The organism is Paenarthrobacter aromaticivorans (assembly GCF_019038615.1).
Lineage (GTDB): Bacteria > Actinomycetota > Actinomycetes > Actinomycetales > Micrococcaceae > Arthrobacter > Arthrobacter aromaticivorans.
In genome coordinates, this window is sequence record NZ_JAHOPC010000005.1 from 169771 (window position 1) to 268161 (window position 98391).

A 98391-nucleotide genomic window follows, 5' to 3' on the forward strand; every position below is an offset into this window, starting at 1 on the left:
CGGTGCCTTCCTGGCCTCGCTGCTGTTCGGCTTTGCGTACAACCTGCAATCGATTCTGGGCATCATTGGTACCCCTGTGCCAAGCCAGTTCATGGCCATGCTGCCGTACCTGGTGACCATCTTCGCCGTCGCAGGTTTGGTGGGCAGGTCGCGGCCACCTGCCGCAAGCGGCATACCGTACGTGAAGGGCTGACGATGACGACTCTTCACGAAAGGCGCGTCGATTGGCATGCACTGGAAGAAGCTGCAGTACAGGCCATGGAACGGGCCTATGCCCCGTATTCCAAGTTCCCGGTGGGGGCTGCGGCCCTCACCGAGGACGGCAGGATCGTCAGCGGCTGCAACGTGGAGAACGCCAGCTATGGTCTGACCCTCTGTGCTGAATGCGCTTTGGTGGGACAACTCCACATGACCGGCGGGGGCAGGATCGCGGCTTTCTACTGCGTCGATGGCCAAGGGAACGTCCTCATGCCATGCGGGCGCTGCCGTCAGCTGCTCTTCGAGTTCCGGGCGCCCGGCATGCAGCTCATGACAACGCAGGGAATCAAATCCATGGACCAAGTGTTGCCTGACGCCTTTGGTCCCGAAAACCTGGAGGAAACCACGTGAGAAGCACTGAAGCCTTCGACGCCGTTCAGATTATTTCCATCAAACGCGACAAAGGCACGCTGACACCGGAACAGATCGACTGGACGATCGACGCCTATACACGCGGTGTTATCGCCGAGGAGCAGATGGCGGCATTGAACATGGCGATCCTGCTCAACGGCATGAACCGTGAGGAAATCTCGCGCTGGACTTCGGCGATGATCGCCTCCGGGGAGCGGATGGACTTTTCCTCGCTGACAACGCCCGACGGCGGCCGGAAGGCTACGAGCGACAAACACTCCACCGGTGGGGTGGGGGATAAGATCACGCTCCCGTTGGCCCCGCTGGTGGCGGTCTTTGGGGTGGCTGTTCCGCAGCTTTCAGGCCGCGGACTCGGCCACACTGGCGGCACCTTGGACAAGCTCGAAGCCATTCCCGGGTGGCGCGCGAACCTGAGCAATGAGGAGATCATGGCGCAGCTCCAGGACGTCGGAGCGGTCATTTGTGCTGCCGGATCCGGTCTCGCGCCGGCTGACAAGAAGCTCTACGCCCTGCGCGATGTCACGGGAACCGTCGAAGCGATCCCGCTGATTGCATCCTCGATCATGAGTAAGAAGATCGCAGAAGGCACCGGCTCGTTGGTACTGGACGTGAAGGTGGGTTCCGGTGCCTTCATGAAGGACGAGGCGCGGGCGCGGGAGCTGGCGGAGACCATGGTGGCCCTGGGGAAGGACGCGGGCGTTCACACGGTGGCACTGATGACCGACATGTCCACGCCGCTGGGCCTGACAGCAGGCAACGCCATCGAGGTGGAGGAATCGGTGGAGGTCCTTGCGGGCGGCGGTCCGGAAGACGTCGTCGAACTGACTGTCCGCTTGGCCGAGGAGATGCTGGCCGGTGCCGGCATTCACGACGCCGATCCCGCGGCCGCCCTCAAGGATGGGCGCGCCATGGATGTCTGGAACCGGATGATCGAAGCACAGGGCGGCGATCCACGCGCGGCGTTGCCGGTGGCCAAGGAATCCGAGGTGGTCTACGCGCCCGCTGATGGCGTCCTGGTGGAGCTGGATGCCCTGTCCGTGGGCGTTGCGGCATGGCGCCTCGGAGCTGGCCGCGCCCGCAAGGAGGACAAGGTCCAGGCCGGAGCCGGTGTGCGCCTTCATGCCAAACCGGGCGCACTGGTCCGGGCCGGCGAACCGTTGATGACTCTCCTGACCGATACTGCTGAGAAGTTTGAGCGGGCCAAGGAAGCGCTACAGGACGCCGTGGTGATTGCACCGGAGGGCTCACGACCAGCCCATCAGTTGATCATCGACAGGATCGCCTAGGCTTAGATCCCGTGCAGGCCATCAACGATTTCATTCTCGCCGCGGCCCAGCAGCCGTGGGTGTTGTTCCTGGTTTTGGCCTGCTGCCTGATCGATGGCTTCTTCCCACCCATTCCCAGCGAGTCCGTGGTGGTGGGCTTGAGTGCTGTCTCCGGCAGCGGAGGCTCACCCAACGTGTGGCTGCTCGCGGTCGTGGCAGCACTTGGCGCTTTCTCAGGCGACAATATTGCCTACCTGATAGGACACAGGATCGGGATCCAGCGTTGGCGTTGGATGCGAACCCAGCGTATGCAAGGAGCCTTCCGCTGGGCTGGGAAGGAACTTCGACGGAGGTCAGCCTCACTCATCATGGTGGCGCGCTTCATTCCCATCGGTCGGGTGGCGGTGAACCTGACGGCCGGTGCCACGCACTTTAACCACCGCCGCTTTATTGGGCTGACCGCAATGTCGGCCATCCTGTGGGCCAGCTATTCGGTGGTCCTGGGATACTTCTTTGGGGTCTGGTTCGAGCACAACCATCTATTGGGCGCAGTGATTGCGATTGTGGTGGCGGTGATCCTGGGCATCATCATCGACCGCATCATCAGCAAGGTCCGGGGATCGGTCCCGCTGGACCGTAAGAACATCGCTGAAGGCACAAATATCGCCGAGGAAGAAGCGCCGCCTCCACCCACGGTATGACGTGAACGACGCCGGGAGATCAGTCTGGCGGCTGACGACGGAACGCGTAGTCCACGCGTACCGTTAAGTGTGTGATCCCGAGGCTGGGGCGTAGCGAACGACGTCCCGGCCATGGGACACTAAGAGCGACTTCCGTCACAGTGTCAAGTCATATTCGCCTAGGAGCTACCGCCGCGTGGAGTTTTTGAACCAAATGCTCGAGCATGCAGCTGGGCAGCCTTGGATTTACCCGGTCCTTCTGGTCTTTTTCTTCATTGACGGATTCGCCACCATCCTTCCCAGCGAAACAGCCATCGTTGGCCTCTCGGCACTGTCCCTCCACAACGGTGAACCCAACCTGTGGATCCTCGGTGGCACGGCACTGGTGGGCGCTATGGCCGGCGACAACATGGCCTACATGCTGGGCCGCAAGATTGGCTTGAACCGCTGGAAATGGATGCGGCGCCCCAAGGTCCAGAAGATGTTTGCCTGGGCCCAGTATGAGCTGGACAAACGTGGGGCAGTCCTGATCTTCACGGCCCGCTACATTCCCTGGGGACGTGTGGCTGTGAACTACGTTGCCGGACAGACGGGGTTCCGCCACAGGACATTCTTCTTCCTGGATGCCTTTGCCTGCGTCACGTGGGTTTGCTACTCCATCGGCATCGGCATTCTCGCCGGCCAATGGGTGCACAACAACCCGCTGCTTGGCGTGGGCATTGCCGTGGCGTTCGCGGTGATCCTGGGCATTGTTGTGGACCACGTTCTTCGTTGGTGGCACAAGTACCTGGAGAAGAAGGACACGGAGAAGAAGGACCACGCCCGTGAGGCGGCAGCATCTGCGGAGGCACCCAAGGCGGACCCGCAGCGAAACGCTGTCGCCGGCGTCGACCTCTCCAAGCCTGCTGGCTAAGCACCTGCGGTCCCCCTACAGTTAGTACGTGACTGAGCCCATTGTTGATGCCGCCCCTGCCCTCGACTTCGATTTGAAGAGCCTTCCCAAGGTTTCCCTCCACGACCACCTGGACGGAGGACTGCGGCCTGCAACCATCATCGAACTGGCGCAGGCCGTCGGCCACACGCTGCCTTCCACTGATCCGGTTGCCTTGGGCGAATGGTTCCGCGAATCTGCCGACTCCGGTTCGCTGGTGCGGTACCTGGAAACGTTTGACCACACGATTGCCGTGATGCAGACCAAGGAGGGCCTGTTCCGGGTCGCGAAGGAATTCGTGGAAGACCTCGCTGAGGACGGCGTCGTTTACGGTGAAGTACGCTGGGCCCCCGAACAGCACCTGCAAAAGGGCCTGACCCTGGATGAAGTGGTGGAAGCGGTCCAGGGTGGCCTCGAAGCCGGCGTGGATGCGGCGGAAGAACGCGGCCAGCAGATTCAGGTGGGGCAACTCATCACTGCAATGCGCCACGCCGACCGCGGCCAGGAAATCGCGGAGCTGGCCGTTCGACACCGCGCCAACGGCGCTGTCGGCTTCGATATTGCAGGCGCCGAAGACGGCTTCCTGCCCTCCCGCTTCAAGGACGCCTTCACCTACCTTGCCGAGAACAACTTCCCGGCCACGGTCCACGCCGGTGAGGCCGCAGGCCTGGACAGCATCCAGTCGGCCCTCGTGGACGGACGCGCCCTCCGGCTTGGGCACGGGGTACGGATTGCCGAGGACATCACGGTGGAGTTTGAGGACAACTCCGACGACGACGGCGAGGACACCATCGGCATGGTGACACTCGGCGGCGTGGCCGCCTGGGTACGCGACCGCGGAATTCCCCTGGAAATCTGCCCGTCATCGAACCTCCAGACCGGTGCCATCTCCAGCTTCGGCGAAGGCATCGAGAGCCACCCGTTGGACATGCTTTTCCAGCTCGGCTTCAACGTCACCATCAATACGGACAACAGGCTCATGAGCGGTGTCACGCTGACGGATGAGTTCGAGCTCCTGGTGGAAACCTTCGACTACGACCTCGATGATTTGCTCGAACTGACACTCAACGCCGCAGAGGCCGCCTTCCTGCCGCTGGACGAGCGTGAAGCGTTGGTCGAGTACATCAACGATGCCTACGCCAACCTCGGCTAACGAGTCCGGAGCCGGGATTACGGAGCTGATCCGGACGATCGCGTCGCTGCGTGATCACTGCCCCTGGATGGGGGCGCTCACGCATGAATCCTTGGTGGAGTACTTGATCGAGGAAGCGTATGAGGTTGTGGACTCGATTGAGGCCGGGGAATCGCCGGCCAGGGACGAGGAGCTCCGCGGTGAGCTGGGCGATGTGCTGCTTCAAGTGGTGCTTCACGCCCGGCTTGCCGAGGAGCGCGGCAGCTTCGACTTTGATGCCGTAGCCCGCGGCATCAACGCGAAGATGGTCCGCCGCAATCCACACGTCTTCAAGCCGGACGGTTCGCTGCAGGCCACGTTCCCGGCGACGGTCGAGGAAATCGTCCTGAAGTGGGATGCCGTGAAGCGTTCCGAGAAGCCCGGCCGTGCCGATCCGTTCGAGGGAATTCCACCGCACCTACCCGCCTTGGCAGGGGCGCAAAAGTCCCTGGACCGTGCTGCCCGTGCGGGTCTGTCGATCGACGCCCAAAGCCAGGCAACCGCCGTCGGGCTTCCTGCGGTTCCAGACACCGAAGAGGCGCTGGGTGAACTGTTGCTCGCCGTCGTTGCCGGTGCCCGGGAGCAAGGGCTCGACGCCGAGCGTGCCCTGCGCGCAGCAGTTCGATCGTTTCAGAACGGGAAGGCCCAGCCTTCATGACGCGAGGAGTTTGAACCCGTTCCGTAACCTAAGCCACTCTCGACTACGCTAGTAGCGACGAGGACGTTGAGAATTTCCCTCCACATTCCTGTAATTTGCCCATAAGGAGCACATCCATGGCGCTTATCGATGCCATCCACGCCCGCGAAATCCTTGATTCCCGCGGAAACCCGACCGTAGAAGTTGAGGTCCTGCTTTCCGACGGCCAGATCGGCCGCGCAGCAGTTCCCTCCGGCGCCTCCACCGGCGAGCACGAAGCTGTTGAACTCCGCGACGGCGACAAAGGCCGTTACCTCGGAAAGGGTGTCCAGAAGGCCGTTGACGCGGTCATCGACGAGATCTCGCCGGCACTCATTGGTTTCGACGCAACGGACCAGCGCAGCATCGACCAGGCCATGATCGACCTCGATGGCACCCCGAACAAGAGCAAGCTCGGCGCCAACGCCATCCTGGGTGTTTCCCTGGCCGTTGCCAACGCAGCCGCTGCTTCCTCGGACCTGCCGCTGTACAAGTACCTCGGTGGCCCGAACGCACACGTCCTCCCGGTTCCGCTGATGAACATCCTCAACGGTGGCTCGCACGCGGACTCCGATGTTGACATCCAGGAATTCATGATCGCCCCGATCGGTGCCGAGACCTTCTCCGAAGGCCTGCGCTGGGGCGTTGAGGTCTACCACAACCTCAAGGCTGTCCTCCAGGAAAAGGGCCTCTCCACGGGCCTCGGTGACGAGGGTGGCTTCGCCCCCAACCTGCCGTCCAACCGCGCTGCGCTGGACCTGATCCAGGAAGCCATCAAGAACGCCGGCTACACCCCGGGTACGGACATCGCCCTTGCCCTGGACGTTGCATCTTCCGAGTTCTACAAGGACGGTGCTTACCAGTTCGAAGGCAAGGCACTGACCGCCTCGGAAATGAGCGCCTACTACGCCGAGCTCGTTGCCGACTACCCGCTGGTCTCCATTGAAGACCCGCTGGACGAGAACGACTGGGAAGGCTGGAAGACCCTCACCGACACCATCGGTGACAAAGTCCAGCTGGTTGGCGATGACCTCTTCGTCACCAACCCGGTCCGCCTGCAGCAGGGAATCAGCGCTGCCACGGCCAACTCCCTGCTGGTCAAGGTCAACCAGATCGGTTCCCTGACCGAGACCCTGGATGCCGTTTCCCTGGCACAGCGTTCCGGTTACACCACCATCACCTCGCACCGCTCCGGCGAAACCGAGGACACCACCATTGCTGACATCGCCGTTGCCACCAACGCGGGCCAGATCAAGACCGGTGCCCCGGCCCGCTCCGAGCGCGTCGCCAAGTACAACCAGCTCCTGCGCATCGAAGAAGAACTCGACGACGCCGCACGCTACGCCGGCCGCAGCGCGTTCCCGCGTTTCAAGGGCTAGCATTCCGCGAAAACGGCTGACCGGTGGCTATGGTGGAAAGACCATAGCCACCGGTTCTGTTTAACGCTTGCCTGCGGAGCCGCGGGCACAGCAGGACCTACGCAAGTTCCGCACACGTACGTTACGCGCAGGGCAAGCGCAGCAACCCGCCAGGCAAGCACCGGGCATTACAGGAGTGTCATGGCCACCCGTCGTCCAAAGGTTCCCAGGGCCGACGCCCTCGGAAGGCCGAACAGCGCAGGAAGGCCGAACAGCGCAGGAAGGCCGAACAGCGCAGGCACGGCCAACGGTCCGGCACGGCCCAACCCGGTGGGCACGCCAAACAGCGCAGACCCTGCCGGTGGAGACGTCATCGAGGCTGAGTTCGGCGCCTCCCGCGGCTCTGCGGAATCCTCGACGCCGAAAGCGGCCACCAGGAAGCCCTCGGCTCCCAAAACCCCGGGCAGCACGAGGTCCTCCAGCGGTTCCAAGACTCCAGGCAATACCAAGCTCCCAGCCATTAAGGCTCCAGGCAGCGGCAAGACCCCGGCCACCAAGAACAGCCCTTCAACCAAGAAGAGCCCCGCAACCAAGAACAGCCCCGCCGCGTCCACGAAAGCTTCAGACAAAGCCTCCGGCAACGGCACCCGTGATGCCCAGGATCTCGATCCTGTACCTGCCAAGGCGTTCTCGGGCAGGATGCTGGCGTTGGCTGTGGTCATGATTGCCATCACCATCATGCTCGCGCCCACGGTCCGGATTTTTCTGGAGAAGCGCGCCGAAATCTCCGCCCTGGAGGCCGAGATCGCCAGCAAGCAGGCAGAGCAGGCTGAGCTGAATAAGCAGCTTTCCCGGTGGCAGGATCCCAACTACGTGAAACAGCAGGCCCGCGACCGCATTAACATGGTTATGCCGGGTGAAACGGGTTACTGGGTATTTGGCGGGGAAGAAGCCGCCGGTACCCCTGGGGGCCGCACCGGCTCCGGCTCATCCGCAAACCCGGCAAACCTGCCCTGGGTGGATGCGCTCTGGGAGTCAATCAGACGATCGGCAACAGACTAGACGCGGTGCCCGCCGCCGTCGTGTCCTTCCAGGACATGGCCAAAAGGGCAGGAAGGTTGGCAGCGCAAGTGGAAGAGAACACGGCAGCCGTGCCGCAGGAATCCCGCCAGCCATCAGCACACGACCTCGATGTCCTCAGCCGCCAGCTGGGCAGGCCGGTGCGGGACGTGGTGGAGATTCCCGCGCGCTGTGTATGTGGGAACCCGCTCGTGGCGGCCACGGCACCCCGGCTCAGCAACGGGACTCCATTTCCCACCACGTTCTACCTGACCCACCCGGTCATCACCTCCGCAGTGTCGCGGCTGGAAGCGGGCGGAATGATGAATGAAATGAATGATCGGCTTACCGCCGATCAGGAACTTGCGGACGCGTATCTTGGCGCCCACGAGGCCTACCTGCAGGCACGCAATGACATCGCTGGACGTTCCGGGACGGGGGCCGTGCCGGAAATCGATGGGATCTCCGCCGGTGGCATGCCCACCCGCGTCAAGTGCTTGCACGTCCTGGTCGGCCACTCCTTGGCGGCCGGTCCCGGGGTCAACCCCTTGGGTGACGAAGCTTTGGACGCTATCGCAGAGTGGTGGACCAAGGACCGCTGCTACTGCGATGGCGCCTGGGACACTGCGGGCGAGGCTCCCTCGAGGGATCTTAGCCGTCACGGTCCTCAAGGATTGCCTGACATCGTAGGGCGCCCGGCGCCGGTCCGTAAACCCAAAGCCGGGTCCGGCAGCGAATTGGTGGAGGACGCATGAGCCGGGTCGCCGCCATTGACTGCGGAACCAACTCCATCCGCCTCCTCATTGCCGACGCCTCGGCGAACGGGGCGCCCGGGCCGCTGACCGACGTCGTGCGTGAAATGCGCGTGGTCCGGCTGGGACAGGGCGTAGACGCTACCGGAGAACTTGCTCCGGAGGCCCTGGAACGCACCTTCTCCGCCACCGCGGACTATGCAGCACTTATCCGTGAACACGGTGCCGCGCGCGTGCGCTTTGCCGCCACCTCGGCCACCCGCGACGCCCGGAACCGCCAGGTCTTCGTTGACGGAATCCGGGAGCTTCTGGGTGTGGAGCCCGAAGTTATCTCCGGTGATGAGGAAGCTGCGCTGTCCTTCGCAGGTGCCAGCAGCGTTTTGCCGGTCACAGGGGATGACGCGGTGCTGGTGGTTGACCTGGGTGGTGGTAGCACCGAATTCGTGCTCGGCGACGCCAATGGCGTGATTGCTGCGCGTTCGGTGGACATCGGCTGTGTGCGGTTGACCGAGCGGCACCTTCGCAGCGACCCGCCTACTGCGGCGCAGATTGCAGCAGCAGAGGCCGACGTCGACGCCGCACTTGACCTTGCTGCGCAGACCGTTCCGCTTGACCGTGCCACAGCCGTGGTTGGCGTCGCGGGTTCCATCACCACCATCACTGCGCACGCCCTGGGCCTGAGCGAGTACCAGCCGGACCGGATCCACGGCGCCTATCTCGATATTGAAACCATTAGCGACGCGTGCACCAGCCTGCTGGAGATGACCCGCGACGAACGGGCCGTTCTTCCCTACATGCATCCAGGCCGCGTGGACGTCATTGGAGCTGGAGCCTTGGTGTGGCGGCGAATCCTGGAAAGGCTTGCCGCCGTGGGCAACGGTTCCATCAGCGGTGCAATTTCCAGCGAGCATGACATCCTGGATGGGATTGCCCTGAGTATCCGGGACTCCGTATGACCCTGCGATGCCACCGCCTGTTTTCTGCTGCCCTGGCCACGATGCTGGCCGGGGGAGCGCTGGCCGGTGCGCTGTTGACTGCGCCGGCAGCGGTGGCGGACGCCTGGCGGGACAAGGAGTACTGGCTTAAGGAATCGGGAATCACGAATGCCTGGCAGGTCTCCAAGGGAGCAGGTGTCAAGGTCGCCATCATCGATAGCGGAATTGACGGGAACCACCCTGACCTGAAGGGCGTCGTGGTGGGCGGAACGGACGTTTCCGGAGCCGGAGCGCCCAACGGACAGAAAAGCATAGGCGCCAAGACAGAGCACGGAACCCTTGTGGCCACCATGCTGGCCGGGCGCGGACACACCACGCCCACAGCTTCCCCGTCGCCCTCAGCCTCGCCCACCGTTCCTCCTGCCGGAGGACCGGACGGGATCATCGGCGTCGCGCCTGAGGCGGAGATCCTGGCAGTATCCACTTGGCTGGGGTCACCGAACCCGGGAGGCAAGACGGACCAGGAGCAGATTCCAGACGCCGTGCGCTGGGCCGTGGACAATGGCGCGAAGGTCATCAATATTTCCCTGGGCAGCACCTCACCGGTTTGGCCTCAAAGTTGGGATGCGGCCTTCCTGTATGCCGAGCAAAAGGATGTGGTGATCGTCGCCGCCGCGGGCAACCGGGTGGGTGGCAACGTGCAGGTTGGAGCTCCTGCCACCATCCCCGGTGTGCTCACCGTGGCAGGGCTCGACGGCGATGGCCGGGCCAGCGTCGACTCCTCCTCCCAAGGGATCAGCATTGGCGTTGCAGCACCGGCAGAAGACCTCCTTGGCGGCCTTCCCGGCGGCGGATACGCGCAATGGGCTGGAACTTCCGGGTCCGCGCCCATCGTTTCCGGCGTGGCCGCGCTCATCCGGTCCAAGTGGCCTGACATGAGTGCGAAGCAGGTCATCAACAGGATTGTGAGCACGGCCAAGGACGCCGGCGCCCCTGGCAAGGACCCCCTTTACGGCTACGGTGTGCTCAACGCAGAGGCAGCGCTGAAGGATGAGGTAGAGACCACAAGCACCAACCCGCTCGGATCGATCGCGGATTGGATCCGCGTCCACCGGCGAGGCGACTTCAGCACCCCCTCCGAGGCTCCTGTGGCCAGTCCTACAAGCGCGGCACCCACCCTGGCAGATCCGACCGTTCCCGTCGCCGCCACTCCTGCACATGTTGATGACGCCCTTCCGGCTGCCGTCGTGCTCGGGTTCGGCGGCATTTTTGCAGTGATCGTTGTGGGCGCTTTCATTCAGCTGCGCAGGGTCGCCAAGAACCCTTCCACTGCTGGGGAAGAGGCAGAAACGGGAACGTTGGAAGCGGTGGATCCGCCCACCCGGAAGTAGCTAGTGAAGATTTTCACAAAGTGCTGTACTCTGGTTTCATGGCAACCACCCCAGAGCTCATTGACCGTCCCCGGGTTCTCGTCGTCGGCGGCGGCTACGTCGGCCTGTACGTAGCCCTTAAATTGCAGAAGAAGATCGCGAACGCAGGTGGCATCGTCACCGTCGTAGATCCACTGCCCTACATGACTTACCAGCCGTTCCTCCCCGAGGTCGCTGGTGGCAACATCGAGGCACGCCACGCCGTTGTCTCCCACCGTCAGCACCTCAAGCAGACCGAGCTCATCCAGGGCCGCGTCACCAGCATCGACCACGCCAACCGCACCGCGGTTGTGGCTCCGGCCAATGGTGAAGCTACCTTCGAGATTCCGTACTTCGACGTCGTCATCGCAGCTGGTGCCATCACCCGCACATTCCCGATCAAGGGCCTCGCTGACAAGGGCATCGGCCTGAAGACCATTGAGGAAGCCGTAGCCCTGCGCAACAAGGTCCTGGAGCGCATCGAAGCCGCCTCCACCATGACGGACCCCGCAGAGCGCGCCAAGGCCCTCACTTTCGTGGTTGTCGGTGGCGGTTTTGCCGGCATCGAATGCCTCACCGAAATGGAAGACCTCGCCCGCGCCGCGGTCAAGAACAACCCGCGTGTCCGCCAGGAAGAAGTCCGCTTCATCCTCGTTGAGGCCATGGGCCGCATCATGCCCGAGGTCACCGCATCCCAGGCCGAGTGGGTCGTAGAGCACCTGCGTAGCCGCGATATCGAGGTCCTCCTCAACACCTCCCTGGACAGCGCTGAAGGCAACCTCAAGCTGATCAACCTCCCGGACAAGACGTCCGCCGGTGAAGTTGAAGCTGACACCCTCGTGTGGGCTGCCGGTGTGCAGGCCAACCCGATGATCCGTTCAACGGACTTCCCGCTGGAACCGCGCGGCCGTGTCCGCGTCCTCCCGGACCTCCGTATTGCCGGCGACGAAGGCATCGTCGAGAACGCCTGGGCAGCCGGCGACATCGCCGCTGTTCCGGACCTCACGGGCAAGGGCTTGCCGGACGGTACTTGCGTCCCCAACGCCCAGCACGCGCTCCGCCAGGCGAAGAAGCTCGCCAAGAACCTCTGGGCTTCCCGCTGGGACAAGCCGCTGCACGACTACAAGCACAAGAACCTTGGTGCTGTGGCCGGCTTCGGCGAGTGGAAGGGTGTTGCCAACATCAACCTGCTGGGCCGCATCGGCCTCAAGGGCGGCCTCGCCTGGCTGGCACACCGTGGCTACCACGGCATGGCCATGCCCACGGTTGAGCGCAAGTTCCGCGTGATCTTCGGCTGGATCCTGGCCTTCTTCGCAGGCCGCGACACCACGCAGCTGATTGACCTGGACAACCCGCGTGGCGCTTTCGTTGCGGCTGCAACCCCGGCCCCCAAGCCGGCTGCTGCACCTGCTCCCGCGCCTGTTGTTGCGGAAAAGCCTGCCGAGGACAAGACTCCGGTATCGGCTGACGCCAAGTAGTACGCACGTCCGACGATGGCTGCTCCCCTGAGGGGAGTGGCCGTCGTCGCTTAAGCTGTTGCCATGCCTGGCGAAACCGATCTGAAGACCCTTCTGGAGTCCCTGCATCCCGTCATTAGGGATGGTGACTACGTGTACGCGCTTTGGCCGCATGGCAGGCCGCTGGAAGGCGACATCGAGGCCGCCGTCCGTGAGGCCGAAGGTTTGACTGTGGTGATGCGGCGGGACGAGGCGGACAGGCTTGGCCTCGCCTACGATTTCGTGGCTTCCTGGATCACGCTCCAGATTCATTCAGCATTGGAAGCGGTGGGTTTGACGGCCGCCGTGAGTGCGGCACTGACGCACGCAGGCATCAGCTGCAACGTTCTGGCGGGCTTTCATCATGACCACTTGCTGGTCCCGGTAGCGGACGCCGACCGCGCGTTGGACGTTCTGCGTTTGCTGGCCCGGGGACTGGTACTGCGGACGGAGCGGCTAGAAGACCGTCCTGAAATCCTGGAACTGACGGCACGTGCCTTTTCAGTGTCTCCGGTGACCGGTCAGCCGGTTGAGGGGACTCCCTTGGAGGTTGGCTTGCTGCGTGAGCTCTTCGAGTGCGACGAGTACATTCCCGAGTTGAGCATCGTAGCTGAGATTGGCGGGGACATTGTTGGCCACGCCATCAGCACCCGCGGCTGGATCGGCGACCTGGAGCTAGTGGGGTTGGGTCCTATCGGCGTGCTTCCCCAGTTTCAGCGACGCGGCATCGGCTCGGCCCTCATGCGCGAGACCGCCTCGCGCGCCACGGCGGCAGGGGTGCCTGCCATTGCTTTGTTGGGCAGCCCCCTTTACTACCCGCGCTTCGGCTATGTGCCGGCCACTTCCTTGGGTGTGGAACCGCCCGAGACAGCCTGGGGCGATCACTTCCAGTTGCTGCCATTACCGGCATGGCCCGACGGCGTCCGGGGAACCTTTCGCTACGCGGCGCCATTCGAACGCGTGTAGCTGGGATACCATGGTGCGGGCGCCCCAGTAGCCCAATTGGCAGAGGCAGCGGACTTAAAATCCGCGTGTTGTGGGTTCGAGTCCCACCTGGGGCACAAGGATGGAAGGGGAGGAGGATTCCTCCCCTTCCATTTGTCGGCTATCCTTCAGGGACTTTTCCCAGCAGGCTCGTAGATTCCCCACAGGCAACGAGTGTTATAGGGATGTGACCTGAATCACTTATCTTCCCGGATCAATTGCACTAGTTTGAGTCTTAATCAGGAACACCTGAGTTATCGCATCAAAGGCAGTTCGCACCTTTCGATCGAGGAGACAACGAATGTTTGATCTTTCCCAAGCGGCGCCCCGAGCCGCCAAGCTTACAGCGCTTGGCATTGGGGTTGCCCTCCTGGCCACAGCTTGTGGTGGGTCCTCCACGCCGAGCCAGACCGGGTCCAGTTCCGCCGCCGCCGCAGGCATCTCCTGCCCGGCTCCGAGTGCAGGGGCGGGAGCCGGCAACAGCCAGGCTGCTACCAACACGGGACCCGTACCTCCCTCGACCACCACTACCGCCACTCCTCTGAAACTTGGATCGCTGCTGCCGACGACGGGGTCGCTCGCGTTCCTCGGCCCACCCGAAATTGCTGGCGTCAACCTCGGTATCAAGGAAGTCAACGATGCTGGTGGCGTCCTGGGTGCTCCGGTTTCGGTGGTGCACCGTGACTCCGGTGATACCAAGACCGACATCGCAACCCAGTCCACCACCGCCCTGCTGGGCCAGGGCGTAAGCGCAATTATTGGTGCAGCCTCGTCCGGTGTTTCCAAGACGGTCATCAACCAGATCACCGGCGCTGGAGTCATCCAGTTCTCACCTGCGAACACGTCCCCTGACTTCACCACCTGGGACGACAAGGGCCTGTACTGGCGTACCGCCCCCTCTGACGTCCTGCAGGGCAAGGTCCTGGGCAACTACATGGCTACCTGTGGCGCCCAGACTGTTGGCATGATCGTCCTCAACGACGCCTACGGCACCGGCCTGCAGAAGAACGTCAAGGAGGCCTTCGAGGCCGCTGGCGGCAAGGTTGTTGCCGAGGAGCTCTTCAACGAAGGTGACTCGCAGTTCAGCAGCCAGGTGGACAAGGTCATTGCCGCCAAGCCCGACGCCATCGCACTGATCACCTTCGACCAGGCAAAGAGCATCGTCCCACTGATCACCGGCAAGGGAATCAAGCCCACGCAGCTGTTCATGGTTGATGGCAACACCTCGGACTACAGCAAGGACTTCCAGGCCGGCACCTTGAAGGGCGCACAGGGAACCATCCCCGGTACGTTCGCCAAGGACGCCTTCAAGCAGAAGCTCCTCGCCATCGATCCGGCCCTGAAGGATTACAGCTACGCAGGCGAGTCCTACGACGCCGTAAACCTGATCTCGCTGGCCTCCGAAGCGGCCAAGAGCACCAAGGGCACTGACATTGCAGCCAAGCTGAAGGACGTCTCTGAAGGCGGCGAGAAGTGCACCGACTTCGCCTCCTGCGTGACCCTGCTTCGCCAGGGCAAGGATATCGACTATGACGGCCAGTCGGGTCCGGTAACGTTCTCCGACGCCGGTGACCCCACCGAGGCTTACATCGGTATCTACGAATACCAGGACAACAACACCTACAAGCCGGTCCGTGAAGAGTTCGGCAAGCTCTAAGCCAAATCCTGACTAGACCGCAAACAGAACAGGTCCCCTTCCTCTCCAGGAAGGGGACCTGTTCTTGTTTTACGTGGGTGTTTTGTGGGGCCTGGTGTGCGTGTCTGGGGCTGGGTTTGGGGCGCGGAGTGGGCCTGGCAACGGGTTGCCGGAAAACGACGGAGGGCCTTGGGTATACCCAAGGCCCTCCGAGCGTGCGTGATGCGGCTTCTAGACCTCGTCGGCCAGGGTTCCGAGGTACAGCTGGATAACCTTGGGGTCCTTCATGAGCTCGCGTCCAGTGCCCGTGTAGGCGTCCTTCCCTTGGTCCAAGACATAGCCGCGGTCGCAGATCTGCAGGCAACGGCGGGCGTTCTGTTCCACCATGATGACCGAGACGCCGGCGCGGTTGATCTCGTGGACCCGAAGGAACGTCTCGTCCTGCTTGACGGGGGAGAGACCCGCCGATGGCTCATCGAGCAGGAGCACCGCGGGGTCCATCATGAGTGCCCGCCCCATGGCTACCATCTGGCGTTCACCGCCCGAGAGGGAACCTGCTCGCTGGGCACGTCGCTTGGCCAGTTCAGGGAAGAGGCTGGCAACGAAGTCGAAGCGCTCGGCGAACGCCTTGGGCCGCTGGAACATGCCCATCTGGAGGTTTTCTTCGATGGTGAGGGTGGCGAAGACGTTGTTGGTCTGGGGGACAAAGCCAACGCCCTGGGTGACAAGCTTATTGGCCTTCAAACCGGTGAGATCCTGACCCCTGACCACCACGGTTCCGGAGTGGACCTTGACCAGGCCGAACATCGCCTTCAGCAGGGTGGACTTACCGGCGCCGTTGGGACCGATAATTCCGATCAATTCACCCTTGCGGGCCTCGATGGAGCAACCGTTGAGGATATTGACGCCAGGAATGTAGCCCGCCACCAGGTTGGTGACTTTGACGACTGAATCGCTTGCCGGGGCATCCGCTGAGGCGGGCATTGCGCTGGTGCTGCTCATTTCCCGTCCTCCTTGGTTTCTACGATCTCGGACAGGATGCCTGCGTCTTCTGTTCCCACCACCGACTCTTCGTCAGCCTCAAGTTCTGCCTCGAGTTCCTTGATGCCTTCTGCGTCGCCGAGGTCGACGTCGTGGTGTGCTCCAAGGTAAGCATCGATCACGGCAGGGTTCTTCATGACTTCCCCGGGAGGACCTTCGGCCACGATCTTTCCTTCTGCCATGACGACCACCCAGTCTGCGATGTGGCGCACCATGTTCATGTCGTGCTCCACGAACAGGACTGTCATGCCTTCAGCCTTGAGGTTCTTGATGTGGTCCAGGAGGGACTGGGTCAGTGCAGGGTTCACACCGGCCATGGGCTCGTCGAGCATGACCAGCTTGGGCCGGACCATGAGGGAACGTGCCATCTCCAGGAGCTTGCGCTGGCCGCCGGAGAGGGAAGCGGCGTAGTCATCCTTCTTGGCGTCCAGCTTGAACTTCTCCAAGAGCACGTGCGCCTGTGCCGTGATCTCCTTCTCGCGGCCACCCCAGATGCCCTTGAACAGGGCCTTGGAGAGACGCTCGCCCGGCTGGTCGGCGGCACCAAGCCGCATGTTTTCCATGACTGTCAGCTTGCCCATGACCTTAGTCAGCTGGAATGTCCGCACCATGCCCATGCGCGCCACTTTGTAGGACGAGACACCGGCAATGCTGTTTCCTTCGAACTGCCACTTGCCCGTGTTTGGCGTGTCGAAGCCGGTGAGCAGGTTGAACAGGGTTGTCTTGCCGGCACCGTTTGGCCCGATCAATGCCGTGATCTTGTGTCGGGGGATCTCCAGGTATTCCACGTCCACGGCGTTGATGCCACCGAAGGAACGGGTGACGTTTTCGGCTACGACGATCGGATCGCGCTTCTTGCAGCCCGGGGTGTTTTCCCCGACCGCAATGGGACGCGAATCGGTCATGTAGTCGATGCCTGCCTCGTCGGACGGGATGGCGCCGTAGACAGAACTGCCGGTGCTGCCTGTGTTGGACGGGCCAGCCGGATTGATTGGGTTGTTGCTGTTTGGTTCGTTGGTCTCACTCATGCGAAAGCAAGCTCCTTCTTATTGCCGAAGACGCCTTGCGGGCGGAAGATCATCAGGAGCATCAGTGCCACACCAACCAGGATGTAGCGCAGCTGGCCGGCCTGAACGGTGGTCAGCCAGGTGATGACTCCGGATTCGATGAGCCCATAAAGCAGGCTCTGCGTCAGCGAGAGCACTACCCAGAAGATCATGGCTCCGATCACCGGGCCCAGGACGGTTGCCATGCCACCGAGCAGGAGACAGGTCCAGAGGAAGAACGTGAGCTCTGTGCCGTAGTTGGAGGGTTGGACAGCGCCGCGGGGGAGGGTGAAGATCATGCCTGCAAGTGCACCCAGGATGCCGCCAATGATGAGGGCCTGCATCTTGTAGGAGTACACATTCTTGCCGAGCGACCGCACGGCGTTCTCGTCTTCACGGATGCCCTTCAGGACGCGGCCCCAAGGGCTGCGCATCAGCAGCCAGACCAGCAGGCAGCAGATGATGACCAGGCCCCACCCGACAACGCGGATGAAGAAGTCACGGTTGTTCATGCCCATGTATGACCCCTCGGGGAAGGGGTTCATGGAATAGAAACCACCCTCGAACGCGGCCAGGCCGTTTGCCGAACCCGTAACGCTGGTGAGCTGGTTGGTAGTGACGACGTAACGCACGATTTCCGCTGCTGCGATCGTGACGATAGCGAGGTAGTCCGCCCTCAAGCGGAGTGTCGGAATACCCAGGATGAAGGCGAAGATCACCGAACACAGGACCGCGATCAGCAGGCCGATGAAGAACGGGGTCTTGAAGGTCAGCGTGGAGATGGCGAAACCGTAGGCTCCCACTGCCATGAATCCGGCCTGGCCGAAGTTCAACAGGCCGGAGTAGCCGAAGTGGACGGCGAGGCCCAAAGCAGCAAGTGCGTAGGCCGCCGTCGTCGGGCTGAACAATTCGCCAAGGGCGCTGGAAAGAATAAATCCGAAGTCCATGGCCCGCTCCTAACCCACACGCTCACGCCGGCCGAGGATACCCTGCGGTCGGAACAGAAGAACAACAATCATGATGAACAAAGCGCCAACGTACTTGAGGTCGGCGGGGAGGCCAAAGACAGTGGTCAGCTCCACGAAGATACCGACGACGATAGAACCGATCAGGGCACCGAAGACGGTTCCCAGACCACCGAGCGTCACGCCGGCGAAGATGAGCAGCAGGATTTGCGAGCCCATGTCGAAGGTCACCCCGGGCCGGTAGTAGGCCCACAGGATGCCACCGAGGGAAGCGAGGACGCCGCCAACAATCCATACCAGCCGGATAACGGAGTCGACGTCGATGCCCGAAGCAGCCGCCAAAGCAGGATTGTCTGCCACCGCGCGGGTTGCTTTACCGAGACGGGTCTTCAGCAGGACGATGCCGATCAGGGCAATCACCACGGCACTGATCAACAGGGACCAGAGGTTGTTCGGAGAGATGGAGATGGGCCCGATCTGGACCTCTGCGCTTTGGGCTCCGGGCAGCTGTTGGGTGGCGCCGCCGAAGAAGAACTGGATGACGTAGCGGATAGCCAGGGCAAGGCCGATGCTGACAATCATCATGGGCACCAGGCCCGAGCCGCGCCGCCGCAGGGGCCGCCAGAGTCCGGCATCCTGGACATACCCGAAGAGTCCGCCGCCGATCAGCGACAGCAGGATGGCCAGCCAGAACGGCAAGCCAAATCCGTTGAACATGAAGACCAGGACAGCGCCCAAGGTCACCATCTCACCGTGGGCGAAGTTGGTGAGGCCTGTGGTGCCGAAGATGAGGGACAAGCCCACGGCGGCAAGTGCCAGCAGCAGGCCGAAGCTCAGTCCCGCAACCAAGCGGTTGAGGAGGTTTTGGCCGAAGTCCTGTTGCTGGACGACGATGCCCTTGCCGAAAGCGAAGATCACCGACAGGTTGGACGTCTGGTTGAACGTGACATCGCGCGGATTCTCCTGGCCATCGGCCAGCTTGATGCCCTCCGGCAAGGTGGAGGTATCAAGCTCAACTCTGTACGTGCCCTGCACGGGGACACCTATGCTCCAGGCGCCGTTTGCTCCGGAGGTGGCTTCCCCTTCAAATCCGTTGCCCGAGGCCTTGATCTTCACACCCGGTATGGGGGCGCGGGCATCGTCGCGGAGGAAGCCGCTGATATTGTTCTGGAAATTCGTTGGGGATGGCGAAGGCGAGGGGGTGGTAGCCTCCGCCGAGGGGGCGGCGATCAACAGGGTGGCAATGAGGGCTGCGAAGAACGCCCCCACGGCTCTCTGCAGTCCCTTGGACCGTCTCATGGACGGGTCGCGCAGTGTGCTTCTCAAAATGGAAACCTCCACAGTGGGGGTGGTCCCGGCTGCGCCATTGCAGCCGGTGCGAACGGTCATGGGGCTTGTGAACAGTTCTTGCCTAGCTGCCTCGATTGTGATCTAAGTCACCCATGTGTGGCCTATGTTACCGCTCAGTGCGGCTAAAAAATGCACCGCATAGAGGTCAGAAGATAGCGATCGGATAACAACTGTGAAGCTATAGGCAACAAGCAATCTCCCACATTCGTGTCACGGTTGAGTTTCGTCTGGGTGAACAAGGGAACTTTCTGTCCCCTGGGCGCGTGGTAATTGGTACCGTGAATTATCACTCAGCCCTTTTCAGGAGGACACCCGCAATGGCACTTGGCGGAAACCCTATCTTCAACGGAAAGAATTTCCGTGGAGCCAAACAGGCACCGCCTGTTCCGCAAAATCCGTATTCCAACCCGTACGGCCAGCAGTTTAACCAGGCACCTGGCCGCGCGCCTGGACAGGTCCTCGACGCGCAGTCCGCTTGGTCCGCCTCGCAGCAGAACATGACCAACGAACAACTGCAGCAGATGTACAACCAGCCTGCAGCAGGACCCGCCGACACCGGGCGGATGACCTACGACGACGTCATCATGAAGACCGTCGCCTGCCTCGTTGCCCTGGTCGTCGGCGCCGGCATCACGCTCTTTGTAGCTCCGGCCCTGTCCACCATGCTCATGATCGTCGGTGCACTGGGCGGTTTCGTCCTGGCACTGGTCAATACCTTCAAGAAGCAGCCTTCTCCGGCACTCATTCTGGCGTATGCGGGCCTTGAAGGACTCTTCCTCGGTGGCCTGACCCGGATTCTTGACGGAATGTTCCCCGGCGTCGGCCTCCAAGCGGTCATCGGCACTCTGGCCGTCTTCGGCGTTACGCTGATGCTCTTCAAGAGCGGTAAGGTCCGCGCAACGCCCAAGATGGTGCGCTTCTTCATGATCGCCACCATCGGCTACGCGGTCTTTGCGCTGATCAACCTCGTCATGATGTGGACTGGTGCGGTCCAGGAACCGTTCGGCCTGCGCACGAGTATCACGATTGCAGGCATCCCGCTGGGTGTCTTCATTGGCATCCTGGCGATTGGCCTGGCAGCCTTCTCGCTCATCATGGACTTCACCAGCATCGAAGAAGGCGTCCGTGCCGGCGCCCCTGAGCGCTACTCGTGGATCGCTGCCTTCGGCCTGACCGTCACCCTGGTTTGGCTCTACGTCGAAATCATTCGGCTTCTGGCGATTTTGCGCGGCGACGACTAAGTCCGCCCGAGTTCAGGAAAATGCCCCCGAATTACTTCGGGGGCATTTTTCTTTAAACGACAGGCTTGGTTTAAGCAGTGGGCGCGGCCCCAATCAGGCCTCAACTCAGGCGTTCGAAAACAACAGCCATTCCTTGGCCGCCTCCCACGCACAACGTGGCCAGGCCAAGGGTTCCGTCGCGTTCCTTCAGGCCATTGAGGAGCGTGGTGGTCATGCGCGCTCCGGTCATGCCAAAGGGGTGCCCCAGGGCAATCGCGCCGCCGTGGACGTTGAGCTTCTGTGGGTCGATGCCCAGTTCACGGGCGCTGGCAACCACTTGGACCGCAAAGGCTTCGTTGAGCTCCACGAGGTCGATGTCGTCAATCGTCAGTCCTGCCAGCGCCAACGCCCGCCGCGTTGACTCAACTGGCCCCATGCCCATGAGTTCGGGGGAAAGGGCGGAAACGGCGGTGGAGACAACGCGCGCCAGCGGTTGTAGTCCAAGCTCCCGCGCACGGGAGTCACTCATGACCAGGACGGCGGCGGCGCCATCGTTCAGTGGGCACGCATTGCCCGCGGTCACTGTACCTTGGGGCCGGAAAACGGGTTCCAGGGCGGATACAGCTTCCAAGGTCACTCCTGCCCTCGGGGAGTCATCCCGCTCAACCAGGGTGCCGTCCTTGCGCGTGTACGGCGTGATTTCGCGGGCGTAGAAACCCGAGGCGATGGCCGCTTCGGCGCGATTCTGACTCAGCACGCCCCACTCGTCCTGCTCCGCCCGGCCGATTCCGTAACTTGTGGCAACATTCTCGGCTGTCTGGCCCATGGCGATATAGACATCGGGAAGTCGCCCGCCAAGCCGCGGATCCGTCCAGGGAATGTTCGACGCCGCCCGGGCGGCTGACCGCTGGCCTGCTGATTCGAAGAGCGGGTTGTGGTTGCCGGCGTCGGTCTGTCCGGCCCCTGCCCAATTCTGGTATCTCGAGACACTTTCGACGCCGGCTGAGATGATCGCGTTTGCTTCACCGGCTTTGATGGCGTGGAATGCCATACGAAGAGTCTGGAGGCTGGAAGCGCAGAACCGGTTGATGGTCGCCGCCGGAACGCGGTCCAGGCCTGCAAGGACAGCGACGACGCGGGCCATGTTGGAGCCCGCTTCGCCACTGGGTTCGGCGCATCCCAGCAGGATGTCATCAAGGCCGCCTCCATCTTCGGCGGCAGGATCGAAACCCGGAACTTTCGCGAGTGCGGCCTGCACCATGGCGGTGGCAAGGTCGTCGGGGCGTTCGTCCTTGAGGGAGCCTTTGAAGGCCCGCCCGATTGGACTTCTGGCAGTGGAAACGATGACAGCCTCAGTCATGGCCCCAGCTTACGCCCGGCATCTGGAAGGAAGACGGGCGTAAGCCTGAGAGTTCAGGCCAAGCGAAGGGCACCTGCAGCTGGAGTCACGGTAAAGATGTCCGGTGCAGTGAAAGCGGCTTCAGCGAACGCACGCACGACGGCGTCACGCACCTGTTGCTCTTGGCCGACCGGAGTCAGGGCGATGGCAGAGCCGCCGAAACCGCCCCCGGTCATGCGGGCTCCGATCGCGCCGTTGGCCCTGGCTGTCTCGACGGCGAGGTCGAGCTCGGGGCAGGAGATCTCGAAGTCGTCGCGCATGGACACGTGGCTGGCGTCCAACAGTGGGCCAATTCTGGCCGGGCCTTCGCTGTTGAGGATTTCCACGGTCTGGAGTACTCGGTCGTTTTCGGTGACCACGTGCCGGACCCTGCGAAGGGTTGTCTCATCCAGTAGGCCAGCAGCTTCCTCCAAGGAATCCACGCCGACGTCGCGCAGTGCTTTGACGCCGAGAATTTCGGCACCCAACTCGCAGGAAGCGCGCCTGGAGGCGTAACCGCCGTCGGCATGTGAATGCGACACCTTTGTGTCGATGACCAACAGGACCAGGCCCCATGCCTCGGCATCGAAGGGGACCAGGTCAACGTGCTGGTCCCGGCAATCCAGGAACACGGCATGACCCTTGGCTCCGCGCAGTGAAGCTGACTGGTCCATGATGCCGGTGGGGGCGCCGACGAACACGTTCTCAGCGCGCTGGGTGGCGAGCACCAGATCCTCCGCGCCTAAACCTGCCCCGGTGAGGTCGTTGAGGGCGGAAATAACGGCACATTCGATCGCGTGGGAGGACGAGAGCCCGGCACCCAGCGGAACGTCCGAATCGAGCAGGAGGTCAAAACCGGGAACGTCGATACCACGCTCTTTCAAGGCCCAGGCAACGCCCAGTGGATAGCGTGACCAGCCTTCGCCGGATCCTGGTTCCAGGCCGGAAAGCTCCGCCTCTACCAAGCCGTGACCGCCAAACAAGGACAACAACCGCACGGTGGAGTCCTCACGGAGGCGAATTGCCACCTTGGCCGTCTTATCAATGGCAAAGGGAAGTACGAAGCCCTCATTGTAATCCGTGTGTTCGCCGATCAGGTTGACGCGTCCCGGTGCCTGCCACACGCCGTCGGGAACTGAACCAAAGGTTTCCTGGAAGCGGGCAGAAAGCACGCTGGTGTCAGTGGTGGTGGTCATGCTCGGGTGCCTTCCAGGGTGTCGGCCAAACGTGTGGTGTTGGTGGCTGCCGCGAGGTCGCGGAGTCGCTCGGCCACGGCTTCCGGGGTGGTGTCATTGATGAACGCGCCCATGGCTGCTTCAGAGCCTGCGAGGTACTTGAGCTTATCGGCAGCGCGGCGTGGTGAGGTCAGCTGGAGGTGCAACTGGCCGGCCGGGCGCAGGACCGGGTCCAGTGGTGCCTGGTGCCAGGCCGAAATGTACGGCATGGGGGTGGGGTAGAGGGCATCAAGCCGCTTCAGCAGGTCCAGGTAGACGTGGGAGAGCTCGTCGCGTTCTTCGCCCGTCAGGGCCGCGAGGTCGGGGACGCTGCGGTGGGGGACCAGATGGATTTCCAGGGGCCAGCGGGCGGCGAAGGGCACGTAGGCGCTGAAGTGCTCGGCTTCGAGAACCATACGGCTGCCATCCTCGCGTTCTGCCTTGAGGAGGGACGCACCCAGCGTTTCTTTCGCGTCGACGTCGTCGTAGTATTTGCGGGCTACCGTGCCCAAGGCGGCGGCCCGGGGCGTGACGTAGGGATACGCGTAAATCTGGCCGTGGGGGTGGTGCAGGGTGACTCCGATATCGGCGCCGCGGTTCTCGAACGGGAAGACCTGCTTGATGCCGGGCAGGGCGCTGAGTGCTTCTGTGCGCTGTGCCCAGGCCTCGATGACGGTGCGGGCGCGGGTCTCTCCCAATTCGGCGAAGGACCCTGTGTGCTGCGGCGTGAAGGCCACAACTTCGCAGCGGCCGTAGGCAGGTCCGGTGACGCCGTGGCCGGCGAATCCATGACCTGGGATCTCCGGAATGTCGCCCAGTGCCGGTCCCAGCGAGGGGAACCGGTTTTCGAAAACCACGACGTCGTAATCCGGCGCGGGGATCTCGGATGGGTTATCGGCAGTGGTAGGGCAAATGGGGCATTGGTGGGCCGGGGGGAGGTGGGTGCGGCTTTGGCGATGGGCGGCCACTGCTACCCATTCGCCGGACAGGGCGTCGTACCTGACCTCGCCGGGCTCGCCCCTTGCCGGAAGCTCGCGGTGATCCACCAGTGAGGCCGGGGTGCGCTCAGGAGTTCCGGGGTCGTCAAAGTAGATCAACTCACGGTTGTCGGCGAGGCGGGTGCTGGTCATACGGCTCATGGGTCCATCATCCCACAAAGCAATCAAAAACGCATAGTTTCAAACAAAAGCTAACATTGGCTACTTGGGGAAAGGCATGCATGCAGTACGGTATTGCCATGTCTGCCTCCCCGCCCCCTGCATCCTTGCCAGCCGCCCAAAGCCCGGCCGAAGCAGCACCCCGCCGCTTCGCCACCGGCCGCCAATTCGAGCTTCGGCGGGACGATGCGCTCGCCGTCGTGACCGAGCTCGCTGCAGGTCTTCGGCTGTACTCCCGCGGAGGCGTCCAACTGACCGAGAGTTACGGTGACGCCGAGATTCCGCCAGGCGCCACGGGTATCACGCTCGCCCCGTGGGCCAACCGGGTGGAGGATGGCGCCTGGTACCTCAACGGCAAGAAACAGCAGCTCGATATCACCGAGGTCTCACGCAACAACGCCAGCCACGGACTCCTCCGGAACGCGGGCTACACCCTGGTGGACGAGTCTGAGTTCTCAGTGACACTGGAAGCAACCGTCTTCCCCCAGCACGGCTACCCTTTCCTTGTCCGGCACATCGTTCGGTATGAGCTGGACGAAGACCTGGACCTTCGTGTCTCCCAGACTATGGTCAACGATTCCCAGGACGATGCTCCCGTCGTCCTGGGCGCCCACCCCTACCTTCGGCTGGGCGAGGTAGCCGCCGAGGATTTGGTCCTGACCGTCAAGGCAGCCACCCGCCTGGTAGCGGACGAGCGCTTGATTCCCCGCAGCACGGCTGAGGTGGAGGGCGACTTTGACCTTTCTGGCGGTCGGGCGGTGGGCGGCTTGGACATTGACGTCGCCTTGACGAATCTGACGTTCGACGGCGGTGTGGCCCGCCATACGCTGACCGCGCCGGATGGACGCAGCGTGTCACTCGAGCAGGACCAGAACTGCCAGTACGTCCACGTGTTCGTCACTGACACCTTCCCCGGGCGATCAAAAGTAGTCGCCATTGAGCCCATGACCGGTCCAGCCAACGCCTTTAACAGCGGGGATGGTCTGCGTTGGCTTGCGCCGGGGGAGACGTTGACCATGACGTGGGGGATTACCGCCTCCGTCTAGGCCATGTGCGCGGCGGGCCGGTTTCCCATACGGGGCGGCCTGCGGAATTATGGGTTCATGACGCCAACACCGGACGCCAAATCACGTTCTGACCAACAAATTGCCCAAGACATTCCCTATGGGGTGCGCATTGCGGCCGCGTGGTCGTGGCGGATGGGCCTGATCCTACTGATGATCGGTGCGTTGGTATGGCTGCTGGGCAAGGTCAGTTTCCTCATCATTCCGGTCATGGTCGCCGCCCTCCTGGCCGGACTCCTCTACCCTGTGGTGGTCTGGCTGCGCAACCGGAATGTGCCCAACGGCGCGGCCGTGGCAATCACGGTGTTGGCTTTCATCGGGGTCATTGGAGGTGCCCTTGCGCTGGTAGGCAGGCAGCTTGCCTCAGGATTCGGCGAGCTATGGACGGAGGCCCTGACAGGCATCCAGCAGATCCAGGACTGGCTGGCAGCCGGGCCCCTGCACCTGACGGCTGATCAGATTGACCAGTACGTCTCTGACGCCGTCACCGCCCTGCAGAACAACAGCAGCACCATCCTCAGCGGCGCCCTGTCCTTTGGCAGCACCGCCGGTCACTTCGCGGCCGGCTTGGTCCTTGCCCTCTTTATCCTGATCTTCTTCCTGTTGGAAGGCAGCCGGATCTGGGGCTTCCTGGTCCGGCTTCTGCCCAAGAGAGCACGCAGGGCCGCCGATGGTGCCGGACGCCGTGGCTGGACGTCCATGGTCAGCTACGTACGGATCCAGATGTTCGTTGCCTTTGTCGACGCCGTGGGCATCGGCGTTGGTGCGGCCATCATCCAGGTCCCCCTCGCGCTCCCTCTGGCGGTCCTGGTGTTCATCGGCTCGTTCATTCCGGTGGTGGGTGCGCTGGTCACCGGTGTCATTGCCGTCCTGCTGGCCCTCGTGGCGAACGGACCCGTGAACGCCCTGATCATGCTGGCCATCGTCCTGCTTGTCCAGCAGCTTGAAAGCCATATCCTGCAGCCGCTGGTCATGGGTAAGGCTGTGGCCCTGCATCCGGTGGCCGTGATCCTTTCGGTAGCTGCCGGATCCTATCTCGCGGGCATTCCCGGAGCGCTCTTCGCAGTGCCACTGCTCGCCGTAGTAAACACGGCGGTTCGCTACATTGCCGGCCGGACGTGGGAACATGATGAAGGATTAGGCGCGGCCGAGCTGCAGCCTGGAGCCGCATCGTCGGAAACTGATGGCGACTCCAACTTCAAGGAAGTCCACCTTCCGGGAGCCGGATCCCGCAGCGGCAGCAGCGCTGCCGGCAAGACCAAGGCCGCAGATAACACCTCCGTCCAGGAGCCTGCAGTTGACACCAACAAAGGAGAATAGTCAGTGAATACCCTCGATACCCTGCCCGTCACGCTGGACGATGTCCTCAAGGCGCAGGAGTTGCTCGAGGGCATTATTACCAAGACTCCGGTGGAGTCGTCCCGTGCGCTGGGCAGCCTCGTGGGCGGCAATGTCTTCTTTAAATGCGAGAACCTGCAGCGGGCGGGATCATTCAAAGTCCGCGGTGCGTACGTGCGGATGGCGCGCCTGAATGAGGCCGAGAAGAAGCGCGGCGTGGTAGCTGCCTCTGCAGGCAACCACGCACAAGGCGTAGCCGTAGCCGCAAAGAGCCTTGGCATCAACGCGCGCATTTATATGCCGCTCGGTGTCGCGCTTCCCAAGCTTGCAGCAACACGCAGCCATGGTGCCGAAGTCATCCTTCACGGCCACAACGTGGACGAGGCATTGGCCGAAGCCCAGCGCTACGCCAACGAAACGGGCGCAGTGTTTGTGCACCCCTTTGACAACGTGGACGTCGTCGCCGGCCAGGGCACCATCGGGCTGGAGATCCTGGAGCAGATCCCCAACGTGGACACCATTCTCATGGGCGTCGGCGGCGGCGGTCTGCTTGCAGGCGTCGCAGTGGCCATCAAGGCCAAGGCCAAAGAGCTCGGACGCGAGATCCGGGTCATCGGGGTGCAGGCGGAAAATGCGGCCGCCTATCCTCCGTCCCTCGCTGCGGACGCCCTGGTACCGCTCAAAAAGGTTTCGACCATGGCTGATGGCATTGCCGTAGGCCGGCCAGGGCAGCTTCCTTTCAGCATCATCCGCGAGCTCGTGGACGATGTCGTGACTGTGAGCGAGGATTCCCTTGCCCGGGCCCTGATCTTCCTGCTGGAACGGGCCAAGATGGTCGTGGAGCCGGCAGGCGCGGTGGGAGTAGCCGCGCTGATGGATGGCAAAATCGAAAACCCGGGGAACACCGCCGTCGTGCTTTCCGGCGGCAACATCGATCCGATGCTGATGCTCAAGGTCATCCAACGTGGCCTCTCGGCCGCGGGCCGGTTCATGACGGTTCGAATGATGCTGGACGACCGTCCGGGCTCACTGGCGACGATCGCCCGCATCATTGCCGAAAACGACGCCAACGTCACGGGCCTGGACCACACACGCCTGGGTGGTTCCATCAGCATGGGCGATGTCTCCATCACCATCAACCTGGAAACGAAGGGCCACGAACACGGCGAGCAGGTCCTCGGCGCGTTGAGGGCCGAAGGCTTCCAGCCGATCGTGGTGCACTGACGGGAGCCGCAGATATGGTGCTCGAAACGCCTGACGGATCCAAGGCCGAGGCCAAGGAGACACTCGCGGGCCGAGCCAAGGGCGGCCTGCTGTTCATGGGCGGCTTCGTGATCCTGCTGTACGTCATCGAGTTCCTGAACACGCTGATGAGGCATGGCCTCAACGCTACTTTTGGGCTGCGGTCACGGAGCCTGGATGGCGTCCTGGACATCCTGACGTTTCCACTGCTCCATGCGAACCTCAACCATTTGCTGTCCAACACCCTGCCCCTCATCATCTTCGGCTTCCTGGTTTTCCTGGCAGGCATCAGGGTGTTCCTCACAGCACTGGCCTTCAGCTGGCTGGGTTCGGGCCTGACGGTGTGGCTTATTGGTGGGGGAGGAGTGACTGTGGGGGCATCCGGGCTGGTGTTCGGATTCTTCGCGTTCCTGCTGGTCAGGGGTTTCTTCAACAGGAGCTGGTGGCAGATTCTTCTGTCCGTGGTCCTCTTCATGGCATACGGCAGCATCCTCTTTGGGGTGCTGCCAACCGTCATGGGCTTTATTTCGTGGCAGGCCCACTTGGGCGGGGCCATTGGAGGGATTATCGCGGCCATCCTGTTGCGTCCGAAACCCCGGACCATCATCTGAGGCAAGCACGAAAAACGCCGGCCCACCCTGCAAAGGGGTGGACCGGCGTCGGGCTTTTTCGTGCTGCTTAGGCGACGTACGGCTTGGCGGAAACGATCTCCACCGGAATTTCCTTGCCGTTGGGGGCGGTGTAGCTGAGCTTGTCGCCCTCCTTGTGGCCGATGATGGCGGCACCCAGCGGAGACTTCTCGCTGAAGACATCGAGGTCGGAGTCACCGGCGATCTCGCGGGAGCCGAGCAGGAACGTCTCTTCGTCCCCGGCGATGCGGGCAACAACCAACATGCCGGGCTCTACGATTCCGTCATCGGCAGGAGCTTCGCCAACCTGGGCATCGCGCAGGAGCGCGGTGAGCTGACGGATGCGGGCTTCAATCTTGCCCTGCTCTTCCTTGGCTGCGTGGTATCCGCCGTTTTCCTTGAGGTCGCCTTCCTGGCGGGCGGCTTCGATCTTCTGGACGATTTCCGCCCGGCCAGCGCCGGAAAGGTGGTCCAGCTCAGCCTTCAAGCGGTCGAAAGCTTCCTGGGTAAGCCAAGCTGCTGTGGCGCTGTTGGTGGTAGACACGGATTTCTCCTTTTGATCTGACAAAGCAAAGACCCCGCCGAGGTGGCCACTCGTGAAACTCAGTAACCAACTTAACGGGGTGAAGGTTTCATCCATTGTAGTAAATCCTCTGGACGAACCCAAACTGGTTGAGTTGTGGGTCACACGATTGTTATTTCCCGCTGTCCACGATCCAGCAATTGTCCACCACCCCGGCTACGGCGGGCGACTCGGTTCTCAGCACGGTGCGTTGGGCTGTTGTGTTGCCGCCATCTGCACTGTCCTTGGGCTCATTGGGGCCGATCTCAACCACTTTCCAGCCCACCACCGCGAACTTGGAATCCATGGCCTTTACGGCGCATTTGGCCGTGGCTCCCGGGTACTTGGTGACCTGGTAATCCACCTCGGCTTGCGTGCCATCCACAGTGCTGTAGCCGATGTCTTTGAAGGTCACCGGGGCTTGTGCAGAGGACGTTGCCACCCATGCTGCGAACACAATTCCGAGGACCAGGGCCACGATGACGATGTTCCGCTTCGATGTACGGGTCAAGCCGCGCTTTTTACCACCGTAGCGATTGGCTAGGCTGTTGCTTGCCGGTAGTTCGTTGGCCGATAGGTCCTCTGAAGTCACCTATCCAGTTTAGTGCGGATCCCGGCGCCTCCTGCACAGTCCTGATTTTGCACCATCCATGAAAGAGGAGCCGTCAAGTGACAGCGTCCAGCAGTTCCGAGCAGCAGCTGCGGCTGCTCGCCGTCCACGCTCATCCGGACGATGAATCCAGCAAGGGTGCAGCGACCATGGCGATGTATGCCGCCGCGGGAGTAGACGTCATGGTCGCTACCTGCACTGATGGATCCAGGGGGGATATCCAGAACCCTGGCATGGTTGACGCTCCGCACCCCAAGCGCGACATGGCAGGTGCCCGCCGGCTGGAAATGGCCAATGCGGCTGCCGTGCTTGGCATTCGGCAGCGCTGGCTTGGTTTTGTGGACTCGGGCCTGCCCGAGGGCGATCCCCTTCCACCGCTTCCGCCGGGATGCTTTGCCTTGCAGCCGTTGGAACGCGCCACGGCTCCGCTGGTCCGCCTGGTCCGGGACTTCAAGCCGCACGTCATCATCAGCTATGACGAAAACGGCGGCTACCCGCACCCGGACCACATCATGGCCCACAAGGTTGCCGTGGAGGCGTTTGAGGCAGCGGGCGACGCCGCGCGCTACCTGGGAACAGGGGAGCCGTGGGCGCCCAGCAAGCTCTACTACGACCGCGCCTTCAGCCCCGAACGTTTCCGTGCACTGCACTTTGCGTTGGAAGAGGCCGGGCTGCAGTCGCCCTATGCTGAACGGCTCGCAGCGTGGCTTGAAGCAGACGCCGAGGGCCACACTCCTCCTGCTCCGGCACACCAGACCACCACGCAGGTGGACTGCGGCGACTTCTTCGAGGCACGCGATGACGCTCTCCGGGCGCACCGGACACAGATCGATCCCATGGGCTTCTTCTTCGCTGTTTCTCCTGAATTGCAGCGGACAGCGTGGCCTTGGGAGGACTACACGCTGATCAAGTCCACGGTCTCTACGGACTTGCCCGAAAAGGATCTCTTCGCGGGGATAAGATAAGTATTGCCATCAGTTTCTATCGTTTGTAGAAGTTGGCTGCCCGCCATCCGGCTGCCCGGCCCGCGCTGAGGCCAGCCGACACGCATCAGCTCCCATAGAAGGTTTGAACGTGCACCACTTGATCCTCGCCCTGACCGTCAGCCCGTCGCCCGACCCCACCGGGACGCTGCGGCCTGGCCTGTCCGAGGACCAGGTGACCCCCGGCACCTGGGGTTTCGTCCTCACCGCCTTCGTCGTGATCCTTTCCACGTTCCTGATCGTGGATATGGTTCGCCGCATCCGGCGGGTCCGGTACCGTGCGCAGGTGGAGGAGGCGCGTCTGGCCGCGGAAGCCGGAACCCTCGATAGTGCGGGCGGCGACGCCGGCACCACGGATGAGAACGGCGATGCCGCTCCCGGAAGCCGCTGACCCACGCGGAAACAATTGGCCCGGGGAGGCCAACGTCCGGTTCTACTCGAGGCCGTCGGGTCGTGGTTGGCAACGAACGGAGAGGCTATCTACGGCACCCCGGATGTCCCGATCCGTATACGGCTGACGCTCCATATCCGTGAACGCACGGTGACCGGTTCGGAGGTGAGGATCCGATCCCTCAGCAGCGAACTGACGACCGTGGATTGTTTCGGGTGAAGGGCCCACCACCGTCGCCGAAGGACGCTGCTGTCGTCCGGGATCGAGCGGGTGGACCTGGCTGGCCCGTGGCGGCCGGATATCGTCTACCGACAGGACGCTGAAGGACAGCACATCGAGGTCCCGGATGGTGCTCCGCGCGACCTGCCGCTGTGCTTCCGGGTTCGGCCGCAGCGGTCGGATGGCTGGCGTCACACGGATCAACTTCTCGCCGACGTGGTAAGGAGCATCGACAAGCCGGCGCCGGCTCGTGAAAGCGATGCGTGGTTGCAGACCCCTTCGATCTCCGGGCCATTGACGATATCTTCGTAGGAGCTGAGTACCCGTTCTACGCGGTGCCGGTGGCCGGCGAAGTTGTGTGCCCCGTCCCAGTCGCGGGCTGCGACGGCTATAGGCACCAGACAGGAAGCTGAACAATGAGAGTAGGGTTACGGCTGCAGGGAACGAGCTGCCGGACCGTTGTCTTGGACGGGCGGAGCGTAGTTTCCGCCGCCACTGAGGTGCACGCCGGTAGCTTGTCGGAAGCATTGGACTCGTCGTTGTCCGGACTCCGCCGGGAGTTCGGGTCGGCCATCACGGAGCTCACCGCCGACGTCGGACGGGTTCTGGGGGAGCGGAAACTGGCCGACGTCGTCGCCATCCGCATTTCTCCCCGTCCCCCCGCGGACGCCTTCCACGCGACCGTGCTGCCACCCCTTGTTGAGCCGGCTGTGACCCGGATCGTGCACGTTGCCGGGGGCCACGACTTGCGGGGACGTCCCCTGGCCCGGTTGGACCTGGAGGGGTTCCTGGCCGATCTTCCCGGCATCCTCTCCACCGACGTACGGAACGTGGCGATCACCGCCGTCGGCTCCACGGCGTCAAAGGACCATGAAACGCGTATAGCCGATGCCACCCTCAGCAATGACCGAGATATGCGGATCAGTATTTCCAGTGACTTCTATTCCAGCGTTTTCCGGAACCGCGACTACACGGCCATCCTCAACAGTGCCCTGATGGAGACGGGGGAAGAGTTGGCTGCCATGCTTGAGGAGGCAGGCCGGCGCCAGTTCCCGGACGCCCTCTTGTCGTTTGCAAAGAACGACGGCGGTCGCGCACCTCTGTCGCGGCTGGCCTTGGCGCCTGTGCACGGGTTGCGCGCCGAGCCCGCGATGGGAATCCTTGGCGCGGCCACGTTGGCGGGCATCCCCGAGGGGGAAGTTATTCTCTGCATGGAGTCCGGGGCCACGGTGGGCCACACCCGCGGAGGCCTGCCTGCCGCCAGAAGCCTCATCCGCCAAGGTTTTGGCGCAGGCCTCGCCAGCAATGCCGCCATTCTCGAGCCATACACCGTCCATCATCCCGTTCGCACAGACATCCCCTCCGTGATTGCCGACCTCCGCGAGTGGCAGGAGACTGCGCTGCCTTTCGGGCTGGTGCCCACTCTGCCGGCGGCGCAGGACGCCGCACTGGTAGGATCAGCCGCGGCGCCGTTGACGGCGTGGATCGACAGGCTCGAGACTGTCAGTGGCCGGGCTGACCTGCAACGCGTACAGAACCTCGCCGTAGAGGACGCCCATTCAGCGGCGGTCCAGTTGGGTGCCAGCCCGGGGCAAACCCAGATCATTGAATCGAACGTCTATGCCATGCCTTACGGCAACCCCGGAATCGTTCGAATCCGGGTCCAAGCGGCAGGAGAAACGTCTGCCAACGAGGAACATGTGCTGCCCATAGCGGCGCGGGGCGCCACCCCATGAGCACCGTACTCACGATCGAAGACGTCCGGAACCTCCGCACCGGGGCCCACTTCCTGGCCTGCACCATAGACCCGACGGCCATCTACGTCTACGCAGAAATGATCGAGCGGGCGATGGAGGACCGGTCATTGGAGCTCATTACCGTCGACGAGCTTGCCCCCGACGATCTGGTGGTGGCGGTCGGAATGGTAACGCAGGGCCTTTTCATCGCCGACATGCCTCCCGTGGGCGATGAGTTCCTCGGCTGCATCCGCGCCATCGAGGCCAATCTCGGCCGGTCGGTGCGGGCGATCTATTCGCTCGCCGCCGCCAATATCAACGGAATCGTCCCCCTCATGGTTGGGCTGCAGTCCTCGCTGCCCGTCATCGATTCCGATCCCATGGGACGCGTTTTCCCCTTGATCAGCCAAACAACGCTGAACGTTGGAAACGTCGCGATCGGCCCTATCGCGCTGATGGGAGTAACCGGGGAGCGGGCGGTGGTTGAGGTCGAAAACCCGCAGCGGGCCGAAACGCTGGTGCGTGCACTGGTGACTGAACTCGGCGGCTGGGCAGCCACCGCCATGTACCCGTGTTCCGCACAACAGCTGAAGGAGCATGGTGTCCACGGCTCCATCAGCCGGATGATCCGGATCGGTCAAATCCTCGACGCGAGCACCCCGGTTAAGAGAAAGCTGCTGTTGCTCACCGAGTTGCTCGGCGCCACGCGCATCGCCAGAGCCCGCGTGAGCCACATCGAAAGCCTCTCCCGGCCTGCGGACCTCGGCCTGCCGGCGCAGCCGTCCAGCTTGACGCTCGACGACGAAACCACCGGACGCATCATCCGTCTTGAAATTCAGAATGAGATCCTGCTGGTCCTGGTGGATGGTGCGATAACAGCAGCCGTACCGGACATGGTCACGCTGCTCAATTCTGAGCACGGCACGGTGGTCAACATCGACGACGTCCAGGTGGGCGACGTCATGGACATCGTGAAGATCAAGGCAGCGGAGCAGTGGTACACGGAGGCGGGGCTTGATCTCACCGAGCCAAAGGCCTTCGGCATTCCGATTGGGCACCCAAGGCGGCGACATGCGTAGATCGCAAAACGAAACCCGGCTCGATGTCGCCGGGCTGTTGGCGCACGGCTCCCTCCGCGGCACCACGCCGCTATATCTCGCCCCAGCCAGCGGGGTGATAGAAAGCGTTGTTCTCGTCTCCCAGCTCGAGGCGATCCGGCAGGTGCGGCCAAACACTGTGGTAGTACTCTCCACGGAGATGGGATCAGGGGGCTGGCTGGTGTCCGCGGCACTGCGACACGCGTGGGAGCGGCGGGCCAGCGCCGTCGTCGTGGCCGGCAGCGCCTATGCCAGCGCGGCGGTCGGACTGGCGGAGCGGTTGGGAATCACCGTGCTGGTCGCTGACGGGGACCCTGCAGCGCTTGCCTTGGCATTGGCGGCCGAGATCGGAGCGGCCCTGTCGGTGGTCGATGCGGAACTGGCCCGGGTCGCCCGGACTATCGCAAAGGACACCACCCTGGGAGATGTTCTCAAGACCATTTCCGGGGAACTGGACGGGGCAGGAGTTTTGCTGGAGTACGACGGCGTGGTGGTGACTTCCGCCGGAATGCCTCCGCGGGAGACTGATGAAGTCATCACCGTGGAAGTCGATGGGGCCAATAGCGCCGTCCGCTTCACTCTCACGGCCCGCGTGCCCACTTCCGGCGTCCACAACCTGCGGTTGGTGGGCTCAATCCTTGAGGTGGCAACCCCTGCAGTGAAGGCTGCCTGGCTGTCGGAGGACCTACTCAGCACCGCTCGGGCTGTTCCCACAGCGGCCATCGCCGCGTTGGATCAGGACCCTGATGCGTCAGGCGAGGAGTTCGAGGAAAAACACCGGCATCTGCTGAACCAGTTGGGCTGGCGCGAAGGGGAGCCCTACATGTCTCTGTGGTTCCGCAGCGCGCCGGTGCAAGAGCATCGGCCCGAGCTGACGGCCGTGTTGCGCCTGCTCTGGCGGAAGGTCGCAGTACGAAGTCCCTTGGCCGAGGTTCAAGGCGGTTGGCTGACGCTCGTTCCGGCCGGGGATCAGGATGCCTCGACTCAGCTCGAAACCCGCATCAGGACACGTCTGGGGCCAGCTCTTGCCGAGCTTGGTCTGGTGGCGGGATTGTCCCGATGGCAGGAGGATGTCCCGGCGCTGGCGTTGATTGTGCGTGAGGCCCGGCTGGCTGCTGAATCCGCCCGGTCAGCGGGGCCCGGTACGGTTCTAAGCTTCGCGAGCCTCGGGGTGGTCGCGGCCACGACCTTCGTGGACGTGGACGCAGTCGCACTGGTGGCCGAACTGGCACTCCCACGGCTGATGGCCTCCCCTGACCGCGATGTGATCATTACGTCGGTGGCCGCCTTCCTCGATCATCGCGGTTCAGTCAGCCTCGCTGCGAAATCCCTTAACCTGCACCGGAACACCTTGCAGGCCCGCCTTAACCGGGCACGGGAACTCGGCGTCCCGCTGGATGTCCCCTCCGAGCTACTGTCCGTCCACCTCATCGCCAAAGTTCTGAGACGATCCATGCCCGAGGAAACGACCTCCGAAGACCCCATGGAAAACCAGAAATGACTCCCATGAGTTGTGTCAGAAGTGCATGCCGCCGGGGTCCATGCCTGAGTCCGACCCGGGTCCGTGTCCTGTTCTACGGACCCGGACCCGGATCCAGGCGTGGCAGGGCTAAGCTACTTCGACGACAATCTTGCCTGACTGTTCGTTCGACTCCATGTAGCGGTAGGCGTCAAGCACTTGGTCGAAAGCAAACACCCTGTCGACTCTGGGCCGCAGGGCGCCGGAGCTAATCCGCTCAAGGATGAAGTCGACGCCTCGCTGCCGCTCATCGGCCCGTCCGACGTGGTTGAACATTGAGTACGGGTGGAAAACCGATTGCGTCCTGCACATTGCGGCCATAGGGATGACGGGCTGCAGATCGCTCAGCGTTCCGTAGCCGAAAATGACGGCATTGGGTGCCAGGTGATCGACGTAGGTGCCGAGGGACTCACCTCCGACAGGATCGAAAGCGACCCGTACGCCTTTGCCATCGGTGGTCCGGTTGATGACCTCGCCGAGGTCGTCGGTTCCCACGAGGGCTACTTCGTTTGCGCCCGCCTCGAGGAGGAGCGATCGCTTCGTCTCCGACCGTGTAGTAGCGACCACCTTGGCCCCGAGTGCGCGTGCGATCTCGATTGCGCCCAGCCCGGCCGAACTGGCAGCAGCCGTGACGAGCACTGTGTCCTTGGGTCCGAGATTGGCTACTTCGGCGAATGCGAAGTAAGAAGTGAGGTACTGCATCCAAACAGAGCAGGCCTCGGCATCCGAAAGTTCCGATGGAGCGTGGGTTAGGTAGTCTGCCGGTAGGACGGCCGTTGTTCCCTGCACGCCGTCGGTTGTGGTGAAGAAGGGAATGCTCGTTACCCGGTCGCCAATGTTGAAGGTGGTGACGTTCTCGCCGATCTCGGTGACGGTTCCCACTGCCTCGGAACCAATGCGCGAGGGGAACACCGGGATGGTGTAGTGCTCCCCGTGGATGAACATGAGATCTGCCCGGTTGAGTGCGAATGCTGCGACGTTGATGCGGACATCGTTTTCGGAGACTTTACGTGGAGAAGCAGCTTCGACGGCCAGGACTTCAGGTCCGCCTATCTCACGGAAGACAACTGCGGATTCCGACCTGCTCATTTCTGGACCACCGAAAGGTTGGGCTTGATGGGGTTGATACATAGGGACAGTCTGGACATTGCCGTACCTCCGTTGATGCGTGGTGCTGTATGCCACGTTTGAATTCGATTGGGTTGGCCGGCGTTCGTGACGCCGGGGTCAGGGGCAGGATGCGGTGCTCGTCGACGCATTGCTGGTGAGCCGCGAGGGTTCCCCGCTTGCCTCGACCAAGGACGTCAAGGCAAGCGAGGTACGGGTGATATGAATTACGCGGACACCGAAGTCATTGACACCATGTGCTTTGGCTCAAGAGCCGGGAAGTACCGCTCGCGTTCTTGGACCGTGGGCCCGTCGTAGCCGACGCGCTTGCTGTGGGTCCAACCGAACCGACGGACGGAGTCGACGAGTTGCTCGGCGTGTTTGAGCGGGGCCACAGTCGCGTCGATCACGGGGACGCCAATTTCCTCTTGGACCGTTCGGAAGAAGCCGAATTCGGCCGTGCAGCCGAGGATGACGACGTCCGCGCCGTCCTGTTCCACGGCCTTGCGGGCTTCGGTCATGATCCGCCTTTCCGTAAGCGCGGGGTCCGCCTGGAAGTCATCGACGCCCATCTCGAGCACGCGCCATGAGGCAAGACGCTCTGATGCGCCACAACGGTGGACGTTCTCGGCCATCTCAGGAATCCACTTTTTTCGACCGACGAGGATTGAGAATCGCTCGCCCAGACTCCCGGCGATGCTCAGCGCCGAGTGCGCCGGGCCTACAACCACCATGCGATCGGTGATTTCGCGTGCCGCCCGCAACGCCGGGTCGTAAAAGCACCCGATGACGGCGGCGTCGTAGCCTGCTTCTTCCGCCCAGCGCACCGTGCGCAACAGCCGTGGAAGCATAAGTGCCTCGAAAGCGTTGTATTCGACATGTGAGGGGCCCTCTCCATCAAGGGAGACGACATCAACTTCGGTGCCGGGGCGGACGATCTGGCGGAAGGACTCCGCCATCGTACGGTTGTACGCATCGGTGTAGAGCGGGTTGATCCACAGGATTCGGGTAGTCTCCGAGATGGCGTCGAGGCTGTCGGTGGGGGTAATCATTCCAATTCACTTCCTTCGGTTTCGGGCAAGAACAGGCCGAGGATGACCGTGGCAAACAAGAACATGTTGATAAACAGGATTGTCGAGGTAGCGCCCGCGGCGGAGGCCAGGAGGAACCCGACAAGACTCGGGGCGACCGTATTTGCGACGCGCTGGCCGAAAATCCCGAACCCGTAACCTGAGCCACGAAGGGCCGAGGGATAAAGCTCGCCCATCCACGTGTCCCAGACCCCCCAGGCGCCAAGGGCGAAGAAGGCCAGGGAGAACATGCCGATATACATCTCGGTCTCGGTTGAGGCTGTCCCGAAGAAGAAACCGCCGGCTGCCGCGGCGAGGACGTAGATCGTGAAGATCCATTTGCGGCCGAATCGTCCGGTCAGGTAGGAGGCCGTCATGTATCCGGGGATCATGAGGACCGCGCTCAGGGCGATGAAGGAAAAGCTTGATGAGGCGCTCAGTCCTCGCCCTTCAAGCAATGTTGGCATCCACGATTGAAGTCCCCAGTAGCCCCAAGAGAAGGTGAAGTTGATGAGGACTTGAATGACCGTAATCCGGCCCATCTTCCGCTTGAAGAGGCTCCAGATGGACTGTTTCTTGCCATCCGACACGGTGAAAATGGTGCCACGGGAGATGCCCCGTGCTCCCAGAAGGTCCAGGACGTCGTGAGCGTCTTCGTTCCGGCCCCTCCTGGCGAGCCAGTACGGGGATTCCGGGACGACCTTGTACAGAACGATGCCCCATAGGCTGGCAAGTGCACTGACAGCAATGACCCAACGCCAGCCGTGCCCTCCGATCAGAGCGGCGGTGCCGAGGGCGGCCAGGATGCCAATCGGCCACCCTGCAGCAAGATAGACCGTGGCCTTTCCGCGGACCTTAACCGGGAGCAGTTCTTCAAAATAGGGAAAAGTCACAGTGAACACGCCGCTGAACAAAACCCCGGAGAGGAAGCGAGCCACCGAGAGGGTCTCAAAGTTCGGTGCGAAGCAACTCAGGAGCGTGAAGACACCATAACCGGCGAAGCTCCACGCACACGTGGCTTTCCGGCCGATCCGGTCAGAGATGGGCCCCCAAACCAATGACCCGGGGATCATGCCCAGGAAGAGCGCCGAGATGGCGATTCCCACCTCCGTCATACCGACCTGCAGGCTAGTAGCCAGATCACCAGCAACGTAGGTGAGCATGAGCATTTCCCAGGCTTCGATTGCGAAGGCGAAGAAGAGGACCGCGCATATCTTGACGTGGACAGACCCGAAAGGCATGTCGCGGAACGCGTGCCCGACGGCCATGGAGCGCGGTGGACTCACCGTCCCGGGCCATGGCTCTGAAATGAGTGGGTCGATATTGGACATGTCTTGACCTCCGATATTTTGGACAGGATAAGAAGTGCACGTAGCGCTTCTGTGCACGGAGAACCGTCCGGATATCAAGGAATGCACCTCGGAGCAGCTCATCCAAGCCTCCACTCGGAGAGCGCATCCAAGCATCCCGCCGAGTGATTGCACTCACACTACGAACGAGGTGTGCTCAGGAGGTGTTCACTTTGCACTTTTCCGATAGGAGCATTTGGGCGCTCAGCACTTTTATGCACTCTGCCCTTCCAACGCCAGCAGAATCGTGCAGTATGCCCACCCTCTTGGTTGGCCCGGTATATAGCGTGTTTCCACGCACAAAGTGCCATTCCAAACCATGAGGAGATACACATGCCGAACTACAGGGTGTCGATGGATATCGGCGGAACCTTTACGGACATTGTGGCGTACGATCAGGACGCCGGAACCTACGCGGCTACGAAAGCCTCCACCACACCGGGCAACCTGAGTGCCGGTGTCATTGCAGGCCTTGAGTCGATAGTTGATGAACTCTCGGACATCGAATTCCTGGTCCACGGCACCACCCAGGGCCTGAATGCGTTCCTGGAACGCCGCGGAGTTCGCGTACTACTGCTGGCCACGGCCGGCATCGAGGACACCTATCACATTGCCCGCGGCCCCCGACTTGAGCTCTACAATGCTCAGTACCGCAAGCCCGCCCCGTTGGTCGAGCGTAAGGACGTCATTGGCGTCGGTGGCAGGCTGGACAGTCAAGGCCAGGAACTCGTGCCGTTGGACGAAGCGGCAGTCCGTCAAGCAGCGCGCAGGGCAGCGGAGGAGGGCTACGGCGCCGTCGCCGTCGGGTTCCTGTTCAGCTACAAGAACCCCTCGCACGAACTCAGGGCCCGCGAAATCCTGATCGAGGAACTCGGGGAGGATTTCACAGTCTCCCTTTCGCACGAAGCAGCCAAGGAATGGCGCGAATACGAGCGGACCTCCTCCGCCGTCGTCGAGGCCTACACGGGGCCGGTGGTACGCAACTACCTTTTGGACCTGGAAGAGAAACTCGCCGACCGGGGCGTGGAAGCACCGCTGCACATCATGCAGTCCTCCGGCGGCGTCCTCACCGCCGAGTCCGCTCGTAAGCGGCCGCTGCAGACGCTGCTTTCCGGCCCGGTCGGGGGGGCCATGGGCGATGTCGAACTGGCGGGTGTCTCGGGAAACCGCAACCTCATCGGTGTGGATATGGGCGGCACTTCCTTTGACGTTTCCTTGGTAGTTGACGGCAAGCCGGACGTCTCAACGGAGGCGCACCTGGAAGGCCTGCCGATGCTCATGAGCGTTGTTAACATCCACACCGTCGGCGCCGGCGGCGGCTCCGTCGCTTGGCTCGAAGCCGGCGGCCTGCGGGTCGGACCGCGTTCCGCCGGAGCCAACCCCGGACCGGCTTGCTACGGCCGCGGCGGCACAGAACCCACCGTTACTGATGCCAACCTGGTGCTCGGCCGCGTGGACCCCGACTGGTTCGCCGGCGGACAGGTCGCCTTGGACCGTGAAGCCGCAATCACAGCCCTGAAAACAGTAGGCGACCAGCTCGGCCTGGACCCCATCGCCATGGCCGAAGGCATCTGCGACGTCGCGAACTCACAGATGGCCCAAGCGATCCGGACCATCACCATTTCCCGCGGCATCGAACCCAGGGACTTCGCCCTCGTGGCCTTTGGCGGAGCCGGACCCATGCACGCGGTCTTCCTCGCCAGGGAACTCGGCATCCCGGAAACGGTCGTTCCCCGCTTCCCCGGTGCTTTCTCCGCCTGGGGCATGTTGCAAACCAACATCCGCAAGGACTTTTCCGAACCCTACTTCTACCTCGACGAAGACATTGATGTGGCAGACATGGCCGGCATCCTCCGCTCCATGGAAGTCGAAGGCCTGTCTTCACTGGTCTCGGAAGGGGTCCCGGAGGAAAGCCGGGCCACGAAGGCGTCCGTGGACGTCCGCTATCAGTCGCAGGAGTTCTCCTTGAACGTTCCGCTGACATCAGCTGACGAACCGGAGTCACCTGACTTCGTTGCCAACCTCGCTGTCCGCTTCTCTGCGATGTACCACGAGCGCTACGGCCACTCCAACCTTGGTGCCCCGATCGAAATCGTCACCCTGCGGACGCAGGCTGTCGGGGATCTGGGACGGCTGGAAGCTCCGAGCTACGTCACCGCACAGGGCCCTGAGTTCAAGCACGAAATCCGCCAGGTGGTCTTTGACCACGTTGAGCACAGCACCACCGTAGTCCGCCGTGACGATCTCGGCGCCGGCCACACATTCGAAGGTCCCGCCATCATTGTGGAGCAGACCGCCACCACCGTCGTTCCCCCCGGGTTCAACGTCACGGTCGACGAGTTCGGCTCCCTGGTCATCCGCTCTGAAGACGTCGAAGAAAACTGAGGCACCAAAAATGACAATTGCAGCAGTCAAAACACTGGATCCCGTCACCGTGGAAATCATCCGCAACGCGCTGACCAGCGCCGCGGATGACATGAACGCCACCCTGATCCGCTCCGCTTACTCACCCATCCTCTACGAGGGCGGGGACTGCGTGGTGGCTCTCCTGGACACCGAACACCGCGTGCTCGGACAGTCCGCAGGCCTGCCGCTCTTCCTAGGCAACCTGGAAACTTGTTCCATCGCTGTGGAGGAAATGTACGGCCGCGCGGTCTGGCAGGAAGGGGACATCTGGATCCTCAACGACTCATACCTGGGCGGCACGCACCTGAACGATGTGACCATTTTTGCGCCGATCTTCGACGATGGAGAGGTTGTCGGATTCGCGGCGACCCGTGCGCACTGGATGGACATGGGGTCTAAAGATGTCGGAGGCTCGATGGACTCGACCGACATTTTCCAAGAGGGGTTCAGGATGGGGCCGGTCAAATTGGTCGAGGCAGGTGTTGAGACCTCTGTTGTGGACCTGATTCGGACCAACGTGCGATTCCCGTACCAGACCATTGGTGATATGCATGCCATGATCGCAGCCCTCCGGATGGGCACCACCCGGATGAAGGAGCTTGTGGGCCGGTACGGCATGGAGCAGCTGGATGCCGCCCGGGATGAGATCTTCCGCCAAACGGAAGAAATCGAGCGCATGACCGTACGCAACATTCAAGACGGGGTGTACGAAGCTGAGGGCTTCCTGGACAACGACGGTATCAATCTGGACACTCCAATTGAGATCAAGCTGCGGATCACCGTAGCCGGCGACACCATTGACTTCGACGTCACCGGATCGGCGGACCAGACCATGGGCCCGGTGAACTGTGGTGCCGCCCAGGCCGTCTCGGCACTGCGCGTGGGCTACAAGCTCCTCGTCAGCCCGGAGTCCAACTCCAACGGTGGTTCCTTCCGGCCAATGACCACCCAGGTGCGGTCCGGCTCAGTGCTCGGCGCCGTGACTCCAGCCCCGTGCCAGTGGTATTTCTCCCACCTTGGGCTGCTGATCGACCTCGTTTCCAAGGCCATGGCCCCCGCCATGCCCGAACGTGTCGCCAGCGCCAGCCACGGTGACTCGATGATCATCACCGCCGCCGGTTTCGACACCCGTTTCGGCCGGAACTTCGTCACTATGGAAGCCACACTTGGAGGCTGGGGTGCGTGGCAGGGAACCGATGGTGAATCCGCCATGATCAACAATGTCAACGGCTCACTCAAGGACCTGCCCATCGAGATGCTGGAGACCCGCTACCCGTTCCGGATCAACGAGTACTCCATCCGCCCCAACTCCGGCGGCCCCGGCCAGTACCGCGGCGGCAACGGCGTGGTACGCGAATACGAATTCCTGGCCGACTGCGTGGTAGGGCTCTGGTTCGAACGGTCAAAGACCCCGGCCTGGGGGCTCTTCGGCGGATCGGACGCCCAGGGCCCGGAAGTTGTGATCAACCCCGGCCGCGCTGATGAGGTTCGCACGCTGAAAGCGAACGCCCGCAAGGTCAAGGCCGGCGACGTCGTCCGCCTCGCCGTAGGAGGTGGTGGCGGCTTCGGAGACGTCTCCAAGCGCTCCCGCGAGGACATCACCTACGACATCGTCAACGGTTTCATCACCGAGGACTTCGCCAAGACGCACTACGGCTACTAAGCACCACCAGCAGCAAATAGGTTCCGATCAGGAAAGAAAGGACTCCATGAGTTCCCAGTTTGAATCCTTCGACGACGTGTACGCGAACGCCCGGAAAGTAGTCGGCGTCACTCTCTTTACCGTCTCAGTCATCGCCGACGATGGCACCAGCATGGCACGCGTGTACACCACCCATCCCGATGTTTATCCGGTAGGTGGGAAGAAGACCCTCGCCGGGGACACGAACGCGGTGTGGCTGGAGCAGGTGCTCAAGGGACAGCAGCCGTTCTTGGGGGTGGATAAGGAAGCGGTCCGTGCATTCTTCTTTGATTCGGCAATGATCGAGTCATTGGGCTGCGGGGCCATCGTCAACGTTCCGGTGGTGAGCAACGGCCAGACTATCGGTTCCATGAACTTCCTCGCCCCTGAGGGCAGCTACGACCAGAATTCGGTCGACTCAGCCGTGGACGTCGCACGGCGGTCCGTCCATCTGCTCGAAGAAGCCCTCACCACCGCCAGCTAGTTCATTCGCGGGCGGGCACCACGATTGGGGGGCCCGCCCGCGGGGGACAACAGGAAGGAAACAGACGTGACAACACCGGAAAGCTTGACAATACGGAACGCCCTAATCTTCGACGGCGAATCACCTGACCTGATTGAGGGCTCCGTCAGCATCCGGGATGGCCGGATCACCGCCGTAGGGCGGGAGGTTGAAACGAGCGGTGTTGTCCATGACGCCCGGGGCCGAACCGTGATTCCAGGACTTATCGATGCGCATTTTCATGCATACGCACTCAGCCTGACTTCCGCCACGAACGAGACTGGGCCATTGAGCTATTCCGCACTTGCCGGGGCAAGGCGTCTCGCGGCGACACTGCTCCGCGGGTTCACTTCGGTACGTGACGTAGCCGGTGGTGACGTTGGCCTTGCCAGCGCCATCGAGGAAGGTCTGTGCCCTGGTCCACGCTACTTCTTCACCGGCCCGGCGCTGAGCCAGACAGGCGGCCACGGCGATATCCGGGCCGCGAACAATGGCGGATGCTTCCATGGCGGGCACATGTGCGAGGTGGTGGACGGCGCCGATAACCTGCTGCTGGCCGTGCGTCACCGATTCCGCACAGGCGCCTCCGCCATAAAGCTAATGACCTCCGGAGGGGTCGTTTCACCGGTCGATCCGATTCGGGTTCCGCAGTACAGCGCGGAGGAAATCCGCGTCGTAACAGAAGAGGCTTCCCGCCGGGGCAGCTACGCCACGGCTCACGCATATTCCCCGGAGGCCATTCGCCATTCAGTACTTAACGGGGTCCGCTGCATCGAGCACGGCAACCTGCTGGACGCTGAAACGGCGAAGCTAATGGCTGACAACGACGTTTATCTGGTCCCCACCTTGGTGACCTACGAAGCCATGGAACGCCGCGGTAAGGATGTCGGCCTTACCGAAGTGGGAGCGGCCAAGAACCGGGAAGTGCTGGAGGCGGGGAAGAATGCCGTGGCACTGGCGCGGGATGCCGGGGTCCGGATCGGGTTCGGAACAGACCTCATGGGTGACCTGGAGGATGAGCAACTGGCCGGACTCCGTCTGCAGTGCGAAGCCCTTGGCGTGTATGGCGCACTCCGGTCGGCAACGTCAACCAACGCCGCCCTGCTTCGGCGCGATGACCTTGGACGCATCACCCGCGGGTCCTGCGCGGACTTGGTGGTGCTGGACGGGAATCCCTTCCATGAACCCTCGATTCTCTGGGACGAAAGCAAGACACGTACCGTCATCAAGGACGGGCAGATCATCTCCACCGGGATCCTTCGGGGCGCGGCGGACTTGCCGTTGGACGTTCGGGTTGCCTAAGAAAGCAACAGACGGGTTGGGGCTCAAAGCCGCGTCATCAGCTCACTGGGCCGCTGACGCGGCTCTGAGCGATGATGGAAAATGTGAACAGACTTGCCAGCGCCTACAGCAGCTATCTCCTGCAGCACAAGGACAATCCGGTGGATTGGTTTCCGTTCGGGGATGAAGCTTTTGCGCTTGCTGCTGCCCGTGACGTTCCGGTCTTCCTCTCCATCGGATATGCGGCCTGCCACTGGTGCCACGTTATGGCCCACGAATCCTTCGAGGACCAAGAAACCGCCGATTACCTGAATGCCCACTTCGTGCCCGTCAAAGTGGACCGCGAGGAACGCCCGGACGTCGATTCCGTCTACATGACGGCCACGCAGGCCATCAGCGGCGAAGGTGGCTGGCCAATGTCCGTCTTCCTGACTCCCGAGGGCCTCGCGTTCCATGCAGGCACCTATTTCCCGCCCGTTCCTTTGCCTGGTCGCCCCTCCTTCCGGAACGTACTTGAGGCGGTCCACGAGGCGTGGATGGAACGCCGTGAAGCTGTTGAACAGAACGCCAGGGGGCTCGCCGCGAACATGGCCAATGCTCAGCTGTCCTCTGCCGTTCGCCTTGATGGGCCGCCCGAGGTACTTGATGCCCAACTGCTTTCGGATGCCGTAAGGGTTTTGGCTCGCTCTGAAGACCCCGACGCCGGTGGGTTTGGCAGCTCCCCGAAGTTCCCGCCGTCGGCGGTTCTTGAGTTCCTGATCCGCCACGCAGCGGCACCGCCGGAGACGGCGAAGGATGCGCGGGACATGGCTGGACGGGCGCTGGCCGGGATGGCACGTTCCGCCTTGTGCGACCAGCTCGACGGCGGTTTCGCCCGCTATTCGGTCACAGCGGATTGGTCGGTGCCACACTTCGAGAAAATGCTCTACGACAATGCCCAGCTCCTGCGTATCTACGCCCACTGGGTGCGGCTCGGCGGCAATGAGGCGCTCTCCCCTGGGGAGGCAGCGGAGACAGCATCCAGGTGCGCGGACTGGATGCTGGCTTCACTGGGGCTGCCTAGTGGTGGACTGGCTTCATCCTTGGACGCCGACACCGTGGTGGACGGCGTGCACCATGAGGGTGCGGCCTACCTTTGGACTCCCGGGTCCTTGCAGAAGGTACTCGGACAGGGTGACGCCGAAGACGTGGCCCGGATGATGAACATTGGTGACCAAGGAACGGTTTCCGAATTGGGATCTCCGTTGCATCCCGGACGACCCCTTTCGGCTTCCGAATCCACGCTGTGGCGCCGCGTCAGGCCCACGCTCCTGGCCGTCCGCGATCTCCGGAACCAGCCTGCCCGGGACGAGAAAGTTGTGGCAGGTTGGAACGGGCTCGCGATCGCGGGGCTTGCCGAGGCCGGAGCGGTGCTGGACAGGCCGGACCTCGTCGCTGCCGCACAGGACGTCGCTGAGTACCTTGAGGACGTACATTGGGATGCCGGGAACGGGCTGCTGATCCGCGTCTCGCACGATTCCAAGGCCCGGGGGATCGGAGGACTCCTGGAAGATTACGCGTTCTGCGCTGAGGGCATGTTCGCCCTGTACGCCGTGACGGGGGTAAGGCGTTGGTACCGCCTCGCGGAACAACTCATCCGGGCCGCTGAAGCGCGTTTTGTAGAGAACGGACACCTTGCCGATTCAGCCGGGGAGTCTGCGCAGGTTTTCAACGCCCAAGGCCAACGCGCCGCCCTTGATCCATTCGACAATGCTGCCCCCAGCGGCGCTGCCGGATTTGCCGGAGTGCTGCTGACGTATTCCGCATATTCAGGCTCACACGATCACCGACTCATGGCCGGGAACATCCTGGGGTTGCTTCCTCCACTGGCCACGCGCGCGCCCCGCGCCGCCGGTTGGCTCCTGGCCACGGCGCAAGCGGCGCTGGCCGGCCCGGTGGAGGCCGCCGTCGCTGGTGCCGACTCATCCCTGCGGCAGGAACTGCACGGCGCGCTTTTGAAGTCCGCCAGCCCCGGCCTCGTTGTCGCCTTGCAAGAGGACGACGCCGCGTCCCCGGCTGGTGAGGGTGAGGTTCCGCTGCTGATTCATCGCACTGGTGCGCCAAACGGCTCGCCACAAGTGTATTTGTGCCGGGATATGGTGTGCGAAAGGCCTGTGGGAACCGTTGCCGAGGTGCAATCGATGCTGGCGCGAATGACCCCAGGCGCTAGCTGAGCACAGCCATCATGATGGCGATGAAGTGGGCCGCGAACGCCAGGACAGTGAACGCATGGAAGAGTTCGTGGAACCCAAAGTGTTGGACGCTGAAATTTGGCTTCTTAATGGCATAGAAGACCGCGCCGGCTATGTATAGCGCGCCGCCCACGCAGATGAGGATGGCAGAAGCCGCATTCGCCGCGAAGAACTGGGGGAGGTAAAAGAGTGCCCCGCAGCCCAAGGCAATGTAGATCGGGACATATAACCAACGAGGAGCGTCTGTCCAAATCACCCTGAACAGCACCCCGGCGATGGCCGCGGACCAGATAATCCACAACAACGTGACGGCTTGGGAGCGTTCAAGAAGCGACCAAGCCAGCGGCGTATAGCTTCCGGCGATCACCAACATGATGTTCGTATGATCCAGGCGCTTGAGCACCAGCCGGGTCTTCGGGGACCAGTTTCCGCGATGGTAAACAGCGCTGACACCAAAGAGGAGGACGCCTGTTACCGCATAGATCGTGGAGGTGATTTTTCGGTCGGCTGTGGGGGCAAGCGCCACTAGGACGATTCCGGCAGCGAGGGCGAAGGGGGCGGCAACGGTGTGGATCCAACCACGCCATGCGGGCTTGATAGTGAGCAGCTCGGCCATCGTTAAAGAGTAACCTACGCTTCGGTAAGTTACTGAAAAGTAACTCTGGTTGGATGTGAATGCGACCCGGCCATGCACCTGCGAGGCACCTCGGGAAGGTAGCCTTGGATGTGCGCCGTCGTCGTAAGAGCAAGGAAGTCAGGTGAAAGTCCGGTGGAGCTGCCCGGTTTCCTCTATGGCTTCTACGAGCGCCAACTCCTTCGCTCCCTGAAGCAGGACCGCATCCCCAGGCACATCGGTGTCATGGTGGATGGCAACCGCAGGTGGGCCCGTCAGTTCAACGCGCCGACCAGCCAGGGACACCAGGCCGGCGCCGACAAAATCCACGAGTTCCTCGGCTGGTGCCAGGAGCTTGGCGTCAAAGTAGTGACGCTGTACATGCTCTCCACGGACAACATGAACCGCTCCGGCGAAGAGCTTGACCTGCTCATGGGCATCATCGCCAACACCATGGACCGGCTGGATGAAAATGAGGACGTCTCCGTGCATGCCATGGGCGCGCCAGAGCTCCTCCCGGACTACCTCGCCGATCGCCTGAACAAGCTGACCGCCCGGACCCCTGTCCATGAAAAAATCCATGTGAACGTGGCAGTCGGCTATGGTGGGCGGCGTGAAATCGTCGATGCCGTGAAGGAACTCCTCCGCGACGCCGTCGCCAAGGGGCGGACCATGTCCGACGTCGCAGATGAACTTTCGGTGGACGACATCTCAAGGTTCCTTTACACGCGCGGCCAGCCGGATCCGGACCTTGTCATCCGCACTTCCGGTGAGCAGCGGCTCTCCGGATTCCTGATGTGGCAGAGCGCCTACAGCGAGTTCTACTTCTGCGAAGCCCTCTGGCCGGCATTCCGGAAGGTTGATTTCCTGCGCGCCCTCCGTGACTACGCTGGCCGGCAGCGTCGCTTCGGCTCCTAGAAGCGGGCCGGTTCACCGAAATTTAACGATCCGGACATGCGACTTGCCGACGAAGGATTGCGGAAATGAATGTGTCCGGGATTACGTTAATCCCATCAGCAGGCAAAACCGCCCGCTGATCGGGGAGGCCAGTAGATGGAGCGAACTATCGCACCAGTTACATGGGAGGCCACGCCCGGCCTTCCGGCCGAGCCGCTTCACCATTAGGCCGGGCGACCGCCCGGGGCTGGAGTCGATGTGGCTATTTCAGAGCAACTGCCCACAATGGTTTCTGACGGGGAAAGTGCAGCTACCTCTCGCGCCAAACGGGTTTCATCGGGGGAACGGACAGCATCGTCTGCAGTGGGCCGCAGCTATGTGATCGATACATCCGTCTTGCTCTCAGACCCGCACGCACTGCTGCGATTCGCCGAGCACGAAGTCATCGTCCCAATCGTGGTCATCAGCGAACTTGAAGGCAAACGCCACGATCCCGAACTAGGGTATTTTGCCCGCAAAGCCTTGCGGCTACTGGATGACCTCCGAATCGAACATGGCGGACTGGACCACGCAATACCCATTGGCGCCGACGGAGGCATGCTCCGGGTAGAGATGAACCACATTTCCACGGAAGTCCTTCCCGCAGGCTTCCGGGGCGGGGACAATGACAGCCGCATCCTGGCCGTAGCGAAGAACCTGGCAAACGAGGGTCACAACGTCACCGTGGTGTCCAAGGACCTTCCCATGCGCGTCAAAGCATCCGCCATGGGATTGCACGCAGACGAATACCGCAACGAACTCGTCAAGGATTCAGGCTGGACCGGCATGGCCGAAGTGGAAGCCGGTGAAGAGGAAATCGCCACGCTTTACGGTCACGAACCCGTTTTCATCCCTGCCGCCGCTGAACTTCCCGTGAACACCGGTCTTGTCCTCCTGTCCAACCGCGGCTCGGCGCTCGGCCGCGTGGGGGCCGACAAACAGGTCCGCCTGGTCAAGGGTGACCGTGATGTCTTCGGGCTCCATGGCCGTTCGGCGGAACAACGGCTCGCCATCGACCTCCTCATGGATCCCGCAGTGGGCATTGTCTCCATCGGTGGGCGAGCCGGCACCGGCAAATCCGCGCTGGCACTCTGTGCGGGCCTCGAAGCCGTCCTGGAGCGCCGCGAACACCGCAAGGTGGTCGTCTTCCGACCCCTCTACGCTGTAGGCGGCCAGGAACTGGGATACCTCCCAGGGTCTGAATCGGAAAAGATGAACCCTTGGGCACAGGCCGTTTTCGACACACTCGGTGCATTGGTCAGCCAGGAAGTCGTGGAAGAAGTCATGGACCGCGGCATGCTCGAAGTACTGCCGCTCACCCACATCCGAGGTCGCTCACTGCACGATGCCTTCGTCATCGTGGACGAGGCACAATCCTTGGAGAAGAACGTCCTCTTGACCGTGATGAGCCGCATCGGCCAGAACTCCAAGATCGTTCTCACCCATGACGTCGCCCAGCGCGACAACCTCCGAGTCGGCCGGCACGACGGCGTGGCCGCCGTCGTCGAAACCCTCAAGGGGCATCCGCTGTTTGGCCACATCACGCTCACCAGGTCCGAGAGGTCGCCAATTGCGGCCTTGGTGACGGAGCTGCTCGAAGGGGCGTAGCTCCCGCCCCCTCGACCAGGTGCCGTACCGGCAAAGGCCAGACATCCTCTGCGTGCTAGCTCGTTCCTCGCTTTTGACGCACGCTGCCGGATGTCTGGCCTTCGCCTTCGTTCCGGGTCACAGCCCCAGGTATGTTATTAGTTCTTCGTGGCCGTGGACTTTTAGGGTCCAGTTGGGGCGGTTGAAGGTTTTGGGGGTGAGGCGGACTCTTTGGACTTCTTCGACTTTCTCGCCCCAGCCGTCGCGGACGAGGCCGTTGAGTTCGTAGCCGAGACTCAGGGAGACGCCCAACGATTGCTTGTTCCAGGAGGCGGCTTCGGATTCGGCCACTTCCGCCTGCAGGTAATCGAACGCATAGCTTACGACGGCGGCACGCATCTCTTTGCCGATGCCGCGGCCTTGCGCGGACTGCTTGAGCCAGGATCCTGTGCTCACTGTCTTCAGGGTCTTGAAGTTTTTGGCGCCGAGGTCCTGGACTCCAAGGAATTCGTCGTCCTGCCATACTGCCAAGAGCAGGGTCCAGGAGTCTTTGGCGAAATTTGCCCTGCAGCGCCAGTACCACTGAGCCATGTTCGGGGCGAGCTCGTCGTCCGGGAGCTCTGCCCACGGGGTGCTGAACGGGCTCTTGCCGGGCTCGTGGACACCGGAACGGGCGGCAGCTACCGCGGCTGGGATGTCCTCATCCAGGATGGGCCGGATGGTAAGCCTCGGGGTGGTGAGGGTAAGTCCGAACGGGGGCCAGATGTCTGCCAGCGATGTCATCGCCGTAGCTTAGCCCGGCTGTCGAGGCCATGCGAGTCACAGAGCTGGTGACAGCCTATTGCGTGGTGGACCCGCTATCACGTTGTTGGCCAACCATGGAATAGCGGGTTCACAACGTTTCGTGGATGTGAAGGTCAGGCGGCGGGGCCGATGTCCCAGGAGATATGGCGCCGAACGTCGGTCAGGTTCATTGACTCGGCAAGGAAAAGATCGTCCAGCATGTATTCGTCAACGGCCAGGATCTTCAGCCAATGACCCTTGCCGGCCGTATCGCCGTCCAGGCTTTGGCTGGCGACGCAGACGCCTGTCCCGGCATCCACGCGGATCAGCGTCCGGCCCGGGTGGGCCAAGGGTTGGGCAGGATCCAAGGGCACGTAGGTTCGGCCACGGGTAACCACTGTTTCCAAGGCCATCCGTCCCTCATGATCTACTTCACGGGGCTCTTCCAAGGACACGGGGTTGGAATCCGGGAACTCCAGGGGGACGGGCGCATTGCCGGCAAGTTCCACCGGATCCAGTGCCGCAGCCAGCCGTCCGTTGCCAAAGGACGGTTCACCGTAGGCCGCCTCGGGGCGCCTTCGGACCAAGCCAGCGCCATCATAGACCGGGGTCACCAAGTGGGCGGGGAGTAACCAGGAGCGTCGCGTGGCACTGACGTAGAGGTCGTCACGGGAATCGTTGATGCCCGTGGTGCTGTGCAGCAGCTTTCCGTCAGGAGTCTCCAGCCGCAGCGCGCCGGGCCGCCTCAGCCATGCACGGACCAGATTGGCGCCAGTCCCAGGGCGTTCGAGGTATTCGAAACGGAGACTCGTCCACTTCCACGGTGAAGAGCGGCAGAGATTGCGGAATGTGGAGGACAAGTCCTGTGCCTGGCCGCCATGCCCGTTAGCTGGCGCAAAACCAGATCCGAAGTCCGGTCCGAAACCTGATCCACCTGCACTGTAGCGCGCCATATCCACAGTTTACCTACGCGTTCAACCCGGCCTCTGGACCAATTCGGGATAGCATCTGCAGGGTGATCCGACGACTCGCCGACCTCTGGGACGCCAGCCCGCTGGGCTTCTGGCTGGTGGTTCTTGCGTGCGCGTATTTCCTGGTGATGGCGGTGCGCCTGACCATTATTGATATCCGGAGCCATCTGCTGCCGAATCGGATCGTCTTTCCCTCCTATGCGGTGGGCGGGGTTCTGCTGCTGGGCGCTGCGGTTTTGGTGTTTGTTGGCGGCCCCGATGCTGGGCTGGATGCCTCGCTGTTCGGTATCCCCGGGCTCGGTGTGCTGTCCGGTGGCGGCGTCCTGTGGCTGTTCTACTTCCTGCTTCGTTTGGTCTATCCACCTGGTATGGGGTTCGGGGACGTGAAGCTGGCCGGAGTCCTTGGGTTATACCTCGGCTACCTCGGGTGGGCCCATGTCTTCGCGGGCACCTTCGCTGCTTTCTTGCTCGGCGGGTTGTGGAGCCTGGTGATCCTTGTGTCCAGGCGCGGCACGCTGGGTTCGGCTATCCCGTTCGGGCCCTTCATGCTGGCAGGAGCCTTGGTGAGCATGGTGCTTTTGCCTGCGTGATTCTTCCAAGTCGCCCCGCCCGGGACCAACTGCGGCCGAACTGCAACGCTTCCCGTATTCTGCGGGTTCACAAGGCTGCGGCATGCTTAGCCCAGATGGTTTGACGCGCTTAAGACACCTGGAGGGGGCTGCTGTGCAGAGGGGTAGTTTTTGGCCTGTGCCGAGTGTCGCCATGGCCTGCGCTTTGATGCTCTCGGGCTGCGGGCAATCGGGCAACGTTCCCGGTGCAACCCCTGGGGCCAGCATTCAACCGCTCATGACCCAGCAGCCGGAGCCCTTCTGCGAGGGCGGCCCGTTGGGTTGCTCCACCTTCACGTCGGTGCGCGGGAGCGATGCCACTGGAGACGTAGCGTGGCTTGGGACACAACCGCTGCGGATCAGCTCGACGCATGTCAACGGGGAGTGGACCCTACTGGTGAAGACACCGTGCAATGTGCTCAATGTGGAAGTCTCCGTCCAGGAAGATGTCTGGGCAACGCGTTCAATGGCCGCCTCGGCCATGGGCTGCCGGGAGCTTGAGGGAAGCTACGAGGCTTGGACCGTCAAGCTCTTTGAGCAGCCTGTCCAATGGAACGTCGACGACGGCGTGCTCGCGTTGAGCAACTCACACGCCACCATCGAATTGAAGGAAAGCTGACAACAATGGGCGCACCCGAATTTATCCTCAAGCTACGGGAGAAGATCGGGAATGATCCGCTCTGGTTGCCGGCGGTCAGGGGAGTAGTCTTCGACGACGATGGCCGGGTGCTGCTCTGCCAAAGGGCGGACAATCACCACTGGACAGTGATCACCGGCATCCTTGAACCGGGCGAGCATCCCGCTCCCGGACTGGTCAGGGAAATCTTTGAGGAGACGGCGGTTATGGCCGAAACTGAGCGGATCATCGGCGTCGGCGTTGTAGGTCCGGTGACCTTTCCGAATGGCGACGTCTGCGACTTCCTGGACATCACCTTCCGCTGCAGGTATGTCTCCGGCAATGCTCAGGTAAACGATGACGAATCGATCGCTGTTGGCTGGTTCGGCTTGGATGAACTGCCTGATATGAGCGAGGGGAACCTTCAGGCCATCAGGCTCGCCACGGAGCCCGAAGGCCCCGTGGCGTACCAGGAGGAGGACTAAGCTATTTGGCGCCGGCGTTGGCCGGAGTTTCAGCCGTGAGGGTGGTCAGCCGAGAAAGCGCAAAAGAGAGTTGAGTTTGTGTACAGCTGGGGCTTTTCGGCCGGAGGTGTACAACCCGGGTACGACGACGGCCGGCGCCTTTAGTGTGTAAGGTGCCGGCCGTCGTCGTGCTTTGGGTGTTAAGCCAGAGGTCAAGCCTTGTGGGCAGGGGAGGTCATGGTGGTGACGTCCAGGGCCTTGTCGAGTTCTGCCTCGGAGACCTTTCCTTCGCCTTCACCGACGAAGCCGAGCTTCTCGGTTGCCTGGCGGATAGTCAGGCCCTCCTTGACGGCGATCTTGGCGATCTTGGCGGCGTTCTCGTAACCGATGAACTTGTTCAGCGGGGTCACGATGGACGGGGAAGCCTCAGCCAGGAAGCGGGCACGCTCGACGTTGGCGGTGATGCCGTCGATCATCTTGTCGGCCATCACACGGCTGGTGTTGGCCAGCAGGCGGATGGACTCGAGCAGGTTGGCGGCCATGACGGGGATGCCGACGTTCAGTTCGAAGGCGCCGTTGGTGCCGGACCATGCGATAGCGGTGTCGTTGCCGATGACCTGGGCGCACACCATGATGGAGGCTTCGCAGATAACGGGGTTGACCTTGCCCGGCATGATCGAGGAGCCCGGCTGAAGGTCCGGGATGGCGATTTCGCCGAGGCCCGTGTTGGGGCCGGAACCCATCCAGCGGAGGTCGTTGTTGATCTTCATGAAGGAGATCGCGATGTTGCGCAGCTGGCTGGAGCCCTCGATGAGGCCGTCGCGGTTTGCCTGTGCTTCGAAGTGGTCGCGAGCTTCTGTCAACGGCAGGCCGGTGTCGGCTGCGAGCAGTTCGATGACGCGCTCCGGGAAGCCGGCAGGAGTGTTGATGCCGGTGCCAACAGCGGTGCCACCAAGGGGGACCTCGGCGACGCGGGGGAGTGCTGCGTTGATGCGCTCGATGCCGTAACGGACCTGGGCGGCGTAGCCACCGAACTCCTGGCCGAGCATTACCGGCGTGGCGTCCATGAGGTGGGTGCGGCCGGACTTGACGACGTCCTTGAACTCCGCGGCCTTACGGTCCAAAGATGCTGCCAGGTATTCCAGGGCCGGGATCAGGTCATTGATCAGGGCAGAGGTGGCGGCAACGTGGACGGACGTCGGGAACACATCGTTGGAGGACTGCGAAGCGTTCACATGGTCGTTGGGGTGAACCACCTTGTCGCTGCCCGCAGTTGCGAGGGCACGCGAAGCGAGCTCTGCGATGACCTCGTTGGTGTTCATGTTGGAGGACGTGCCAGATCCGGTCTGGAAGACGTCAATCGGGAAATCGCCGTCGTACTTGCCGGTGGCTACCTCATCGGCAGCTGCGGCGATTGCCTCGGCGAGCTCACCATCGAGCACCCCCAGTTCGGCGTTCGCCAGTGCAGCGGCCTTCTTGACGCGTGCAAGGGCTTCGATGTGAGTGCGCTCAAGCGTCTTGCCGGAGATAGGGAAGTTCTCCACAGCACGCTGCGTCTGGGCGCGGTACAGGGCGTTCACGGGGACGCGAACTTCGCCCATCGTGTCATGTTCAATACGGAACTCAGTGGTGGAAGTCATGGGGCTAGCTTAGGGCGATTGGGGGTCGCATCGAAAACCCGGGAGGGAGTGCTACGTGCTCCGGCGCGGAGGCCGGAGCACGGTCCACTAAAGCTTGCCGATCCCGGAAACGAGGGCCGCACGGCCTTCATCGAGCTTGTAGGACAGGCCCACCACAGCCACGCGGCCGTCGTCGATGGCGTCCGAAATCACACGTGAGCTGTCGGCCAGCCTCGCTGAGGTTTGCTTGACGTGCTCCACCACCATGTCGTTGACGTCTTCCTGTTCGTTGCGCAGGGAAGTCAGTACGGACGGGGTGATGCGTTCCACGAGATCGCGGATGAAGCCAGCGGGCATCTCTCCGGTTTGCACGGCGGCCTTGGTAGCCGTGACGGCTCCGCAGCTGTCGTGGCCAAGGATGACGATCAGTGGAACACGAAGCTCAGCAATGCTGTATTCAAGGGAACCGAGGACGGCGTCGTCGATCACCTGGCCTGCGGTGCGCACCACAAAGGCGTCGCCCAACCCGAGATCGAAGATAATCTCGGCCGCGAGGCGGGAGTCGGAGCAGCCAAAGATGACAGCGAAGGGGTTCTGGTTCTCGATGAGTGATGAGCGTCGGGACGCGTCCTGGTTCGGGTGCAGGGATTCACCGGCAACAAAACGTTCGTTGCCCTCTTGAAGGCGGCGCCAGGCAAGGGCGGGAGTCAGATATGTAGGCACCTGATTACTTTACGGCCCGGAGGTGGCGGGCCGTAAAACTGTTGCGCTGCGTGTGCTTATTGCGCTGGTGTGCTTATGAGGACGGCGCTGCAGATTCGGAAGCCGCAGCGGCTTGGTCCGCGGACTTCACCACGGCGGCGGCGAGCGTGGCGAACTCTTCAAGGTTCGCCGTGCCGTTCAGGATGATGGTGGTTCCGCGGTAGTTGAGCACCATGCTGCGCTTGTCCTTGCCGGAATCGTGGAGCTCCCAATCCTGGCCACCGGCGTTGCGGGTGCCGGTTACTGGCATGTTGCCAGTCTGCTGCAGCACCCACGTGGGATTCGCTTTGGTGGTCTGGGTAAGGCCGATGAAGGCTTCCTTGGGAGTCAGGTAGCCAACCTCCCAGGTGGGCACGCCCGTGCCGGTGCCCGATTCCCAACGGGCGTAGTTCGGCTTGAATGTGTCGCCGGTTTCCGGCGTGACGGGTGTGAATCCCGCCACATCGGCAGCGTTGCGGGCTATGGAAGCAACGTCAACGGGGGGCCGAAAGCCCTCGCCCTTCGGTGCAGGGTTCATCAAGACAATGGGAAGGAATGCGAGGACACACAGCACCAGGGCAATGATCATGCCAATGACCGAGGCATTGGCGCGCTTGGCCGCTTTTGCCGGAATGACGGGTTTATAAGGGGCATCCATAGCGTCCGGGGCGCCGTTGGGGTTTGCCTCTGCAGCCTTGGGCTGGTTGCCGGCAGCGGGCTTGTCCTGCGTTTCACTCACACCTCCATAGTCCCTCATCCCGGCTGTGAACACACAACCGGGAACCTCACCGCGGGAATTGCCGGCCGTGGTCATCCAGCGACTCCAAACGCATGCGGCGACTATGATCGTTCATAGAGGGACCCCAGGTTGCCTCGTGCAACCGTGTCCGGTCCCGTGAATCGTCACTCGAAGAAGAGGTTCAAGTGTCTCCTGCACCAATGACCCAGCAGTATTCCACGATTTCGCCGTCGCTCGCCGTCGGCACCGACGAACCCGACCGCAACCTGGCGCTGGAACTCGTCCGTGTCACCGAGGCCGCGGCAATTGCCGGTGGCCACTGGGTAGGTTTCGGCGACAAGAACAAGGCAGACGGCGCCGCCGTCGACGCCATGCGTTCGTTCCTTCACACCGTCCACTTCAATGGCGTCGTGGTCATCGGTGAAGGCGAAAAAGACGAAGCCCCCATGTTGTTCAATGGCGAGCAGGTTGGTGACGGCACCGGTCCCGAGTGCGACGTCGCCGTGGACCCCATCGACGGAACCCGCCTGACCGCCCTCGGCATCAACAACGCCCTTGCCGTCCTAGCTGTGGCAGAACGCGGCTCCATGTTCGATCCGTCCGCGGTCTTCTACATGGAAAAGCTGGTCACAGGCCCCGAAGCTGCCGACATGGTGGACCTGCGCCTGCCCGTGAAGCAGAACCTGCACCTGATCGCCAAGGCCAAGGGCGTCAAGGTCAACCAGCTCAACGTCATGATCCTGGACCGCGACCGCCACCGCCCCCTGGTGGAAGAAATCCGCGAAGCCGGTGCACGCACCAAGTTCATCATGGACGGCGACGTCGCAGGTGCCATCGCCGCAGCCCGGTCCGGAACCGGCGTGGACGCACTGATGGGCATCGGCGGAACCCCCGAAGGCATCGTTGCCGCCTGCGCCATCAAGTCCCTCGGCGGTGTTATCCAAGGCCGCCTGTGGCCTACGTCGGACGATGAGAAGCAGAAAGCGATCGACGCCGGACACGACCTCGACCGCGTTCTCTCCACGAACGACCTCGTCACCTCGGACAACTGCTACTTCGCAGCCACCGGCATCACCGACGGCGACCTCCTACGCGGCGTTCGCTACCAGAAGGACCGCGTACTGACGCAGTCCATCGTGATGCGCTCGAAGTCCGGAACGGTTCGCTTCGTTGATGCTGAGCACCACGCCAGCAAGTGGGAGACCTACGCGCGCAAGCCGTAACCTCCTCCGCACTGGCGCGCCCCTAAGCGCGAGAAAGCGCCCCATCGCTCTGCGGCTATCTCCTCGTACTTCGTCGATTTGATGCCGCTGACGCGATAGGGCGCTTTTCGCTGCCCCGATGCGTTTGTGCCGCGGTTCCGCTTGTGCGCGCTTGGTGAAGATCAGCGGAGCTTGTCGCGGAGCTTTCTGGCCAGTTGGTAGGCGCCGTAGCGGAGTTTGTTCACTGGGAGGTCCCATGTTCCCGGGTAGGCTACTTCGCGGCCTCCGAAGGACTTCTTGAAGGATGTGAAGCCTGCCCATTTGTGGTCCGGTTGGTCTTCAGGGGCCACGCCCCAGAGGTCCACGTGCTTCAGGCCCTTCTCCTTGGCATCTGCCATGAGGTTGACCAGGAGCGGAATACCAGCGCTGAGCTTGCGGTGCGTGTCATCCAGTGCAGCATGGGCATAAGTGCGAGTGTCCGAGGAATCGTAGGTGAAAGCGGCGGCGATCGGCTCGCCCTCGAGCTCAGCTATGAACAGCGTTCCGGCGCCGGACGGTAGCAAACATTCAGCCACCTGGGTGAGGTAGTCGTCGCTTTGTGGCTTGAAGCCGTTGCGTGCTGCCGTCAGATGCAGGAAATGCAGGAGAATTTTGATGTCCGCGGGATCCTGGGATGCCCGGAACGTCACGCCCTTCTTGTGGATGTTGCGGTACAGGTTCCGGTTGGTCGGCTTCATTCCGCCAAGAACATCCTTGAAATCGCCCTCAAGGTCCACGATCCAGCTCAACTCCGGCTGCAGGTTTACGGGCGCTGGCTGGAGGCCACGGGCGTGAAGGAGTGCATCGGCCTCGGACGCTGTGAAGCCTGCTGATACAGGTTCCATGCGCACGAAGACAGCACGTTCCTTCTTCGCCAATTCCACCAAGGCCGTCGTCGCGGCGTCGAAGGCGTCCACGGACTTTGCCACGGGGCCATAGGGGGCGTAGATGACTTTGCCCGCCGGGTTCTTTTCCTCTATCGCGAGGAAGCTCCATCCGGGACCTGACTGCTCATGGACCCTGCGGCCGAGCGAGCGCTGGACGGCAGCCCAAGCGGGCGACTGCAGAAAGAAGTCCACGCTCACTTACCCAGCCCTGTGGTCACTGCGAAGGCAATACTCGTATCGGTGGCGCCTTGCACGGGATGAACATTTACCGGGTTCTCCACCTCAGGGATGAACGCAGCGCCGCCGCGCTGCAGCGGGAGGTCGCTCTTGGGCGAGTCGAGCACCACGGAACCGGCAACAACCACGACGACGGCGGGACCGGACTGTGCCAGCGGCACCGGTTCGGCACCCGGGCCGAGTTGGATCCGCTGGAGTTGGAACTCCTTGAAAGGCGGGCGGTACAGTTCCTGGCCGAACTCCGTGCCGGTGGCTTCAACGCGGGGCACGCCTATTGATTCAAAACGGATGGTCTTGACGAGTTCAGGGACATCCACATGCTTGGGGGTGAGTCCGCCGCGCAGCACATTGTCCGAGGAAGCCATGACTTCCACGCCCAAGCCGTGAAGGTAGGCATGGACGTTGCCTGCCGGCAGGTACACTGCCTCGCCTGGCTGCAAGGAAAGGTGGTTGAGGAGCAGGGAAATGAGCACACCAGGATCGCCGGGGAATGCCTCATTGATTCCCAACATTGCGGCCAGCGCATCTTCGTGGGGCTCTTGCGGTGCGCCTGCACGCAGGACAGCTTCTACCTCGTGGATGGCATCCGAGACGACGCTGCCGCCCTCAATCAGGCGGGTAAAGGCGGCTTTGAGGGCTTCGGATTCGTTGGGAACGCTGAGGTCTGAAATTACGTCGCCGATAATTGCTGGGACCTCCACTGCGGCGGAATCCAACACTGAGGCAAGGTGCTCAAAAACACTTTTGGCTGCTGCAGGGGAGCGGAACCCACACAACGCCCGGAACGGAGTGAGCGCAAAAATCATCTCCGGTTTGTGGTTATCGTCCCGATAGTTGCGTTCGGGGGAATCCGCGGAGATCCCTGCGGCATTCTCTCGGGCGAAGCCTTCGCGAGCTTGCTCCAAGCTCGGGTGCACTTGCAATGAAAGTGGCTGCTCCGCGGCCAGAATCTTGGTGAGGAACGGAAGCCGGGGCCCGAATTCGGTCAGGCTTTCGGCTCCCAAAAAGTGGGTAGGATTCGAGGCGATCAGGGCATCGAGGGGTTGTGTGACCCCATTCGGATGAATGGCTGTGGACGGGGAATCAGGGTGAGCGCCGATCCACATCTCTGCCTCCGGACCACCTGACGCCGGCCGCCCCAGCAAGCCGGCAATCGCCGTCGTCGAACCCCACGCGTAGGGTCGCAAAACATTCTCAATCTGATACACGAAGGAAAGTCCTTATCGTCGCGCTGAACGTGAGGTGGTGGTGCTGCTGGGGTTACAGCGGGGCGCATTGCCCATTGGTTGCCACGAGATCCCGGATGCCTTGCTCATCTCCCTGGGCCTTGAGGCCGTTGAGCAGTTCTTCCGTGATGGGCGTACCGTCCGGCGTGGTGGTCACCGGCGTGAAATCAGAGGACGACGGCGACGGCTGCTGCCCCGCTGGTATCCCGGCCGGGAAGCTGCCCTGGACAGGGCCCGCCGCTACGACATGAGAGCCGGCGTTGGCGTCGTTGGACACCATGGAGTCATCGGCCTTGGGGCTGTCCTGCGCCTTTGGATTGCCCTGGGACGTCAACAGTTCCTTGACCTTGGAGTGAATCAGATCGAAGTCCGGCACCGTGGAGAACGAGGCATCGAAATCGGGTGGACCGATAGTGAGGCGCTTGACCGGTTGGCTCTTGGACTTCAAGGCAAGGTCCACAAAGCTTCCGAGCTGCGCGGAGGAGATGTTGGATTCCACCACCTTGGTGCCTGCGTTGGCGATGTCCTCGAACTTCGTCAGCAGCGTGCCGGGGTCCAACTGCTTGAGCATGGCCTGCTGTACGCATTGCTGGCGTGCAATACGGGCGTAGTCGTCAACGAATTCACGGGAACGGCCATACCAAAGGGCGTGGAAGCCATCCAAGTGCTGGTCGCCAGCGGGGATCCAGCCATCGGGCATGCCGTGGATCCCGTGGGCCTCGTCCGTGACGGGACCACTGATGGGTACCCAGCCGCCAGCCTTGATGCGGATGCCGCCCATGGCGTCGATGAGCTTGGCAAACCCGTCCATATCCACCAGCACATAAGCCTGCACCGTGATGCCCAAGGTCCCGGACACTGCTTCAAGGGTGGCCTGCGCGCCAGGATCGGCAACCCCCGGGTACAGGTCCTTGTGGTTGTTGGTGACCTCGGTGTTGACGGCGTTGATGAGGCATTCATCGCCGCAGTTATAGCCGTCGGGGTAGATCTTCCGCATGGGGGAGCCCTCGCTGAACTGGGCGTTCTGCAGGTTCCTGGGCACGGAAATGATGGCACTTTCACCGGTTTTGGCGTCGACACTGATGACCGAAAGGCTGTCCGGACGCCTGCCCGTCCGGTCGTCACCGGCGTCGCCTCCCATCATCAGGAAGTTATAACGGCCATCCACGGGATCGATGGCAGGACCGGCGTTGAAGATGCTGCCGATCGCGTTGCGGCTGACGTTCAGAACATATGCAAGGTAGCCCAAGGAGCCGCTGGCCAGGACTGTTGTCACGGCAAGGACCACGGCAATGATAGGCCGCATCCCGGGTGCCAGCAGGTTGGGCCGGATGATCCGCAGGGTGTTCAGGAACAGGTAGGCCCAGCCCAAAGCAAGAGCAATGAGGACAACGATAATGGACAGCGATCCCACCGGATGGGTGACGATGCTGAGCAGCATGCTCCGGTTCACCAACGCAATCAACAGCGTCAGCAAGGCCAGCGCCCACACAGTCAGGGTGATTCGCAGGGCAACGCGGCCCAGCTTGCGGTCACCTGCCACGATCTGGGCGCTGCCGGGGATGAAGAGCGTGAGGAGGACCAGCACGAAGGCGCGTTTGGTCCGCACCGGAGCGCTGGCCCCGGCTGGATAGCGGACTGGATCAGTCAGGGCGGCGCCGGACTGATTCGGATTCTTGTGCATGGTGGTCATCCGCTGCCTTCCTAGCGGCTGCTCCGGGCGGAAGCATTGGCAGGGGAAAATACCTCTTCCACCTTGTGGCGCAGGTTTTCGCCCTTCTTGGTGGCGACGTCGTTCAACTCCTGGGCGAATTTGAGCAGGTCTTCGCGAAGGCGGTTGGCGAGATCGTCTGTGCCGGAGGCGAGCATCCGTACAGCCAGGAGTCCTGCGTTGCGGGCCCCTGCGATGGAGACAGTAGCAACCGGAACTCCGGCAGGCATTTGAACGATGGACAACAGCGAGTCCATACCGTCCAATGTCTTCAATGGAACGGGGACGCCGATCACGGGCAGGGGAGTGACCGAAGCCAACATTCCAGGAAGGTGTGCCGCGCCCCCTGCGCCGGCGATGATGACGCGCAGGCCGCGCTCGTGCGCAGTCTGGCCATAGCGGATCATCTCGGTGGGCATGCGGTGGGCCGAGACGACGTCCGCCTCAAAGGGGATGCCGAACTCAGCCAGGGCGTCCGCGGCGGCTTCCATGACAGGCCAGTCCGAGTCGGAGCCCATGACGAGACCTACAATCGGGGCTGTTGATGCTGATGTCATTCGGTCTCCTCGGGGGTGGTCTGTGCGGGCATCCGGCCGTCACGGATGATGTTGGCTACTGCCGTGGCGCGTTGGCGGACGGAATCTACCTCCGAGGTAGACGTGCCAGCCAGGTTGACATGCCCGATCTTCCGCCCGGGCCGCACGGACTTGCCGTAGCAGTGCACCTTCGCCGCCGGTTCATAAGCCAACGCCATGGGGAACGCTTCGAAGAGGTTTTGGTTGTCTCCACCCAGGAAATTCTTCATGACAAATACCGGCGCTACAGCATCCGTGGCGCCCAGCGGCAAGTCCAGCACCGCACGCAGATGCTGTTCGAACTGGCTGGTGATCGATCCGTCCTGCGTCCAATGCCCCGTGTTGTGGGGGCGCATCGCCAGTTCGTTAATGAGGAAGCCGGCGCCAACGCCCGGGGTCTCAAAGAGCTCAGCAGCCATGACGCCGGTAACGCCGAGTTCGTTGGCGATCCGAAGTGCAGCCCCCTCGGCGGCCGCGGCAACTTCGAGTGGAATGTTCTGGGCGGGCGCGATAACTTCATCGCACACGCCGTCAACCTGAATGGTGTGAACTACGGGCCATGCACGCGATTCGCCACTGGGCGTTCGGGCTACAAGGGCCGAGAGTTCGCGGCTGAAGTCCACCTTTGCTTCTGCAAGCAGGGGACTCATGGCGTGGAACCAATCCGCAGTACCAGCGGCATCATCGGCGGAGTCAACAATGCGGACGCCCTTGCCGTCGTAGCCGCCACGCGGCGTCTTCAGCACAACGGGCCAGCCGATTTTGTCACCGAATGCCACCAGCTCTTCTACTGAGTCAACGGCAGCCCACTCCGGGTTGGGCAGCCCGAGGCGATCAATGGCAGCGCGCATCACGAGCTTGTCCTGCGCATTCACCAGGGCATCGGGTCCCGGCTGAACATTCACGCCGGCGTCGATCAGGGCACGCAGATGTTCCGTGGGAACATGTTCGTGATCGAAGGTCAGGACGTCCACACCCTTGGAGAACTCAAGGAGAGCTTCCAGGTCTTTGTAGTCGCCAACGGGGGCGTTGGCCACGGCGGGGACAGCCGAAACGTCCTCGCCCTCAGCCAAAACGCGTAGTTCGAAGCCTAAAGCGGTAGCAGGCGGGGCCATCATGCGTGCGAGCTGGCCGCCGCCAACAACACCAATTACTGGAAAAGTCACAAGGTTCAGCCTACCGAACCAGCGGCCGGAACACTGATTCAGCCGCTGTAACGTCACCAAGTAGATGTTGTTCTTCCGTTGGTTCAGCCATGGGGTTGTTCCGGTTTCGCAGGGGCGCAGGCCCTGGTATCGGCCTTCTCACAGGGGACTCAAAGGGAACGGTTGGAAATGGGCGCTAAAATGGATGTGGCCCATCGGCCCACTTTTCAACGGCCATGGAGGGTCATGATCACCACACTTGCAGATCGCATCCGCGGACTTGCCTCGCTTTTTTGGCGCGAGGTAGCAAAGTTCGGCGCCGTAGGCGGTGTTGCTTTTGTCATTGACTCGGCAGTTTACATCTGGCTGTTTTCGGGTCCGATGCACGGAAGCGAAGTCTGGGCGAAGGCCATTGCGACGATCGTTGCAAGCGTGTTCTCCTGGGTAGCCAACCGCTTCTGGACCTTCCGCCACCGCAAACAGGCGAACGTGGTCCGTGAAGCTGTTCTGTTCGCCGTCATGAACTTCGTCGGGCTGCTGATTGCCTCCGGTTGTGTGTGGTTCGCCAAATACGTGCTGGACTTGAATGACAAGCCCTCGCTGTTTATCGCAGGAAGCGTCGTCGGACTCGTCCTGGGCACCATTTTCCGGTTCTTCGCATACCGCTTTTGGGTCTTCAACGAAGAGCTGGATGCCGAGCCGGCTTACTCCCATGACCACGAGATCCTGGAACTTCATCACAAGGAGAAGTCAGCTGCGGAGGCGGGCAGCGGGGGACCTGCAACCGGCGAATTCCCCTCCATCAAGAACTGATCTCAGGATCGGCTGACGCGCTCATTCTCAAGCAGGTGCCCGGTCACTTCCAGGTCCGGATGCACCAGCACCACTGAGCCATCTTCTTTCCAAGCGCCCAACGCCGCTGACAAGCCCGGCTCCAAGCCGTCGGCCGCCCGAACCAACAGCCGAACGCCGGGTTCCTGGGGTGCAGCGAATCCGTCCAGAAGGCTGTCATGGGTGTGGCCCGCGCTGCCGCGGACGGCCGGAAGGCCGGCTTCCGGTTCGTTGTGGGCCATGAAGACGTCACCGTGGGACCGGACTTCCGCAGCATAATCCACGACGCCGGCTGGCAACTCGCCGGGCCAGCGCATCGCAAGTGCCGCGAGCGGTACGGCGACGACCGCCTCAAAGCCGGCTCCGGCGCCGTCGTCGGGAGTATCTGTTACCAGCAGGTCCGCGGCGGTGCCATCGAGGACTACCTCCATGCCCAACTGCCAGGAAGCCAGTGCCCACACAAAGGATTTCCAGTGTGCCGGGAGGTCCAGCCGGATAGCTTTGCCCGGCTCGGCGTCCAGTTCGTCCTGCAGCAGGTTGCTGGTTTTGGCAACCCAGTTGTCCAAGACCCGCCCGGAGAGCTCCACGCGCTCGGAATCAGGGCCGTACCAAGTCAGTCTCGGGGACGTGGAATGGCCGGATCGCAGGGTGGTCATCAGGTTCGCTGCCGGGATGCTCATGGATCAATCCTGCCACGGTGGGGGCGTCGGGCCGCAGGGGAATGTGAAATGCAACACACCTCCATTAAGTCCAGTCGATGGACATCCGGCGGCGGTCCTGGGAATTCCGCGGAATGTCAGGAGTTGTTCATGCAAAGTGATGAGGGGCTTTCGTTTTGGCCCTAGCCAGCTGCGCCATGGCGGAAAACGTTGGGCGTGGCGCATCCCACGTTTCTACAGATTCTTGATTATTATCTCGGCGCGGCTTGACTGGTGGGTAGTTACACGCGTGTAATTAGTAATCAACGCCGCTGCACAGATTTCCGGAACACCGCCGGGAATCGGAAATACATCCAAGCAGCAGCTGCAAAATCAGGAGGGACGCCATGGGGCAAGCGTTGCGTATCCAGGAAGATGCAGTCGTCGCAGAACATGCGTCGGTGAAATACCGTTCGCGGGAAGTGCCAGGGGACTGGTATGTGGACCCAGCGGATCCGGAAGCGGCAGACCGATACAACCAGAACGTGCAGCAGTCGTTGGAGGATCAAGCAACTGCCCTCCTCGCTGCGCACGAAGCGTTGATCGGGGACCTGCCTGCCGGGCCGGACGAAGACCTGGACGACCCTCCCATGGAGTTGCGTCGTCCTCAGGAAATCCCAGGACAGCCGGTGTGGATCGGACTGCCGAGCCAAGGTGACTTCGATGACGAGGGCGAACTCGGTTGGCAGACTGACGCCCTGTGCGCCCAGACAGATCCGGAAGCATTCTTTCCGGAAAAGGGCGGATCAACGAGGGATGCGAAGAAGGTCTGCGGAGCGTGCAACGTCCGTTCGCAGTGCCTTGAGTACGCCCTCGCAAACGACGAACGATTCGGCATCTGGGGCGGGCTCTCTGAGCGCGAACGTCGCCGGCTAAGGAAGCGGGCAGTCTAATTCTTAAGGAAGTACACGTTACCGCCGTCGTGGTTGCCCACGACGGCGGGAGCTATCTCCCCAGGACCTTGGCGGCACTGTCGGACCAGACTCGTTCGGCAGATGCCGCCATTGGCATTGATACAGGATCCACGGACAACTCCCTCGACTTGCTCCGTGCGGCCTTGGGGCAAGCAAATGTCACCAAATTCGTCCAGCCCAAGTCTGGTTTTGGTGCCGCTGTCCAGGCTGGCTTGGACGAGCTTGCTCCCGCAGGTGCTGCCCAGCATGAGGACGTGGCCAAAAACGCAGAAGCGGCCGGTGCTGTCCAAGCCGGTGCAGTCCAATGGATCTGGCTCCTTCATGACGACGCCGCTCCAGCACCCGACGCCTTGGCCGAGCTTCTCCACGCAGTGGAACGGACCACTTCGGTAACGGTTGCCGGTTGCAAACAGCTTGGGTGGGACGACGACCGTCACGTGGTGGATGTTGGCCTGTCCACCAGCCGTTGGGCTGAACGGCTCACGCTGATCGACGCCGATGAAGTAGATCAAGGGCAATACGATGCCCGCTCCGACACTTTTGCCGTGAACTCTGCCGGCATGTTGATCCGCAGGGACGTCTGGGACCAGTTGCAGGGTTTTGACCCTGCCTTGCCCGGCAGCGGCGACGACGTCGATTTCTGCTGGCGCAACTGGCTTGCCGGAAACCGTGTAGTGGTGGTGCCCAGTGCGCGCATATTCCACGTGGAGCACCGCCCGCATGGCCTGGGTACGTCCTCCGCGGCACGCAAAGCACAAATTCACATGCGCCTCAAACACACGCCGTGGTGGAACCTGCCGTTCCAGGCCGTGGGGGCGCTCTTGGGCGCAGTTGTCCGTCTGGTGCTGAGCATTCTGGTCAAGGAACCGGGCTACGGATTCTCCCAGTTCACGGCCACTATTGCCGGCTTGGTGCGGCCGCTCGCTATCGCAAGGGGCCGCCGGATTGCGGCGAGGACCCGCCGAGTACACCGTTCGGTGGTCCGGGGCCTCCAAGCGACGTCGCGCGAAGTCCGTGCCAACAGGCGTTCCCTGCTGGAGGCGATCCGCCCCAGCGAGGAAACTACGGTGGCCTCGGATCTTCTCGCCCCCGAACCCAGCGGCGATGCCTCTGACGATTTCGCCGCCCTGGCCACCAACGAACGCGGGTGGGTTGGCACCGGTGCAGTCGTTGCTGCCCTGATCGCGTTTGCCGTTTCATTCGTTGGGCTCTTCGGCCTCCTTCGCACGGGAATTGTGGCCGGAGGGGGGCTCCTCCCGCTGTCCGAGTCACCTTCCGATATCTGGGCCAACGCCTCCTCGTGGTGGATTTCCCTCGGAGCGGGACTGCCGGGGCACGCCGATCCATTCGCTTACGTATTGTGGCTTCTTTCCTTGTTTGGCGGCGGCGATGGCAACTCGGCAACCGTGTGGTTGCTGATCCTGGCGATGCCACTCTCTGCGATCGGTGCCTGGTTCGCTGCCGGGGCCTTGACCACCCGGCGCCGGTTCCGGATTGTTGCGGCTCTGGCCTGGTCCGGGGCACCCGCACTGCTGGTAGCCATAAACCAGGGCAGGCCGGGAGCCTTGGTGGCCCACGTCCTGATGCCATTGCTGATGCTGGCGCTGATACGCGCGTCGGGTTCGGCGATAGGGCGGGCCCATTCCGTACGGGCACCCTTCACGCGTCGCCCGGCACCGGTGCTCGGAAAACCGGGTATAAACGGCACGCCGTCCTGGACCGCCGCGGCGGCTGCTGGCTTGGCCATGGCTGCAATCACTGCTTCGGCGCCGTCGCTCTTGGGACCAATCACGGTGGTCGTGGTTCTGGTAGCCGTGGTGCTCGGAACGCGCGGAAAGACAATGTGGTGGTCCCTCTTGCCCAGCGCCGCGCTGTTCATTCCCTACGGCATTTCGGTTCTTGACCGCCCCCGTTCGTTGCTTGGCGACCCCGGCCTGCCGCTCAGTTTCGACGCTGCACCACTGTGGCAGCAGTTCCTGGGCCAGCCCCTGGCCTTCGACATCGACGGCGGCCTCACAGGTCTTGGGATGTTCGGTCCTGGCGCTGTGCCTTGGGCTCTGGTGCTTGCTCTGCTGGTCAGCGTCCCCGTACTTCTCCTGGCTGTAGCGGCGCTGTTCCTTCCCGGTAAGCGCACCGCCCTTGCCCGCGTCTTTTGGTTGGCCGCGCTGGCTACCTTGGGCAGCAGTTGGCTGATGGGCCATGTGGCCACCGGTGTCAACAACAATGTGATTGTTGGTCCCTTCACTGGACCGGCCGTTTCAGCGGCGGGCATCCTCCTGCTCGGTGCGGCGTTGCTCGGTGCCGATAAAATCTTCGCCGTTCCCGCCAGGACGCCTGATGCCGTCCGTTGGAAGCCGCCCCTGCGGCGCGTAGCTTCGGGCGTGGCACTTGCTCTCCTCGTCGGTGGACCTTTGGCCGGGATGGCGGCGTGGGCGGGACAAAACGTCCTGCAGCCCCTGTCGGAGGCCCCAGTCGCCGCCGATACCGCTAACGCCCTTCCGTCAGATACGGGTAACAAGCCATCCTTGGGCTCTGCCCGCCAGGTTCGGCCGGTGGACAACGGCACCTTGCCGGCAACCGCCGTCGACCGTGGCGAGGGACCCGAACGTACGCGAACGTTGGTTATCACCAGCGGCGAGCAGGGCGCCTTTACGTCCTCCCTGATGCGTGGTGATGGGACTACGCTGGACAGCTTGTCCACGATCGCGTCGGCCAGGACCATTATTGGCGCACCCGGCAGGGAAGAGATTGCCACCGACGACGCCGCTACCGCATCCCTCCGCAGGGCAGTGGCCACCATCGTGGCCAGCACAGGGGTAGACCCCCGCAACGATTTGGAACAACTCGGCGCCGGTTTTGTGGTGCTCAAGGCCGCTGATGACGCAGCCCAGCTGACCGCCAGCAGGATCGACGCCGTTCCAGGCCTCGTTGCTGTTGGACAAACCGACGCCGGGTGGTTGTGGCGAGTAACCCCGCGGAATTCCGCTGCCGCCACTGCTGCAGACACGGCCCATAGGGTTCGCATTCTCAACGCCCAAGGTGAGGCCATCGGCTCCCTGCCCTCAGAAGAGGTGTCCGTGGACGCAGCAGTGCCGGCGGGTGATGAGGGCCGCCGGGTGGTCCTGGCCGAACGGTCCGATCCCGGCTGGAGTGCTTGGATGGATGGGCGCCAGCTGAAATCGACCACGTCCGGATGGGCCCAGGCTTTCGAACTTCCGGCCAATGGAGGCAACCTCGAAATCCGGTACACCAACCCTTGGGGTCTTTGGTTTGGGATCCTCCAGGCCGTGGTGTTCGGACTGACAGTGCTTCTGGCCGTTCCGATGCCCGCCAGCCGCTCGCGAACCGGCATGTCGAGGGACGAAGTCTCCCTCCGTAAGGAGTACAGCAGTGTCTGAGGATCCAAAGAAGCAGGTGGACGATAACGGGAAGCGCGGTTCCGCGAAGGATGCACGCAACTCCGCCAAGGATGCTCGTTCCAGCAAGAGCGCCCGCAGCTCCAACAAGGGGATCATCACAGGGGTCTTGTCCGCAGCGGTGATCCTTGCCGCGGGAGGCGGAGCAGTCGCGGCCACCTCGATGGTTCCAGCGCCGTCTGGCGGCTCTGCCATGGATATCCGGCAAGCCGATGTCCCGGCGGGGCGCTCCCTAGGCGTCTGCCCGGAACCAGCGCGCCTTGTCACGGGAACAGAGGTGGACACCGATGCTGAATTCAGCCCGGTTTCCACCACGGCCACCAGCGCGCTCAACGCACTGGTCCTGAGCAATCCCGCAGGCACCATTCCGGGTAGTAAGGTGACGTCGCTGGCAGGGGACACAGTTGCGGAAATTGCCAAGACCCCCACGAGTACACCATCGCCCAGTTCCGGTCCACCCGTCCTGGCGGCAGCGGCTGCATCTATCAGCCCGGTGACCGCACCTACCGTGGTGGGCGCTGACCCCATCGGAAACGAACAAGCATCCGTGGCCGCGAATCTGAGCTACTCAGCCAAGGACGGTGATCTCCGTGGCCTGGCAGCGGCTCCGTGCCAGAAACCCGGAAACGACGCTTGGCTGCTGGGTTCGGACACTGCGCTTGGCCGGACCGCGGTCCTGAACCTCAGCAATGCATCGGAGACGCCCGCTACCGTCAACCTGGACCTCTTCGGCGCCCAGGGACAGATCCAGGCGCCAGGCGCACGGGGCCTCCTGGTGGCGCCAGGGACAACACGTTCGGTAAATCTTGCCGGCCTTGCCCCCGGCGAATCCCAACTGGCAGTGCACGTACGCAGCTCGGGTGGACCCGTCGCCGGGACCATCCAGCAGAGCGTGCTGCGCGGACTTGTGCCGGGTGGAGTGGAGTTCCTGTCTTCAGGTTCCGGGCCTTCCAACCTCCAGGTGATGGCCGGCGTCGACATCCAGGATGCAGCGGCGATCAAGGCGCTGGGCAGTAAAGCGGGCTTTACCGATGCCGTTCCCGCGCTTCAAATAGCCGTACCTGGGTCCACGGACGCCGTGGTTCAAGTCCGGCTGTACGGCGCCAACGGTGAGCGCCAACTCCCCAACGGGGGAGTAGTAACTGTCAAGGGCGGCACGGTAGCTACGTTGGACCTCGACGGCGTTCCGGCCGGCAGCTACACCGTGAGCGCGAGTTCTGACGTCGCGTTCGTGGCTTCAACCCGGATCGCGCGGGGGGCTAAAGCGGAGGAGCCAACGGATTTCGCTTGGTCGCCGTCCTCGGCCCGCCTGGGCAGCCAGCATGTGGTGGCCGTGCCCCGTGACGGGCAGAGTTTCTTCAGCTTCGGTGTTCCTGAAGGACGCGCAACTGTTAGCTACGCACCGGTGACAGCCGATGGCAAGGTGGGCAAGTCCGTGGATGTGGACATGTCCGGCGGCACAACATCGCTGATCGAGCTTCCAGCTAAATCCGGGCAGGCAGTGGTCGCCGGATACGTGGTTTCAGCATCAGGGGACCCTGCGTATGGGGCACTTATCCTGGGTAGGCAGGATCGCGCCGACGTCTCGGTGCTGGGCATCCAGGATGCTGCTGCCGGGCTCGAAAAAGTTCCCGTGACTGTGGGCTACTAGGCGCTACGGGCTACTAGGGTTTTGGGGCCGCGGGTCTACTGGTAACGACGCCGATACACGGGATCCAGCGTCTCCGGTGGTACTCCGAGCATTTCTGCGGTGTACTCCACCACGACGTCGTGGACCAAGTCCTGGAGCTCTTCCCGTGTTCCGGCAGTCTGTTCGACCACACGGCGGTATACAGCGATCATGGGTGCTTCACCGCGGTTGCCCGGAGTGTAGGAGCCCATGGGGGCTGCCGTACCTTCGGCCACCAATTGCTCCAGGTTCGGCGGGATTTCGTCGACGGCGAAGAGCACGCCATCCAACTGCTTGCCCCACATATCCTGGAGGCGTTCAGCTGAGTCCAGCACCATGTCGTCGAAGCGCTCGGCACGGGTCCGGAAGCCAGGAAGACTGGGAAGCATGAGTTCCCCACGCAGTCCTCTGCCGTGACGGTTTCTCCGGCGCCGCCGGAAACCACGGACATCCGCGCCGGTGTGTTCCTTTGCCTGATCGCCTTCGGCGTCAGTCCACCGGATTGTGAAGCCAGGAACATGTGGCTGTGACTGCATATATCGACTTTAGTCCCGAGGAACCGCCAACGCGACATCATGGCGAACAGCGCGCCGTGACCGGCGCAGACTGCAGCTTTCAGGCAGGCACGGCCAGCCAATGCGCAGGGTAGGGGCCAAAGGGCGCTAATCTGGGATGTTGTGGGTGCTATTCGTCAGTGTTCAAGGTCCGCCTGCCGCCAATCCGCGGTGGCTACTTTGACGTACGTGTATGCCGAGTCCACGGCGGTGCTCGGACCGCTGGCCACGTACGCCGAACCCCATGCGTACGATCTTTGCGCCCAGCATGCAGAATCCCTCACGGTTCCGCGGGGCTGGGAAGTCCTGCGGCTGGCTATGCCAACAACACCTCCGGAGCCTGGCCCGGATGACCTGCTGGCACTTGCCAACGCGGTGCGGGAAGCTGCTTCAGCGGCAACGGACACCCCACCCCGTACCAGTCGGCCGCATGTGGAGCCGCCGGTAGTGGTTGAAGGTACGCGCCGCGGCCACCTGCGGATTCTGCGCGAACCGTCCTAGTCCGTCCTGGCCCTGCGACGTGCGGCCCCCGGGACTCAAATCGTCCGCGGCTCCTTGCGGGATGCTCCTGCGCTGTAGGCTGGAATCTGCAGATAAATCCGCCAGCGGCGCCAAACCCGCGCCATCCAGGGAGCATCATTCATGCCAAAGGTCAGTCCTGAACTGTTGTCCATCCTGCGCTGCCCCGTGACGGGCTCACCGCTGGTCCAGGAGGGTGAGGAGCTTGTTTCAACGGCTGCCGCCGAGAACGGTGAAAAGGTCCGTTACGCGATCGAGGACGGCATTCCCCTGCTTCTGCCCCCGGAACTGCTTGCTGCCTCCAGCGCCGCAAGCTCGGGCCAGCACCACCCCAAAGCCTGACGTACTTCCAGAACTGCAATCCGCACGGTACACCTAAAGGACTTCCATGACTTTCGACTACAAAGTGGCTGACATTTCCCTTGCCGAGGCAGGCCGCCACCAGATCCGTCTCGCTGAGCACGAAATGCCGGGCCTCATGTCACTTCGTGCCGAGTTTGGCCCCTCGCAACCGCTTAAGGGCGCCCGCATCGCCGGCTCGCTGCACATGACGGTTCAGACAGCCGTCCTCATTGAAACCCTCACAGCCTTGGGCGCCGAGGTTCGTTGGGCCTCGTGCAACATTTTCTCCACCCAGGACGAGGCCGCAGCCGCAGTCGTCGTCGGTAAAGGCACCCCGGAAGATCCGCAAGGCGTTCCCGTCTTCGCCTGGAAGGGCGAGACCCTCGAGGAATACTGGTGGACCGCAGAGCAGATTCTTACCTGGCCCGGAGCGGACGCCAACCCGGAGCTGGGTCCCAACATGATTCTGGACGACGGCGGCGATGCCACGCTGCTGCTGCACAAGGGCGTCGATTTCGAGGCCGCAGGTGCCGTTCCCGCAGCCACCGAGGAAGATCCTGAAGAGTATGTCCTCATTCTGGACCTCCTTCGCCGGACCCTGGCGACGGACCCGCAGAAGTGGACCCGCGTGGCGGCCCGGATCCAGGGTGTCACCGAAGAGACCACCACGGGTGTCCACCGCCTGTACCAGCTCGCCGAGCAGGGCAAGCTCCTCTTCCCGGCCATCAACGTCAACGACTCCGTGACCAAGAGCAAGTTTGACAACAAATACGGCATCCGCCACTCCCTCCCGGACGGCATCAACCGTGCAACGGATGTCCTCATGGGCGGCAAGGTTGCCGTCGTTTGTGGCTATGGCGACGTCGGCAAGGGTGCGGCAGAAGCGCTGCGGGGCCAGGGTTCGCGCGTTGTAGTTACCGAGATCGACCCCATTTGTGCCCTGCAAGCCGCCATGGACGGCTACCAAGTGGCCAAGCTGGAATCTGTCCTTGCCCAGGGTGACATCTTCATCACCACCACCGGCAACAAGGACGTCATCATGGCCGAGCACATGCTGGGCATGAAGAACAAGGCGATCGTGGGCAACATCGGCCACTTCGATAACGAGATCGACATCGCAGGGCTTGCCAAGGTTCCCGGCGTCAAAAAGGTGGAAATCAAACCGCAGGTTCACGAGTGGGTCTTCGACGCCGGCTCCGACTCCGAGCGGTCAATCATCGTTCTGTCCGAGGGCAGGCTCCTGAACCTGGGCAACGCAACGGGCCACCCGTCCTTCGTGATGAGCAACTCGTTCACAAACCAGACGATCGCGCAGATTGAGCTCTGGACCAAGAAGGACCAGCCGGCCGGCGAACGCGAATACCAGAAGCAGGTTTACGTCCTGCCCAAGATCCTGGACGAAAAGGTGGCACGCCTGCACCTGGATGCGCTTGGCGTGGAGTTGACGGAACTGAGCAAGGATCAGGCGGACTACCTGGACCTGGACGTTGCGGGCCCTTACAAGCCCGAGCACTACCGTTACTAAGCACCGCCGCTAAACCAACTTCAGTTTTGCGGTGGCAGCAACCTCAAAGCGGTAGCTTCAAGCCGCGATGAAAGGCCGGACACGTGACCAGCGTGGCCGGCCTTTCGGCTAGAATTGGGTGTTCAGTATTGCTTGCCGGGGGACAGGAAGACAGGAACCATGACGGAAGTCGCCAAACGGAAAACGGGCAAGATCCTAGCCATTGCGGGGGTCTGCGCCGCGCTCGTCGTGGGCGGTATTGGCGTTGCCACCGTTCCTGGATTGCTGGCCGGTTCCACCCCGAATGGCGTGGCAACAACCCAATCCACTCCGACGCCGGAGGCGAAACCCGTTGAACTGGGTATCACACCGCTGGACGGCGCCGTGGAGTGGAATCCAGTGGTTGGCCCCCAGATCAAAGCCGTCAACGGCAAGGTCAAGGACGTTGTGTTGGCGCCGGTCGAGGGCGGTACACCTGTGCAGGGGAAGACCAGCGCGGATGGCAGCACGTGGACAACCCTGGAAGTCCTGAAGTTCAAGACCCAGTACAGCTATTCCTTCACGATCGTGGATACAGCAGGTAAGGAAATCAAGAAGACGCAGACCTTCACCACGGTCTCGGCGGCTTTCGAAGCAGATGCTTCCATCTATCCTCGCAACGGCACAGTTGCCGGCTCCGGCCAGCCAATCGAAATCAACTTCAGTGAACCTGTGGTTGACAAGGCCGCGATGGAAAAGCGCGTTGCCATCACCGTTTCATCGGGCCAGGCGGTGGCCTGGCATTGGTACTCGGACAAGAAGGTCCGCATTCGTCCGGAAGCATTCTGGGCCTCGGGAACCACGGTCACAGTGGACATGAAGCTCCTGGGCGTCGATTTCGGCAACAAGATGATTGGCAACGGCGATGTTGTTTCTACTTTCACTACGGGACCGCAGCGCGTGGCTGTAGTGGATGACAACACCAAGACCATGAACGTGTACTTCGACGGCCAGCTGATGCACACCGCACCCGTATCGCTGGGCGGCGAAGACTGGCTTTCGCCCACCGGCTACGCAGTGATCCTGGAGCAAGAACGCAAATCCAACTTCAACGCTGGAAGCATCGGCCTCAAACCCGGTGACAAAGGCTACTACGCTCCGATGGTGGTGGATTATGCCAACCGCCTCACGTGGTCCGGCGTCTATGTCCATCAAGCCCTGGAGTCCGCTTGGGGCGCCATTGGACGTGTGAACGTTTCCCACGGCTGCGTGGGCTTGTTGCCCGAAGATGCCGCCTGGTTCTTCAACAACATGAAAACCGGGGACGTCGTGCAGATCCTGAATACCGGTGCGCCTGCGGTGGAACCCTTGGAGGGCTTCGGCGACTGGAACATCCCCTGGGCCAGCTACGCCCAGCGGTAGCCGGCATTCCCAGCCCGGGACAGAAACTGCTGTTAAGATCGAGGCAGTGATTATTTCTTGCGGTCTTTGATTCTCCTTTCCGGTTCTGGCATCTGGTCGGACCTGCGATTTGTGCTGCCCTTCGTGGTGATTACGAGTCTTCCTTAGGGGAACCCACGCCGGGTTCCCAGCTCCTTCCACCTGATTCCATTTCATCGCTTGGAGCACTAATGACTTTTTCGCCAACCCTTCGTCCGGACTGCAGCAAATGCTTCGCCGTCTGCTGTACGGCCCTTGGCTTTGCCCGCTCGGCTGATTTCGCTATCGATAAACCCGCTGCCTCGGCCTGCCCGAACATGGCCAGCGACTTTTCCTGCACCATCCATCAACGTTTGCGGCCCCGCGGATTCAGCGGATGTACCGTCTTTGACTGTTTCGGCGCAGGCCAAGTGGTTTCCCAACGCACGTTTGGGGGCACGAGTTGGGTCAAGGATCCGGAGTCCAAGTCCTCGATGTTCGCTGTCTTCAAGGTGGTCAAGCAACTGCACGAAATGTTGTGGTACTTGTCCGAAGCTGAGCAACGCGCCTTCGATCCGGAGCTGGCTGCAACAGCCCGCCAGCTGACGATGGACATTGAAACCACATCCCAAGGCGAGGCGTCCGCAGTGCTGGCTGCCGACGTCGGGCGTTTACATGCTGAGGTGCGTGCCCTTCTCATGGAGGTCAGCGAGGAGGTGCGCGCTTCATATGGGGCCGAGGGCCGTAAAATGCCCGACGGCGGAATCCACCCGGGTGCCGACCTCATGGGCGCCAACTTGGCAAAGAAGCAACTGTCCGGCTCGGACCTCCGCGGTGCTTACCTGATAGGGGCTAACCTGGAGCACAGTGACCTAACCGCAGTGGACCTCCTCGGCGCCGATCTGCGCGATACGCGTCTCCACGGCGCCAATCTCTCCGGGTCCCTCTACCTCACCCAACCGCAAATCAACGCCGCGCGCGGGAACCGCGAAACGCAACTACCTGAAAGGCTCACGACGCCAGCGCATTGGATTTGAGAACACCAGCGAAAGGCTGGTGGCTGACGTCCGGCAGCCCCCTCCGTAAGTGCTCGGCGTTGCCTCAGCCCTGGGTGAACGGCAGCTTGCGAAGCCTTTCGCCGGTGGCGGCGTTGCGCTGTTCCGCCGTGCGAAGGCGCGCAAATTCACGGTTGCGTCGCTCGCCGAGGACCGCCCCTATGTAGTCCTCGGGAATCGTTCCCGCTGGCGGTGGCGGCGCGACGTAGTTTGCCAGCTCCGAGGCCAGCGCTGCGGCCATCCTGGCGCGTGAGGATGGTGCCATGAGGTATGCCTGCTGAACGAAGGTTCCGGCCCGGCGGGCTGTGGCGTCGGGGATCCGTCCTATGTCCGCCATGGCTACCCATGGTTGGAGGTAAGGCGGAGCGCCGGGAAAGATCCTCGGCTCGGAGGGCACGCGCTGGCGCAGGGAGTAAGTGCCGGCTACGACGTCGCCGAGGCGCTTGGACTTGTCGTTGAAGAGTGCCACGGCGATAGCGAGGCCACCGAAGGTCATGTAAATCTCGAGGAACCCGAGCAGCCCACGGATGACCGCGTGCCGAAATCTGATGGAGCCGCCGTCGTCCCGGACCACACGAAGGCCCGCGGCCAGTTTCCCCAGCGAGCGGCCGCGGGTGAGCGTCTCCACTGTGACGGGAACGATGACGAAGGAGAACACGACACAGGCCAGGACCATGGCTCGGACCGCGGCTTCATCGAGATTCCGGGCGGCGGAGAGGATCAGGATGATGAGGAGGATCAACAGGAGGACGTTGGCAATGACGTCCAGTATGAGCCCCAGTGCGCGGGCGGCGAAGGATGCCGGGCGCAACTCCAGGACCACTGCCTCGCCTGTGATGATTGAACTCAAGTCCGCCCCCGGTGCGTAGCAATCACGACGGGCGCACAACGTACCCGCATCAACGAGTCTAGCCGCGCCCGTCCCGGCAGCCAGGGACAGGGCAGACCCGGATAGGGCAGACAGGGATAGGGTGGTGCCGTGGACATCGATGCCTTTTCGGCCGCGCATGGGGACAAATGGTCGCGGCTCACGTTTTTGGCACATAAGCGGCGGCTCACTGGGTCCGAGGCCGACGAACTATTGCGCCTGTACCAGACTGTCTCCGCACATTTGTCCCTCATCCGCTCAGTGGCTCCCGAGACGGCCTTGTCCTCATCCCTGTCTGCCGCGCTTGCCCAGGCTCGTACCAGGTTCACCGGGGCACGTTCGAACTTCATGGAAGACCTCGCCCGCTTCTTCGTCATCGCGCTGCCCGCGGCGTTCTACAGACTCCGATGGCTGACGGTGTGGTGTGGGGTTTTCTTCGTGCTGGTGAGTGGGGCGTACGCCCTGTGGATCGGGACGTCGCCCGAGGCGCTGCGGGCCGCATTTGGCAGCGATGACAGGGTTCGTCAGTACATCGAAGACGATTTCATCGACTACTACTCGGAGAACCCGGCGGCGTCGTTTGCAGGCGCGGTGTGGACCAATAACGCCTGGATTTCGGCCCAAGCCGTTGCGTTCGGAATTACGGGGTTTTGGGTGCCCATGATTCTCTTCCTCAACGCCCAAGGCGTCGGCGCGGCTGCCGGCGTCTTTGCTTCTGCGGGAAAGTTGGATGTCTTCTTCAGCTACATCCTTCCTCACGGGCTCATGGAACTCACCGCAGTGTTCATCGCCTGTGCGGCCGGCCTGAAAATTTTTTGGTCGATGGTCCGGCCCGGCCCCAGGACCCGGATGCAGGCCGTCGCCGACGAAGGGCGTTCGCTGATCACGGTTGCCCTTGGGCTGGTCCTGGTACTTCTTATCTCAGGCGTGGTGGAAGCGTTCGTGACACCAAGCCCCTTGCCTGTTTGGATGAAGATCGCGATCGGGGCACTGGTCCTGGCGGCCTACTGGACGTACACCTTGGTTCTGGGGGGACGTTCATTTCGTTCGGGAGCTACCGGCGACCTTGACAGCCATGACGCCGGTTACCGGGGGATTGCTGTCTAGGCGGACACGCCTGCACCTTACAGTTGCGTTTCGATCTTGCCATACGCGGGGTGGCTCCTCGTCTCTGCCCAAACCCGGACTGTAGGCTCGAATGCAGACAAGAGTGCCGGCAGCATGCTTAGGCCGGTGGGATGCCTACGGAAGTGAAACCGCTGTGAGTGACAAGAGCCAAAAACCACAAGATCCGGCGACGGACGTCCACGAGGACCCCGACGAGCCGGCCTTTGACTGGATGAAGCCCAAGGCATCCGGTGGTTCTTCTGCTGCTCCCTCAGGTCCCGTGCCGGTTCAGCCGGAAAGCCGCGCTGACCGGAAGGCTGCCGAGGCTGCGGACGTTGAGCCGGAGCCACCGCTTTTCGCGGAGACCGTGGCAGATGCGCCCGCAAGTCGCCAACCCGCACACTATTCCGAACCGTTGCCGACGTCTGCCCTCCAGGTTCGTCCGCCGGAAGACGAGGTTGCCAGGCGTAATGCAGAGCGCGAACAGGCAGCGAAGGTCAAGCCAATCGGCCCCCGGATTTTCCAGGTACTGCTCGCGGTCTTCTTCCCCGTGATCCTCCTGGTGTTGGCTGTCAGGGCGGTGACCAGCCCCCTGTTCCTCTGGGTTGAATACAACCGGCCGGGTTTCCCGGGAGACGGCTACGGGTTCAGCACGGATGATCGCATGACCTACGGCTCCTATGCTGTGGACTACTTGAGCAACTGGTCAGGGCCCAGGTATTTGGGTGGCTTGGTAAACCAAGACGGCGCCAAGCTTTTCAAAGACAGCGAAGTCGCGCATATGGCGGACGTGAAGATGGTTATTCTGACCTCGTTTAGTGCGGGCCTGCTGCTCATTCTTTTGAGCATAATCGCCATTGCCTACCTGCGTAAGCGCAGTGCAGGCGGTGTCAGGCGTGGGCTCTTCGCCGGCTCCATCGTCACGTTGGTCATCATCATTGGCCTTGCAGTGTTGGCAGCCCTGAGCTGGCAGCAGTTCTTCACCGAGTTCCACCGGATCTTCTTCGCCAATGGCACCTGGACATTCTCCCTGGACGACACGCTCATTCGTCTCTTCCCCGGACAGTTCTGGGTGGATGCGGGAATCGTCATTGGAGCCCTCGTGTTCCTGGCCGCGACGGTTACCTTCATCCTCACCTGGCCAACGCGTCGTCGCCGTGGCTTGGACTCCAAATCAGCGGCCGAAGAAGAAGCATCCTCCACCGAAATCGACGACGAAAGCGATACCTCTGGTGTCCGCAAGGACACCGTCGCGTAACGACGCCGCCGCTACTTTTCGTAAAGCTTCTCCACCAATGAGGAGAAGTCCTTCACCACCGCGGCCCGCTTCAACTTTAGCGATGGCGTCAGGTGCCCGGACTCGACGCTGAGATCTGCGGTGATAAAGCCAAACTTACGGATGGATTCAGCGGAGGATACGAGAGTGTTGGCTTCGTCCACGGCAGACTGAACGGCTGCACGGACGCGCTCGTCCCTTGCGGCTTCGCTGGGGGACATGGCGTCTCGCTTGTTCTCGGCGCACCAGTCTTCAAGCCCTTCAGGATCCAGGGCCACCAGCGCTGCGACGAACGGCCTGCCGTCGCCCACCACCACTGCCTGTCCTACCAGTTGGTGCTCCCGTAGTTTTTCTTCAAGGGGACCGGGAGCGACGTTCTTGCCGCCCGCGGTGACCAACAGGTCTTTCTTCCTGCCTGTGATGGTCAGGAACCCGTCCGGGTCGAGCTCGCCCAGATCTCCTGTGCGGAAGAAGCCGTCCACGAAGGCCTCAGCGGTGGCGGCATCATTCCGGTGGTAGCCCTTGAACACGCCGATTCCCTTGACCAGCACCTCGCCATCCTGTGCCACGCGGATGGTGGTGCCGGGCAGCGGAATGCCAACGGTCCCTATGCGGGACATGCTTGGCGTGTTGACGGTGCAGGGCGCAGTGGTTTCGGTAAGGCCATAGCCCTCAAGGACTGGGATCCCCGCGCCGTGGAAGAAATGGTTCTCCCGGAGGCTGAGGGGGCTGGCCCCGGACACGGTGTAGCCGACCGCACCGCCGAAGACCTCCCGCACTTTGGGGTAGAGGAGCTTGTTGAATACCGAGTGCTTGAGGCCAAGGAACCAACCCGGGCCGGGCCCCTGCCCGCGGGCGGCGAGATCTACCGCCGTCGAATATTCGACGGCGGTGGCGGACGCTGCGGCGAACAGTCCGGACTTGCCTGACATGGCCGCTTTGTGTCCGGCCCCGGCATAGACCTTTTCGAAGATACGGGGAACTGCGAGCAGGAATGTGGGTTTGAAGGCACCGAGGTCCGCCATGAGGCCGTTGGCACCTGGGCTGTGCCCCAACGTGACGCCTGCGGTAAGGCAGACCACCTGGACTGCCCTCGCCAGGACATGTGCCAACGGTAGGAACATCAATGTTCGCGCGCCGCGCTGCATCAAAAGTTCGGGGAGGAACGGGATGACGTTCCGGGCAACAAGCACGAAGTTGCCGTGGGTGATTTCGCAGCCCTTGGGTTTGCCGGTTGTGCCGGAGGTGTAGACGATCGAGGCGACATCGGACAGGGTGGCCGCGCTGCGCTGGCGCTCAAGTTCGGAATCCATAATGCCAATTCCGACGGCGGCGAGGCTGGTCAGGTTGGGGGCCTCTCCGTCGTGCTCCATACGGATGATCGTCACCGGGTCCTCACCCAAGGCCGTGGACTTCTCAACGAGGGTGTGAAGAAGGTCTGCTTTGGACGTGTCTTCCACAAAGATGCGCCGGGCACCGGAATCGGCAAGGATCCACTCGATCTGGCTTGCCGACGACGTTTCATAAATGGGTACGGTAACTCCGCCAGCCATCCAGATGGCGAAGTCCACCAAGGTCCATTCGAAACTTGAATGGGACAGCACAGCTACGGGATCGCCAGGGTTGACGCCTCCAGCGATGAGGCCCTTCGCCAGTGCCTGTACGTCCGCGAGGAAGCGCGCGGCAGGCACGTTGAGCCACCCATTGGCTGTCTTATGGGCATAAAGGTTGCCGAACGGGTCCTTGGCGCATCGTTCCAGAAGGAGGTCCGTCACGTTGGTATTCTCGTCGGCCTCGACCAGAAGCTCCGTGCTTGCCTCCCTCACGATCCTCCTCCTAGATCCACGATGGCATCCACATTCTCATCCGCCATTCCTGATAGCTGATGACTTCGGCGGTCAGCACAGGATAGAAGAACGCTGTGGCCAGTACGGCCAGCACCACAACCAACCCCACTATGTAGAGTCCGGATCTCCGACGCCAGGGAGGATCGCTGCTGCGGCCCAGCACCAACCCCAGAACATACGTCAGGGCCAGCACCAGGAACGGTTCAAAGGAGACTGCGTAGAAGATGAACATCGTGCGTTCGGGGTACATGAACCACGGCAGGTATCCAGCCGCGACTCCAACGAGGATGGCCCCGGCGCGCCAATCCCGCCGGCCTGCCCACCAGAAGAGCAGGATCACCAAGGCTATGGTGCCGCCCCACCACACAATGGGGTTGCCTACGGGCAGGATGGCCGAGGAACAGGTCTCGGCAATGCAGCCAGCAGTTCCCTGCTTGGGCGATTGGTAATAGAACGAGGTGGGCCTGCCCATGACCAGCCAGGTCCAGGGGCTGGATTCGTAGGGGTGGTCAGCGCTGAGGCCCTGATGGAACTTGTACGCCTCCAGGTGGTAATGCGCCAGGGAACGCACGGAATTGGGCAGCCAATCCCACCCGGGTGCCGGGTTGGTGGCCGCCCATTGACGGTAGTAGGCATCCTTGGAGAGGAACCAGCCGGTCCACGTGGCAACATAGGTGGCTGCGGCGATCGGGACAATGGTCAGGAAAGCCGGAAGGCCATCCTTGATGACCGCTGCACTCGGCCAGCTGCGGATCCCGGCGGTGCGGCGGGCACTCATGTCCCAGAAGACAGTCAACAAGCCGAACGCCGCCACGAAAAACAGGGCAGACCATTTGGTGCCCACGGCCAGGCCGAGGCAAATCCCAGCAACCAGGCGCCACCAACGCATCCCCAGCCAGGGGCCGGTCAACAGTTGCGTGGCCGAGGGTCGGCCGTCGGATGAAGCAGCCGCACGGGCGGCAAGCCTTGAAGCGAGGCGGCGCCGGCCGTCGTCGCGGTCCAACAGCAACGCGCCAAAGGCGGCAAGGAGCCAGAACGCAAGGAAGATGTCCAGCAGGGACGTTCGCGACAACACGATATGGTGGCCGTCAATGGCGAGCAGCAACCCGGCCACTGCGCCAAGGGTGTGGGAACGGAAGAGCTTCAGCGCGATGAGCGACAGCAGGAAGACGGTGAGCGTCCCGGTCAGGGCGGCACCGAAACGCCAGCCGAACGGATTGTCAGCCCCAAATAACCACATGCCGAAGGCGATCATCCATTTCCCGACCGGAGGATGAACCACGTACTCCGGGGTGTTGAGCAGGATGTCAGGATGGCCGGCATTGAACGAATCGTTCGCGTTGGCCGGCCAGCTGCGTTCGTATCCGCTGACGAGGTACGAATACGCGTCCTTGACGTAATACGTTTCGTCGAACACCAGGCTGTGTGGGACCTCAAGACGGAAGAAGCGCGGGATTCCGCCGATGACGGCCGTAATGGTGGGAATCAACCAGAACCATAAACGCAGCGAGGGCGGGTAATCCCGCCAGCTTTGGATCCCGCCGATCAGACGAGATGTCAGGGCGCCCACCGTGAAGGCCGCAGCGGGACTGGCGATCCAGCGGTGGCCCGCCAGCCCGCGTCCGGCAGTCAGTCTGCTGCCGTCTGAATCGCCCTGTCCGGAGGGAGGCCGCCACGAAGTAGTTGCCCGGACAGCTGTTGTCTGGGTTGGCTCTCCGGAGCCGTTGCTTGCCGCCACGTCCGTGGCTCCGGAAGGTAGTGCCGACACTGCGGGGGTTCCGGAATCGGTGGTGGGAACGGGGGACTGGCTCACCCGCCCATGCTACCGTTCCATCCTTACTGCGGCGTTGAACTGCGCGCGGCATTAGGCTTGGCAGGTGGAAGAACAACACAGCACCCCGGACGAAGCCCCCTCTGATGATGGATCGGCGGTTTATGAACCGGACGCGGCCCAGGAACTGGACGCGGGTACCAACACGAGCGCAACCACAGCAATCGGCAGGATTGTGCTTGCTGCCACTCCTATCGGCAACGTGGGCGATGCGTCCTCCCGCTTGATCGAACTCCTGGCGACCTCGGACATCGTTGCAGCGGAGGACACGCGCCGCCTGCATCGGCTGGTCCAGGCCTTGGGCGTGGAGGTGTCCGGGCGCGTCATCAGCTATCACGAACACAACGAGGTAGCCAAGACAGGTGAACTGCTGGAGCATGTGCGGGCCGGCAAAACCATCCTGATGGTCAGCGACGCCGGAATGCCGGCAGTTTCGGACCCTGGCTTCCGTCTCGTGGAGGGAGCTGTCGCCGCTGGCCTGACTGTGACTGCCGTACCGGGACCTTCCGCTGTGCTGACGGCTCTGGCGCTTTCCGGGCTCCCGACAGACCGATTTTGCTTCGAGGGCTTCCTGCCACGGAAGTCGGGCGAGCGGAATTCCCGCTTGGCGGACTTGGTTGACGAGCGCCGCACCATGGTGTTCTTCGAGGCTCCGCATCGGCTTGAAGTGATGCTTCGGGCGCTGCACGAGCGTTTTGGCCCGGAACGCCGGGTGGCTGTTTGCCGTGAACTGACCAAGACCTACGAAGAGGTCATCCGCGGAACTCTGCGCGAGCTCCTGGAGTGGGCAGAAAACAATGAAGTCCGCGGTGAAATTGCCGTGGTTGTGGGTGGCGCTCCCGAGCAGGCTCCCGGCAAACCGGAAGACCATGTAGCTGCCGTGAATGAGCTCATCTCCCAAGGAATCCGGCTGAAGGAAGCCGTTGCCGCCGTGGCGGATGATGCCCGCGTCAGCAAGCGGGAGCTGTATTCGGCAGTGCTGGCGGCGCGCTGATCGTCCCTGTGCAGCTGCACAATTTGGCGGGCGTATGGCAGTGCGTGAAGGCGTAGACACTGCTTCTTGCATGGCAGTACCGTGGCAGTAATTCAAGCCAATTCTGGCAAGGAACCCTAGTGGTGCAACCCTCCAATGCACCCAAGACGAAGGAGTCGCCATGACTGTCACGGTTGAACGCGAAAGCGAACTGCTGGCTTCCGTCCCCACCGGCCTGCTGATCAACGGTCAGTGGCGTCCGGCGGGATCCGGAAAGACTTTTGATGTTGAGGACCCGGCTACGGGCAAGGTCCTGCTCAGCATCTCCGACGCCGGTGCTGAAGACGGTGCCGCCGCCCTGGACGCCGCCGCTGCCGCCCAGGCTGACTGGGCCCGCACCGCTCCGCGCGAACGCGGCGAGATCCTGCGCCGTGCCTTCGAGCTCGTGACTGAGCGCGCCGAGGACTTCGCCCTGCTCATGACCTTGGAAATGGGCAAGCCGCTGGCAGAAGCCCGCGGCGAGGTAACCTACGGGGCTGAGTTCCTGCGGTGGTTCTCCGAGGAAGCCGTGCGCGTGTCCGGCCGCTACTCCGCAGCACCGGATGGCAAGAACCGCCTGCTCGTGCAGAAGAAGCCGGTTGGACCCTGCCTGCTCATCACCCCGTGGAACTTTCCGCTGGCCATGGCCACCCGCAAGGTAGCCCCGGCTGTAGCCGCTGGCTGCACCATGGTGCTCAAGCCCGCGAACCTGACGCCGCTGACCAGCCTGCTCTTCGCGCAGGTGATGCAGGAAGCCGGCCTTCCCGCAGGTGTCCTGAACGTCATCCAGACCTCCACCGCCGGTGCTGTCACCGGACCGCTGATCAAGGATGACCGCCTGCGCAAGATATCCTTCACCGGCTCCACCCCGGTAGGCCAGGCCCTGATCCGCGAAGCCGCGGACAAGGTCCTGCGCACCTCCATGGAACTCGGCGGCAACGCACCGTTCGTCGTCTTCGAGGATGCTGACCTGGACAAGGCCGTTGAAGGCGCCATCGCCGCCAAGATGCGCAACATGGGCGAAGCCTGCACCGCAGCAAATCGCTTCATTGTGCACGTGTCCATCGCCGACTCCTTTGCCGAGAAGTTCGCTGCGAAGATCGGCTCCCTCACCACCGCACGCGGTACTGAGCCGGAGTCCAAGGTTGGTCCGCTGATCGACGGCAAGGCCCGCGATGGCGTTCACGCCCTCGTCACCGAAGCCGTAGCAGGAGGTGCCACGGCAGTCACCGGTGGTGCCGCCGTCGACGGTCCGGGTTACTTCTACCAGCCCACCGTTCTGAAGAACGTCGCCGCAGACTCCCGCATCCTCCAGGAAGAAATCTTCGGACCTGTGGCCCCGATCGTCACGTTCTCCACCGAAGACGACGCCATCCGCCTGGCCAACAACACCGAATACGGACTGGTTGCCTACGTCTTCACCAAGGACCTCAACCGTGGCCTCCGGGTCAGCGAGAAGCTTGAGACCGGCATGCTCGGCCTCAACGCCGGCGTCATCTCCAACGCCGCGGCGCCGTTCGGTGGCGTCAAGCAGTCCGGCCTGGGCCGCGAAGGCGGCTCCGAAGGCATCGAAGAGTACCTCTACACCCAGTACGTAGGTATCGCCGACCCTTACGCCGACTAGGTCCTGTACAAAAACCAGGTCCTGTCCCGTCCATCGCTCTCGCAACAAGAACGGTAGAGACGAGCAAAGGGCCCGGCTCCGGAGACATAAGTTCCGGAGTCGGGCCCTTTGCTGTTCCCACGATGGGATTGCGGCCTTATCGGCGTTGCGGAAGAAGTCCCCTGAGCGCGCGCCACGATCTGGAAATCCCTTGTCCCGCCCGCCGGAACAGGGACCCCACAGCGCGGAAAGGGGCACCGAGTGCGTGGAACCACCGGCGCATGAGTGACGGCGGCAACCAGGTGGCACGGAAGCGGACCAGCCAGCTGGTATTGTTCCGCAACGATTCACGAACGACGCCGATCCGGGCCACCGCCGGCGAGGAAGACTCCATGGGGCGACCATAACGTTGCCGTTCGAAGTCCGCGGTGAGCGAAGCGACGGCGGCGTGGGCGGCGTCGTCGAGACCCCCGGCCTCACCCAGGATGGAACTTGATCGGAGTCGGGAAGAAAAGTGCCTTGGCGTTTCACTGGGCGTGGACGGTACGCCATAGTCCGTGGCGAGGTCCTGCAACTCTGCCCATGCGAGAGCTGCGGAGTCTTGGTGCCCCGGTGATCCACGATCCGGTGGTTCCTTGGGGTTTAGCCGGCGCCGTCGCAGGACTACCCTGCTCAACCTCGGCGAGCCAAGGAAAGCAGTCAGCAACAGCACTGCCGCAATCGTGCCAATAACCGTTGGCAGAGGGTCGCTTGGCGCAGAGCCAGCAGTTTGCGCGTCACCTCCCGGCAGCGGAACGGTGCTCGGGGGAGGCGTCACTGCGGTGCCTGGAACGTCCTTCTCGTCAGCATTGGTGCTCAGGCTGCCCGGGACCGAGGACTCGGTGGCATATTCCGGAACAACGCCACGCGACGGAGTCGGCTCAAAGGGCACCCATCCCAGTCCTTCGAAGTAGAGCTCGGGCCACGCGTGGGCATCACGGGCGTCTACCTCGTACTCAGGGAACGATCCCTGGCCAACCAAAGCCACGGTCTCGCCCGTCAGCCGGCCGGGTGCGTACCCCACCGCGATGCGGCTGGGGATGCCCTCCACGCGGGCCATCACCGCCATGGCGGAGGAGAAATGGACGCAATAGCCGCTCTTGACCGCCAGGAAGTCCGCCAGCACGGACAACCCGTTACCGTCATACCCGTTTTGCACCGGAGCCTGAAGGGAATACGTGAATTCACTGGAGCGCAAGTATTTCTGGATGGCCAGTGCCTTGGCGTAGTTGTTGCCTGCCGAAGACGTGACTTGCTCCGCCGTCTGGCGCACAATGCTTGGCAGGTTCCCTGGAACGCGGAGGAAGTCGTCCGAAATGGACTTTGGCTTACCCGTGGCTTGGGACAGGGCCTGTGCCGTGATCTTGGGGGCGGCCGAGAACACCACATACCGTTGGGCCAGTGTGCTCGATTCCGTGCTCATGATGCTGAGGGTGGCCGGATCCCAGGTCCAACGGCCGTTCAGCCCGTTTACGGACACCGGGGCAAACGGTGCCGGTAAGTACGGGCTGGTGAACAAGCCCGCGTTGATGGACGTCACCGCGTTCACGACTTCACCTTGGATGGAGTAACCCGGCTCTATCCGGTCCACCCCGGCCCGCCGTGTGGCGGAGCGGTCATCCGGTGCCCAGGTTTCGCCGTCGAAGTGGTCAACAGTGACGGACCTCAGGTAGGTGGCTGCACTGGAACTGGTGGAGTACGTGATGCGTCCTGCCCCCGTGGGACTCCGGAGGCTGTTACCCAATGTGATCATCGGATTGAGGCCGTTCGAGGTACCCCATGGGCTCAGCCGTGAACCCTGCGGGAAGGTGCCGGTTTCAAACCCCGGAATGGCCAGCGGAACAACCAATGCCAAACCCAGAGCCAGTGCCCCCGTCACCAGGGAGCGCCTGATCTGGCCGGAACTTCGTGGTGCTCCGGACTGCAGCCTGGCGTCAGGGGCGAACCAATGGCTGCAACCAAGAATGAGCAGATATCCCACTGTGGCCCCAACGAATCCTGCGACACCTACGCTTTGCGGCTTGATGGTTGCAGGAACCACCATGACCGCAATGAGCCCGACTCCACTGGCTGCCGGCATCGATAGCGGGACGGCCAAAGCATCGATCAGGATCACCAGTAGACCCAGGCAGGCACAAGTGATGAAGACAATCCCCGCGTTTGGGGCTACCGGAGCGCTCTCTGACACAACCGTCTCGGCGGCCCGCTTGATGAGCCGGCCTACCGCGGCAAAGGTCCCGGTGGTGGGAATAAAGCCCAGGAAGCTGTCCTGCCGGCAGAACGTGAAACTGAGTATCCCGGCCAACGCTGCCAAGGCACCCAGCGTGGTAACCAAGGGCTGGATCCGGAGGGTCCGCAGGATGGCAAGCGTCAGGGCCACCGCTACAACGGTGGTGATCAGGGGCATGAACCAGGCCCAGCCCCTGAAGACTCCGTTCAGGGAGAGGGCCGCACCGAGAACGGCGACGGCCACGGAACCAGCCATGATCCAAGGGTAGAGGCCGGGAGCCTGGGGGCGTGGAGGTGGAGTGGGGCCGGGCGCTTCTCCGCTTGGAACCTGCTGGGACGGGCCTCCCCGGTACGTCGCGGGGGACCCACGATGGGACGTGGCGGTCATCGCGGCACCGCCGCTCCGCGCCGTACGTCCATTGCCGCGCTTGCAGCAACCAGCAGGCCGCCTTCGTCGAAGGCTGACCAGGCCGCTGTCAGTGGTGTCTTCGACGTGACGGAGACAGCCTTCCAGCCGCCTTGCCTCAAGGTTTCCAGGACATCGTCCTTATTTCGGGAGTCCGGGTTGCGTGAGTCGGGGATGCGGAACTCATGGTTGCGGGACTCGGTGCTGCTTTGAGGGTCCGTTACTACTATTGCGAAGGCGTTGGCGCCATAGCCGGCCGCCGGAGCAAGCGCCTTGGCCTCGGCCAGGGTCAGATTGCCAAGCAAGGCAAGGAGCGGGCCGCGCAAACGATGTGCAGCGAGCTTGTCCATGAGGCGGTCGTCGAAGACGGAATCAACGTTTTCCTGGCCGTGTACCTCCGATGCCCCGGTAAAGCGGTTAGGCATGGAACCGCTGGGTTCAGGGGTGCGCCGGGAATGTTCCGGACTGTTTTCACCCGCCCTGTGGTGGTCAACCCAGTGGTGCTTTGGTCCGCTCAACTCAATGGCGGCCAAACCTTCGGCAATGGCATGAAGGCCGGCGGCGCCACTGAACTCTTCCACGCCCGGGTCCGGTGCCGACGGCGAGCGGATGAAGGCCGGGCTGCCGAAGGCGTCCAGGACGCGCAGCGAGTAGTTCCGTTCGGCCAAGTGCGCGCTGATGGACATTGCGGCTGTCACAACCCACTCAAAATTCGGGCTGGTCACGAGGTCGGAGTCGTCGTCGTGAGAGCTGAAAACCGAGCCACTGCCGGACGCAAAGGCCGCGAATCGTTGGTCAAGGATGATGGTGGCTTCCGGAGTGGTGACCGATTCCTCCTGACGCACCATGAGCTGTCCGTGCCGCGCCGTGGCGGGCCAGTGGACACGGCGCATCGGATCCCCATGCCGGTATTCGCGGGTCATGATGTCGTCGTCGCTGGGGTTCGCCCTGATACGGGTAGCTGTGACGCCATCGTTCCCACGCGCCCCGGCGAGTCCCGTTACGGGAAGTTCGACGGCGGCCGGCGTCACGGTGAGGAGGTCGCCGTCGTCGATCGCATGGCGCCGCAGCGACAAGCCGAAGGGGTCGCTGAACTCGGCAGTGACAGGACCTATCCGGAACTGTCCCCGCTTGCCGGAACGCAGATGGTATTCGTAGCGGCTGGTGCCGCCGGTGGCAGACCGGGCCGGGAAGCGGAAAGCCGGCGGATCGCCGAACCGTGGAGGAAGTTGTTCCTCCATGATCACGTGACCGGTGGAGAACGTGGAGCGGGCAACCGCCAGGCGAACAGTGGTGGCCGTGGACGTTTCCACGGTGGAGGGATTGAATTCCCGGTACACCTGGAACTTGGGTTTCAACACCCGCACACCGGCCAGGGCAACCAGTGGCAGGATGAACAAGAAGACGGCCAGAGTCAGGAGATCACGTCTGCCCATAATGTAAGCGCAGACCAGCGAGACCACCCCGGCGGCGAGCAATCCCCATCCGCGGCTGGTGAACAAATGCTTGGGGAGCCGATCCACGAGTGCCATGCCCGCTGTCTCCTATGCGCTTTGCTTGTCCCTGCGCCACGCGCCAGGCGGTTCCTGGGCAACCGGGAGGGAAGCGAGGATGCCCCGCAGGACGGTTTGGGGCGTATCGCCGGAACTCGCGGCCTTGCGGTCCAGGATGATGCGGTGGGCCAGCACCGATTCGGCGACGTCCACGACGTCGTCGGGAAGGACAAAATCGCGTCCATCCAAAGCTGCCGTGGCCTTCGCGGCGCGCAACAACTGCAGCAAGGACCGCGGGCTTGCGCCGAGTCGAAGGCGGGCACTTTCCCGCGTGGCCCGGCCAATCGCCACCGTGTATTCCTTGATGGCCGTGGATACGTAGACCTGCCGCACGGAGGCAATCATCGCTGCCACGTCGGCCGCTGTCACCACCGGGGTCACGTTGATGAGGGGAGAGGCTGCCTGATGCGTTTCCAACATCTCGATCTCGGCATCCGTGTCCGGATAGCCCATGGAAATCCTGGCCATGAAGCGATCGCGCTGGGCTTCGGGCAGCGGATAAGTGCCCTCCATTTCGATGGGATTCTGCGTTGCCACCACCATGAACGGCAATCCCAGCTGGTACGAATGGCCGTCAACCGTCACCTGGTGCTCTTCCATGCACTCCAGGAGCGCGGATTGGGTCTTGGCCGAGGCCCGGTTGATTTCGTCGCCTATCACGATGTTCGCGAACACGGCACCCGGCCGGAACTCGAACTGCCGCGAAGACTGGTTGTAGATGGACACGCCCGTCACATCCGATGGCAACAAATCCGGGGTGAACTGAATACGGGACACCGTGCAGTCCACGGTCCGGGCCAGTGTCTTCGCCAACAGGGTCTTGCCAACACCGGGCACATCCTCCAGCAGGAGATGGCCCTGGGCCAGGAGGACTGTCAATGCCAGCTTTGCAGCGTCCGCCTTGCCGTCGATGACCTTGCCAATGGATGCCAGGATGCGCTCGCTGGCATCGTGGAATCGTTCGGCGTCCATGACCTGCGGCTTGTGTCCATTGAGCAAGGCGGCATCCCGGGGCAGCGCACTGTACGCCTCGCCCTGAAGTGGGGAAGGTTCAACGGTGACTTGTCGCTTGGACTCCATGGATTGCCCTTCAGCCGTGGCCAACGCCGGTGTCGGCCGTCTGTCCGTTCCAGACTACCCAGACTTTGGCCGTCCCTGACATAGTGCTCCGCGAATTTATGTGCCAACTGGAATTTGTCTCGAAGCGCAGGGGACCGCGGTCCGATTAAGGTGGGAACATGTGCAATTCCCTCGCCCCCGCTCCCTACCGCGCGTCCTCCGGTGCAACAGAAGCATCGGATTCCCGCAAAGAGTACCCGCCAGCCCCGGAACCGCTTCCCGTCCCGGTAATGGACAACCACACCCACTTGGACTTCCGGCACGGTTTGATCGAAGTCGGCGTTGCGGACGCCATGGATGCCGCCGAAGCGGTTGGTGTCCAAGGGGCGATCCAAGTTGGTTGCGACCTGGAATCGTCGCGCTTCACGGTGCAAGCTGTACAGGCCGATGACCGGTTGCTGGGAGCCGTTGCCATCCACCCCAACGACGCACCTATCTACGCCGGGCGGGGGGAACTGGAATCGGCGCTGGCAGAGATCGAAGAACTGGCCGCCCATCCGCGGATCCGTGCCATCGGCGAGACAGGATTGGACTTCTTCCGAACCCACGGCGAGGGCCTGGCACATCAGCGATATTCCTTCCGAAGGCACATCGACATCGCCAAGCGGCTTGGCCTCACGCTGCAGATCCACGACCGCGACGCCCACGATGACGTAGTGCAGGTGCTGAACGAGGAAGGCGCCCCCGAGCGGGTAGTTTTCCACTGCTTCTCCGGTGGCGAGGAACTCGCCCGCACCTGCAATGACAATGGCTGGTACATGTCCTTTGCGGGGACAATGACATTCAAGAATGCCGGCAACCTTAGGGCAGCGTTGTCTATTGCGGAGCCCAGCCGGATCCTGGTGGAAACAGATTCGCCATTCCTCACGCCACACCCGTACCGTGGCCGGCCAAATGCGAGCTACATGGTGCCGTACACAGTTCGCTCGATGGCGGAAGTGACAGAAAATGACCTTTCGGAACTTTGCGCCAGGCTGGCTGAAAATACCGTAAATGCCTACGGATCCTGGGGCTGATCGTCAGCCCTGAAGCCCTTCGGATGTGAACTCGTTTGAATACCCGGTATGCAGAATTCTTGGTCCGTTTATAACAGATCGGTTACTGTGTACAACAAGTAGCCGGGGTCGGGGAAGGCCTTCGGAAAACTGGTCCGGATCCGTCCGGGCTCTTTAGTTGAATGTATTTGGCGGCGCAGATGCCGGCAGCAGAGGTGGGACCAGGCTTTTTTGCCTGGCCCCTCAGTTTTGCGGCTGGCATTATTTTTTGCGCTTTTCCCCGTGCCCGGATGGTCTGAGAGTTATGGGCAATCGTGATCAAGTTCTTCACAACGGATGGCAAGTTCAGCTTTCTCAAAGTCGGTGCCCAGTTGCTGGTTGTTGCAGCGCTGGTGGTCGGTGTTGTCGCGTTCGTCGGCAACAACAAGACAATCACCTTGAACGTTGATGGCAAGGTGAGTTCCATCCAGACCTTCGGCGGCACGGTTGACCAAGTGGTCAAAGCAGCCAAGGTCGAGCTGAAGGACGCAGACCGTGTTTCACCGGATCTTGGTACCCAGGTGGAAAACGGTTCGGTAGTCAACATCAATCTCGCCAAGGCCGTCTCCATAGAATTGGACGGCGCCCGCAAGACCGTCAACACCAACGCACCGGATGTTGCCGGCCTGGTGAGTGAACTGGGAGTTGCGAGCTCCTCCGAAATCTCCCAGCCGAAGGACGCTTCGCTGGCTGTCACGGGCTCCTTCGTTTCCATCTCCACACCCAAGACGATCAGCTTGGTAGCTGACGGCAAGGACACCAGCACCACCACGACGGCGCCGGACGTCGCCAGCGTCCTGAAGGATGCCGGAGTCACCCTGGGCGCCAGCGATCGCGTCTCCCAGCCCGGAAACGCACCGGTCATCCAGGACATGGTGATCAAGGTCTCCCGCGTGGACACCAGCAAGACCGCCGAAGCCACTGAGGAAGTGCCGTTCGACAGCGTCAGCACCGAAAGTGCCGAACTCTACAAGGGCGACGAGAAAGTGACCCAAAAGGGCGTCGCAGGTTCCGTTGTGAAGACCTTCAAGCTGGTCCTGGTGGATGGCCGTGAAGCTTCCCGCACCCTTGTATCCAGCAATGTCACCACCCAGCCCGTTACCGAAAAGATTGCGGTCGGAACGAAGGCACGCCCCGTCGCTGCCAAGGCTGCCACTTCCAGTGGTCCCACCGGCGCACCGAACGAAGCTATGTGGGACAGGATCGCCCAGTGTGAGTCCGGCGGAAACTGGTCCATCAACTCCGGCAACGGATACTACGGCGGTCTCCAGTTCTCCAGCCCCACCTGGTTGGCCAATGGCGGCGGCGCCTACGCCCCCACCGCCAACCTTGCCACCAAAGCACAGCAGATCGATATCGCCAACCGCCTCTACGCCAGGAACGGCCTCAGCGACTGGGGCTGCGCGTACGCAGCGTGACCCCGCACAGGCGATACGATACCTAGGTGACTGAACCGAATTCCGAACCCGCCGCCGTCGTGCCTTTGATGGGCGCCACAGACATCCGACGGTTAGCCGAGGAAATCGGTGTCCGCCCCACCAAGACGTTGGGCCAGAACTTTGTCATTGACGGTAATACGATCCGCAGGATTGTCTCAGCCGCCAATATCGACGCCGGGGAAACCGTGCTTGAGGTGGGCCCGGGCCTTGGCTCCCTGACTCTTGGGCTGCTCGATGCGGCCAAGACTGTTGTGGCCGTTGAAATTGATCCCGTGCTCGCCAGGAAGCTCCCCGAAACCGTTCGTGCATGGCGGCCAGAGGCAGAAGAGAACTTCCACCTGGTCCTTTCGGACGCCATGAGGGTCACGGAACTGCCAGTTCAGCCGACAGCACTCGTGGCCAACCTCCCGTACAACGTGGCCGTCCCCGTGGTGCTTCACCTGCTGCAACACTTCCCGAGCCTGCAGCACGGACTGGTCATGGTGCAGGACGAAGTCGCAGACCGCCTGGCAGCAACTCCCGGCAGCAAGATCTACGGCGTTCCCTCGGTCAAGGCTGCCTGGTACGGGCACATGCGCAAGGCCGGCGTGATCGGCATGAACGTGTTTTGGCCTGCTCCGAAGATCCACTCAGGACTCGTTGCCTTTACGCGCCATGACCCACCCGCAACCCATGCCACCCGGGAGCAGGTGTTTGCTGTCATTGACGCCGCTTTTGCCCAGCGTCGAAAGACCCTCCGTGCAGCGTTGGCTGGATGGGCAGGCAGCGCGGCAGAGGCCGAACGATGCCTTGTCGCCGCAGGCGTTGATCCCACAGCCCGGGGCGAGGTCTTGGACATTTCTGCCTACGTCCGGATTGCCGAAGCCCGCCACCCAGCGGACGCATGAGTCCGAACACCCGCAAACCCAGCGGCCTGCCATACGTGGGCGATCGCTTCCATGCCCGGACTGTCCGGGTCAAAGCGCCCGGGAAGATCAACGTTTCCCTGAGCGTCGGTCCTTTGCGCCCCGACGGCTACCACTCCGTGGCAAGCGTCTACCTGGCCGTTTCCTTGTACGAAGAAGTGGCGGCCACCAGCACCGGGGCTGACGGAATTACCGTCAGCATCAGCCCCAACAGCACGCTGGACCTGGACGGCGTCGAAATTCCCCTGGACGAAAGCAACCTGGCCTACAAGGCGGCAGCCATCATGGCTGAGCTCTCCGAGAAACCAACCGGCGTCCACCTTGAAATCACCAAGCGCGTGCCGGTTGCCGGAGGGATGGGTGGGGGCTCCGCCGACGCCGCCGCTACCTTGCTTGCGTGCGATGCCCTGTGGAACAGCGGGCTTTCCCGCGAAGAACTCGCTCACCTGGCAGCCGAACTGGGCGCAGACGTTCCTTTCTCGCTCCTAGGCGGGACCGCCGTCGGACTCGGTGTTGGCGACAAATTGTCGCCCGCACTGGCGAAGGCACAAATGGACTGGGTGCTGGTATTCGCCGACTACGGACTCTCCACACCTGACGTCTTCCACACACTGGACGGCCTCCGCGACTCCGAAGGAGTAGAAATCCCGGAGCCCGTTGACGTTGACCCCACCATCCTCCAAGCCCTGCGCCACGGCGATCCCGAGGCCCTCAGCCGGGTGCTGATCAATGATCTCCAGCGGGCATCCATCGCGCTTGCCCCGCAGCTGAGGGACACCATTGGCTTGGGCGAAGCCCGGGGTGCGCTGGCAGGGATGGTGTCCGGCTCAGGACCCACCATCGCGCTGCTTGTCAGGGACTCGGTGTCCGCCAGCGTCCTCGCTGAAGAGCTGACCCATCGAGGCCACACTGCAGTTGCCGTCCACGGACCTGTGCCCGGCGCCCGGATCATCTCCGATACCCTCCTTTAGTAGCTCCCGCATTCCAGCAGTAGAAAGTAGTACCCATTGGCCCACCTGCTTGGCGGCGAAAACCTCACCGTTTCGTTCGCGACCCGCACTGTCCTCGACGGCGTAACCCTCGGTTTGGAGGATGGCGACCGCATCGGCATGGTTGGCCGCAACGGTGACGGAAAATCAACCCTCATGCGTTTGCTCGCCCTGCGCTCGACGCCCGACTCCGGCCGCGTCACCAAACGCGGGGACGTCAACGTCGGCTACCTCGACCAAGGCGACGTGCTCGACGGCGACCTGACAGTGGGCGCTGCGATCGTTGGCGACCGCGCTGACCACGAATGGGCTGCCAATCCCAAGATCCGCGAAGTCATGGGCGGGCTGGTTGGGGACGTCGACTGGCACGCCAACGTGCACGCACTCTCCGGCGGGCAAAAGCGCCGTGTCGCGCTGGCCAAGCTCCTCATCGAAGACCACGACGTCATCATGCTGGACGAACCTACCAACCACCTCGACGTCGAAGGCGTGGCCTGGCTGGCAAAGCACCTCAAGACGCGCTGGCGCGCCAACCAAGGCGCGTTCCTGGTGGTCACGCACGATCGCTGGTTCCTTGATGAAGTCTGCAACTACACCTGGGAAGTCCACGACGCCATGGTGGACATGTTCGACGGCGGATACGCCGCCTACGTTTTGGCGCGCGCCGAGCGGGACCGGATGGCTGCGGTCGTCGAAAACAAGCGCCAGCAGCTCGTCAAAAAGGAACTGGCGTGGCTTCGCCGCGGTGCCCCCGCCAGAACCGCAAAACCGAAGTTCCGGATCGAAGCAGCCAACGACCTCATTGCTGACGTGCCCGATCCCCGGGACTCCGTGGCCCTCAGCAAGATGGCCACCGCCCGCCTGGGCAAAGACGTGCTGGACCTTGAGAACGTGAGCCTGGACTTCCTCGACGGGGCCGATGGGCAGAAACTCTTCGACAACATCACCCTGCGGCTCGCACCTGGCGAACGACTTGGTTTGGTGGGCGTCAACGGGGCCGGCAAGTCCACGCTGCTCAAGCTCCTCAACGGCGAAATCCAGCCGAGTTCCGGCAAGGTGAAGCGCGGAAAAACCGTAGTCACCGCCGTGCTCACGCAGGACGTGAAGGAGCTCGACGACGTCTCGGACCTTCGCGTCATTGAGGTCATCGAACGCGAAAAGCGCTCCTTCAGCGTGGGTGGCAAGGAATTCACCGCCGGACAGCTCGTGGAACAACTCGGGTTCACCAAGGAAAAGCAGTGGACACCCGTTTCGGACCTCTCCGGTGGTGAGCGCCGGCGGCTCCAACTCCTCCGCCTGCTGGTAGGGGAGCCCAATGTACTGATGCTCGACGAGCCCACCAACGACCTCGATACCGACACCTTGGCCGCCGTCGAAGATGTCCTGGACGGTTGGCCCGGGACGCTGGTTGTGGTGAGCCACGACAGGTACCTGCTTGAGCGTGTTACGGACAATCAGATGGCGCTCCTGGGCGATGGCAAACTGCGTGGCTTACCCGGCGGCGTAGACCAATACCTTGAACTGCGTGAAGCGGCACTTGCCTCCGGCGCTGTCGGCGGGGGATCCGGTGCGCCGACTGCCGCCAGCGGTTCATCCGCGGCTGGTGCTGCTTCCGGCGCCAGCGAGGCCGAAAAGCGTGAGGCCCGCAAGGACCTCAACAGGATCGACCGCCAGCTCGGCAAGATAGCCCAGCAGGAAGAAAAGCTCCACACCCAAATGGCCGCGAAGTCCGAATCCGGCGACTTCGATGCCCTGGGTGAGCTCAACGCGAAGCTGCAGGAGTTGCTCGATGAGAAAGAGGGCCTGGAACTCGAGTGGCTGGAGGCCGCCGAAATCCTCGGCGAGTAGGGCGCGGCCAGCGGTGTTGCCGTCGCGAGCGGCAGTTGGCGAGTGGCAGCCGGCGGCGCAGCGGCGCGCATCCTCCGCGTGCTGCTCGTTCCTCGCCTTTGACGCACGCTTCCGGATGCCCGCCGCTGCTGCAAACCCTCTCTCACATCCCGCGGGGTTTTTCCGGACGTTCTCTCACGTCCAACGGGTATTTGCGCAGGCTGTCAAGCTGTGTGGAGTCAGTGGGTTGGTTGTTTGTTTGGTTCGGGGAGGTTGATTCCTACGTAGGTTTGCGGTGCTGGTGTTGTGGGGCGTTGTCGGAATCGGTGTGGGTATTG

86 protein-coding genes and 1 tRNA gene (1 of these 87 only partly in view) are annotated in these 98391 nt (G+C 62.5%); 55 read left to right on the forward strand and 32 right to left on the reverse strand.

The features are described 5' to 3' along the window. From KSW38_RS10595 to KSW38_RS10670, 16 genes are all read left to right on the forward strand, one after another. A protein-coding gene (locus tag KSW38_RS10595; protein WP_216924890.1) for an ABC transporter permease crosses the window boundary here: on the forward strand, positions 1-193 show its end. Its footprint begins 1097 nt before the window's first position; only the last 193 of its 1290 coding nucleotides appear in the window; the start codon falls outside the window, past its left edge; its stop codon occupies positions 191-193. A 2-nt stretch (positions 194-195) separates the two neighbouring features. Beyond that, positions 196-609, forward strand: coding sequence for a cytidine deaminase (locus KSW38_RS10600; RefSeq protein ID WP_216924891.1), 414 nt, complete (start codon positions 196-198; stop codon positions 607-609). Continuing rightward, positions 606-1916, forward strand: a complete 1311-nt coding sequence (locus KSW38_RS10605) for a thymidine phosphorylase (RefSeq protein ID WP_216924892.1) — start codon at positions 606-608, stop codon at positions 1914-1916. The genes KSW38_RS10600 and KSW38_RS10605 overlap by 4 nt, the downstream gene beginning before the upstream one ends. A gap of 11 nt (positions 1917-1927) precedes the next feature. Then, positions 1928-2596: a DedA family protein gene (locus KSW38_RS10610; protein ID WP_216924893.1), complete on the forward strand. Its 669-nt coding sequence runs from the start codon at positions 1928-1930 to the stop codon at positions 2594-2596. Between the two features lie 193 nt (positions 2597-2789). Further along, complete coding sequence (locus tag KSW38_RS10615) at positions 2790-3488, forward strand: DedA family protein (RefSeq protein WP_216924978.1); 699 nt, start codon at positions 2790-2792, stop codon at positions 3486-3488. Between the two features lie 28 nt (positions 3489-3516). Further along, entirely contained in the window at positions 3517-4659 is a 1143-nt protein-coding gene (locus KSW38_RS10620) for an adenosine deaminase (RefSeq protein WP_216924894.1), read from the forward strand. Further along, on the forward strand, positions 4637-5335 hold the full coding sequence (locus tag KSW38_RS10625) for a MazG nucleotide pyrophosphohydrolase domain-containing protein (RefSeq protein ID WP_216924895.1): 699 nt from the start codon (positions 4637-4639) through the stop codon (positions 5333-5335). The genes KSW38_RS10620 and KSW38_RS10625 overlap by 23 nt, the downstream gene beginning before the upstream one ends. A 116-nt stretch (positions 5336-5451) precedes the next feature. Further along, entirely contained in the window at positions 5452-6732 is a 1281-nt protein-coding gene (gene eno, locus KSW38_RS10630) for a phosphopyruvate hydratase (protein WP_216924896.1), read from the forward strand. Positions 6733-6912: 180 nt separating this feature from the next. Continuing rightward, the gene (locus tag KSW38_RS10635; protein WP_216924897.1) at positions 6913-7773 is read left to right on the forward strand and encodes a septum formation initiator family protein; all 861 of its coding nucleotides are present in this window, start codon (positions 6913-6915) and stop codon (positions 7771-7773) included. 68 nt (positions 7774-7841) lie between these two features. After that, positions 7842-8525: a DUF501 domain-containing protein gene (locus tag KSW38_RS10640; RefSeq protein WP_216924979.1), complete on the forward strand. Its 684-nt coding sequence runs from the start codon at positions 7842-7844 to the stop codon at positions 8523-8525. After that, on the forward strand, positions 8522-9478 hold the full coding sequence (locus KSW38_RS10645) for a Ppx/GppA phosphatase family protein (RefSeq protein WP_216924898.1): 957 nt from the start codon (positions 8522-8524) through the stop codon (positions 9476-9478). The genes KSW38_RS10640 and KSW38_RS10645 overlap by 4 nt, the downstream gene beginning before the upstream one ends. After that, positions 9475-10848 (forward strand): S8 family serine peptidase, encoded by a 1374-nt coding sequence (locus KSW38_RS10650; RefSeq protein ID WP_216924899.1) that lies wholly within the window; start codon positions 9475-9477, stop codon positions 10846-10848. Before KSW38_RS10645 ends, KSW38_RS10650 begins: the two co-directional genes overlap by 4 nt. Positions 10849-10886: 38 nt before the next feature. Continuing rightward, positions 10887-12344: an NAD(P)/FAD-dependent oxidoreductase gene (locus tag KSW38_RS10655; RefSeq protein ID WP_216924900.1), complete on the forward strand. Its 1458-nt coding sequence runs from the start codon at positions 10887-10889 to the stop codon at positions 12342-12344. A 63-nt stretch (positions 12345-12407) separates the two neighbouring features. Then, on the forward strand, positions 12408-13328 hold the full coding sequence (locus KSW38_RS10660; protein ID WP_216924901.1) for an N-acetyltransferase: 921 nt from the start codon (positions 12408-12410) through the stop codon (positions 13326-13328). A gap of 21 nt (positions 13329-13349) precedes the next feature. Beyond that, a tRNA-Leu gene (locus KSW38_RS10665) sits at positions 13350-13423 on the forward strand. 224 nt (positions 13424-13647) lie between these two features. After that, positions 13648-15003 (forward strand): ABC transporter substrate-binding protein, encoded by a 1356-nt coding sequence (locus tag KSW38_RS10670; protein ID WP_216924902.1) that lies wholly within the window; start codon positions 13648-13650, stop codon positions 15001-15003. Positions 15004-15213: 210 nt separating this feature from the next. Here KSW38_RS10670 and KSW38_RS10675 read toward each other — a convergent pair whose 3' ends face one another. Genes KSW38_RS10675 through KSW38_RS10690 form a run of 4 tightly spaced genes read right to left on the reverse strand, consistent with a single transcriptional unit; the run spans position 15214 to position 19423 of the window. Next, positions 15214-15984, reverse strand: a complete 771-nt coding sequence (locus KSW38_RS10675; protein ID WP_216924903.1) for an ABC transporter ATP-binding protein — start codon at positions 15982-15984, stop codon at positions 15214-15216. After that, complete coding sequence (locus KSW38_RS10680) at positions 15981-17051, reverse strand: ABC transporter ATP-binding protein (protein ID WP_377651602.1); 1071 nt, start codon at positions 17049-17051, stop codon at positions 15981-15983. The genes KSW38_RS10675 and KSW38_RS10680 overlap by 4 nt, the downstream gene beginning before the upstream one ends. After that, positions 17048-18016 carry a branched-chain amino acid ABC transporter permease gene (locus tag KSW38_RS10685; RefSeq protein ID WP_216924904.1) on the reverse strand — a complete coding sequence of 323 codons (969 nt, stop codon included), beginning with the start codon at positions 18014-18016 and terminating at the stop codon, positions 17048-17050. Before KSW38_RS10685 ends, KSW38_RS10680 begins: the two co-directional genes overlap by 4 nt. A gap of 9 nt (positions 18017-18025) precedes the next feature. Continuing rightward, positions 18026-19423: a branched-chain amino acid ABC transporter permease gene (locus KSW38_RS10690; protein ID WP_223948361.1), complete on the reverse strand. Its 1398-nt coding sequence runs from the start codon at positions 19421-19423 to the stop codon at positions 18026-18028. A gap of 278 nt (positions 19424-19701) precedes the next feature. Between KSW38_RS10690 and KSW38_RS10695 the strand changes: the two genes are divergently transcribed. Then, positions 19702-20625, forward strand: a complete 924-nt coding sequence (locus KSW38_RS10695; protein WP_216924905.1) for a Bax inhibitor-1/YccA family protein — start codon at positions 19702-19704, stop codon at positions 20623-20625. A 100-nt stretch (positions 20626-20725) separates the two neighbouring features. On the opposite strand, the gene KSW38_RS10700 is transcribed toward KSW38_RS10695, so the two are convergent. Genes KSW38_RS10700 through galT form a run of 3 tightly spaced genes read right to left on the reverse strand, consistent with a single transcriptional unit; the run spans position 20726 to position 24335 of the window. Then, complete coding sequence (locus KSW38_RS10700) at positions 20726-21964, reverse strand: acetyl-CoA C-acetyltransferase (RefSeq protein WP_216924906.1); 1239 nt, start codon at positions 21962-21964, stop codon at positions 20726-20728. 53 nt (positions 21965-22017) lie between these two features. After that, positions 22018-23178 carry a galactokinase gene (gene galK, locus KSW38_RS10705; protein WP_216924907.1) on the reverse strand — a complete coding sequence of 387 codons (1161 nt, stop codon included), beginning with the start codon at positions 23176-23178 and terminating at the stop codon, positions 22018-22020. Then, a complete protein-coding gene (gene galT / locus KSW38_RS10710; RefSeq protein WP_216924908.1) occupies positions 23175-24335 on the reverse strand; it encodes a galactose-1-phosphate uridylyltransferase in 1161 nt (386 codons plus the stop codon). The genes galK and galT overlap by 4 nt, the downstream gene beginning before the upstream one ends. Positions 24336-24433: 98 nt before the next feature. On the opposite strand from galT, the gene KSW38_RS10715 reads away from it, so the two are divergent. Genes KSW38_RS10715 through KSW38_RS10730 form a run of 4 tightly spaced genes read left to right on the forward strand, consistent with a single transcriptional unit; the run spans position 24434 to position 28608 of the window. Further along, entirely contained in the window at positions 24434-25399 is a 966-nt protein-coding gene (locus KSW38_RS10715) for an aldose 1-epimerase family protein (protein ID WP_254186330.1), read from the forward strand. Between the two features lie 57 nt (positions 25400-25456). Further along, a complete protein-coding gene (locus tag KSW38_RS10720; RefSeq protein WP_216924910.1) occupies positions 25457-26737 on the forward strand; it encodes an AI-2E family transporter in 1281 nt (426 codons plus the stop codon). Between the two features lie 3 nt (positions 26738-26740). Continuing rightward, entirely contained in the window at positions 26741-27979 is a 1239-nt protein-coding gene (gene ilvA / locus KSW38_RS10725) for a threonine ammonia-lyase (RefSeq protein ID WP_216924911.1), read from the forward strand. A 14-nt stretch (positions 27980-27993) separates the two neighbouring features. After that, positions 27994-28608, forward strand: a complete 615-nt coding sequence (locus KSW38_RS10730) for a rhomboid family intramembrane serine protease (RefSeq protein ID WP_216924912.1) — start codon at positions 27994-27996, stop codon at positions 28606-28608. A 67-nt stretch (positions 28609-28675) separates the two neighbouring features. Here KSW38_RS10730 and greA read toward each other — a convergent pair whose 3' ends face one another. Beyond that, entirely contained in the window at positions 28676-29170 is a 495-nt protein-coding gene (greA, locus tag KSW38_RS10735; RefSeq protein ID WP_216924913.1) for a transcription elongation factor GreA, read from the reverse strand. 151 nt (positions 29171-29321) lie between these two features. Further along, the gene (locus KSW38_RS10740) at positions 29322-29780 is read right to left on the reverse strand and encodes a DUF4307 domain-containing protein (RefSeq protein ID WP_216924914.1); all 459 of its coding nucleotides are present in this window, start codon (positions 29778-29780) and stop codon (positions 29322-29324) included. Positions 29781-29857: 77 nt separating this feature from the next. Here KSW38_RS10740 and mca point away from each other — a divergent pair, with 77 nt between their 5' ends. Continuing rightward, positions 29858-30763: a mycothiol conjugate amidase Mca gene (mca, locus tag KSW38_RS10745; protein ID WP_216924915.1), complete on the forward strand. Its 906-nt coding sequence runs from the start codon at positions 29858-29860 to the stop codon at positions 30761-30763. Positions 30764-30872: 109 nt separating this feature from the next. Further along, positions 30873-31172, forward strand: coding sequence for a hypothetical protein (locus KSW38_RS10750; RefSeq protein WP_216924916.1), 300 nt, complete (start codon positions 30873-30875; stop codon positions 31170-31172). 42 nt (positions 31173-31214) lie between these two features. Here KSW38_RS10750 and KSW38_RS10755 read toward each other — a convergent pair whose 3' ends face one another. Beyond that, positions 31215-31586 carry a hypothetical protein gene (locus tag KSW38_RS10755; protein WP_216924917.1) on the reverse strand — a complete coding sequence of 124 codons (372 nt, stop codon included), beginning with the start codon at positions 31584-31586 and terminating at the stop codon, positions 31215-31217. A 320-nt stretch (positions 31587-31906) separates the two neighbouring features. Here KSW38_RS10755 and KSW38_RS10760 point away from each other — a divergent pair, with 320 nt between their 5' ends. The 3 genes from KSW38_RS10760 to KSW38_RS10770 are packed head-to-tail and all read left to right on the forward strand — an operon-like array spanning position 31907 to position 35725. Next, positions 31907-33127, forward strand: coding sequence for a methylhydantoinase (locus KSW38_RS10760; protein WP_254186333.1), 1221 nt, complete (start codon positions 31907-31909; stop codon positions 33125-33127). Further along, complete coding sequence (locus KSW38_RS10765; protein WP_216924919.1) at positions 33124-34206, forward strand: DUF917 domain-containing protein; 1083 nt, start codon at positions 33124-33126, stop codon at positions 34204-34206. Before KSW38_RS10760 ends, KSW38_RS10765 begins: the two co-directional genes overlap by 4 nt. Further along, positions 34199-35725, forward strand: a complete 1527-nt coding sequence (locus tag KSW38_RS10770; protein ID WP_223948372.1) for a PucR family transcriptional regulator — start codon at positions 34199-34201, stop codon at positions 35723-35725. The genes KSW38_RS10765 and KSW38_RS10770 overlap by 8 nt, the downstream gene beginning before the upstream one ends. 108 nt (positions 35726-35833) lie before the next feature. On the opposite strand, the gene KSW38_RS10775 is transcribed toward KSW38_RS10770, so the two are convergent. The 3 genes from KSW38_RS10775 to KSW38_RS10785 form a co-directional block, all read right to left on the reverse strand. Then, positions 35834-36832 (reverse strand): zinc-dependent alcohol dehydrogenase family protein, encoded by a 999-nt coding sequence (locus tag KSW38_RS10775; protein ID WP_216924920.1) that lies wholly within the window; start codon positions 36830-36832, stop codon positions 35834-35836. Between the two features lie 245 nt (positions 36833-37077). Next, on the reverse strand, positions 37078-37902 hold the full coding sequence (locus KSW38_RS10780; RefSeq protein WP_223948374.1) for an aspartate/glutamate racemase family protein: 825 nt from the start codon (positions 37900-37902) through the stop codon (positions 37078-37080). Next, entirely contained in the window at positions 37899-39251 is a 1353-nt protein-coding gene (locus tag KSW38_RS10785; protein WP_223948375.1) for an MFS transporter, read from the reverse strand. Before KSW38_RS10785 ends, KSW38_RS10780 begins: the two co-directional genes overlap by 4 nt. A gap of 351 nt (positions 39252-39602) precedes the next feature. Here KSW38_RS10785 and KSW38_RS10790 point away from each other — a divergent pair, with 351 nt between their 5' ends. The 5 genes from KSW38_RS10790 (at position 39603) to KSW38_RS10810 (ending at position 47352) form a co-directional block, all read left to right on the forward strand. Further along, a complete protein-coding gene (locus tag KSW38_RS10790) occupies positions 39603-41654 on the forward strand; it encodes a hydantoinase/oxoprolinase family protein (RefSeq protein WP_216924921.1) in 2052 nt (683 codons plus the stop codon). 10 nt (positions 41655-41664) lie between these two features. Continuing rightward, positions 41665-43338 (forward strand): hydantoinase B/oxoprolinase family protein, encoded by a 1674-nt coding sequence (locus KSW38_RS10795; protein WP_216924922.1) that lies wholly within the window; start codon positions 41665-41667, stop codon positions 43336-43338. Positions 43339-43384: 46 nt separating this feature from the next. Then, positions 43385-43840, forward strand: coding sequence for a GAF domain-containing protein (locus KSW38_RS10800; protein WP_216924923.1), 456 nt, complete (start codon positions 43385-43387; stop codon positions 43838-43840). Positions 43841-43906: 66 nt separating this feature from the next. Beyond that, entirely contained in the window at positions 43907-45160 is a 1254-nt protein-coding gene (locus tag KSW38_RS10805) for a metal-dependent hydrolase family protein (RefSeq protein WP_216924924.1), read from the forward strand. 74 nt (positions 45161-45234) lie between these two features. Beyond that, the gene (locus KSW38_RS10810; RefSeq protein WP_428982382.1) at positions 45235-47352 is read left to right on the forward strand and encodes a thioredoxin domain-containing protein; all 2118 of its coding nucleotides are present in this window, start codon (positions 45235-45237) and stop codon (positions 47350-47352) included. Here KSW38_RS10810 and trhA read toward each other — a convergent pair. Next, positions 47345-47986, reverse strand: a complete 642-nt coding sequence (gene trhA, locus KSW38_RS10815; protein WP_216924926.1) for a PAQR family membrane homeostasis protein TrhA — start codon at positions 47984-47986, stop codon at positions 47345-47347. The two genes, KSW38_RS10810 and trhA, sit on opposite strands and share 8 nt — an antisense overlap. A 108-nt stretch (positions 47987-48094) precedes the next feature. On the opposite strand from trhA, the gene KSW38_RS10820 reads away from it, so the two are divergent. Further along, complete coding sequence (locus KSW38_RS10820; RefSeq protein ID WP_223948379.1) at positions 48095-48901, forward strand: isoprenyl transferase; 807 nt, start codon at positions 48095-48097, stop codon at positions 48899-48901. Positions 48902-49165: 264 nt separating this feature from the next. Beyond that, positions 49166-50527 (forward strand): RNA 5'-3' helicase PhoH2, encoded by a 1362-nt coding sequence (gene phoH2 / locus KSW38_RS10825; RefSeq protein ID WP_254186370.1) that lies wholly within the window; start codon positions 49166-49168, stop codon positions 50525-50527. A 117-nt stretch (positions 50528-50644) separates the two neighbouring features. Here the strand turns inward: phoH2 and KSW38_RS10830 are convergent, their stop codons facing one another. Together KSW38_RS10830 and KSW38_RS10835 are read right to left on the reverse strand one after the other, a co-directional pair. Continuing rightward, the gene (locus KSW38_RS10830) at positions 50645-51289 is read right to left on the reverse strand and encodes a GNAT family N-acetyltransferase (protein WP_216924928.1); all 645 of its coding nucleotides are present in this window, start codon (positions 51287-51289) and stop codon (positions 50645-50647) included. 134 nt (positions 51290-51423) lie between these two features. Next, positions 51424-52242, reverse strand: a complete 819-nt coding sequence (locus tag KSW38_RS10835) for a hypothetical protein (protein WP_428982381.1) — start codon at positions 52240-52242, stop codon at positions 51424-51426. Between the two features lie 62 nt (positions 52243-52304). On the opposite strand from KSW38_RS10835, the gene KSW38_RS10840 reads away from it, so the two are divergent. The 3 genes from KSW38_RS10840 to KSW38_RS10850 all read left to right on the forward strand — a co-directional run bounded on the left by KSW38_RS10840 (position 52305) and on the right by KSW38_RS10850 (position 53969). Beyond that, on the forward strand, positions 52305-52850 hold the full coding sequence (locus KSW38_RS10840; RefSeq protein ID WP_216924929.1) for a prepilin peptidase: 546 nt from the start codon (positions 52305-52307) through the stop codon (positions 52848-52850). A gap of 256 nt (positions 52851-53106) precedes the next feature. After that, a complete protein-coding gene (locus KSW38_RS10845) occupies positions 53107-53487 on the forward strand; it encodes an META domain-containing protein (protein ID WP_216924930.1) in 381 nt (126 codons plus the stop codon). Between the two features lie 5 nt (positions 53488-53492). Further along, complete coding sequence (locus KSW38_RS10850) at positions 53493-53969, forward strand: NUDIX hydrolase (RefSeq protein ID WP_216924931.1); 477 nt, start codon at positions 53493-53495, stop codon at positions 53967-53969. A 191-nt stretch (positions 53970-54160) separates the two neighbouring features. Here the strand turns inward: KSW38_RS10850 and KSW38_RS10855 are convergent, their stop codons facing one another. The 3 genes from KSW38_RS10855 to KSW38_RS10865 form a co-directional block, all read right to left on the reverse strand. Further along, a complete protein-coding gene (locus tag KSW38_RS10855; RefSeq protein ID WP_216924932.1) occupies positions 54161-55588 on the reverse strand; it encodes a class II fumarate hydratase in 1428 nt (475 codons plus the stop codon). An 87-nt stretch (positions 55589-55675) separates the two neighbouring features. Continuing rightward, complete coding sequence (locus tag KSW38_RS10860; RefSeq protein WP_216924933.1) at positions 55676-56290, reverse strand: carbonic anhydrase; 615 nt, start codon at positions 56288-56290, stop codon at positions 55676-55678. A gap of 73 nt (positions 56291-56363) precedes the next feature. Then, complete coding sequence (locus tag KSW38_RS10865; RefSeq protein ID WP_308169339.1) at positions 56364-57047, reverse strand: DUF4245 domain-containing protein; 684 nt, start codon at positions 57045-57047, stop codon at positions 56364-56366. A gap of 200 nt (positions 57048-57247) precedes the next feature. Here KSW38_RS10865 and glpX point away from each other — a divergent pair, with 200 nt between their 5' ends. After that, positions 57248-58270, forward strand: a complete 1023-nt coding sequence (gene glpX, locus KSW38_RS10870) for a class II fructose-bisphosphatase (RefSeq protein WP_216924934.1) — start codon at positions 57248-57250, stop codon at positions 58268-58270. Positions 58271-58431: 161 nt separating this feature from the next. Here the strand turns inward: glpX and KSW38_RS10875 are convergent, their stop codons facing one another. Genes KSW38_RS10875 through KSW38_RS10895 form a run of 5 tightly spaced genes read right to left on the reverse strand, consistent with a single transcriptional unit; the run spans position 58432 to position 64090 of the window. Beyond that, the gene (locus KSW38_RS10875; protein ID WP_216924935.1) at positions 58432-59367 is read right to left on the reverse strand and encodes a lipid II:glycine glycyltransferase FemX; all 936 of its coding nucleotides are present in this window, start codon (positions 59365-59367) and stop codon (positions 58432-58434) included. Positions 59368-59369: 2 nt separating this feature from the next. Further along, positions 59370-60620 carry a mannose-6-phosphate isomerase, class I gene (manA, locus tag KSW38_RS10880; protein WP_216924936.1) on the reverse strand — a complete coding sequence of 417 codons (1251 nt, stop codon included), beginning with the start codon at positions 60618-60620 and terminating at the stop codon, positions 59370-59372. 52 nt (positions 60621-60672) lie between these two features. Continuing rightward, complete coding sequence (locus KSW38_RS10885; RefSeq protein ID WP_216924937.1) at positions 60673-62331, reverse strand: LCP family protein; 1659 nt, start codon at positions 62329-62331, stop codon at positions 60673-60675. An 11-nt stretch (positions 62332-62342) separates the two neighbouring features. Beyond that, positions 62343-62906: a 5-(carboxyamino)imidazole ribonucleotide mutase gene (gene purE, locus KSW38_RS10890; RefSeq protein WP_216924938.1), complete on the reverse strand. Its 564-nt coding sequence runs from the start codon at positions 62904-62906 to the stop codon at positions 62343-62345. After that, a complete protein-coding gene (locus KSW38_RS10895; protein WP_216924939.1) occupies positions 62903-64090 on the reverse strand; it encodes a 5-(carboxyamino)imidazole ribonucleotide synthase in 1188 nt (395 codons plus the stop codon). The genes purE and KSW38_RS10895 overlap by 4 nt, the downstream gene beginning before the upstream one ends. 225 nt (positions 64091-64315) lie before the next feature. Between KSW38_RS10895 and KSW38_RS10900 the strand changes: the two genes are divergently transcribed. Next, positions 64316-64882 (forward strand): GtrA family protein, encoded by a 567-nt coding sequence (locus KSW38_RS10900; RefSeq protein ID WP_216924940.1) that lies wholly within the window; start codon positions 64316-64318, stop codon positions 64880-64882. A 2-nt stretch (positions 64883-64884) separates the two neighbouring features. Here KSW38_RS10900 and KSW38_RS10905 read toward each other — a convergent pair whose 3' ends face one another. After that, on the reverse strand, positions 64885-65580 hold the full coding sequence (locus KSW38_RS10905; protein ID WP_216924941.1) for a TIGR03089 family protein: 696 nt from the start codon (positions 65578-65580) through the stop codon (positions 64885-64887). A 365-nt stretch (positions 65581-65945) separates the two neighbouring features. Here KSW38_RS10905 and KSW38_RS10910 point away from each other — a divergent pair, with 365 nt between their 5' ends. Genes KSW38_RS10910 through KSW38_RS10920 form a run of 3 tightly spaced genes read left to right on the forward strand, consistent with a single transcriptional unit; the run spans position 65946 to position 71579 of the window. Further along, complete coding sequence (locus KSW38_RS10910; protein ID WP_216924942.1) at positions 65946-66491, forward strand: WhiB family transcriptional regulator; 546 nt, start codon at positions 65946-65948, stop codon at positions 66489-66491. 29 nt (positions 66492-66520) lie between these two features. Further along, the gene (locus tag KSW38_RS10915; RefSeq protein WP_216924943.1) at positions 66521-69910 is read left to right on the forward strand and encodes a glycosyltransferase; all 3390 of its coding nucleotides are present in this window, start codon (positions 66521-66523) and stop codon (positions 69908-69910) included. Continuing rightward, the gene (locus tag KSW38_RS10920) at positions 69903-71579 is read left to right on the forward strand and encodes a DUF5719 family protein (protein WP_216924944.1); all 1677 of its coding nucleotides are present in this window, start codon (positions 69903-69905) and stop codon (positions 71577-71579) included. Before KSW38_RS10915 ends, KSW38_RS10920 begins: the two co-directional genes overlap by 8 nt. Positions 71580-71614: 35 nt before the next feature. Here the strand turns inward: KSW38_RS10920 and KSW38_RS10925 are convergent, their stop codons facing one another. Further along, positions 71615-72133 (reverse strand): metallopeptidase family protein, encoded by a 519-nt coding sequence (locus KSW38_RS10925; RefSeq protein ID WP_216924945.1) that lies wholly within the window; start codon positions 72131-72133, stop codon positions 71615-71617. A 141-nt stretch (positions 72134-72274) separates the two neighbouring features. Here KSW38_RS10925 and KSW38_RS10930 point away from each other — a divergent pair, with 141 nt between their 5' ends. The 5 genes from KSW38_RS10930 to KSW38_RS10950 all read left to right on the forward strand — a co-directional run bounded on the left by KSW38_RS10930 (position 72275) and on the right by KSW38_RS10950 (position 76951). Next, positions 72275-72652: a DUF3499 domain-containing protein gene (locus tag KSW38_RS10930; RefSeq protein WP_216924946.1), complete on the forward strand. Its 378-nt coding sequence runs from the start codon at positions 72275-72277 to the stop codon at positions 72650-72652. Positions 72653-72793: 141 nt separating this feature from the next. Further along, positions 72794-73012, forward strand: a complete 219-nt coding sequence (locus KSW38_RS10935) for a Trm112 family protein (protein ID WP_216924947.1) — start codon at positions 72794-72796, stop codon at positions 73010-73012. Positions 73013-73058: 46 nt separating this feature from the next. Then, complete coding sequence (gene ahcY / locus KSW38_RS10940) at positions 73059-74537, forward strand: adenosylhomocysteinase (protein ID WP_216924948.1); 1479 nt, start codon at positions 73059-73061, stop codon at positions 74535-74537. Between the two features lie 159 nt (positions 74538-74696). Beyond that, positions 74697-75917, forward strand: a complete 1221-nt coding sequence (locus tag KSW38_RS10945; RefSeq protein ID WP_216924949.1) for a L,D-transpeptidase — start codon at positions 74697-74699, stop codon at positions 75915-75917. A gap of 209 nt (positions 75918-76126) precedes the next feature. Beyond that, positions 76127-76951 carry a pentapeptide repeat-containing protein gene (locus tag KSW38_RS10950; protein WP_216924950.1) on the forward strand — a complete coding sequence of 275 codons (825 nt, stop codon included), beginning with the start codon at positions 76127-76129 and terminating at the stop codon, positions 76949-76951. A gap of 64 nt (positions 76952-77015) precedes the next feature. On the opposite strand, the gene KSW38_RS10955 is transcribed toward KSW38_RS10950, so the two are convergent. Then, positions 77016-77819 carry an RDD family protein gene (locus KSW38_RS10955; protein ID WP_216924951.1) on the reverse strand — a complete coding sequence of 268 codons (804 nt, stop codon included), beginning with the start codon at positions 77817-77819 and terminating at the stop codon, positions 77016-77018. Between the two features lie 129 nt (positions 77820-77948). On the opposite strand from KSW38_RS10955, the gene KSW38_RS10960 reads away from it, so the two are divergent. After that, positions 77949-78944 (forward strand): stage II sporulation protein M, encoded by a 996-nt coding sequence (locus KSW38_RS10960; protein ID WP_216924952.1) that lies wholly within the window; start codon positions 77949-77951, stop codon positions 78942-78944. A gap of 154 nt (positions 78945-79098) precedes the next feature. Then, positions 79099-80202, forward strand: coding sequence for a TIGR01906 family membrane protein (locus KSW38_RS10965; RefSeq protein ID WP_308169341.1), 1104 nt, complete (start codon positions 79099-79101; stop codon positions 80200-80202). Between the two features lie 11 nt (positions 80203-80213). Here KSW38_RS10965 and KSW38_RS10970 read toward each other — a convergent pair whose 3' ends face one another. Together KSW38_RS10970 and KSW38_RS10975 are read right to left on the reverse strand one after the other, a co-directional pair. Next, positions 80214-82046 (reverse strand): AMP-dependent synthetase/ligase, encoded by a 1833-nt coding sequence (locus KSW38_RS10970; protein ID WP_216924954.1) that lies wholly within the window; start codon positions 82044-82046, stop codon positions 80214-80216. Between the two features lie 10 nt (positions 82047-82056). Continuing rightward, the gene (locus tag KSW38_RS10975) at positions 82057-83700 is read right to left on the reverse strand and encodes a dolichyl-phosphate-mannose--protein mannosyltransferase (protein WP_428982383.1); all 1644 of its coding nucleotides are present in this window, start codon (positions 83698-83700) and stop codon (positions 82057-82059) included. Positions 83701-84025: 325 nt separating this feature from the next. Here KSW38_RS10975 and rsmI point away from each other — a divergent pair, with 325 nt between their 5' ends. Continuing rightward, on the forward strand, positions 84026-84892 hold the full coding sequence (gene rsmI / locus KSW38_RS10980; RefSeq protein WP_254186382.1) for a 16S rRNA (cytidine(1402)-2'-O)-methyltransferase: 867 nt from the start codon (positions 84026-84028) through the stop codon (positions 84890-84892). 160 nt (positions 84893-85052) lie between these two features. Then, entirely contained in the window at positions 85053-86534 is a 1482-nt protein-coding gene (locus KSW38_RS10985) for an NAD-dependent succinate-semialdehyde dehydrogenase (protein ID WP_216924955.1), read from the forward strand. Positions 86535-86670: 136 nt separating this feature from the next. On the opposite strand, the gene KSW38_RS10990 is transcribed toward KSW38_RS10985, so the two are convergent. Genes KSW38_RS10990 through KSW38_RS11000 form a run of 3 tightly spaced genes read right to left on the reverse strand, consistent with a single transcriptional unit; the run spans position 86671 to position 91820 of the window. After that, positions 86671-89169, reverse strand: a complete 2499-nt coding sequence (locus tag KSW38_RS10990) for a transglutaminase TgpA family protein (RefSeq protein WP_216924956.1) — start codon at positions 89167-89169, stop codon at positions 86671-86673. After that, positions 89166-90719, reverse strand: a complete 1554-nt coding sequence (locus KSW38_RS10995; RefSeq protein WP_216924957.1) for a DUF58 domain-containing protein — start codon at positions 90717-90719, stop codon at positions 89166-89168. The genes KSW38_RS10990 and KSW38_RS10995 overlap by 4 nt, the downstream gene beginning before the upstream one ends. Before the next feature lie 12 nt (positions 90720-90731). Beyond that, positions 90732-91820, reverse strand: coding sequence for an AAA family ATPase (locus tag KSW38_RS11000; RefSeq protein WP_216924958.1), 1089 nt, complete (start codon positions 91818-91820; stop codon positions 90732-90734). Between the two features lie 158 nt (positions 91821-91978). On the opposite strand from KSW38_RS11000, the gene KSW38_RS11005 reads away from it, so the two are divergent. The 5 genes from KSW38_RS11005 (at position 91979) to KSW38_RS11025 (ending at position 98074) form a co-directional block, all read left to right on the forward strand. Continuing rightward, positions 91979-92875, forward strand: coding sequence for a TatD family hydrolase (locus KSW38_RS11005; RefSeq protein ID WP_216924959.1), 897 nt, complete (start codon positions 91979-91981; stop codon positions 92873-92875). A gap of 293 nt (positions 92876-93168) precedes the next feature. Then, on the forward strand, positions 93169-94311 hold the full coding sequence (locus KSW38_RS11010) for a resuscitation-promoting factor (RefSeq protein ID WP_216924960.1): 1143 nt from the start codon (positions 93169-93171) through the stop codon (positions 94309-94311). Between the two features lie 26 nt (positions 94312-94337). Next, a complete protein-coding gene (gene rsmA, locus KSW38_RS11015) occupies positions 94338-95219 on the forward strand; it encodes a 16S rRNA (adenine(1518)-N(6)/adenine(1519)-N(6))-dimethyltransferase RsmA (RefSeq protein WP_216924961.1) in 882 nt (293 codons plus the stop codon). Further along, complete coding sequence (locus KSW38_RS11020; RefSeq protein ID WP_216924962.1) at positions 95216-96208, forward strand: 4-(cytidine 5'-diphospho)-2-C-methyl-D-erythritol kinase; 993 nt, start codon at positions 95216-95218, stop codon at positions 96206-96208. The genes rsmA and KSW38_RS11020 overlap by 4 nt, the downstream gene beginning before the upstream one ends. A 36-nt stretch (positions 96209-96244) precedes the next feature. Beyond that, a complete protein-coding gene (locus KSW38_RS11025) occupies positions 96245-98074 on the forward strand; it encodes an ABC-F family ATP-binding cassette domain-containing protein (protein ID WP_216924963.1) in 1830 nt (609 codons plus the stop codon). The last annotated feature ends 317 nt before the right edge of the window (positions 98075-98391 follow it).

Bases quoted from the DNA above. Each gene is read 5' to 3' on its own strand.
- KSW38_RS10780 (WP_223948374.1), bottom strand. From the start codon at position 37,902: ATGATTACCCCCACCGACAGCCTCGACGCCATCTCGGAGACTACCCGA.
- KSW38_RS10655 (WP_216924900.1), top strand. From the start codon at position 10,887: ATGGCAACCACCCCAGAGCTCATTGACCGTCCCCGGGTTCTCGTCGTC.
- KSW38_RS10690 (WP_223948361.1), bottom strand. From the start codon at position 19,423: ATGACCGTTCGCACCGGCTGCAATGGCGCAGCCGGGACCACCCCCACT.
- KSW38_RS10945 (WP_216924949.1), top strand. From the start codon at position 74,697: ATGACGGAAGTCGCCAAACGGAAAACGGGCAAGATCCTAGCCATTGCG.
- KSW38_RS10615 (WP_216924978.1), top strand. From the start codon at position 2,790: ATGCTCGAGCATGCAGCTGGGCAGCCTTGGATTTACCCGGTCCTTCTG.
- KSW38_RS10680 (WP_377651602.1), bottom strand. From the start codon at position 17,051: ATGAGTGAGACCAACGAACCAAACAGCAACAACCCAATCAATCCGGCT.
- KSW38_RS10695 (WP_216924905.1), top strand. From the start codon at position 19,702: ATGGCACTTGGCGGAAACCCTATCTTCAACGGAAAGAATTTCCGTGGA.
- KSW38_RS10775 (WP_216924920.1), bottom strand. From the start codon at position 36,832: ATGAGCAGGTCGGAATCCGCAGTTGTCTTCCGTGAGATAGGCGGACCT.
- KSW38_RS10990 (WP_216924956.1), bottom strand. From the start codon at position 89,169: ATGACCGCCACGTCCCATCGTGGGTCCCCCGCGACGTACCGGGGAGGC.
- KSW38_RS11020 (WP_216924962.1), top strand. From the start codon at position 95,216: ATGAGTCCGAACACCCGCAAACCCAGCGGCCTGCCATACGTGGGCGAT.
- KSW38_RS10625 (WP_216924895.1), top strand. From the start codon at position 4,637: ATGCCTACGCCAACCTCGGCTAACGAGTCCGGAGCCGGGATTACGGAG.
- KSW38_RS10925 (WP_216924945.1), bottom strand. From the start codon at position 72,133: ATGCAGTCACAGCCACATGTTCCTGGCTTCACAATCCGGTGGACTGAC.
- KSW38_RS10790 (WP_216924921.1), top strand. From the start codon at position 39,603: ATGCCGAACTACAGGGTGTCGATGGATATCGGCGGAACCTTTACGGAC.
- KSW38_RS10675 (WP_216924903.1), bottom strand. From the start codon at position 15,984: ATGAGCAGCACCAGCGCAATGCCCGCCTCAGCGGATGCCCCGGCAAGC.
- KSW38_RS10645 (WP_216924898.1), top strand. From the start codon at position 8,522: ATGAGCCGGGTCGCCGCCATTGACTGCGGAACCAACTCCATCCGCCTC.
- KSW38_RS10850 (WP_216924931.1), top strand. From the start codon at position 53,493: ATGGGCGCACCCGAATTTATCCTCAAGCTACGGGAGAAGATCGGGAAT.
- KSW38_RS10950 (WP_216924950.1), top strand. From the start codon at position 76,127: ATGACTTTTTCGCCAACCCTTCGTCCGGACTGCAGCAAATGCTTCGCC.
- KSW38_RS10885 (WP_216924937.1), bottom strand. From the start codon at position 62,331: ATGACCACCATGCACAAGAATCCGAATCAGTCCGGCGCCGCCCTGACT.
- trhA (WP_216924926.1), bottom strand. From the start codon at position 47,986: ATGGCCGAGCTGCTCACTATCAAGCCCGCATGGCGTGGTTGGATCCAC.
- KSW38_RS10800 (WP_216924923.1), top strand. From the start codon at position 43,385: ATGAGTTCCCAGTTTGAATCCTTCGACGACGTGTACGCGAACGCCCGG.
- KSW38_RS10835 (WP_428982381.1), bottom strand. From the start codon at position 52,242: ATGGCGCGCTACAGTGCAGGTGGATCAGGTTTCGGACCGGACTTCGGA.
- KSW38_RS10935 (WP_216924947.1), top strand. From the start codon at position 72,794: ATGCCAAAGGTCAGTCCTGAACTGTTGTCCATCCTGCGCTGCCCCGTG.
- eno (WP_216924896.1), top strand. From the start codon at position 5,452: ATGGCGCTTATCGATGCCATCCACGCCCGCGAAATCCTTGATTCCCGC.
- KSW38_RS10730 (WP_216924912.1), top strand. From the start codon at position 27,994: ATGGTGCTCGAAACGCCTGACGGATCCAAGGCCGAGGCCAAGGAGACA.
- KSW38_RS10765 (WP_216924919.1), top strand. From the start codon at position 33,124: ATGAGCACCGTACTCACGATCGAAGACGTCCGGAACCTCCGCACCGGG.
- KSW38_RS10635 (WP_216924897.1), top strand. From the start codon at position 6,913: ATGGCCACCCGTCGTCCAAAGGTTCCCAGGGCCGACGCCCTCGGAAGG.
- KSW38_RS10600 (WP_216924891.1), top strand. From the start codon at position 196: ATGACGACTCTTCACGAAAGGCGCGTCGATTGGCATGCACTGGAAGAA.
- KSW38_RS11000 (WP_216924958.1), bottom strand. From the start codon at position 91,820: ATGGAGTCCAAGCGACAAGTCACCGTTGAACCTTCCCCACTTCAGGGC.
- KSW38_RS10810 (WP_428982382.1), top strand. From the start codon at position 45,235: ATGGAAAATGTGAACAGACTTGCCAGCGCCTACAGCAGCTATCTCCTG.
- KSW38_RS10820 (WP_223948379.1), top strand. From the start codon at position 48,095: ATGTGCGCCGTCGTCGTAAGAGCAAGGAAGTCAGGTGAAAGTCCGGTG.
- phoH2 (WP_254186370.1), top strand. From the start codon at position 49,166: ATGGTTTCTGACGGGGAAAGTGCAGCTACCTCTCGCGCCAAACGGGTT.
- KSW38_RS10900 (WP_216924940.1), top strand. From the start codon at position 64,316: ATGATCACCACACTTGCAGATCGCATCCGCGGACTTGCCTCGCTTTTT.
- KSW38_RS10650 (WP_216924899.1), top strand. From the start codon at position 9,475: ATGACCCTGCGATGCCACCGCCTGTTTTCTGCTGCCCTGGCCACGATG.
- KSW38_RS10715 (WP_254186330.1), top strand. From the start codon at position 24,434: ATGTCTGCCTCCCCGCCCCCTGCATCCTTGCCAGCCGCCCAAAGCCCG.
- KSW38_RS10720 (WP_216924910.1), top strand. From the start codon at position 25,457: ATGACGCCAACACCGGACGCCAAATCACGTTCTGACCAACAAATTGCC.
- glpX (WP_216924934.1), top strand. From the start codon at position 57,248: ATGACCCAGCAGTATTCCACGATTTCGCCGTCGCTCGCCGTCGGCACC.
- KSW38_RS10905 (WP_216924941.1), bottom strand. From the start codon at position 65,580: ATGAGCATCCCGGCAGCGAACCTGATGACCACCCTGCGATCCGGCCAT.
- KSW38_RS11005 (WP_216924959.1), top strand. From the start codon at position 91,979: ATGTGCAATTCCCTCGCCCCCGCTCCCTACCGCGCGTCCTCCGGTGCA.
- KSW38_RS10785 (WP_223948375.1), bottom strand. From the start codon at position 39,251: ATGTCCAATATCGACCCACTCATTTCAGAGCCATGGCCCGGGACGGTG.
- KSW38_RS10985 (WP_216924955.1), top strand. From the start codon at position 85,053: ATGACTGTCACGGTTGAACGCGAAAGCGAACTGCTGGCTTCCGTCCCC.
- ahcY (WP_216924948.1), top strand. From the start codon at position 73,059: ATGACTTTCGACTACAAAGTGGCTGACATTTCCCTTGCCGAGGCAGGC.
- KSW38_RS10845 (WP_216924930.1), top strand. From the start codon at position 53,107: ATGACCCAGCAGCCGGAGCCCTTCTGCGAGGGCGGCCCGTTGGGTTGC.
- galT (WP_216924908.1), bottom strand. From the start codon at position 24,335: ATGAGCCGTATGACCAGCACCCGCCTCGCCGACAACCGTGAGTTGATC.
- KSW38_RS10670 (WP_216924902.1), top strand. From the start codon at position 13,648: ATGTTTGATCTTTCCCAAGCGGCGCCCCGAGCCGCCAAGCTTACAGCG.
- purE (WP_216924938.1), bottom strand. From the start codon at position 62,906: ATGACATCAGCATCAACAGCCCCGATTGTAGGTCTCGTCATGGGCTCC.
- KSW38_RS10770 (WP_223948372.1), top strand. From the start codon at position 34,199: ATGCGTAGATCGCAAAACGAAACCCGGCTCGATGTCGCCGGGCTGTTG.
- KSW38_RS10685 (WP_216924904.1), bottom strand. From the start codon at position 18,016: ATGGACTTCGGATTTATTCTTTCCAGCGCCCTTGGCGAATTGTTCAGC.
- KSW38_RS10830 (WP_216924928.1), bottom strand. From the start codon at position 51,289: ATGACATCGCTGGCAGACATCTGGCCCCCGTTCGGACTTACCCTCACC.
- KSW38_RS10910 (WP_216924942.1), top strand. From the start codon at position 65,946: ATGGGGCAAGCGTTGCGTATCCAGGAAGATGCAGTCGTCGCAGAACAT.
- KSW38_RS10995 (WP_216924957.1), bottom strand. From the start codon at position 90,719: ATGGCACTCGTGGATCGGCTCCCCAAGCATTTGTTCACCAGCCGCGGA.
- KSW38_RS10700 (WP_216924906.1), bottom strand. From the start codon at position 21,964: ATGACTGAGGCTGTCATCGTTTCCACTGCCAGAAGTCCAATCGGGCGG.
- KSW38_RS10660 (WP_216924901.1), top strand. From the start codon at position 12,408: ATGCCTGGCGAAACCGATCTGAAGACCCTTCTGGAGTCCCTGCATCCC.
- KSW38_RS10855 (WP_216924932.1), bottom strand. From the start codon at position 55,588: ATGACTTCCACCACTGAGTTCCGTATTGAACATGACACGATGGGCGAA.
- galK (WP_216924907.1), bottom strand. From the start codon at position 23,178: ATGACCACCACCACTGACACCAGCGTGCTTTCTGCCCGCTTCCAGGAA.
- KSW38_RS10795 (WP_216924922.1), top strand. From the start codon at position 41,665: ATGACAATTGCAGCAGTCAAAACACTGGATCCCGTCACCGTGGAAATC.